126 protein-coding genes and 1 pseudogene (2 of these 127 only partly in view) are annotated in these 115,343 nt (G+C 46.3%); 95 read left to right on the top strand and 32 right to left on the bottom strand.

Going from position 1 to position 115,343, the window contains the following annotated elements:
• On the bottom strand, window positions 1–27 hold the 5' portion of the coding sequence (mgtE, locus tag PPRES148_RS04990; RefSeq protein ID WP_149453519.1) for a magnesium transporter. The gene continues 1,335 nt to the left of window position 1, outside the view; only the first 27 of its 1,362 coding nucleotides appear in the window; its start codon is at window positions 25–27; the stop codon falls past the left edge of the window.
• A gap of 247 nt (window positions 28–274) precedes the next feature.
• On the opposite strand from mgtE, the gene PPRES148_RS04985 reads away from it, so the two are divergent.
• The gene (locus tag PPRES148_RS04985; RefSeq protein ID WP_149453518.1) at window positions 275–1,870 is read left to right on the top strand and encodes a Ppx/GppA family phosphatase; all 1,596 of its coding nucleotides are present in this window, start codon (window positions 275–277) and stop codon (window positions 1,868–1,870) included.
• 677 nt (window positions 1,871–2,547) lie between these two features.
• Window positions 2,548–2,739, top strand: a complete 192-nt coding sequence (locus PPRES148_RS04980; protein ID WP_149453517.1) for a hypothetical protein — start codon at window positions 2,548–2,550, stop codon at window positions 2,737–2,739.
• Between the two features lie 23 nt (window positions 2,740–2,762).
• Here PPRES148_RS04980 and PPRES148_RS11120 read toward each other — a convergent pair whose 3' ends face one another.
• A complete protein-coding gene (locus PPRES148_RS11120) occupies window positions 2,763–2,933 on the bottom strand; it encodes a hypothetical protein (RefSeq protein ID WP_187820626.1) in 171 nt (56 codons plus the stop codon).
• Window positions 2,934–3,112: 179 nt separating this feature from the next.
• On the opposite strand from PPRES148_RS11120, the gene PPRES148_RS04975 reads away from it, so the two are divergent.
• The 10 genes from PPRES148_RS04975 (at window position 3,113) to rpoB (ending at window position 11,741) form a co-directional block, all read left to right on the top strand.
• The gene (locus PPRES148_RS04975; RefSeq protein WP_149453516.1) at window positions 3,113–3,325 is read left to right on the top strand and encodes a hypothetical protein; all 213 of its coding nucleotides are present in this window, start codon (window positions 3,113–3,115) and stop codon (window positions 3,323–3,325) included.
• 986 nt (window positions 3,326–4,311) lie between these two features.
• Complete coding sequence (gene rpmG, locus PPRES148_RS04970; RefSeq protein WP_149453515.1) at window positions 4,312–4,461, top strand: 50S ribosomal protein L33; 150 nt, start codon at window positions 4,312–4,314, stop codon at window positions 4,459–4,461.
• A gap of 30 nt (window positions 4,462–4,491) precedes the next feature.
• Window positions 4,492–4,710: a preprotein translocase subunit SecE gene (secE, locus tag PPRES148_RS04965; protein ID WP_246142903.1), complete on the top strand. Its 219-nt coding sequence runs from the start codon at window positions 4,492–4,494 to the stop codon at window positions 4,708–4,710.
• A gap of 91 nt (window positions 4,711–4,801) precedes the next feature.
• The gene (gene nusG, locus PPRES148_RS04960; RefSeq protein ID WP_149453514.1) at window positions 4,802–5,335 is read left to right on the top strand and encodes a transcription termination/antitermination protein NusG; all 534 of its coding nucleotides are present in this window, start codon (window positions 4,802–4,804) and stop codon (window positions 5,333–5,335) included.
• A gap of 39 nt (window positions 5,336–5,374) precedes the next feature.
• On the top strand, window positions 5,375–5,803 hold the full coding sequence (gene rplK, locus PPRES148_RS04955) for a 50S ribosomal protein L11 (RefSeq protein ID WP_149453513.1): 429 nt from the start codon (window positions 5,375–5,377) through the stop codon (window positions 5,801–5,803).
• Between the two features lie 27 nt (window positions 5,804–5,830).
• Complete coding sequence (gene rplA / locus PPRES148_RS04950) at window positions 5,831–6,538, top strand: 50S ribosomal protein L1 (protein WP_149453512.1); 708 nt, start codon at window positions 5,831–5,833, stop codon at window positions 6,536–6,538.
• A 36-nt stretch (window positions 6,539–6,574) separates the two neighbouring features.
• A complete protein-coding gene (gene rplJ, locus PPRES148_RS04945; protein WP_149453511.1) occupies window positions 6,575–7,072 on the top strand; it encodes a 50S ribosomal protein L10 in 498 nt (165 codons plus the stop codon).
• 48 nt (window positions 7,073–7,120) lie between these two features.
• On the top strand, window positions 7,121–7,507 hold the full coding sequence (gene rplL, locus PPRES148_RS04940; RefSeq protein WP_246142902.1) for a 50S ribosomal protein L7/L12: 387 nt from the start codon (window positions 7,121–7,123) through the stop codon (window positions 7,505–7,507).
• A 27-nt stretch (window positions 7,508–7,534) separates the two neighbouring features.
• Entirely contained in the window at window positions 7,535–8,227 is a 693-nt protein-coding gene (locus tag PPRES148_RS04935) for a class I SAM-dependent methyltransferase (protein WP_149453510.1), read from the top strand.
• Window positions 8,196–11,741, top strand: a complete 3,546-nt coding sequence (gene rpoB, locus PPRES148_RS04930; protein ID WP_149453509.1) for a DNA-directed RNA polymerase subunit beta — start codon at window positions 8,196–8,198, stop codon at window positions 11,739–11,741. Before PPRES148_RS04935 ends, rpoB begins: the two co-directional genes overlap by 32 nt.
• Window positions 11,742–12,305: 564 nt before the next feature.
• Here rpoB and PPRES148_RS04925 read toward each other — a convergent pair.
• The gene (locus tag PPRES148_RS04925; RefSeq protein ID WP_149453508.1) at window positions 12,306–12,782 is read right to left on the bottom strand and encodes a hypothetical protein; all 477 of its coding nucleotides are present in this window, start codon (window positions 12,780–12,782) and stop codon (window positions 12,306–12,308) included.
• Between PPRES148_RS04925 and PPRES148_RS04920 the strand changes: the two genes are divergently transcribed.
• On the top strand, window positions 12,768–12,953 hold the full coding sequence (locus PPRES148_RS04920) for a hypothetical protein (RefSeq protein ID WP_149453507.1): 186 nt from the start codon (window positions 12,768–12,770) through the stop codon (window positions 12,951–12,953). The genes PPRES148_RS04925 and PPRES148_RS04920 overlap by 15 nt on opposite strands.
• Before the next feature lie 988 nt (window positions 12,954–13,941).
• On the opposite strand, the gene PPRES148_RS04915 is transcribed toward PPRES148_RS04920, so the two are convergent.
• Together PPRES148_RS04915 and PPRES148_RS04910 are read right to left on the bottom strand one after the other, a co-directional pair.
• Complete coding sequence (locus tag PPRES148_RS04915; RefSeq protein ID WP_223127957.1) at window positions 13,942–14,208, bottom strand: hypothetical protein; 267 nt, start codon at window positions 14,206–14,208, stop codon at window positions 13,942–13,944.
• A gap of 398 nt (window positions 14,209–14,606) precedes the next feature.
• A complete protein-coding gene (locus PPRES148_RS04910; protein ID WP_149453505.1) occupies window positions 14,607–15,536 on the bottom strand; it encodes a hypothetical protein in 930 nt (309 codons plus the stop codon).
• A gap of 395 nt (window positions 15,537–15,931) precedes the next feature.
• On the opposite strand from PPRES148_RS04910, the gene PPRES148_RS12895 reads away from it, so the two are divergent.
• The 3 genes from PPRES148_RS12895 (at window position 15,932) to PPRES148_RS04905 (ending at window position 17,779) form a co-directional block, all read left to right on the top strand.
• Window positions 15,932–16,066, top strand: coding sequence for a hypothetical protein (locus tag PPRES148_RS12895; protein ID WP_281289925.1), 135 nt, complete (start codon window positions 15,932–15,934; stop codon window positions 16,064–16,066).
• A 411-nt stretch (window positions 16,067–16,477) separates the two neighbouring features.
• Entirely contained in the window at window positions 16,478–16,600 is a 123-nt protein-coding gene (locus tag PPRES148_RS12890; protein ID WP_281289924.1) for a hypothetical protein, read from the top strand.
• Window positions 16,601–17,065: 465 nt separating this feature from the next.
• The gene (locus PPRES148_RS04905; protein WP_149453504.1) at window positions 17,066–17,779 is read left to right on the top strand and encodes a hypothetical protein; all 714 of its coding nucleotides are present in this window, start codon (window positions 17,066–17,068) and stop codon (window positions 17,777–17,779) included.
• A gap of 1,340 nt (window positions 17,780–19,119) precedes the next feature.
• On the opposite strand, the gene PPRES148_RS04900 is transcribed toward PPRES148_RS04905, so the two are convergent.
• From PPRES148_RS04900 to PPRES148_RS04890, 3 genes are all read right to left on the bottom strand, one after another.
• Window positions 19,120–19,590: a transposase gene (locus PPRES148_RS04900; protein WP_281289973.1), complete on the bottom strand. Its 471-nt coding sequence runs from the start codon at window positions 19,588–19,590 to the stop codon at window positions 19,120–19,122.
• A 90-nt stretch (window positions 19,591–19,680) separates the two neighbouring features.
• The gene (locus PPRES148_RS04895) at window positions 19,681–20,103 is read right to left on the bottom strand and encodes a transposase (protein WP_246142900.1); all 423 of its coding nucleotides are present in this window, start codon (window positions 20,101–20,103) and stop codon (window positions 19,681–19,683) included.
• On the bottom strand, window positions 20,067–20,630 hold the full coding sequence (locus PPRES148_RS04890; protein ID WP_149453501.1) for a hypothetical protein: 564 nt from the start codon (window positions 20,628–20,630) through the stop codon (window positions 20,067–20,069). Before PPRES148_RS04890 ends, PPRES148_RS04895 begins: the two co-directional genes overlap by 37 nt.
• 448 nt (window positions 20,631–21,078) lie before the next feature.
• Here PPRES148_RS04890 and PPRES148_RS04885 point away from each other — a divergent pair, with 448 nt between their 5' ends.
• From PPRES148_RS04885 to PPRES148_RS13290, 5 genes are all read left to right on the top strand, one after another.
• Window positions 21,079–21,615 carry a hypothetical protein gene (locus PPRES148_RS04885; RefSeq protein ID WP_149453500.1) on the top strand — a complete coding sequence of 179 codons (537 nt, stop codon included), beginning with the start codon at window positions 21,079–21,081 and terminating at the stop codon, window positions 21,613–21,615.
• A 566-nt stretch (window positions 21,616–22,181) separates the two neighbouring features.
• On the top strand, window positions 22,182–23,240 hold the full coding sequence (locus tag PPRES148_RS04880; RefSeq protein WP_149453499.1) for a hypothetical protein: 1,059 nt from the start codon (window positions 22,182–22,184) through the stop codon (window positions 23,238–23,240).
• Between the two features lie 1,151 nt (window positions 23,241–24,391).
• A complete protein-coding gene (locus tag PPRES148_RS04875; protein WP_149453498.1) occupies window positions 24,392–24,700 on the top strand; it encodes a hypothetical protein in 309 nt (102 codons plus the stop codon).
• A gap of 278 nt (window positions 24,701–24,978) precedes the next feature.
• Window positions 24,979–25,659 (top strand): transposase, encoded by a 681-nt coding sequence (locus PPRES148_RS04870; RefSeq protein ID WP_149453497.1) that lies wholly within the window; start codon window positions 24,979–24,981, stop codon window positions 25,657–25,659.
• Between the two features lie 24 nt (window positions 25,660–25,683).
• Window positions 25,684–25,974, top strand: coding sequence for a transposase (locus PPRES148_RS13290; RefSeq protein WP_149453496.1), 291 nt, complete (start codon window positions 25,684–25,686; stop codon window positions 25,972–25,974).
• A gap of 274 nt (window positions 25,975–26,248) precedes the next feature.
• Here the strand turns inward: PPRES148_RS13290 and PPRES148_RS04860 are convergent, their stop codons facing one another.
• The 3 genes from PPRES148_RS04860 to PPRES148_RS04850 all read right to left on the bottom strand — a co-directional run bounded on the left by PPRES148_RS04860 (window position 26,249) and on the right by PPRES148_RS04850 (window position 28,582).
• The gene (locus PPRES148_RS04860) at window positions 26,249–27,073 is read right to left on the bottom strand and encodes a transposase (RefSeq protein ID WP_149453495.1); all 825 of its coding nucleotides are present in this window, start codon (window positions 27,071–27,073) and stop codon (window positions 26,249–26,251) included.
• Window positions 26,997–27,950, bottom strand: coding sequence for a hypothetical protein (locus PPRES148_RS04855; protein ID WP_149453494.1), 954 nt, complete (start codon window positions 27,948–27,950; stop codon window positions 26,997–26,999). Before PPRES148_RS04855 ends, PPRES148_RS04860 begins: the two co-directional genes overlap by 77 nt.
• A gap of 230 nt (window positions 27,951–28,180) precedes the next feature.
• Window positions 28,181–28,582 carry a hypothetical protein gene (locus PPRES148_RS04850; protein WP_149453493.1) on the bottom strand — a complete coding sequence of 134 codons (402 nt, stop codon included), beginning with the start codon at window positions 28,580–28,582 and terminating at the stop codon, window positions 28,181–28,183.
• Window positions 28,583–28,923: 341 nt separating this feature from the next.
• Between PPRES148_RS04850 and PPRES148_RS04845 the strand changes: the two genes are divergently transcribed.
• Window positions 28,924–29,493: a hypothetical protein gene (locus PPRES148_RS04845; protein WP_149453492.1), complete on the top strand. Its 570-nt coding sequence runs from the start codon at window positions 28,924–28,926 to the stop codon at window positions 29,491–29,493.
• A 631-nt stretch (window positions 29,494–30,124) separates the two neighbouring features.
• Here the strand turns inward: PPRES148_RS04845 and PPRES148_RS04840 are convergent.
• The gene (locus PPRES148_RS04840; RefSeq protein WP_149453491.1) at window positions 30,125–30,322 is read right to left on the bottom strand and encodes a hypothetical protein; all 198 of its coding nucleotides are present in this window, start codon (window positions 30,320–30,322) and stop codon (window positions 30,125–30,127) included.
• 509 nt (window positions 30,323–30,831) lie between these two features.
• Between PPRES148_RS04840 and PPRES148_RS11100 the strand changes: the two genes are divergently transcribed.
• The 3 genes from PPRES148_RS11100 (at window position 30,832) to PPRES148_RS04830 (ending at window position 32,504) form a co-directional block, all read left to right on the top strand.
• Window positions 30,832–30,993, top strand: coding sequence for a hypothetical protein (locus PPRES148_RS11100; protein WP_187820618.1), 162 nt, complete (start codon window positions 30,832–30,834; stop codon window positions 30,991–30,993).
• Window positions 30,994–31,098: 105 nt separating this feature from the next.
• On the top strand, window positions 31,099–31,527 hold the full coding sequence (locus tag PPRES148_RS04835) for a hypothetical protein (RefSeq protein ID WP_149453490.1): 429 nt from the start codon (window positions 31,099–31,101) through the stop codon (window positions 31,525–31,527).
• Window positions 31,443–32,504: a transposase gene (locus PPRES148_RS04830; RefSeq protein WP_149453489.1), complete on the top strand. Its 1,062-nt coding sequence runs from the start codon at window positions 31,443–31,445 to the stop codon at window positions 32,502–32,504. The genes PPRES148_RS04835 and PPRES148_RS04830 overlap by 85 nt, the downstream gene beginning before the upstream one ends.
• Before the next feature lie 752 nt (window positions 32,505–33,256).
• On the opposite strand, the gene PPRES148_RS04825 is transcribed toward PPRES148_RS04830, so the two are convergent.
• Entirely contained in the window at window positions 33,257–34,774 is a 1,518-nt protein-coding gene (locus tag PPRES148_RS04825; RefSeq protein WP_187820616.1) for a M1 family metallopeptidase, read from the bottom strand.
• Between the two features lie 391 nt (window positions 34,775–35,165).
• Between PPRES148_RS04825 and PPRES148_RS11095 the strand changes: the two genes are divergently transcribed.
• A complete protein-coding gene (locus PPRES148_RS11095) occupies window positions 35,166–35,309 on the top strand; it encodes a hypothetical protein (RefSeq protein WP_187820615.1) in 144 nt (47 codons plus the stop codon).
• A 313-nt stretch (window positions 35,310–35,622) separates the two neighbouring features.
• Here the strand turns inward: PPRES148_RS11095 and PPRES148_RS04820 are convergent, their stop codons facing one another.
• On the bottom strand, window positions 35,623–37,299 hold the full coding sequence (locus PPRES148_RS04820) for a transposase (RefSeq protein WP_149453487.1): 1,677 nt from the start codon (window positions 37,297–37,299) through the stop codon (window positions 35,623–35,625).
• Between the two features lie 561 nt (window positions 37,300–37,860).
• Between PPRES148_RS04820 and PPRES148_RS11090 the strand changes: the two genes are divergently transcribed.
• The 3 genes from PPRES148_RS11090 (at window position 37,861) to PPRES148_RS04810 (ending at window position 40,067) form a co-directional block, all read left to right on the top strand.
• Window positions 37,861–38,226, top strand: coding sequence for a hypothetical protein (locus PPRES148_RS11090; RefSeq protein ID WP_187820614.1), 366 nt, complete (start codon window positions 37,861–37,863; stop codon window positions 38,224–38,226).
• The gene (locus PPRES148_RS04815; RefSeq protein WP_223127956.1) at window positions 38,177–39,148 is read left to right on the top strand and encodes a transposase; all 972 of its coding nucleotides are present in this window, start codon (window positions 38,177–38,179) and stop codon (window positions 39,146–39,148) included. The genes PPRES148_RS11090 and PPRES148_RS04815 overlap by 50 nt, the downstream gene beginning before the upstream one ends.
• Window positions 39,149–39,911: 763 nt before the next feature.
• A complete protein-coding gene (locus tag PPRES148_RS04810) occupies window positions 39,912–40,067 on the top strand; it encodes a transposase (protein WP_187820612.1) in 156 nt (51 codons plus the stop codon).
• Window positions 40,068–40,099: 32 nt separating this feature from the next.
• Here PPRES148_RS04810 and PPRES148_RS12280 read toward each other — a convergent pair whose 3' ends face one another.
• Window positions 40,100–40,240: a hypothetical protein gene (locus PPRES148_RS12280; RefSeq protein ID WP_223127955.1), complete on the bottom strand. Its 141-nt coding sequence runs from the start codon at window positions 40,238–40,240 to the stop codon at window positions 40,100–40,102.
• 104 nt (window positions 40,241–40,344) lie between these two features.
• Between PPRES148_RS12280 and PPRES148_RS04805 the strand changes: the two genes are divergently transcribed.
• A complete protein-coding gene (locus PPRES148_RS04805) occupies window positions 40,345–40,980 on the top strand; it encodes a gluzincin family metallopeptidase (protein WP_149453484.1) in 636 nt (211 codons plus the stop codon).
• Between the two features lie 317 nt (window positions 40,981–41,297).
• On the opposite strand, the gene PPRES148_RS04800 is transcribed toward PPRES148_RS04805, so the two are convergent.
• Window positions 41,298–42,572: an IS256 family transposase gene (locus PPRES148_RS04800; RefSeq protein WP_149453483.1), complete on the bottom strand. Its 1,275-nt coding sequence runs from the start codon at window positions 42,570–42,572 to the stop codon at window positions 41,298–41,300.
• Between the two features lie 504 nt (window positions 42,573–43,076).
• On the opposite strand from PPRES148_RS04800, the gene PPRES148_RS04795 reads away from it, so the two are divergent.
• Together PPRES148_RS04795 and PPRES148_RS04790 are read left to right on the top strand one after the other, a co-directional pair.
• Window positions 43,077–43,952, top strand: coding sequence for a M1 family aminopeptidase (locus PPRES148_RS04795; protein ID WP_149453482.1), 876 nt, complete (start codon window positions 43,077–43,079; stop codon window positions 43,950–43,952).
• Between the two features lie 1,856 nt (window positions 43,953–45,808).
• Window positions 45,809–46,834 carry a hypothetical protein gene (locus tag PPRES148_RS04790; RefSeq protein WP_149453481.1) on the top strand — a complete coding sequence of 342 codons (1,026 nt, stop codon included), beginning with the start codon at window positions 45,809–45,811 and terminating at the stop codon, window positions 46,832–46,834.
• Window positions 46,835–47,278: 444 nt separating this feature from the next.
• Here the strand turns inward: PPRES148_RS04790 and PPRES148_RS04785 are convergent, their stop codons facing one another.
• Together PPRES148_RS04785 and PPRES148_RS04780 are read right to left on the bottom strand one after the other, a co-directional pair.
• Window positions 47,279–48,178 carry a hypothetical protein gene (locus tag PPRES148_RS04785; protein ID WP_149453480.1) on the bottom strand — a complete coding sequence of 300 codons (900 nt, stop codon included), beginning with the start codon at window positions 48,176–48,178 and terminating at the stop codon, window positions 47,279–47,281.
• A 419-nt stretch (window positions 48,179–48,597) separates the two neighbouring features.
• Window positions 48,598–49,023, bottom strand: a complete 426-nt coding sequence (locus PPRES148_RS04780) for a hypothetical protein (protein ID WP_149453479.1) — start codon at window positions 49,021–49,023, stop codon at window positions 48,598–48,600.
• 776 nt (window positions 49,024–49,799) lie between these two features.
• Here PPRES148_RS04780 and PPRES148_RS04775 point away from each other — a divergent pair.
• From PPRES148_RS04775 to rpoC, 3 genes are all read left to right on the top strand, one after another.
• Complete coding sequence (locus PPRES148_RS04775) at window positions 49,800–50,015, top strand: hypothetical protein (protein WP_149453478.1); 216 nt, start codon at window positions 49,800–49,802, stop codon at window positions 50,013–50,015.
• A 291-nt stretch (window positions 50,016–50,306) separates the two neighbouring features.
• A complete protein-coding gene (locus PPRES148_RS12275) occupies window positions 50,307–50,450 on the top strand; it encodes a hypothetical protein (RefSeq protein ID WP_223127954.1) in 144 nt (47 codons plus the stop codon).
• Window positions 50,451–50,882: 432 nt separating this feature from the next.
• Entirely contained in the window at window positions 50,883–54,755 is a 3,873-nt protein-coding gene (rpoC, locus tag PPRES148_RS04770) for a DNA-directed RNA polymerase subunit beta' (protein ID WP_246142953.1), read from the top strand.
• A gap of 414 nt (window positions 54,756–55,169) precedes the next feature.
• Here rpoC and PPRES148_RS04765 read toward each other — a convergent pair whose 3' ends face one another.
• On the bottom strand, window positions 55,170–56,471 hold the full coding sequence (locus PPRES148_RS04765) for a hypothetical protein (protein WP_149453477.1): 1,302 nt from the start codon (window positions 56,469–56,471) through the stop codon (window positions 55,170–55,172).
• Between the two features lie 919 nt (window positions 56,472–57,390).
• Between PPRES148_RS04765 and PPRES148_RS04760 the strand changes: the two genes are divergently transcribed.
• Together PPRES148_RS04760 and PPRES148_RS12885 are read left to right on the top strand one after the other, a co-directional pair.
• A complete protein-coding gene (locus PPRES148_RS04760) occupies window positions 57,391–57,612 on the top strand; it encodes a hypothetical protein (protein ID WP_149453476.1) in 222 nt (73 codons plus the stop codon).
• A 744-nt stretch (window positions 57,613–58,356) separates the two neighbouring features.
• Complete coding sequence (locus PPRES148_RS12885; RefSeq protein WP_281289921.1) at window positions 58,357–58,482, top strand: hypothetical protein; 126 nt, start codon at window positions 58,357–58,359, stop codon at window positions 58,480–58,482.
• Window positions 58,483–58,687: 205 nt separating this feature from the next.
• Here the strand turns inward: PPRES148_RS12885 and PPRES148_RS04755 are convergent, their stop codons facing one another.
• Window positions 58,688–60,772, bottom strand: coding sequence for an FtsX-like permease family protein (locus PPRES148_RS04755; protein ID WP_223127953.1), 2,085 nt, complete (start codon window positions 60,770–60,772; stop codon window positions 58,688–58,690).
• Between the two features lie 747 nt (window positions 60,773–61,519).
• Here PPRES148_RS04755 and rpsL point away from each other — a divergent pair.
• The 46 genes from rpsL to PPRES148_RS04525 all read left to right on the top strand — a co-directional run bounded on the left by rpsL (window position 61,520) and on the right by PPRES148_RS04525 (window position 90,379).
• Complete coding sequence (gene rpsL, locus PPRES148_RS04750; protein WP_149453474.1) at window positions 61,520–61,930, top strand: 30S ribosomal protein S12; 411 nt, start codon at window positions 61,520–61,522, stop codon at window positions 61,928–61,930.
• Between the two features lie 114 nt (window positions 61,931–62,044).
• On the top strand, window positions 62,045–62,515 hold the full coding sequence (rpsG, locus tag PPRES148_RS04745; protein ID WP_149453473.1) for a 30S ribosomal protein S7: 471 nt from the start codon (window positions 62,045–62,047) through the stop codon (window positions 62,513–62,515).
• An 85-nt stretch (window positions 62,516–62,600) separates the two neighbouring features.
• On the top strand, window positions 62,601–64,676 hold the full coding sequence (gene fusA / locus PPRES148_RS04740) for an elongation factor G (RefSeq protein WP_149453472.1): 2,076 nt from the start codon (window positions 62,601–62,603) through the stop codon (window positions 64,674–64,676).
• 32 nt (window positions 64,677–64,708) lie between these two features.
• The gene (tuf, locus tag PPRES148_RS04735) at window positions 64,709–65,896 is read left to right on the top strand and encodes an elongation factor Tu (RefSeq protein ID WP_149453471.1); all 1,188 of its coding nucleotides are present in this window, start codon (window positions 64,709–64,711) and stop codon (window positions 65,894–65,896) included.
• Window positions 65,897–66,048: 152 nt separating this feature from the next.
• On the top strand, window positions 66,049–66,369 hold the full coding sequence (rpsJ, locus tag PPRES148_RS04730) for a 30S ribosomal protein S10 (protein ID WP_149453470.1): 321 nt from the start codon (window positions 66,049–66,051) through the stop codon (window positions 66,367–66,369).
• A 9-nt stretch (window positions 66,370–66,378) separates the two neighbouring features.
• The gene (gene rplC / locus PPRES148_RS04725) at window positions 66,379–67,023 is read left to right on the top strand and encodes a 50S ribosomal protein L3 (protein WP_149453469.1); all 645 of its coding nucleotides are present in this window, start codon (window positions 66,379–66,381) and stop codon (window positions 67,021–67,023) included.
• 146 nt (window positions 67,024–67,169) lie between these two features.
• Window positions 67,170–67,394 (top strand): hypothetical protein, encoded by a 225-nt coding sequence (locus tag PPRES148_RS04720; protein WP_149453468.1) that lies wholly within the window; start codon window positions 67,170–67,172, stop codon window positions 67,392–67,394.
• A gap of 34 nt (window positions 67,395–67,428) precedes the next feature.
• Window positions 67,429–68,082: a 50S ribosomal protein L4 gene (rplD, locus tag PPRES148_RS04715; protein ID WP_149454238.1), complete on the top strand. Its 654-nt coding sequence runs from the start codon at window positions 67,429–67,431 to the stop codon at window positions 68,080–68,082.
• Window positions 68,079–68,369 (top strand): 50S ribosomal protein L23, encoded by a 291-nt coding sequence (rplW, locus tag PPRES148_RS04710; RefSeq protein WP_149453467.1) that lies wholly within the window; start codon window positions 68,079–68,081, stop codon window positions 68,367–68,369. The genes rplD and rplW overlap by 4 nt, the downstream gene beginning before the upstream one ends.
• Window positions 68,370–68,415: 46 nt before the next feature.
• On the top strand, window positions 68,416–69,246 hold the full coding sequence (rplB, locus tag PPRES148_RS04705; protein ID WP_149453466.1) for a 50S ribosomal protein L2: 831 nt from the start codon (window positions 68,416–68,418) through the stop codon (window positions 69,244–69,246).
• 26 nt (window positions 69,247–69,272) lie between these two features.
• Window positions 69,273–69,554, top strand: a complete 282-nt coding sequence (gene rpsS / locus PPRES148_RS04700; protein WP_149453465.1) for a 30S ribosomal protein S19 — start codon at window positions 69,273–69,275, stop codon at window positions 69,552–69,554.
• A 39-nt stretch (window positions 69,555–69,593) separates the two neighbouring features.
• Window positions 69,594–69,968 carry a 50S ribosomal protein L22 gene (gene rplV / locus PPRES148_RS04695; protein ID WP_149454237.1) on the top strand — a complete coding sequence of 125 codons (375 nt, stop codon included), beginning with the start codon at window positions 69,594–69,596 and terminating at the stop codon, window positions 69,966–69,968.
• Between the two features lie 46 nt (window positions 69,969–70,014).
• Window positions 70,015–70,674, top strand: a complete 660-nt coding sequence (gene rpsC / locus PPRES148_RS04690) for a 30S ribosomal protein S3 (protein WP_149453464.1) — start codon at window positions 70,015–70,017, stop codon at window positions 70,672–70,674.
• 4 nt (window positions 70,675–70,678) lie between these two features.
• Window positions 70,679–71,104, top strand: a complete 426-nt coding sequence (rplP, locus tag PPRES148_RS04685; RefSeq protein ID WP_149453463.1) for a 50S ribosomal protein L16 — start codon at window positions 70,679–70,681, stop codon at window positions 71,102–71,104.
• 26 nt (window positions 71,105–71,130) lie between these two features.
• The gene (rpmC, locus tag PPRES148_RS04680) at window positions 71,131–71,361 is read left to right on the top strand and encodes a 50S ribosomal protein L29 (RefSeq protein WP_149454236.1); all 231 of its coding nucleotides are present in this window, start codon (window positions 71,131–71,133) and stop codon (window positions 71,359–71,361) included.
• Window positions 71,336–71,629, top strand: coding sequence for a 30S ribosomal protein S17 (gene rpsQ, locus PPRES148_RS04675; protein WP_149454235.1), 294 nt, complete (start codon window positions 71,336–71,338; stop codon window positions 71,627–71,629). Before rpmC ends, rpsQ begins: the two co-directional genes overlap by 26 nt.
• Window positions 71,630–71,642: 13 nt before the next feature.
• Window positions 71,643–72,014: a 50S ribosomal protein L14 gene (gene rplN / locus PPRES148_RS04670; protein ID WP_149453462.1), complete on the top strand. Its 372-nt coding sequence runs from the start codon at window positions 71,643–71,645 to the stop codon at window positions 72,012–72,014.
• Window positions 72,015–72,054: 40 nt separating this feature from the next.
• Window positions 72,055–72,513 (top strand): 50S ribosomal protein L24, encoded by a 459-nt coding sequence (rplX, locus tag PPRES148_RS04665; protein ID WP_149453461.1) that lies wholly within the window; start codon window positions 72,055–72,057, stop codon window positions 72,511–72,513.
• A gap of 41 nt (window positions 72,514–72,554) precedes the next feature.
• Window positions 72,555–73,118 (top strand): 50S ribosomal protein L5, encoded by a 564-nt coding sequence (rplE, locus tag PPRES148_RS04660; RefSeq protein ID WP_149454234.1) that lies wholly within the window; start codon window positions 72,555–72,557, stop codon window positions 73,116–73,118.
• A 43-nt stretch (window positions 73,119–73,161) separates the two neighbouring features.
• A complete protein-coding gene (locus PPRES148_RS04655; RefSeq protein WP_149453460.1) occupies window positions 73,162–73,347 on the top strand; it encodes a type Z 30S ribosomal protein S14 in 186 nt (61 codons plus the stop codon).
• Between the two features lie 48 nt (window positions 73,348–73,395).
• The gene (rpsH, locus tag PPRES148_RS04650; protein WP_149453459.1) at window positions 73,396–73,794 is read left to right on the top strand and encodes a 30S ribosomal protein S8; all 399 of its coding nucleotides are present in this window, start codon (window positions 73,396–73,398) and stop codon (window positions 73,792–73,794) included.
• A gap of 21 nt (window positions 73,795–73,815) precedes the next feature.
• Entirely contained in the window at window positions 73,816–74,355 is a 540-nt protein-coding gene (rplF, locus tag PPRES148_RS04645) for a 50S ribosomal protein L6 (protein ID WP_149453458.1), read from the top strand.
• Between the two features lie 38 nt (window positions 74,356–74,393).
• A complete protein-coding gene (rplR, locus tag PPRES148_RS04640) occupies window positions 74,394–74,750 on the top strand; it encodes a 50S ribosomal protein L18 (RefSeq protein ID WP_149453457.1) in 357 nt (118 codons plus the stop codon).
• A 5-nt stretch (window positions 74,751–74,755) separates the two neighbouring features.
• Entirely contained in the window at window positions 74,756–75,283 is a 528-nt protein-coding gene (gene rpsE / locus PPRES148_RS04635) for a 30S ribosomal protein S5 (RefSeq protein WP_149454233.1), read from the top strand.
• 30 nt (window positions 75,284–75,313) lie between these two features.
• Window positions 75,314–75,526 (top strand): 50S ribosomal protein L30, encoded by a 213-nt coding sequence (gene rpmD / locus PPRES148_RS04630; RefSeq protein WP_425468259.1) that lies wholly within the window; start codon window positions 75,314–75,316, stop codon window positions 75,524–75,526.
• A gap of 40 nt (window positions 75,527–75,566) precedes the next feature.
• On the top strand, window positions 75,567–76,037 hold the full coding sequence (rplO, locus tag PPRES148_RS04625; protein WP_149453456.1) for a 50S ribosomal protein L15: 471 nt from the start codon (window positions 75,567–75,569) through the stop codon (window positions 76,035–76,037).
• Entirely contained in the window at window positions 76,034–77,341 is a 1,308-nt protein-coding gene (gene secY, locus PPRES148_RS04620) for a preprotein translocase subunit SecY (RefSeq protein WP_149453455.1), read from the top strand. The genes rplO and secY overlap by 4 nt, the downstream gene beginning before the upstream one ends.
• Window positions 77,342–77,476: 135 nt before the next feature.
• Window positions 77,477–78,127 carry an adenylate kinase gene (locus tag PPRES148_RS04615; protein ID WP_149453454.1) on the top strand — a complete coding sequence of 217 codons (651 nt, stop codon included), beginning with the start codon at window positions 77,477–77,479 and terminating at the stop codon, window positions 78,125–78,127.
• On the top strand, window positions 78,124–78,900 hold the full coding sequence (map, locus tag PPRES148_RS04610; protein WP_149453453.1) for a type I methionyl aminopeptidase: 777 nt from the start codon (window positions 78,124–78,126) through the stop codon (window positions 78,898–78,900). Before PPRES148_RS04615 ends, map begins: the two co-directional genes overlap by 4 nt.
• On the top strand, window positions 78,878–79,117 hold the full coding sequence (gene infA / locus PPRES148_RS04605) for a translation initiation factor IF-1 (RefSeq protein WP_149453452.1): 240 nt from the start codon (window positions 78,878–78,880) through the stop codon (window positions 79,115–79,117). Before map ends, infA (PPRES148_RS04605) begins: the two co-directional genes overlap by 23 nt.
• Window positions 79,118–79,176: 59 nt before the next feature.
• A complete protein-coding gene (gene infA / locus PPRES148_RS04600) occupies window positions 79,177–79,395 on the top strand; it encodes a translation initiation factor IF-1 (protein WP_149453451.1) in 219 nt (72 codons plus the stop codon).
• 38 nt (window positions 79,396–79,433) lie between these two features.
• Entirely contained in the window at window positions 79,434–79,547 is a 114-nt protein-coding gene (gene rpmJ / locus PPRES148_RS04595; protein WP_149453450.1) for a 50S ribosomal protein L36, read from the top strand.
• A 45-nt stretch (window positions 79,548–79,592) separates the two neighbouring features.
• Window positions 79,593–79,961, top strand: a complete 369-nt coding sequence (gene rpsM, locus PPRES148_RS04590) for a 30S ribosomal protein S13 (protein ID WP_149453449.1) — start codon at window positions 79,593–79,595, stop codon at window positions 79,959–79,961.
• A 42-nt stretch (window positions 79,962–80,003) separates the two neighbouring features.
• Entirely contained in the window at window positions 80,004–80,405 is a 402-nt protein-coding gene (gene rpsK, locus PPRES148_RS04585; RefSeq protein WP_149453448.1) for a 30S ribosomal protein S11, read from the top strand.
• A 46-nt stretch (window positions 80,406–80,451) separates the two neighbouring features.
• The gene (locus tag PPRES148_RS04580; RefSeq protein ID WP_187820603.1) at window positions 80,452–80,658 is read left to right on the top strand and encodes a hypothetical protein; all 207 of its coding nucleotides are present in this window, start codon (window positions 80,452–80,454) and stop codon (window positions 80,656–80,658) included.
• Window positions 80,655–81,596, top strand: a complete 942-nt coding sequence (locus PPRES148_RS04575; RefSeq protein ID WP_149454231.1) for a DNA-directed RNA polymerase subunit alpha — start codon at window positions 80,655–80,657, stop codon at window positions 81,594–81,596. Before PPRES148_RS04580 ends, PPRES148_RS04575 begins: the two co-directional genes overlap by 4 nt.
• Before the next feature lie 38 nt (window positions 81,597–81,634).
• On the top strand, window positions 81,635–82,045 hold the full coding sequence (gene rplQ, locus PPRES148_RS04570) for a 50S ribosomal protein L17 (RefSeq protein WP_149453446.1): 411 nt from the start codon (window positions 81,635–81,637) through the stop codon (window positions 82,043–82,045).
• A 21-nt stretch (window positions 82,046–82,066) separates the two neighbouring features.
• Window positions 82,067–82,819, top strand: a complete 753-nt coding sequence (truA, locus tag PPRES148_RS04565; protein WP_246142952.1) for a tRNA pseudouridine(38-40) synthase TruA — start codon at window positions 82,067–82,069, stop codon at window positions 82,817–82,819.
• 80 nt (window positions 82,820–82,899) lie between these two features.
• Window positions 82,900–83,358, top strand: coding sequence for a 50S ribosomal protein L13 (gene rplM / locus PPRES148_RS04560; protein ID WP_149453444.1), 459 nt, complete (start codon window positions 82,900–82,902; stop codon window positions 83,356–83,358).
• On the top strand, window positions 83,355–83,756 hold the full coding sequence (rpsI, locus tag PPRES148_RS04555) for a 30S ribosomal protein S9 (protein ID WP_149453443.1): 402 nt from the start codon (window positions 83,355–83,357) through the stop codon (window positions 83,754–83,756). Before rplM ends, rpsI begins: the two co-directional genes overlap by 4 nt.
• Window positions 83,757–84,077: 321 nt before the next feature.
• Window positions 84,078–84,878 carry a hypothetical protein gene (locus PPRES148_RS12535; RefSeq protein WP_246142899.1) on the top strand — a complete coding sequence of 267 codons (801 nt, stop codon included), beginning with the start codon at window positions 84,078–84,080 and terminating at the stop codon, window positions 84,876–84,878.
• Window positions 84,879–85,483: 605 nt separating this feature from the next.
• Window positions 85,484–85,849, top strand: a complete 366-nt coding sequence (locus PPRES148_RS04545) for a hypothetical protein (protein WP_149453442.1) — start codon at window positions 85,484–85,486, stop codon at window positions 85,847–85,849.
• A 52-nt stretch (window positions 85,850–85,901) separates the two neighbouring features.
• Window positions 85,902–86,129, top strand: coding sequence for a hypothetical protein (locus PPRES148_RS04540; RefSeq protein ID WP_149453441.1), 228 nt, complete (start codon window positions 85,902–85,904; stop codon window positions 86,127–86,129).
• Between the two features lie 209 nt (window positions 86,130–86,338).
• Window positions 86,339–87,355 (top strand): CPBP family intramembrane glutamic endopeptidase, encoded by a 1,017-nt coding sequence (locus PPRES148_RS04535; RefSeq protein WP_149453440.1) that lies wholly within the window; start codon window positions 86,339–86,341, stop codon window positions 87,353–87,355.
• Between the two features lie 920 nt (window positions 87,356–88,275).
• The gene (locus tag PPRES148_RS04530) at window positions 88,276–89,277 is read left to right on the top strand and encodes a CPBP family intramembrane glutamic endopeptidase (RefSeq protein ID WP_149453439.1); all 1,002 of its coding nucleotides are present in this window, start codon (window positions 88,276–88,278) and stop codon (window positions 89,275–89,277) included.
• A gap of 922 nt (window positions 89,278–90,199) precedes the next feature.
• Window positions 90,200–90,379: a hypothetical protein gene (locus tag PPRES148_RS04525; RefSeq protein ID WP_149453438.1), complete on the top strand. Its 180-nt coding sequence runs from the start codon at window positions 90,200–90,202 to the stop codon at window positions 90,377–90,379.
• 278 nt (window positions 90,380–90,657) lie between these two features.
• On the opposite strand, the pseudogene PPRES148_RS04515 reads toward PPRES148_RS04525, so the two are convergent.
• The 3 genes and pseudogenes from PPRES148_RS04515 to PPRES148_RS04505 form a co-directional block, all read right to left on the bottom strand.
• A pseudogene (locus tag PPRES148_RS04515) lies at window positions 90,658–91,933 on the bottom strand (IS256 family transposase).
• 861 nt (window positions 91,934–92,794) lie between these two features.
• Complete coding sequence (locus PPRES148_RS04510; protein WP_149453435.1) at window positions 92,795–93,475, bottom strand: hypothetical protein; 681 nt, start codon at window positions 93,473–93,475, stop codon at window positions 92,795–92,797.
• Between the two features lie 287 nt (window positions 93,476–93,762).
• On the bottom strand, window positions 93,763–94,707 hold the full coding sequence (locus PPRES148_RS04505) for a hypothetical protein (RefSeq protein WP_149453434.1): 945 nt from the start codon (window positions 94,705–94,707) through the stop codon (window positions 93,763–93,765).
• Window positions 94,708–95,460: 753 nt separating this feature from the next.
• On the opposite strand from PPRES148_RS04505, the gene PPRES148_RS04500 reads away from it, so the two are divergent.
• The 4 genes from PPRES148_RS04500 (at window position 95,461) to PPRES148_RS04485 (ending at window position 99,427) form a co-directional block, all read left to right on the top strand.
• A complete protein-coding gene (locus PPRES148_RS04500) occupies window positions 95,461–96,417 on the top strand; it encodes a hypothetical protein (RefSeq protein ID WP_149453433.1) in 957 nt (318 codons plus the stop codon).
• A 71-nt stretch (window positions 96,418–96,488) separates the two neighbouring features.
• Window positions 96,489–98,054, top strand: a complete 1,566-nt coding sequence (locus PPRES148_RS04495) for a transposase (protein WP_149453432.1) — start codon at window positions 96,489–96,491, stop codon at window positions 98,052–98,054.
• Between the two features lie 595 nt (window positions 98,055–98,649).
• A complete protein-coding gene (locus PPRES148_RS13140) occupies window positions 98,650–99,048 on the top strand; it encodes a CPBP family glutamic-type intramembrane protease (protein ID WP_187820599.1) in 399 nt (132 codons plus the stop codon).
• Between the two features lie 199 nt (window positions 99,049–99,247).
• Window positions 99,248–99,427 carry a hypothetical protein gene (locus PPRES148_RS04485; protein ID WP_149453430.1) on the top strand — a complete coding sequence of 60 codons (180 nt, stop codon included), beginning with the start codon at window positions 99,248–99,250 and terminating at the stop codon, window positions 99,425–99,427.
• 106 nt (window positions 99,428–99,533) lie between these two features.
• Here the strand turns inward: PPRES148_RS04485 and cwlD are convergent, their stop codons facing one another.
• A complete protein-coding gene (gene cwlD / locus PPRES148_RS04480; protein WP_246142898.1) occupies window positions 99,534–100,337 on the bottom strand; it encodes an N-acetylmuramoyl-L-alanine amidase CwlD in 804 nt (267 codons plus the stop codon).
• On the opposite strand from cwlD, the gene PPRES148_RS04475 reads away from it, so the two are divergent.
• The 4 genes from PPRES148_RS04475 (at window position 100,326) to PPRES148_RS04465 (ending at window position 103,117) form a co-directional block, all read left to right on the top strand.
• Window positions 100,326–100,622, top strand: coding sequence for a hypothetical protein (locus PPRES148_RS04475; RefSeq protein WP_149453429.1), 297 nt, complete (start codon window positions 100,326–100,328; stop codon window positions 100,620–100,622). The two genes, cwlD and PPRES148_RS04475, sit on opposite strands and share 12 nt — an antisense overlap.
• Window positions 100,623–100,794: 172 nt before the next feature.
• Window positions 100,795–100,971 (top strand): hypothetical protein, encoded by a 177-nt coding sequence (locus PPRES148_RS11040; RefSeq protein ID WP_223127952.1) that lies wholly within the window; start codon window positions 100,795–100,797, stop codon window positions 100,969–100,971.
• Between the two features lie 297 nt (window positions 100,972–101,268).
• The gene (locus tag PPRES148_RS04470; protein WP_149453428.1) at window positions 101,269–101,637 is read left to right on the top strand and encodes a hypothetical protein; all 369 of its coding nucleotides are present in this window, start codon (window positions 101,269–101,271) and stop codon (window positions 101,635–101,637) included.
• 1,222 nt (window positions 101,638–102,859) lie between these two features.
• A complete protein-coding gene (locus tag PPRES148_RS04465) occupies window positions 102,860–103,117 on the top strand; it encodes a CPBP family intramembrane glutamic endopeptidase (protein ID WP_342779832.1) in 258 nt (85 codons plus the stop codon).
• A 335-nt stretch (window positions 103,118–103,452) separates the two neighbouring features.
• On the opposite strand, the gene PPRES148_RS04460 is transcribed toward PPRES148_RS04465, so the two are convergent.
• From PPRES148_RS04460 to bioD, 5 genes are all read right to left on the bottom strand, one after another.
• The gene (locus tag PPRES148_RS04460; RefSeq protein WP_149453426.1) at window positions 103,453–104,280 is read right to left on the bottom strand and encodes a methyltransferase domain-containing protein; all 828 of its coding nucleotides are present in this window, start codon (window positions 104,278–104,280) and stop codon (window positions 103,453–103,455) included.
• Complete coding sequence (locus PPRES148_RS04455) at window positions 104,249–105,001, bottom strand: alpha/beta fold hydrolase (protein WP_149453425.1); 753 nt, start codon at window positions 104,999–105,001, stop codon at window positions 104,249–104,251. The genes PPRES148_RS04460 and PPRES148_RS04455 overlap by 32 nt, the downstream gene beginning before the upstream one ends.
• 14 nt (window positions 105,002–105,015) lie before the next feature.
• Window positions 105,016–106,188, bottom strand: a complete 1,173-nt coding sequence (locus PPRES148_RS04450) for an aminotransferase class I/II-fold pyridoxal phosphate-dependent enzyme (protein ID WP_149453424.1) — start codon at window positions 106,186–106,188, stop codon at window positions 105,016–105,018.
• Window positions 106,188–107,198, bottom strand: coding sequence for a biotin synthase BioB (gene bioB / locus PPRES148_RS04445; RefSeq protein WP_246142897.1), 1,011 nt, complete (start codon window positions 107,196–107,198; stop codon window positions 106,188–106,190). The genes PPRES148_RS04450 and bioB overlap by 1 nt, the downstream gene beginning before the upstream one ends.
• Before the next feature lie 84 nt (window positions 107,199–107,282).
• Window positions 107,283–107,996, bottom strand: a complete 714-nt coding sequence (bioD, locus tag PPRES148_RS04440; protein WP_187820595.1) for a dethiobiotin synthase — start codon at window positions 107,994–107,996, stop codon at window positions 107,283–107,285.
• Between the two features lie 2,174 nt (window positions 107,997–110,170).
• Here bioD and PPRES148_RS11020 point away from each other — a divergent pair.
• Both PPRES148_RS11020 and PPRES148_RS04435 read left to right on the top strand, forming a co-directional pair.
• Window positions 110,171–110,308 (top strand): hypothetical protein, encoded by a 138-nt coding sequence (locus PPRES148_RS11020; RefSeq protein WP_187820592.1) that lies wholly within the window; start codon window positions 110,171–110,173, stop codon window positions 110,306–110,308.
• Between the two features lie 1,201 nt (window positions 110,309–111,509).
• The gene (locus PPRES148_RS04435) at window positions 111,510–112,706 is read left to right on the top strand and encodes a hypothetical protein (protein WP_149453421.1); all 1,197 of its coding nucleotides are present in this window, start codon (window positions 111,510–111,512) and stop codon (window positions 112,704–112,706) included.
• A 581-nt stretch (window positions 112,707–113,287) separates the two neighbouring features.
• Here PPRES148_RS04435 and PPRES148_RS04430 read toward each other — a convergent pair.
• The 3 genes from PPRES148_RS04430 to PPRES148_RS04420 all read right to left on the bottom strand — a co-directional run bounded on the left by PPRES148_RS04430 (window position 113,288) and on the right by PPRES148_RS04420 (window position 114,300).
• Entirely contained in the window at window positions 113,288–113,512 is a 225-nt protein-coding gene (locus PPRES148_RS04430; protein WP_149453420.1) for a hypothetical protein, read from the bottom strand.
• A 123-nt stretch (window positions 113,513–113,635) separates the two neighbouring features.
• Window positions 113,636–113,857, bottom strand: coding sequence for a hypothetical protein (locus tag PPRES148_RS04425; RefSeq protein ID WP_149453419.1), 222 nt, complete (start codon window positions 113,855–113,857; stop codon window positions 113,636–113,638).
• Window positions 113,858–113,916: 59 nt separating this feature from the next.
• Entirely contained in the window at window positions 113,917–114,300 is a 384-nt protein-coding gene (locus PPRES148_RS04420; protein WP_149453418.1) for a hypothetical protein, read from the bottom strand.
• A gap of 68 nt (window positions 114,301–114,368) precedes the next feature.
• Between PPRES148_RS04420 and PPRES148_RS04415 the strand changes: the two genes are divergently transcribed.
• Together PPRES148_RS04415 and PPRES148_RS04410 are read left to right on the top strand one after the other, a co-directional pair.
• Window positions 114,369–114,581 carry a hypothetical protein gene (locus PPRES148_RS04415; protein WP_149453417.1) on the top strand — a complete coding sequence of 71 codons (213 nt, stop codon included), beginning with the start codon at window positions 114,369–114,371 and terminating at the stop codon, window positions 114,579–114,581.
• A gap of 640 nt (window positions 114,582–115,221) precedes the next feature.
• On the top strand, window positions 115,222–115,343 hold the 5' portion of the coding sequence (locus PPRES148_RS04410; protein ID WP_149453416.1) for a hypothetical protein. The gene runs 73 nt beyond the window's last position; only the first 122 of its 195 coding nucleotides appear in the window; its start codon is at window positions 115,222–115,224; the stop codon falls past the right edge of the window.

Below are 115,343 nucleotides of genomic sequence, written 5' to 3'. Positions count from 1 at the left end.
ATGTCTCCGTAGGTCCAGTCGACTCATAAGTGGTTTCTCCCCCTTGCGCGAGCTGCTTGAGGTTCTACATGTTAGGGCAGGGACAGGATATCAGCTCCTGGTAAGGGCCGTCAATGGAGGATGATAGGTTTTGTTGTTCCTTGGTTTTGGGGTGCATGTTGTCCTTATTTGCTGTTCCGTACTGATATGGAGGAGTGATGTGCGGAGTGATTTGGGTTATTGTAGAGTAAGTGATGATCCGTGGGTCTGTACAGGTAGGTGACGACTACACAATGTGCCGATAGGTCATTCGTTGGATTGGGACTTTCAGGTGCAGGGGTGTACAGTGGCCTCGTTTCGGAGGAGATGGGGGATTGTGGAGCAGAGTGCGCGCCCCGTCTGGGCAGTGGTTGACATAGGTTCCAATAGCTTACGCCTGGTTGTTTATCGTGTGGAAACGACGGGTTTTCTCACTTTGTTGACAAATTTAAAGCATGCGGTGCGTTTGTCAGAACACATAGATGAGCGTGGGTATCTGACGGAGAGGGCTATTACAATTTTGGTGGATACCTTGAAGGCCTTTCGGGAGGCTTTGTCCGTGTGGAATTCTGAACAGGTGGACATCGTGGCTACTGCACCCCTTCGTTATGCGCGTAATTATGCGGAAGTTGTGGCTGTTTTGCGGGGGCATGTGGGTTGGACGGTCCGTATTCTGCGTGGGGAGGAGGAGGCCCACTATGCCTTTTTGGCAGCTGCGCATACGACGTATGTGGAGGATGGTATAGCGGTGGATATGGGTGGGGGGAGTACAGAGCTAGCACTCTACCGCAAAAGGCGTTGCGTTGCTTATGCTAGTTTGCCTTTTGGTGCTCTGCTTCTCACCCAACGGTTCCCCAGCGATGAGGGATTGTCGGATGGAGGACGGGATCGCATCCAAACCTTCCTACGTCAGGCATGGAAGGATGTACCTTGGCTCGGTGATTGTGGTTTGCCCGTTGTGGGGATTGGTGGTACCGTTCGTTCCTTGGGAAAAACGTATTCACGCTCTTGTGCCTCGCCCGTGACGGATACACATCAAGGTACCATTCCCCGCCAGATTGTTGTAGACTGGGCCAATCGTATTGCCTCCCTCTCCATTCGCGGACGGCGACGCGATTTGGGGTTACCACGTGGACGTACCGTGATTGCGGCACCGGCTTCCCTAGCTTTGGGTTCACTCCTACAGCATGCCAATTCCCCCGCTCTGGTTATTTGTAGGGGTGGTCTGCGTGAGGGTATGCTGTACGAGCGATTGAGGGTGAGTCATCAGGGTACCCTGCCGGCAGAACGTAGTTTGGCTGAGGTTGTTCGTAGGCACGGGGGTTGTGGTATGGAATCACCGTTGGTGGTAACAGTGGACTTGCTTGTGAGGCGGTTGGTTCAGGTAGGTTGGCTTTCCTTGGAGGAAGGGGAACACCAGAAGGTTCTGCGTGCAGCTTCCCTGACACCTTTGTATGAACATGATCGTCGGGATACCTCTAGGTTTTCCCAGATGTTGAATTGGTCGTGGGATGGGTTTTCCCACCTGGAGCAATGTCAGTTACTCTGGATTGCCTCGCCCGGTGATCCTTCCTGGCGTGCTCACCGTTTGTGGTGGAATCAGGCAGTTACGTATGCGCAACGATGTCGTTTGCAGCAGCTGGCGGCTGTTATTTCATTAGCGAGGGCCCTAACCTGGACGCAACGCGTAATGGTGAAGGATATTCTTTGTACTACAACGGATGAAGGGGTCTCGGAATTGACGATTCATTGGCTGGGGAATGCCTTTTTGGAAAAGCAACGTTGTGATGTTGCTAAGCGACACCTGGAACGCTCGTTGCGCCGTTCGTTTGTTCTCCATTTTGTCTGTTGAGGCGGAGGATTGGGTTCATGGCACCTTTTGTGTGGGGTGTTGCTTCGTTTTGATATCGTTCTCAGTTCCTGTATGGTATCCTTGGAATGGGGGAACCTGTCCTTTTCTAGGGGCAGGGCCTTTACTTGTTTAAGAAGTGTGGATAGAAAACATAATGTACTCTATCATCCTAATTCATCGTGTTCACCCTATTGGATTGTTTCCAATCGCGTATCTGTGTTTCAAAAAATCGTACAAGAGGGGTGCGAGTGGCCCCCTCCCATCTACGTTTATGAGTAGTAGTACCCTGAACTTCGATTCTTGGTATTGATATTGCATAATAATATTTATATAAATAATATATATATATATATTATTTATTGGTATGAACACAGACATCCCCAATCAGGGTACTTCCCTGGTATCATCTTCAATACCATAGGAAATCGATGCTCGTTGATTCATCCCAGTTCGTTCCCAGTCTTTTCTTCCTCATTATGTACAATAGTACCATTACAGTGCGTATAGGGATGAAAAACTTTCATAATATTTTTTTAAAATTTTATATTGTCCGATGGATGCCCCCTTCGGGAAATTCGCTGGTAATAACGTTTACCCGGGCCCCTTCTCTTGTCCTTCTTGTTGTGAATAATCCTATCAAAGCATATAGTTGTCCTATTATGAAATAATGAGTATGAATGCCTGATCATAGGACGTTGGCCCATGTTAATCTAGACCCATTGTATGCTTTAGAATTGTGGAACAGTGCCCCCCTGATGAAGATTTTTTCATTGACTTTTTACTATCTGCTCGTTTGTAGTCGATCAAAATTTCCCTTTCGCAGTGGACTTGTGATGAAGCCGGGTGTTTTGGCTGTTCGCTGTACCTGAATTTGCGGGGCTCATCGCTGGGATCAAGCGGTATCCTTATCGTCCGTGGATGCCACCACGGTTACTTCTATTCCTTTGTGAAAGCCCTTATCATTCCGAAGAGTAGCAGCAGTGTCCTGCGTCCGTCTGCTTGTCGACATCATAACTTGATCTAAGAAAAGATATTTTTTCTTTATTTCTTGACTTTTCCCCATTCGGGAGGTCGTAGATCGTTTGTAGTAGCCAATGTCCACAGTAGGAGTGTTCGGATTTTTCCTTCTGTCCCCGTGTCCTTATGATGTTTCTGGGGTTGTTCTGAGAGATTGGGTTTCTTTTTTTCTTACCTGTTCCCCCCTTGTAAGGGATTTTTTACAAAGGAACAACCTTTCTACAGTTGCGCGATGATGATCCTTTTTTTCGTATTCCGGCCCTTTGGTTCCGTTGTTCCGCTTACTACATCATGCTATTTCTATTTGTATTGCTTATTTCTATATGCAATATGGATTGGTGCGTAAGGAATGATGTTTCTTATGGTCCCATGGCTATTCTAAGCGAGTTGTTGGGGATTTTATCAGGGAAGTATTCTGTCTGGGGTAGTGATATCTAGTGGATGTGAAGGGGGGAGGATTGTTTGTGTTCCCCATGATCCTTTGGATTCTACTGTTATTGTCCATGGGATCAGGATTCATCCGGCGAGACATCCACATGCAAACAACTTCCTATTATTTGGAACGGATATAGTTAGGACATTCATCTGCCCATGGGGCTATTGATGTGTCTTCATCGCTTTCAGACGTTCCTCCGTCCTATCCCTAGCTTTTGGATGGACGGCTGGAGTGGGGTCCAGGAATACTGAACCTATCCAGATTGTAATTGTTTGAGGCTTGTATGTAGATCGAAAAATAGAAGAATATTACATTATATTTACTTAATATTCTATTCGACTTCATCTTATACGGTAGGCTAGTTCTACCCGAATATAATGTTAGATGACATGGGGGCATCCTAATTTTTTGAGTTCATCAAGGGGATATTCGTACTGGTCCTTATTCTTAAAGTAGTGATCCGCAATAGTGATCTAAATGGTATCCATGTACTTATCCAATGGAACAAGGGGATGATGGTTTTTCATCTACCCGTCCTTCACACCAATGTAGGAACCGTGCCGGTGCAAAAACAAAATCACCCCCGATCCGTATTTGCTTATCCATTATTTTATTTTGATTTTTTTTACTATGGATAGGATTAGCAAATGGAGAAAGGACAGAATTGGGGTAGATGGCTATTGCCGTCGCTATGATTTGCACCAACACTCTTTTTCTTTTCAGGGACCTAGGGAAAAATTATGTTTTTTAAAGTAATATTTTTATTAATTTCTGAATGAATCTGAGATTGAAAGGAACGGTTCCGTTTTTGTGGGTTGGTTCCACGGAGGGGATGGAGAAAACGGGTGATCAGGATGGGAATGATTCAATCTGTGTGGTATGCTTTGACAGCAAGAGGAACGGTATGGTAACATAGGCGCGGTGTCTTTGTTTGAATCGAAGAGCTGTTCGGATTTTGGGAAGGCTCTAGGGTGCGGGGAGGTTTAGAATGCGGGTGCAGTTTACCTTGGCATGCGGGGAGTGCCGCATGCGGAATTACATCTCAACGAAAAACAAACGCCAGCATCCAGAGCGTATGGCATTTCGGAAATATTGCCCCCGTTGCAATGCTCACCAGGTACATCGGGAGACCAGATGAAGTGAGTTTACCAGGGGAGGCGTGTTTGTTTTGTCCAATGCAGTAGGTTTTTTCCGTCGCAGTTGGATGGGCGCGAGGGATTTTTTCCGCGGATGTGTCCAGGAGCTGCGTAATGTGCGGTGGCCCAATCGCAGGGAAATGGTACACTACACGATCGTTGTGCTCGTGGTTGTGGCGATTTTGACGTTGTTTATTTTTCTTGTGGATTTGGCGCTCCAGCAGTTATTTAGTCCTATTTATTCCTCCTGAATAGCGATCCCTCGTAGTGGAATTTCGGCGTATCGGCTTTGCGTGGTGCGGGGGGAGGGAGTGGGTTCTGAGCCCTGATGAAGGCGTGAATGTGAAAAAGCACTGGTACGTGGTACATACCTATTCGGGTTACGAGAACAAGGTAAAAGCTAATCTGGAGAAGCGGGTTCACTCTATGGAGATGCAAGAGAAAATTTTTCGTGTTCTTGTTCCTGTCGAAGAAGGCATAGAGCACAAGAATGGCAAGCGAAAAACAGTCATGCGGAAGGTGTTTCCGGGGTATGTGCTCGTGGAAATGATCATGACGGACGACTCTTGGTATGTGGTGCGGAATACACCGGGTGTAACGGGATTTGTTGGTTCGGCAGGGGCTGGTTCCAAACCCACTCCACTTATGGAGGGGGAAGTGGAGTCCATTTTGCGACAGGTGGGCTTGTCAGGCCCTAATGTAACCGTGAATTTCCGTGTAGGTGATCAGGTTCAGCTGCGGGATGGTCCGTTTGCCGGTTGTGTGGGTATGGTGGAAGAGATTGACCGTGAGTCGGAGAGGGTGAAGGTCCTCGTTAGTGTGTTTGGACGTGAGACCCCTATGGAGTTGGGTTTCCTACAGGTGGAGGAGATTTGATCTCTAGCCAATTTTGTTGCAGGTGGGGGGTGGTATACAATGGCTAAGAAGGTTATGCGGGTTGTGCGTATTCAGCTTCAGGCTGGGAAGGCGACGCCGGCCCCTCCCGTGGGGACTGTATTGGGGCCGACAGGGATCAATCTTGTTGGGTTTACCAAGTCTTTCAATGATCAAACAGCATCACAAATGGGTTCGGTTGTTCCTGTGGAGATTACGATTTACGAGGATCGATCGTTTACCTTTATTACGAAGGTTTCGCCGGTAGTGGAATTGATCAAGAAATCATTGGGTCTTGCGAAGGGTTCCAGTGAGCCCCATAAAAACAAGGTAGGTACGCTTACCCAAGATCAGGTTCGTGAAATCGCCCAAACCAAGCTTCCCGATTTGAATACGACCGATGTGGAGGCGGCCATGCGTGTGGTAGTCGGTACCGCAAATAGTATGGGTGTGAGGGTAGTAGGGGGTTAGGAATCTGTAGTAAGAGGGGGAGAGTACATGGCAAGACGGGGTAAAAAGTACAGAAATGCCCGGGCGGCATTGAAAGAGTATGAGGGTGCAGTGCATACGCCGATGAAGGCACTTTCGTTGGTGAAGGAGGTTGCCCATGCCCAATTCGATGAGACTGTGGAGGCCGCCTTTCGTTTGGGGGTGGATCCCAGACAGGCTGATCAGCAGGTAAGGGGGGCCGTTGTCCTCCCGCATGGGACTGGGCGCACGCAACGGGTTGTTGTGATTGCGAGTGGCGATAAGGCCAAGGAAGCCCAGTTGGCCGGGGCTGATGAGGTGGGCGATGAGGACATCATTCGCCGTATTCAGCAGGGGTGGCTGGATTTTGATGTAGTCATAGCGACGCCTGATATGATGCCTCGTGTGGGGCAGCTGGGTCGTATTTTGGGGCCTCGGGGTCTTATGCCCAATCCTAAGACGGGTACGGTTACCCCCCAGGTCGGTAGGGCGATAGAGGAAGTGAAAGCGGGTAAGATCGAGTATCGCGTGGATCGAGCGGGTAACGTGCACGCCGGTGTTGGAAAGGTATCGTTTGACGTGGATCAATTGGTGGACAATTTGCAGACCTTAGCAGGTGCGCTTGTCAAGGCGAAACCGGCCGCATGTAAAGGGATTTATATGCGTGGCGTAACCGTGGCCTCCACTATGGGTCCAGGTGTGCCGGTGGATTTGCAGGCTGTTTGTTCTGGATTCTGAGGGTAATTCCTTGGAGAGAAGGGGGGGTGATGGGTTGTGAAGGCGGCATTGCAAAAGAAGCAAGAGAAGGTAGCAGATGTAGCTAGTAGGATGTCGGCTGCCAAGTCTACTGTGTTGGCCGATTATCGTGGTTTAGCGTCCAAAGAGAATGAGGATCTGCGTAGGCAGCTGAAAGAAGCCGGGGCTGTACTGTGTGTGGCTAAGAATACGCTTGTTCGGCGTGCGGCAGAGGAAGTTGGCATTGAGGGTTTGGATGCGTACTTGCAGGGGCCTACTGCGTTGGCGTTTGCCGTTGAGGATGCTCTTGCACCGGTGCGTGTCCTTTGTGCTTTTTCCCGAAAGCACAAAGCCCTTAAGGTCAAAGGTGCCGTGCTCGAGGGTGAGGTAGTGGATAAAGGGGTATTGGATTCCCTGGCCGATGTTCCGTCCAGGGAGGCCCTACTGTCGATGCTTCTGTCTGTTTTACAGGCACCTATGCGCGGAATGGCTAGTGTTTTGCAGCAGAGGGCGGAGAAAGTGGAAGAGGCGGGGTAGAATGTTTCCCCGACTCGGTATTAGTGTGAAAAGGAAAGCGAGGAATGAATGGGTATGAGTGCTTTGACAAAGGAACAAGAGCAGTTCTTGGAAACCATTGAACAGATGAAGGTGAAAGATTTACTTATGCTCGTTAAGGGCGCAGAGGAGCGTTGGGGTGTATCCGCAGCGGCGCCGGTGGCGGTAGCAGCAAGCGGGGAGGGAGCCGCTGCAGTAGAGGAGAAAACTGAATTTGATGTAATTCTAGAGGATGCGGGTGGTTCGAAAATCAATTGTATTAAGGCCGTGCGGGATGCGACGGGTTTGGGTTTGAAGGAGGCCAAGGCTCTGGTGGACAGTTTGCCTTCTGAAATAAAGAAGGGTGTTCCCAAAGAGGAAGCCGAGAAGTTGAAAACAAAGCTCGAGGAAGCAGGCGCAAAGGCCTCTCTGAAGTAGGTTCCCCAGTGAAGGGTGGGAGCTGTTATGGAGCATTACTATACGAGGCGCCCTACTTCCACCCAGCCCCCGAGAGTCGTAACGTCTGTTGTGGATGGGGAAACGTTACGTTTTTGGGTTTCAAGCGGGGTTTTTTCGGCGCGGCGGGTGGATCCAGGAAGTCAATTGTTGCTTTCTGCTGTCACAGTTGAGGAGGGGGGCAGGATCCTCGACCTCGGCTGTGGTTATGGTTTTATAGGTATAGGTTTGGCTTTGAAAAACCCCTCCAGCAGGGTGGTTATGGTTGATATCAACGAGAGAGCTGTTGAACTTGCACAACGCAACGCGAGTATGCATAACGTCAGACAACGAATGTCGATCTATGTAGGTGATGGATTGTCAGCTGTAGCCGTTGATCCGCCTTTTTCCACGATTGTGACCAATCCACCCGTGCGGGTGGGTAAAGCGTTGATTCATCAATGGTTTGCTGCGGCGCCCACCTATCTGACTCCGGGTGGTTCGTTGTGGTTGGTTTTGCGTAAACAACAGGGGGCTGCGTCCATGCAGCGCTCCCTCTCGCGTTGGTTCGCGCAAGTTCGCCTTGTTTCAAAGCGTTCAGGCTATCGGGTTTTGCAGGCATCGCTTTCAAAACTAGGGGAAGCCTTTGCCCTGGGTGACTGTGATGGAAACGAAAAACGGGGGGGATTGCATGGATGCCAAGACGATTCCATGTGGTCGTAGGTTTCGTCGCAGCTACGCTCGTATCCATGAGGTACTTGGTCTACCCAACCTGATTGAGATTCAACAAAAATCCTATCAGTGGTTTTTAGACCAAGGACTGAGGGAGATGTTTCAGGACATATCCCCCATCGAGGACTTTGCTGGGAATCTCCTCTTGGAGTTTGTCGATTATAGCTTGGGGGACCCCAAGTATGATGCAGAGGAATCGAAGGAACGGGACGTAACGTATGCAGCTCCTTTGCGTGTTAAGGTACGCCTGATCAACAAGGATACCGGCGAGGTGAAGGAACAAGAGGTATTCATGGGTGATTTCCCATTGATGACGAAAACGGGGACCTTCATTATCAATGGTGCGGAGCGCGTTATCGTGAGTCAACTTGTTCGATCTCCTAGTGTCTATTATAGCACGAAGATGGATAAGAACGGGAACCCTACCTACACTGCTACAGTAATTCCCAATCGAGGTGCCTGGCTAGAGTTCGAGACCGATGCTAAGCAAGTTTTGTATGTGCGTATTGATCGCACACGTAAAATTCCCATTACTGTTCTCCTACGTGCGCTCGGACTGGGGAGCGATGCGGAAATTCTAAATGTATTGGGCGAGGACGACTATGTAAGGAATACATTGGATAAGGATAGTACAGGAAATACAGAGAGGGCCCTTGTCGAGATTTACGAACGTTTGCGTCCGGGGGAACCACCAACGGCAGAGAGTGCGCGTAGTCTGTTGCACGCTAGGTTTTTCGATCCCAAGCGCTATGATTTGGCTAACGTGGGTCGATACAAGATGAATCGTAAGCTCCACTTGAAGAATCGTCTATTAGACCAGAGGGTGGCGGAGGATATCGTTGACCCCACGACAGGTGGGATTCTTGTAGAAGCTGGACAAGTACTAGAGAGGCGTTTTCTAGATAAGATTTTACCCGTTCTTGAGGGTGAGAACAAATTTGGGTTGCGTACATTCAAGGTGCAGGGTGGTGTTCCTATCAGTGGGGAGATTGCCGTGCAGAGTGTGAAGGTTTATGCGCCCAATGATGATAGTAAGGTCATTCAGATCATTTCCAATGGCATCATTGATCCCTCTATCAAGTATGTTACACCCTCTGATATTGTCGCCTGCATCAACTACTTTCTCAATCTGCTGCGTGGGATCGGTTCCGTAGACGACATTGATCATCTGGGTAATCGTCGGTTGCGATCGGTAGGGGAGTTGTTACAAAATCAGTTCCGGATAGGTCTCTCCCGGATGGAAAGAGTGGTCCGGGAGCGAATGTCGATTCAGGATGCCAATGCAATTACGCCGCAAGCCCTGATCAATATACGACCTGTGATTGCAGCTGTGAAGGAGTTTTTCGGTAGTAGTCAGCTTTCGCAGTTCATGGATCAGACCAACCCTCTGGCGGAGTTGACCCATAAGCGTCGTTTGTCTGCCTTGGGACCTGGTGGATTGACCAGGGAGCGGGCGGGTTTTGAGGTTCGGGATGTTCACCACTCCCATTATGGCCGCATGTGCCCGATTGAAACGCCGGAGGGACCCAATATTGGTCTTATCAACTCCCTATCGAGCTATGCAAGAATCAATGATTATGGTTTTATTGAAACTCCTTACCGCAGGGTAGATCATGACACTTTGGAGGTGACGGAGAAAATTGACTATCTAACGGCGGATGAGGAAGATCATTACTACGTCGCTCAGGCGAATGCCCCTCTCACGGAGGATAATCAGTTTGCTACGGATGTGGTGACCGTACGGCATCAGGATGAAATTTTGCCCGTGCCAAGGGCGCGTGTGGATTATATGGATGTTTCGCCTAAGCAGGTGGTTTCAGTGGCAACGGCCTGCATCCCTTTCCTGGAAAATGATGATTCCAATCGGGCGCTCATGGGATCCAATATGCAACGGCAAGCTGTTCCTTTGTTGATTCCCGAGGCTCCCTATGTGGGTACGGGGATGGAGCATGTGGCTGCTCGTGATTCTGGCGTTATGATTCGCGCCGAGAGGCCAGGTATAGTGGAGAAAGTAGTAGCGGATGAAATTGTGGTTCGACATGTAATGGAGGTGGATGGTGAGCGGGTCGAGGGGGATGTTGATATCTATAAACTCACCAAATTCACACGATCGAATCAGGGTACCTGTGTCAATCAGCGCCCTGTAATCCAACGGGGTATAGAGGTTAAGGAAGGGGAAACATTAGCGGATGGCCCATCGACGGACATGGGCGAATTGGCACTAGGGCGTAATGTTGTAGTAGCTTTTATGACCTGGGAGGGCTACAACTACGAGGATGCGATCCTTCTGAGTGAACGCCTGGTTAAGGATGATGTGTATACATCCGTTCACATTGAGGAGTATGTTTCGGAGGCCCGCGACACCAAATTGGGTCCAGAGGAGATCACGCGCGATATCCCCAACGTGGGAGAAGAGGCCTTGAAGAATTTAGATGAGCGTGGGATCATTTGCGTGGGTGCGGAGATCAAGGCTGGCGATATTTTGGTGGGGAAGGTGACGCCCAAGGGTGTAACGGAATTGACCGCGGAGGAACGATTGTTACACGCTATTTTTGGTGAAAAGGCCCGCGAGGTTCGCGATACCTCCTTGCGTGTCCCACATGGACAGGATGGTATCATTGTTGATGTGCAGGTATTTACACGGGAACACGGGGATGAGTTGTCACCAGGTGTAAATCAGTCCGTCCGTTGTTATATTGCCCAGAAGCGAAAGATATCCGAGGGTGACAAAATGGCGGGTCGTCATGGGAATAAGGGTGTCATTGCCCGTATCTTGCCTGAGGAGGATATGCCCTTTCTCCCTGATGGTAGGCCCGTGGAGGTGGTACTCAATCCCCTGGGTGTTCCCTCACGGATGAATATTGGTCAGGTGCTGGAGGTTCACCTGGGGATGGCCGCCAAGGTGCTCGGAGTTTATATGGCAACACCTGTTTTTGATGGGGCGACGGAAAAGGATGTTTTTGCGTCTCTAAGGGAGGCCAATCTTGATGAAGATGGGAAAACCCTTCTCTATGATGGTCGTACGGGAGAGCCGATGGAAAATCGTGTCACTGTTGGTGTTATGTATATGATTAAATTAGCACACATGGTGGATGACAAGATCCACGCCCGTTCTACGGGTCCTTACTCCCTGGTTACCCAGCAGCCCTTGGGTGGGAAGGCTCAGTTTGGGGGGCAGAGGTTTGGTGAAATGGAGGTATGGGCTCTGGAGGCCTATGGGGCAGCTTATACCTTACAGGAGATCCTTACCGTTAAGTCCGATGATGTAGTAGGTAGGGTGAAAACCTATGAAGCCATCGTCAAGGGTGAAAACGTTCCTGAGCCTGGGGTTCCGGAATCTTTTAAGGTTTTGATCAAGGAGTTGCAGAGTCTGGGGATGGATGTGAAGATTCTTTCAGCGGACGAGAAGGAGATTGAAATGCGAGAGTTGGATGATGAGGAAGAGTCTGCACATGAGCGGTTTGGTTTTGACCTCGAGAAGGCGGAAACGGCCTCTGGCTCTTGAAGATGTTGGGGGTGGGTAGGCGCTTCCCCGGTGGGGTATGGGATATGGGCATGGACTGGAGGAAGGGGTGTCCAAACTCTCACCCTTTATAATCTTTTTTTATGTATGAATGTAAAAACCTGCTTCGCAAAAGCAGGTTTTTGTTTATTATTTTACGATGTGGTGGAGTCCTTTTTGGGTTGATGAACAGAAAAATCATGAGAGATGGTGGTTCTAAATTCAGTGGGGGAGGTGGTTCGGCATCAATGTGTCGAGGATAGGATCCCGGTATGGAAAAACAGTTTTCTCCGAGAATGATTCCAGGGCAAGGGTAAGGGGGATGGATATTCCCCTAGCAGGATCCATATGTGGTTTGGGACGGGTATGAGGTGCTCGGGTTTGCTGCTATGAAGAAGTGGTCATCCCCATAAATGAAGTGTGGGAACCGTTGTGGTTTGAGGTTTTCAAAGGATATGGGAACGGCGATCCTACGCCTTCATGTTTTATTTTTAAAAATGCGGGCTATCTTTTTCTGTTGTATGCTTGGGAGAATGTAGGTTTGTGGGAGTTCATACCTGGAGTGGGTCACCCTGGGGCGGGTTCGTACGTATAGGTATTTTGGTTTTGTAGCCGTTCGGTATAGGGTAGGGATTCGAAAAGGATATAGTGGGGGATTATGTTTTGATAGCTGTCGAGTAGGGCTGGCATCTCAGCCAGTCCTTTCATAGAACCGAATAGTCTTCCATGGGGTCTACATGTGTATCCTAGAGAATCAAGGGAAACAACATCATGATTCCTGCTCCGCCTACCATCCTCATAGTAGAAGATTTTAGTCTTCTCAGGATGCAGTTCCAGTCCGCACTCTGCCATTCCTTGCCGAATTTCTGAAAGAAGATAGTTAGCTTGCGTTTTGTCCCGACAGTGAACGATCCTATCATCTACATCACATATAAAAAAATATAAGGAGATGAGAGGACAGAGTACCAACCCGGGGATAGGGAGGGAGGGTAAGATCCACTTCCATGAGAGGATCTGCGAGGGGTGTAAATGGGCCGCGAGCAATGTGTTGCCACTCTTCCTGAAGAGGGGGGAAGGATCCTACGTACCACGGATTCGTCCTCCTATTCAACGGCGAAACAACGAGACAAAATGGAGCAAATAGGGTACAAAGGGGAGGGTAATCGTCGCGCGGCCGTGGGAGGGGTTTGTTCTTCTATAAAGAATCGTTTTTAGGCTGGCTCAGATGAAGGGTGCGCGGTACGATGAGGGTGGCACGGGCTTATGATGGCCAAAGGGTCGGCTTATCATTGAACCCAGGTCGTTCATTATCTTCAAAGGAAGATCAGGGAAAGGAGGATAAGACCAAACATAACTATATAAAAAATTTAATATATAATAAATTTCAATAAAAAATAAAATTCGGCTTTTGTATCGGCTTTTTTGGTGTGCGCAAAAGAGACGGGATAGGAACCAGTTCCTACGATCCCTCGGCGATTTCGGTGGTTCAACAAAAAATAACTGATCGTACTAAATTTTCAGGTGCATTCCTCCAGAGAAGGGTACCTTTCAACCCTAAAGTACTTACGCCTGAAATATTTATTATGCAGACTGTTTTTATATTAATTAATAATGTAATCATTTTCTAATAATTAAATTTAATTTACAAAAATATTATAATCAGTCTGATATTTTTTTCAGAAGGGGCACCATACATAGAAACATGGATTCCCCATGATGGAACGCGGTTGTGTGCTGATAGGGGGTACTACAGCCATGAGATCAGTGAGCTTGCCCAATCAAAGGGTATATTGTTCACCCATAGGACGGGCTAACAAAAGGGTGGGGGGCGAAGAAAGGGGCCCTTTTCAGGGGAAGAGGGGTCTGTAGAGGCTCTCTGCGCGAGGAACAGGGATCCGGAGGGAAAAATCTGCTCCCACAAGGGATTTCAACCGGGAATAATTAGAACAGGTCCAACAAAGGGGTTCTACGTGAGGGAAAAATAATGGGGGAGAATGGATCTATAGGGTAATTAGGGTCAATTTATATTTTATTATATATTATATTGAAATAATTAGTAAAAAAAATAGATTCAGAAACGGGTCATTAGACAACGCGGAGAGGACAAAAAAGGGCCCCACAGGGGCCCTGACACCAAATTTTGAGATGCAATCGATGCTCATCGGATCAACGATAATCAATTAAAAATATTTTTAATTGAAAATTATACGATTCCCTCCTTGTCACACAACTCCTTCGCAGTCATTCCTGCAGTACTCCCTGCAGTAGAACACTCCTCTATCCTCGCATATCCCCGTGCCTTCGAAGCGCGAGTACAAGCCGCCGTCACTTTCACAGTAACGGCTATCCCAACTAAACCACAGCGCACAGTTCTTTTGGAACGACAATGGGGCATCTCTTGTTCCAAAATGTTTTCTTCCGGATCATGTGTAAATTGAGACATTTGTTCTTGATCATAACGTTGATCCATCCTCTTGTTGGGCACGACTTGTGAAGATACCTCTGCCAAGCTGTTCACTGTTATGATAAAAGGGGATATTACCAACAGGGTGATAAAAAAGAACTGTACAAATATAACCTTTTTATTTATTTTATCTACCTCCGCATTCGTATACCAATACCATATATTTTTATATATTTAAATGTATTATGAAACACTCCTTCTCTATCAATCCTACCAAAGTAAACAGGAAATCCAGGATCTGTTACGTTCATCATTTTCACATATCTCTTTTGGAATCAACCCATTTCTGGTTTTAAATCGGATTTTCACCTCCCACGTACTACATTTTCTTACATTGGGTCTATGTCGTCCTGTATCACAATAATTATGCATTTATTTCATTTTAATTTTATATAATTCACTCTTCACGGAATCCAAACCCTTACCATCTTTTTTATCAAAATAAATACAACCCATACTCCCACTGCACAAAAAAACAGAAAATCAAAACGTCTAAAGGAAAAATACCCTCTCTTTTCCCTCGTGTCAACAATAGAGATCATTCCACCAAAATCATCGTAAAACATAGATGTATTGGAAAATCCCCCCTGATCCCCTTCTATGAAAGACTTTAGGATGAATGGACGTTTACCGAGAAGAAAATGCGCCCAAGTAGGGAATATCCACAACGAATACAATATCATAATAAGACCTGAAAAAGGAAATGAATGAACATCATGATCAAGGTACATATTCAAATGTATAGGGACCACATACATTAGCAAAAAAAATATACTAAATTTTGAAAAAGAAAGAAAATCTATCTTTTCTTCCACTTGCTCCTTCAACCAGTAACGTTCACGAAAAATCTGCCAATGTAGACTCCCCCACCAGCCAACCACCCCTGCGGTCAAAACAACATAGGATTTCTGTATCCAGGCAGAAAAAATCATGGACAATAAAAACCAAATAAAACCTATCCACGAGGCAGCATACCATTGCCATTTTGTGATCCCTTTTTGTTTTGCTGTATGAAAACACTTCAATCGATGCGAACGAAGGAAGGAAATCCTTTCGTATAAGTAGTAAAGGTATTTGGTAAATATACTGTGTAATTCTAATAAACGGAGTGCAATGATAGAAAAAAAACAAGACAGACTCCACTCCAGGACCCACCCATGGGGTAGGGAGGGAAATAGGAATGGTGCAAACGGTGTTCTTCCATAAAGACTAATATGTAATAAAAAGAGGATATGAAACAAAAAAGCCAAAAATCCGAAATACAACACCGTTTTTCTTACGGTTGCAACCTCACTTCCCATACTCTTGAACACTGGAAAACGACAATTTCTCATTTCACCACCCCTTATCCATTGGGGGAACTACGAGCGACGTCATATTATTTCCAAACGTACATTCTGAGACTTGAGCTATTGAAACCCCACTCTCTATTCTGTTATGCATACCCTGTTTGTCATCATACCAAGCCTGCTTAAAAACAAAGAAACACCCTACCCAAAGTGCCCACTATGCAACGCCTCATTAGGATCACTTTCAATGGATATGCAGGTACGGCGAATCCCAGTACAAAATCAAATCCAGAGGGAACAGACTAGGGTCTCCGGATTTCAATAGGGGAATATGGGATCGTGGTGGACCCGTTGAGTAGGGATGGCATCTCAGCCAACCCTCCCACAGAACTACACATACTACTTTCGCATTATGTGGCTCCTTAGGGTCCTATAGGATTTTGCCCATTCAGAACCCCCAGTCTGGTGTTGCGTTCTTTGTACCTTCCTCTACTGTGTTCTATACGGGTTTCGATTCCATGTTGCCTGGTCCAACTTGCGATCGTCTCTTTATCGCAGATTGTGTGTCCAGTTAGACCCATCGGGCCTAATTCACGATCATCTCCTTGCTTCGGATTGTACGTTGGCTGGTCCAGGTGGGGCAATATCCTGTTGGGGGTGTGAACCAAATTTTGAGAACAAGTGTCCTGAGCGGTATTTGTCGGATCGTTCCTTTTCGCGGTAGCGCCATATATGTTTAACATAATAAAGACATTATAAATGAAATTATTATTTATTTAACTCATTCTCGCCATTATTTCCCCCCTCTATTCATTATCCCCCCACATACTAACGGCTTCGGGTGGTATCAACTTGTTGATAACCACGCGAGGCAGTTGACTGCGTCTGAGAATGGATGGTAGAGATGGTGGGATGCACGGTAGAGAAGACACAGGGACGAAACAATCCCTTGAACCGTTCTCCGGTATTCCCAAATGGGTTTTCCCATGGGTATTGTTGTAGCCGCTTACACCCCGCGAGCGCGGGAGATTGTGACATCGGTTGATGAATTTGGAGGCAGTGGGAAAGGGATGATCACGAGCCTAAGGGAACGAACAAGTTATGAATGATAAATATAGGAGTTACTATATAAAAAATGGGGATTGATCCTGTTCCGCACCCCCACTGGGAAGATGTTGAACTATTGGACCGTGGTGGACCAAAAACCGGGGGTTGAACCGCTAAGAGGAATAGACTTGGACGAAGGAAGTCGTACGACATTGAGAGTGTCACGTATGTTTCTAAAGAGAGGCCCAAGCCGCGAAGGCCGGGTCTACTCGTCAGGGTGCCCAAGTGTTCGTATCTGTGAAGGACTCACCCGAAATGATGGTTCTACTCGCTGTTCGATAAATGCTTAACTCAATTTCGCAGGCATTTGATTACACTGACGGGAAGCTAGTGCCAAGATCTGTCTTGGGATTCTTATCCTCAATTTTTTGAAAACCCAGTCCCAGTTGGTTTCCACTATCGTTCCCCTACGGGGCACTAGCTACTTTTCTCCCTCTCATTTCAAGAAAGGTTGTGGTTATTTCCTTATGTTGAGCAGGATACTCCTCAGAATGACACCCCTTGCCTTCGTACTGGTCCTCATTCTCACATCTCTTGTCGACATCCAGGTTACGGCTGAACCTGAGCAGGGGGGATTGTCTGGGACGATCACATCCCTACTACCTATGGGTGGGGATGAATCAGAAACGAATTGGCTAGACCAATTTTCTATATCCAGTCGTTGCAAGAAGGCATTGTTCATAGGCATGATATTTGGCGCATCCATTGGATTTTTGGTTCGTGGTTGGTGGGGTATCCTTGTAGGGGCCGCTATCGGCGTAGTTGTGAGTGCCATAATAAGATGCTTGATTATTGATACATTGTGTCCAGATTGGTTTTTTATATCCGATAGATGCAAGGACGGATTGTTACAGGGCACTATGCTTGGTGCTCTTGTAGGGGTTGTGTCCTTTAGTCGTGATATGAGGGGTATTTTTGTTGGGACTTTCATTGGGGTAGTTGCAAGCATCATGGTGGAATGCTTTGTTTTTGATATACTGTGGCCAGATCAATTCCCTATATCTGATCATTGTAAAAACATGTTGTTGTCAGGTGTTACAATTGGCTCTATATCTGGGGCCGGTGTTGGTAAACCCGGTGGTCGTGGGGGTATTCTTATAGGCGCTCTTGCGGGGGCTGTCATGGGTATGATCGTGGGTATAGTCTTTTGCTTTGTTAGTGACATGCTTTTTGGGGCGTGATTTTTGGTCTGTTTCGATGGGGGAGTTATTGGCATATCTTCCTGGCAGTATCCCGTTGGGGGTGTGAATTTCTGAACAGGGTTTTTGGGGGGGATTTCCCCCCCCATTCTGAGTGTTTCCTCCATGGATTACTATATAAAATACATTTATTATATTAAAATAGGAAACGTATATTTTGGTTTTCTAACTTTGTCCTCTTTTTTTTATCCTTCTGTTATACTATTCCGAGGGTGGCTAACGAAAGGGGTATACATTTTTATTTAAATAAAGTTTATATAGTATTTTATTATACCATTCTATTTTTATTCATATTGATTGTTTCTTTACATATGCAATATGAATTTATATGTCAAGAATGTTGCTCTCTCCGGCCCCACAGTTGGCGTAAGCGAATTGGGGGCCTTTTTCCCATGAAACTAAATAGTACTAATTTTCAGTTATGGAAAATGCAAAAAATCCCTCTTGAGGTATCTCCCCGAGTTGATCGCTGTGTCCATTATTGTAAAATATATGTAATATAATAAATTTTTAATTATTACCCCATACATACGATTACTCCTTTGTTATAATTTGAAAAAATATATCTATGAAAATAAGGGAGTAGATATAGATGTCCTATTCCATAGATGATATAAGTAATTTTCCAGATCTTCATGGGAAATTAGAAAGAAAAAAGAGAAGAGAACAGGTAAGGAAAAAGGGATCTCCGGATTTTAATGGGTAAGGGGCGGAAAGGTCCTAATTTTTAAATATTTTTTTATGTAATTTTTGTTATTTGATACGTATATATCACATGGCCTAACGTTTGTCTTACCCATTCTGTATTTCATTTTTAAATATATTTATTCTAAATGGGATGTGATATTTCAAGCAAATCCTCTACAAAAAAACATGGTATTAATTACACTTATTTTACAAATATATTCATAAAATAATTTATGTATGATATAAACATGCGCCGATCTGAGCTATGGGAGGGCTGATCGTCTCCAGGTCGTAAAAACTAAGAGATAATGGCGATGGAGCAAAAAAGGGGGCCAGCTCATCGGATTGGTTCTAGAAAGATCAAAACTATGTGGGGTGAGGAAAGTCGTAGGACGCGAGAGGATTCAGTTCTGTAAGGGGCCCGGTTAAAATACTAGATCTACCTCGATAGGGAGTTTATGAAAAAAATTTATTTTAGTAAAAATATTTTATTGTTTTTCCACCACAGGTAATCCTATATATTTATGGATTTCAAATTGTAATAACTATGTAAAATTTACATTTATTTTATAAATAATAAAATTAGGAAAAAGAAATTAATCTAGGACTACCTGTGGTGGCATTCGTTCACTATTTTATGAAACCTTATGCTTCCTCCTACCTCGTTTACAAAGATGCCGATTGCATCGTACAAACAAGAGGTTTACGTAATTTTGATGGTTCTTGATGCCATAGCTTTGGCGCGATATGGCCTTGATTGCACAATTTTTCCCTTCTACAAAACCGTTGTCGATTCTATGAAGGTGATCGTTAGCTGTATACTCCTCACTTTCATTCCAAGACAGGCTTTTTGCTGTGTTCTGAATCTCCTTGTATTTGGATCTCAGTCCCTCCTCTATGAATTCATGGAGGGCATCACGAGATGTTTGAACATCGGGAAAGGGTTGATCGTACCATATCCCAATTTTTTCCACATACTCGTAAGCCTTCCCAAGGTGGGACCAGTGGGCTATATTCTTCAAAATTCCCTCGAGAAAAGCCCTCTTTTGTTCATCCAACCCTTCTCTGTACCGAACGGATAAGGAGGATCTCACTGATTTCTTTATTTTCGATAGATGGTGCTTATCCCGTAAAATGTTTGTGTTAATTAGGATGAGATCATTGTATAAACTCCAAAGTTTTCTTCTATGTAATTCTCAAGAATCCCCTTCTTTGTATGAGGATCGCACAACGATAATCTTACGATACTGTTCCATCAGTTCCTCTCTGTATCCCAGTATTTGTAAAAGTACTAGCTTATTCTCGTAGGTAAGACGTTTTTTATCATCGTCCTCCACCACATCTCTGAATAGCCGGTCTATAGCCGCTGTGAATTTCCTATTACCCAAGGTTTGTCGTAAGGGGGGATGGAGGGCATGATCCCTTATATTTTGAATGATATGGAAGCGATCGAAGACAGGGGTTGCCGTTTTAAATACCTTCTGCACGATATTTTTGTAGGCTGGAGCGCGATCCGTGGACACCGCCTCTATCCTTGATGTCAACGCAAGCAACCTAGGATAATGATCCTCTAGACCCTCTTCTACTTCTTTTTGACTCCTGCCCTCGATAACAGCCAATACAGCCCTTGAATCCTGATCATGGATGGTTGTGAAGTACCTCTCTGCCCCTTACGGGTTGATACATCATCCATACCAATACGTATAGGCCCATTCCGTGATTCTGCATCCTCTAGGGCTCGATTCTCCAATTCCTCTTTCCTATTAGGCAAATGTGTTTTAAAGTAATGCTTAGTCAAAGCACCGTCCCTTGGCACACAATAATGGTCTGCAGCTTGAGCTGCTGTAGAAATTTCTGCTGTATATCCAAACTCATCCTCGAATTCCTTCGTGTGTTTTTTCCTTCGTCCGATGATGGAATCAACGCGGGAGATTTTTCTCTTGCAATACTTACATTTCCACCGTTGCGGTTCCAGTTTTGACTCCTGGATCCATGGACCGCATCTTGGATGAAGAAAGGTTCGGGCGCTACCAAAACCTATTTTGACGAACTTTTGCCCTCTTTCTCGGGATTTTTTACAGGAACACTGGGTTTCGGGTGAGGTTTTTTTGACCACTGATTTGAGTACAGATCGGATGGTTCTCATACCTTCATACTCCGATTCTATTTCCTCCAGGCTTATCAGTTCCACTTCATTGGTTAGAGGGGGCGTGGTACATTAGGATCAATCCCCTTATCTTTTTTGGTTATCATGAGTGTCCCTCCTACAGAAATATCTAGCATATCCATAGTAGGGTATTCCCATACAAATTTCAACGTTGTGTCTATACACTATTCATTTTTCCCGAAAAGTACAATAAAAACTCCAGGTTCATATTTAGAATGGAACATATTCAATTTTAAATTCATTTATACTGGGCAAAACATTGCAGTATGGGTATGCTGATTCAATTCTCTCCGTTGTCTTTTTTATTATTAATTAAAGTACGGAGACCCTGAAAATTTTGGTTGGGATGTTAGATTTACTTGGCCATGTTAGTTGTTTGCTCCGATTTTGATTTTTCTTCTTATCCGGGGAGAGGGTGTTATTTATTATGACCCCAAGAAGGGCATTGTTTATAATGATGTTTGTTGTTTCTACTTTAGTAATTTCCTTCATACCTACTACAAGTATCCAGGCCACTATGATTGAATTGAATCATAACAGCGCATTGGGAATAATTACATCCATGTTTATGGATGGGGATGGATTGATTTGGTGGGGTCAATTCCCTGCACGCAAGTGTTTTATGCACGTGGTACTTACGAGTCTTGTAATTGGGATTATGAATGGGATTATATTTCCGGGTAATAATCTGCGCGCCCTCATCAAGAGAGGGTTACAGCACGACCACAATAACATTATAAAAGGTGCAGAGAGTTTACAGAGTGGGCAGCAGTCCATTGCAAATTACCATCGGGGGGACAAGGCTACCAATGCCCTTATAGAGGGAAAGAACTGTGCCACCAAGCTTGACTTTCGCCAACGTTTTGGGGTTCGGATTTGGAGGAACTATGAGAACCTTGCTATCGTATGCCGCAATAGCCACCTAGAAAACGATCAGGAGGTAAATTATCGGAATGTTTCATAATACTAATATAGTGTCTAAATAAACATAAAATAAAATAAAAATGCATTCAATAATTTTAGATACATAATAGAAAAAATCAAATACTTTTGTTTCTATTTATTTTATAAATTAATAGAGGCAGATGTTTTTCAGCATGGGCTCGTGTATAATAAACTGAATAAACAAAATAAACAAACCAATTATGGGGAAAAGTGGACCCCACCTAATTCATCCTTAAAATCCAGAGTAGAAAAAAACGCTCAAGGATATTCCGGGTTCGAAGTTTGGCCAAGAGCCCTATTTTACCCCTTTTGCATAGGCAAAATAAACCGGGATATCATCCATTTTTTCCCTGCAAATAGGAGTTGGTAGAGCGGTAAAGGTATCGTGGGTCATGAGCTTATATCTCCCCTTCTTCCATCCGAAGAAAGCGTTGTAAAATTAGGCCTGAAAACATAAAAAAAACACCCCTGGGGGAATGAATACCTCCCAAGGGAGGGCACGCAAAACGTCTTGTGGAACGTGCCCAAGGTTTCCAAAATAATTTACATGCCCGATCGGATGCAACCGGGGGTTCCTTTGCGTAGTTGACAAACCACATAATGGCAAGTTACGATTCCTCTGTAAGTAGATTTTTCCAGGAAGGGGATGAGACGAGTTTGTTCTTCAACAGGAACTTGTATCGAAAATTGTCGCCTGGGACAGGTGCTATCGCGCTGGTTGCTGCTATCCTTTTTCCTGTAGGGGGGGCGGCGTCGGCAAAAGCTATTGCATTTGGATCTTCACCATCTAGTGATCAAGAGCGTCGAGTAGGACCGAATATCCCTCAGAATATGGGCGATTACCCTACCAGGGAGGGGGTTGTTGAGCAGGCGTGTGACATGACTGCTTTTTGGGGGGCTTATTTCGAGGAAAATGAAATATCTCCCACGCAGTTACCTAGTTACGACCGGAACTTACACACAGAACGTGTGAATCGGTCCCTGGAGGCCATCCGGCAACTTGGAGCACATATATATTTGTGGAACAGGGATAGGGTCATCAGTGGGAAAGTGGAAGATGTTAAATTTTTTAGGGTTGATTTGAGGGACAGAGATCATGTCCCCGAGGGATTCAAGGAAATATTGGGTTTCCCCCTTCCTGGATTTTTTGTTTCCTACCCAATTCTCCATAAAGAAACGGGGGAGAATGTTGGGTCCATTATGAGGCTTTGGGCTGACGATGTGTCCACACCCACGATAGCTGTAACTTCGTACAATGGCAGAAAGTCCTTTTATTTCTTTGATGAAAACAATGTGGAATCTCTTCACCTTGATGAGAATAAAAATCTGTTGAATGACAAAGGCGAGATCATTCAGAGAGATTTAACTGAATATTCTGTTATAAATGGAATGGATGGGCGTAACAGAAACAAGCGTTTTGAGTTTGGGAGCTTGTGTCATAATTGCACTGCAATACTGGATATGGTTTCTGCACTTGGTAGTGGCGGCTGCGGCTGGGCGTGCTCTAGGGTAGGTATAGTGTGGGGACGTGTGCCTGTGGGTATGGCTCTTCTAGGTTTAGGCTGTTATGGAGCTTGTGAATATGTCAAGACTTATGGGTACGGTCATGCACACAGGCGTTTTTGTGGGGGGCTTTGCGATTAGCTTGGTTGAGTTTTTGTTGGAATTTGGTACTGAGTGAGGATGTCCTGTTCTTTAGGGAAGGTATCCTGTTGATAGAGGCCCCTGCAGTGATAAATTTAGCATTACAATAATGGATGGAGGGTCCTCTCTTTAAGGGAAGTAACCTCGAAGAACTCACACTCTATAAACAGTATGCTGCTGAGAAGGACCCTATCGTGTGTACTGTTTTATTTCTACAAGGTGAGATTGTATATTTGGTATAGAGTAAATCTATAGATCTGTGTCCTCCCCTCTTCTAGATTTCAGAAAATTATGGGGGAGTAGTTTTTATATCTTGGGTACTTGTTCTCTCAAATATGTTATTCCAATTTTACTATTTATGACGCATTTAGATAATTTTTATGTTAAAAATTTTCGGGTTTTTATTTTCCTCTTCTTACCAACGGATAGGATCATGAAGTACGGTTTTTTCTTAAAAATCACATTGTAATGGGAATCAGATAAGGTTTGGGGGAAATTCTCTCCCCTCGACTCCAGAGGAGATTGCTATGAAAAGAACATTTCTTTTTACCTTGTATTTTTTTCTGCCACATTTTTTATTATTTTTGCCTGTCATCATATGGATAGAGTCAGGTTTCTCCAATACAGGATATGCTTTATCTGGTTTTGCTCCGGTTCCGGGTTTCCTTTCTTTCTATATTGTCCTATTCATTCTTTCCGTTTTTTATCCTATCAGTACAGTAAGAATACCCAATAATAATGTTTTGTCAAAAAAAAGGAGAACTACAACCATAGTGATGGGGATTGTTATAGGCATGTGTCTTGGAGTGTTAAGGAGGATTATATATGAATACAACACGGGTTTTGCCTATTCCTTGGTCTTTTGGTCCCTTTTGTTTATTTTTTCCTTGTTAGTCATGATTGCAGTAGTAATGTGGAGAAAATGTTCACAGCCCTTAGGGGAGAATGGCCGGATTTTAGATCATTATTTGCTATCGTGGCATAAAGAATGGAGGAATAGTTCATCTTTTAATAATAATTGTAATTATCATAAAAAATATTTTCGCATTCCGTGGTTGGTATTGTACATCGCATCCACTTCTCTCATCTGTATGTACATGGGTGAGACATGGCCAGTAGTCCTGGGTTTTTTAGTAAGTTATGGGAGTCTGATGGCTTTAATCTGGCAATTGGGTTTTGGTTTGGGACCCTTTCATCCTTGGTATCCCTCCCGTTGGTGTAATTCTGCAATGATGAGTGTAGTTGTTTTGATTGTGTTTGGATATTGGCTTACTCACCAAACTCATTTGCTGTTTCTTCGGGAGTATCTCTGGAATCATTTTCCCTATCTTTTTCTAAGTCATCCACCAATTTTGAGTCAAGTGGCTGCATTTAGCCTCTTTTTTTACCTCTCATATTGCCAGCCCAATTTTACTTATACATGGACACAAGGTCATGGTAAGGGGAGGAATGTCGAGTAGGGTTGGCATTTCAGAGCCAACCCTACGGATCTTGGCCGTATATCGGACCTGGGGGTTTAGTCTCAGGAGTGAGGGTTGAACCATGGTTCGATAAACCGAATGTATCGTGGTAGGTTTCTGTATTTATATCTGCCTAGATTCGAATTCCCTCCCACCGTATTCCAATGTATTCTTGCGGGAACACAGTAAGACATACGCGTTATTTTTATAAAATTTAAGTTCTATATGTTATAATAGTTGGCAACTCACCCTCTACCAGGGAATAAGGGGTTGTCGAGATGAAAACAGAACTAGATTTCCCAAGGCCCCCCTTTTCGGATGAGGTGAACATCGTGGAAATAGAGAAATTAGAACCCGTAAAATCAGACAAAATGAGGATTCGTTATATCCTAAAGTCCATTGCCAACCGTCCATCCCCGGGAATCAGGTGTTCCTGTGAGGATTTGGGAAACCTGGGACAAGAATTTGTAAAGGCAGGATTAGACAAGGAACGAAAAATAAAACACGGCATTCTTGGCTTATGGGAAATTGAATCCGTTATGAACCCCCAACGATGGAAATGTACCTACTGCGAGAAAAAATTCAACCATGTGTATGTATTTGTAGGAAAGGGAAATAAATATGCAGATTTTTGTAGGAAAATGTTCTCGTCAACAGCAATTATATCTTCAGCGGCGAAAGCAGCAAGGTTATATGGAATACCGGTGAGAACAGGTTCCACCCTATTTTTTGATGAATTTCTTCCTAAAAAGAGAAAAGAGCTCGAGGAAAAGGCCATCAGGCAGGCCAGAGAACAGGGGCGTTGTTTGACTATCGGTATAGATGATACATCGACGAGGAGGGGTAAGAACTACGCAAGTTATATCTATGATATAAAACTTGGGTCCGTATTGGCTGTGGTAAAGGGGCGAAAATATGAGGAACTCATGGGCGATCAGAGGCAAAATCACCACCTATAGGAACTTGATCCGGCGGTTATTGCCATGGACCGAGCCCCGACCTATACCAAGTTTGCTCTATCGGAATTTCCCAATGCACTTATTGTGTTGGATCGCTTTCACATCATCAAGAATATAAGGGATCTTACCTTACACCCTCCTCTGAAAGTCACCCTTAGGGATAAGCGATTCGCCCCCACCATAAAGGAATTGTTCCTTGACCTACTATGGAACAATGATTGGGAGGAACTTTCCGATCAAGAGAGGAATATTCTTAATGAATTACTGGTGCCCCTGCCGAAAAAGAATATCAGACTTATTAGAATATTTTTATAAATTAAATTATATATTTAGAAAATGTTTATATTCTTAATCAATATAAAACAGTCTGTTTGGGTATTTCAGGCGTACATGCTTTGAGGTTGAAAGATATCCTTTTCTGGAGGAGCACTCCTGAAAATTTGGTATGATCAATTATTTTTTATTGAACCCCCAAGATCATCGAGGGATCATAGGAGCTGGTTTCTATCTCGCCTCTTTTGCGCACACCAAAGAAGCCGACATAAAGACGAATTTTATTTTTTATTTAAATTGTATTATATATTTAATTCTATTTAGTTATTGGTGATCTTATCCTCCTTTCCCTGATCTTCTTTTGAAGATAACGAACGACCTGGATCAAATTATAAGCCGAACCCTTTGCCATCATGGCCCGTGCCACCCTCATCTTACCGCGCACCTTCATTCTGGCAGCCTGAAAACGATTCTTTATAGAAGAACAAACCCCCTCCACGGCTGCACGACGATTACCCTCCTCTTTGTACCCCGGTTGCTCCATTTTGTCTCGTTGTTCTGCCGTTGAATAGGACTGATCCGTGGTGCGCAGGACCCTTCCTCCCCTCTTTAGGGTTTTGGCAGCGCATTGTTTGGCAAATTTACATCCCTCGCAGGTCCCCTCGTAGAAGTGGGCCACCATCTTACCCTTGCCCTTCTCCCCGGGTTGGTATGTGGAGGAATCGGGAGTTTTGCCACCAGGACATCGATCGATCCTTCCATTCTTCCCTCTCTTGAACCCGCTTACCCTTTTTTTACTGGGATTCTCCTTTCTTCCCATCGTATCGGTTGGGTGTATATCGATCGTACGTTCCTTAGCCGCTTCCCTTACTTCATGACAGTTGTATCCTCCGTCAAAATACAAGGTCTTATCGTCCCCTGGTGCATGGTTGGATATATAATCGATCCCAAAATCCTTATCGGAATGAAGTGCTCCTTGGGTATTGACATGGGTGATCATACTCAATTCTTTCCCCTCATCACGGGCCTCGACAAGGTTACAAACATACCCTCTACATAATTGCTTACCCTTGACACGACCTTGGGCATCTGGATCGAAGGGACTTTGCAGACTGCCTGATGGCAAAGTAGAGCGTACCATGAGTTTCTTTTGCCCTTCCTGTCCAACCTCCTCGGTTTGCTCCCCTATTACCCTTTGCAACAGTATATGGAGCTGGGGTGGATTGGAACTTCTTGTACGGGTTCCCAAAGTCTTTGAGGGCCAGACAAATTTCTAGTAGCGTTGCCCTCTGTTTCATCTTGTCCGTTGGGTGATCCGCTGGGGAGAGGAGGAAGGATCTATAAGAACGGGCCTGAGCTCCGTTCACATCGGCCACCCTACAATCGGGTTGCAAGAAGATTTCCCATTCGGAAGGAAGGGGGAAGGCAAGTCGGGCCATCGTATGGACTACAATCCTAATCACCGAGAAAATCAACATGTTGCGGCTCAGTTTCCTAATACAGCTGTTGATAAGGGTTGAATCCATCCGATAAAGACTAGGGTCCATACCCGCGATCTCCATCATAAATTGGGTGAAGTCGGAGTAGACTTGTTCCTTCACCTTATAGCCTGTAGTTTCCTCATAGATATTGAGGCGATTTCGACTCTCATATAGTGTTCTTTCGCCCATGAGTGGTTTACCTTTTGTACCACCCAATGCCTCAAAGAGAGGGCCTTCGCGTGGGATTTGATCGAACAGCATACGGTCGCTGCATCGTAAAACCTCCTTAATTATGTCTAAAATCAATGGTATGAGTATATGTGTGCATGGTCTGCCTTTGGTATTGTGGTAACCACTGTATCTTTCCCTGTATAAGGATGCATATTCGGTGAAAAACAGGCCGAGGAGGATATGAATGAACTCCACATCGGTAGGTTGATGGTGACCCACTATGGATAATATACGACTCTGCAAGGAAGTTTCCGTTTCCTCTGTTTCATAGTTATTGGGTATTGTGTTACAATGTTGGGAAGCCATCGATTCTCTCATCTCCTTATATTTTTTTCTGGGATAAGGAAGATTATACAACAAGGATCGATGGCTTTTCTATTGTATCTTGCCATGTTTTAACCAACAAGATTTAATTATCATGGGTTAATACATAATAATCTAAATAAACTGTCTATTATGAAATATCGTACTGTGCTTTTTCCTGAAAAGGTATTGAGTGAAAGGGTAGGTACAATCAAATAACACTACTATATTTATTAAATTTTATTATAGGTCGGGGAGGGAACCAAATTTTGGAAACCAACGTCCCGGGTGATACTTGTCGGATCGTTCCTTTTCGCGGTAGCGCCGTACTTACATTTCCACCGTTGCGGTTCTAGTTTTGACTCCTGAATCCATGGACCGCATCTTGGATGAAGAAAGGTTCGGGCGCTACCAAAACCTATTTTGACGAACTTTTGCCCTCTTTCTCGGGATTTTTTACAGGAACACTGGGTTTCGGGTGAGGGTTTTTCGATCACTGATTTGAGTACAGATCGGATGGTTCTCATACCTTCATACTCCGATTCTATTTCCTCCAGGCTTATCAGTTCCACTTCATTGGTTAGTGGGGGGCGTGGTACATTAGGATCAATCCCCTTATCTTTTTTGGTTATCATGAGTGTCCCTCCTACAGAAATATCTAGCATATCCATAGTAGGGTATCCCCATACAAATTTCAACGTTGTGTCTATACACTATTCATTTTTCCCGAAAAGTACAATAAAAACTCCAGGTTCATATTTAGAATGGAACATATTCAATTTTAAATTCATTTATACTGGGCAAAACATTGCAGTATGGGTATGCTGATTCAATTCTCTCCGTTGTCTTTTTTATTATTAATTAAAGTACGGAGACCCTGAAAATTTTGGCTGGGATGTCAGATTTACTTGGCCATGTTAGTTGTTTGCTCCGATTTTGATTTTTCTTCTTATCCGGGGAGAGGGTGTTATTTATTATGACCCCAAGAAGGGCATTGTTTATAATGATGTTTGTTGTTTCTACTTTAGTAATTTCCTTCATATCTACTACAAGTATCCAGGCCACTATGATTGAATTGAATCATAACAGCGCATTGGGAATAATTACATCCATGTTTATGGATGGGGATGGATTGATTTGGTGGGGTCAATTCCCTGCACGCAAGTGTTTTATGCACGTGGTACTTACGAGTCTTGTAATTGGGATTATGAATGGGATTATATTTCCGGGTTACTTGGGGAGAAAAAAAGCAATCCTTGTAGGATCGTTTATTTTTGTAATTTTAGGAATGATAATAAGATATTTTATGCTTGAGATATTATGGACAAATTGGTTTCCATTATCGGATCATCATAAAAACTGGTTGTTTTTAATTTCTATATTCGTGGCTTCAATAGGATTTTATTGCGCTTTTCATATTGGCGGTAAGGATATTGGTTATAAGTTTATCTTTAAGTATATTCTTGGTTTGGTTCTTGTGCTTCTCATATCCCTGGCGGTAGATATAGTAATGAGATTCCTGATTTACGACCTGTTGCTGTCGTAGCTCGGGTAGAGGTCGACTAAGGGGACCGTCCCATATTTTCTGTACGGCACGGCACCTCCACGTGCCAAAAAACCTGCTCTTTTCTTGGGCAGGTTTTTATTCGTTTAAAAATGTTCTGCGAAGCCATAACTGGAATCTTGTACCTATCTTTATCTATCTATTCTATGCCTCATTACATATAATTTAACAAAATATATTTTTTATTTTTATAATTATGAATATAATGGGCGTATAAAATGAATCCATATGTGCAATCGTAGACCGATCCAGCAAACCCTGTAGAATAAAACTGGAATTTGCACATAGTATCATCGGTCACATCGCACTTTTTGGTTGTATCCCAAATTTGGTGTTATTCCCCCAAAACCCTGTCCAGAAATTCATACCCCCAACGGGATGCTTCCAATTTTTGGGTAGTAATACTTATAGACGTAAATAGGAGGGGGCTGTTCGCACCCCTCAACAGCGAAAGCCTAGTTCGTTCTCATCATTCCCAAAGTTTTTCCCTATCGCATGCTGGTTTTTCTGCCGTACCAGCCTCGACATCATACGGGCGAGGGGTAGGGCTATTTTTCTATGGTGGGATTAAAATAGGGGGGTTGCCCCACTACCTTGTTCCACGTTCCAACCATCACTCCGATGCCTGTTCTGTATCTTTAGATTGTGGGATACAGGGGGCATTCTCTGCTGTCTCCCTCTTCAGATTTCTGGGAGCAGCCTTCATGATGTTACGGATAGCATAGACATAACACCGTTGGTGGACTGTATCGCGGGGGAAATGCCCGCGTACAACGACGGGAAAGGCCGGGATACCCATTTGTCGTGACAAATACGCACTTTGTTAGTTTTCAGACTCTGTTCTCTCAACTTCCCTACGTGCTGATTATAGGATCCAATATTCCCGGTATGGGTGAGGGTGAAACCTAAGATATCCCGTTCTCCCTCTGCCGTGATACCCGTGCTGACTGTATTCTAAGTAAGAATCAATGAACAAGATTTTATGTATGGTGCTGGCGCGGTTAACAAGGTTCACAATTGTTTCTTGAGGTTCCAATAAAAATGGGGAATGATCCTTTGCGGATTCATAAAAATAATTATATATACTTTTAAGAAATCATATTATCCATAGCAGTTCGGTTTCCAAATTACGGCCGGGCCATCAATATTTATAATAATATTCTGAAATATATACACAAAACAAGATGTGACCCCTTTCTCCCATGTACATTCGAAACAACTTTTATGTTTCACCTGAAAATTACTGCCAAAGAAACTTGAGAACCATCTGTTATTTCTATACAATCCTCTTTATACTATAAAAAAGGAGGTTGATAACAGATGATCCCAGGGCGTTGTACCATGGAACAGTCGAATTTGAAAAAGGTAGAGGAATGGATGGAATGCTTTGCGAATCAGTGGCACTGGTGTTCCACCAAAGAAGAAATTAAACTTGCAATCCTTTGCGAGTATTACAGGCAACATGCTTCATGGTACAGGTAAACATATGCCGATTATCATAATACGATTGGTCAACTGTGTAAGGATATCCTTTTTACCCTAACCATGGAGTTCGTTAAAGAGACCTTCGGGTGGACCGACAGGGAATTGATCGAACGTCTCCCACGGGAGGGACTATTTTTTGAAGCTCTGGGGGGGAAGAAAGGAAAGCCCCTTATAGGTAGAAGGACATTATATGACGGCAGGAAACGGTTGTTGGCATACGAGGAGAAAGCAAGATGCAATGGTACACAGGGTTCCTTTCAGCACTTCACCACCTTCCAAAAGTCAATAGTAGGTATGATATCCACCTGCCGTAGAATGGATAGCACACTAATCAACAGTAACATAAGGAAATTAACCCGTAATGAAGTGATCGATCTGGTGGCAAAAAATGTGGTTTGTATCTCGGCTGAACTTCAAATTCCCCTCCCCGCGGAGTGGGGGTCTTTTTGGAAAAGGGATGCAAACAAACAGACATCGATTGTCAGCAATCATTGGGCCATCAGCCTCCTCTCCTCCCCCAAAGAGGAGTAACAGCAAGGGATCATAGGACTGCGGAGCTAGTTGGAGTTTGCTTGGCTATAAGGAACTACACCTCCGAATATGACGAAATCAGATCAATCAAGGAGTATGCATTGCTGGAAAGGGTGATCTGGGAACAGACGGAGGAGGATGAACAAGGAAATCTCAGGATGCTCCCCAAGGTGCGTTCTGGTAGTCTACAAAGCCCTTATGATCCTGATGCTCAGTACAGGAAGAAGAACAAACAGGAATGTTGGGGATATTCCGGCCAGATCGTAGAGGATCGTGATGGAGAGAAGGGAATAAGCCTGATTTCCTTCTTTGATCTGAGAGGTTCCCTGCATCCAGATACGACCTTTGCGAAGGAGTACATAGAAACATGGGTTCCCCATGATGGAACGCAGTTGTGTGCCGATGGAGGGTACTACAGCCATGAGGTCAGCGAGCTGGCCCAATCAAAGGGTATTTCCCTATGTTTCACCAATATGACGGGCCAAAGGGAGAACCCCAATCAATTGAGGGCAAGCACGTTTGTGCGAGACAAAAGAACAAAGGAAATTACACGATGCGCGGCAAACAAGGAACCCGAGAACAGCCGGTACAAACCAGGGGGAAAACCAGGGAGCGGGACCAGTGTGGCTTATTTCAACAGGGAGGATTGCAAGAAGTGCCCCTTTGCGGATCAGTGCATTGGCAAACCCAACAAAACGGGGGGAAGAACCGTAAGATTGACCGACCGAACGTACTCAGCGGCAAAGCAAAGGGATCAATTGGAGCAACCCAAATACAGAGAAGCAGGGAATCGTCGTGCGGCCATTGAGGGCGTTTGCTCCGCACTCAAAAATGCCTATGGCGCCCGCCGACTTAAGGTGCGTGGTAAACGGAGAGCTAGGTTGACAATGTTCGCAAAGTGTGTAGCGTATAACACATCCCAAGTCTCCGAATATATAGTAAAATTTATAAGAATAAGAAGGAGGGATGCAATATAGTGATTAATATACCTCATAATTAAAAATATTCATAAAATAACCGGCACTATAGGCTGGTCTATTTGTCATGCTAAGATGTACGGAATAGGGCATTCCTTTCCACAAATATGGATTCAAAAACCAAGTTCCCATGGTTATAGTAGAAATCTAACCATAAGCGTTACGTTTCATTGTATCCGGCCCAAATCATTCATACTATTCAATTTATTATTTACATTAAAAATCGTCTATACATATTATACAGAATCAATTAATTTACTATTAGCAATCAATACATACTATTTTAAATACAATTAATATCAGAAAAAACCAAATCAACTGATTTTTAATTCGCGCACCAGCACCAGGCATGGGGTGCCTAAATGGCCAATCAGTGCCATCTATACTTTTGACCCGACACCCTATGATCCCCCAGCGATTTCGGGGGTTCAACAAAAAACAACCGATCGTACGAAATTTTCATATGCATCCTTCCATAAAGGGGTACCTTTCAACTCCAAAGTACTTACGCAGGAGATACTTAAAAATACTGTTTTTATAATCATAAATAATATAAAAATTTACCAGACATATCATTTAATTTTATAAAAATATTCCAATAAGTATGATATTTTTTATGCAGGGGCACCTGAAATGTATTGGAAAAAAATAGGCCCTATCCCATCCTTGAAATTCAGAATTGGGCGAAAGATCCCCAACCATGATATTCCAAGTCCGGGGTTGGGGCAAAGTCCAGTAATACAAGGATTCAACTATCCTCCCGATGACCTCTTTCCCTCGCTATCGGACGTACATCCTTTGGGTAAACGAAACAACCATTTTTTAAAAAACCCTTGTAAATCCTTATTGGACTGGTTTTCTACCAATCGAATGAAGTCACACCCTGTAGCAATTTTATAGCGATATTGACGATGATACTCTTTCATAATAGAAAATAACTTTTCCATACCCCCTATCTCCTTAGATAACATGAATAGCATTACGGCAGGGCGTGCATAAACCATAGGATTGAAGGTAGCAACGGGATAGCGATAGATATCATCGACAGAGGTCAACATGGTGGAAGCATTTACTTTATCTGTAATATTTACCATTTCTCTTATCCTATCCGGAGTGAAAAAGTCATCCTTTCCCACCACATCTCGTCCATACATAGCACCAGAAAAGGTTGCTAAACCTTCATCCAACCAGGGTTCACGGACTTGATCATTGCCCACAAACCCGTACCACCACTGATGGGCAATTTCATGAGCCCCCACAGTCACTCCTGTTTTTGCCTCCTTCTCCGATGGGGCAACCGCTGTCACAAAACCTGGATATTCCGCACCACTGACCGCAAAGTTATCCTTGCTAGTCACCACAACATCCAATTCATCCGTAACTTCATCACGGTAAGAACCGAATTTTTCACTAAAGTAGCGCAAACTAGAAACGGCTTCACCTTGCATTGCATTGGCTACTGACTTCGTCACCCCTGGGGGAAACCAGAGATTGACACGCACACCATCCATCGTACCGGTAACACCCTGATACTCCGAGGAAATCAGGGCTGCAAAATCACGTCCCCTTGCCCTTGATACCTTTTGTGTCCCATGCTCCGCGGATACGGGATTCCTACCCGTAGACACAACACGATAACCCTGAGGTACACAAAAGGAAACATAGAAATCAGCCACTCGCGTGTAAAAAGGAAACCCGGTAGATATATAGGGATAGGGATCCACATGCCAACCTTCTTGGTCGCGTACAGCTAACATGGGATACCATTGAGCTAACAGAGCCGTATTCCCATTCTGCTTCAACTGCTGCAATCCACCCTGCGGAATACGAAGATGGTAATCCATGTCCAAAATTAGCGCTGTACCCACGGTACGCCGTGGTAAATCCACCTTCCTCACGGTTTCATCTCGCCACAATTTTGCTGAGACCTCTTGACCATTTACTTTTACGTTTTGGACGTTCAAAAAACCCGGTTTTTCAGGATGTGATTCCTTATCGACCGCCCAATTGTGATGGAAAGCATTAGGATAAAGTCGAAAAAAAACTTCCTCACCCTTAGCCTCGGGAAGATCCGACGGGATTTCAACCCGCATATGTCCGGTTACATCACGTTGCTGTGGAGAATAAGTGGCCGAAATTTGATACACCGGACGAGAAGAATGATCCCCCCTATTTTCAAAAACCCTACTTGTGTAGGCATGGGAATCAAAATAACATTCGGGATCTAACAGAATACCTATCATACCCGCCCACCAAAACCATTTCTTCATGAAAATACTCCTCGCCAAATTTTTATTACTATAGTTTACCGATCTTACCTCCTTTCTATCCTGATCAAAGGAGGCCCAAAAAAGTGATTGCATCCCAAATTCAGGGTCTCCGTACTTTAATGGTTACGGAATCAGGAGAACCTAGAATGGTCCTATTTTTTATGGTTCATAGTAAAGAAGACAACGGAAAGAATTGAATCAGCATACCCATATTGCAATGTTTTTCTCAGTATAAATAAATTTAAAATTGAATATGTCCCATTCTGAATATGGGCCTGGGGTTTTTATTGTACTCTTCGGGAAAAATGAATAGTGTATAGACACAACGCTGAAATTTGTATGGGAATACCCTACTATGGATATGCTAGATATTTCTGTAGGAGGGACACTCATGATGATAACCAAAAAAGATAAGGAGATTGATCCTAATGTACCAAGCCCCCCTCTAACCAATGAAGTGGAACTGATAAGCCTGGAGGAAATAGAATCGGAGTATGAAGGTATGGTGCTGGTGCTGGAATTAAAAGTCAGTTGATTTGGTTTTTTCCGATATTAATTATATTTCAAAATAATATATATTGATTGCTATTAGTTAATGAATTACTTCTGTATAATATGTATGGATAATTTGTAATGTAAATAAAAAATTGAATAGTATGAATGTTTTGGACCGGATATGTGTGAAACGTAACGATTATGGTTGGATTTCTACTATAACCATGGAAACTCGGTTTTTGAACCCATGAGCGCGGAAATGAATGCCCTATTCCGCACACCTTGGCACGCCAAATAGACCGGCCTATAGTTCCGATTATTTTATGAATTTTTTAAATTATTAGATATGCTCATCACGATATGACTTCTCTCCTTCTTATTCTTATAAATTTTACTATATATTCGGAGACTTGAGATGTGTTATACGCTACACACTTTGCGAACATTGTCAACCTAGCTCTTCGTTCACCACGCACCTTAAGTCGGCGAGCTCCGTAAGCATTTTTTAGTGCGGAGCAAACGCCCTCAATGGCCGCACGACTGTTCCCTGCTTCCCTATATTTTGTCTCCTCCAATTGATCTCTTTGCTCCGCCGCCGAGTACGTTCGGTCGGTTAATCTTATGGTTCTTCCCCCTGTTTTGTTGAGTTTGCCAATGCACTGATCCGCAAAGGGGCACTTCTTGCAATCCTCCCCGTTGAAATAAGCCACACTGGTCCCGCTCCCTGGTTTTCTCCCTGGTTTGTACTGGCTGTTCTCGGGTTCCTTGTTTGCCACGCACCGTGTAATTTCCTTTGTTCTTTTGTCTCGCACAAACGTGCTTGCCCTCAATTTATCGGGGTTCTCCCTTCGGCCCGTCATATTGGTGAAGCATAGCGAAATACCCTTTGATTGGGCAAGTTCGCTTATCTCATGGCTGTAGTACCCCCCATCGGCACACAACCGCATTCCATCATGGGGAACCCATGTTTCTATGTACTCCTTCGCAAAGGCCGTATCTGGATGAAGGGAACCTTTCATATCAAAGAAGGAAATTAGGCTTACTCCCTTCTCTCCATCACGATCCTCTACGATTTGTCCGGAATATCCCCAACATTCCTGTTTGTTCTTCTTCCTGTACTGAGCATCAGGATCATAAGGGCTTTGTAGACTACCAGAACGCACCTTGGAGAGCATCCTGAGATTTCCTTGTTCATCCTCCTCAGTTTGTTCCCAGATCACCCTTTCCAGCAATGCATACTCCTTGGTTGATCTGATGTTGTCATAGTGGGAGACCTGTTCCCTTACAGCCAAGCAAACCCCAATTAGCTCTGCAGTCCTATGATCCCTTGCTGTTGCTCCTTTTTTTGGGGGAAGGGGAGGCTGATAGCCCAATGATTGCCGACTATCGATGTCTGTTAGTTTGCACCCCTTCTCCAGAAAAACCCCCCACTCCGCGGGGAGGGGAATCAGGAGTTCAGCCGAGATACAAACCACATTTTTTGCCACCAGATAGATCACGTCATTACGGGTCAATTTCCTTATGTTGCTGTTGATTAGCGTGCTATCCATTCTACGGCAGGTGGATGTCATACCTACTATTGACTTTTGGAAGGTGGTGAAGTGCTGAAAGGAGTCCCGTGTAACATTGCATTTTGTTTTCTCCTCGTATGCCAACAACCGTTTTCTGCCTTCGTATAATGTTCTCCTACCTATAAGGGGCTTTCCTTTTTTGCCCCCCAGAGCTTCAAAAAACCTTCCTTCCCGTGGAATACGTTCGATCAATTCCCTGTCTGTCCACCCAAAGGTTTCTTTAATGGACTCCAGGATTATGGTAAAAAGGATATCCTTGCAGGGTTGACCGATAGTATTATGATAATCGGCATATGTTTCCTTGTACCATGAAGCATGTTTCGCGTAATACTCGCAAAGGGTTGCAAGTTTAATTTCTTCCTTGGTGGAACACCAGCGCCACTTATCCGCGAAGCATTCAATCCATTCCTCTATCCCTTCCAAGTTCGACTGTTCTATGGTACAATACCCTGAGACCATCTGTTATCAACCTCCCTTTATAGTGGGTATAAAGAGGATTGTATAGGAATAACAGATGGTCTTCAAGTTTCTTTGAGGGTATTTTTCAGGTAATACATATAAAGTTGTTTCGAATGTACGTAAGGAAGGTAGGGTCATATCCTATTTTGACTATATGTTCGGAATATTATTATAATATCGGTAACCTAACCATAATTAGGGAACCGAGCTTCTATAGATAGTATGATTTCATAAAAGTTTATGTAGTTATTTTTATGAATCCGCAAAAGCCCACTTTCCATTTTTATTCGAACCTCAGGAAACAATTGTGAACCTTTTTAACGGCACCAGCACCAGGTATGAGAACCATCCGATCTGTACTCAAATCAGTGGTCGAAAAACCCTCACCCGAAACCCAGTGTTCCTATAAAAAATCCCGAGAAAGAGGGCAAAAGTTCGTCAAAATAGGTTTTGGTAGCGCCCGAACCTTTCTTCATCCAAGATGCGGTCCATGGATTCAGGAGTCAAAACTAGAACCGCAACGGTGGAAATGTAAGTACTGTAAGAGAAAAATCTCCCACGTTGATTCCATCATCGGACGAAGGAAAAAACACACGAAGGAATTCGAAGATGAGTTTGGATATACAGCAGAAATTTCTACAGCAGCTCAAGCTGCAGACCATTACTGTGTGCCAAGGGGGTGCTTTGACCAAGCATTACTTTAAAATACATTTTCCTAATAGGAAAAAGGAATTGGAGAATCGATCCCTAGAGGATGCAGAATCACGGAATGGGCCTATGCGTATTGGTATGGATGATGTATCAACCCATAAGGGGCAGAGGTATTTCACAACCATCCATGATCAGGATTCAAGGGCTGTATTGGTTGTTATCGAGGGTGGGGAGTCAAAAAGAAGTAGAAGGGGGTCTAGAGGATCATTATCCTAGGTTGCTTGCGTTGACATCAAGGATAATAGGGGCGGTGTCCACAGATCACGCTCCGGCCTACAAAAATATCGTGCAGAAGGTATTTAGAATGGCAACCCCTGTCTTCGATCGCTTCCATATCATTCAAAATATAAGGGATCACGCCCTCCATCCCCCTTTACGACAAGCCTTCGGTGATAGGAAATTCACAGCGGCTATAGACCGGCTATTCAGAGATGTGGTAGAGGACGATGATAAAGAACGTCTTACCTACGAGAATAAGCTAGTACTTTTACAAATACTGGGATACAGCGCGGAACCGATGGAACAGTATCGTAAGATTATCGTTGTGCGATCCTCGTACAAAGAAGGGGATTCTTGGGAATTACATAGAAGAAAACTTTGGAGTTTATACAATGATCTCATCCTAATTAACACAAAACTTTTACGGTATAAGCATCATCTATCGAAAATAAAGAAATCAGTGAGATCCTCCTTATCCGTTCGGTACAGAGAAGGGTTGGATGAACAAAAGAGGGCTTTTCTCGAGGGAATTTTGAAGAACATAGCCCACTGGTCCCACCTTGGGAAGGCTTACGAGTATGTGGAAAAAATTGGGAGATGGTACGATCAACCCTTTCCCGATGTTCAAACGTCTCGTGATGCTCTCCATGAATTCATAGAGGAGGGACTGAGATCCAAATACAAGGAGATTCAGAACGCAGCAAAAAGCCTGTCTTGGAATGAAAGTGGGGAGTATATAGCTAACGATCACCTTCATAGAATCGATAACGGTTTTGTAGAAGGGAAAAATTGTGCAATCAAGGCCATATCGCGCCAAAGCTATGGCATCAAGAACCATCAAAATTACGTAAATCTCTTGTTTGTACGATGCAATCGGCATCTTTGTAAACGAGGTAGGAGGAAGCATAAGGTTTCATAAAATAATGAATGAATGCCACCACAGGTAGTCCTAGATTAATTTCTTTTTCCTAATTTTATTATTTATAAAATAAATGTAAACTTTACATAGTTATTACAATCTGAAATCCATAAACATATAGGATTACCTGTGGCGTAAGAACAATAAAATATTTTTACTAAATAAATTTTCTTTATAGACTTCTCATCGAGGTAGATCTAGTATTTTAACCGGGCCCCTTACAGAACCGAATCCCCTCGCGTCTTACGACTCTTCCCGCCCCACACAGTTTTGATCTTTCTAGAACCAATCCGATGAGCTGGCCCCCTCCGCTTCATCGCCCTCCATTATCTTTTAGTTTTTACGATCTGGAGACGATCAGCTTAAATAAAAAATAAAATTCGACTTTATGTCGGTTTCTTTGGTGTACGCAAAAAGGGCGAGATAGGAACCGGTTACTATGATCCCGCGGTGATTTCGGTGGTTCAACAAAAAATAACCGATTGTACGAAATTTTCAGGTGCAATCCCCCAGAAAGGGGTACCTTTTCACCCCCAAGCACTTACGCTGGAAATACTCGAACAGACTTTTCATACTCATTAACAATATAAACATTTCCCAAACATATCATTTAATATACAAAAATATTCTAATAAGTTTGGTATCTTTTTTCGCGGTAGCACCACAATTGTAAACCTTGTTATATCGCAACAACACTATTGACTTTTTATGTATGTACCCTGTTATAATGGGAGCTGATTCCCCGTAAGGGATGAACACGGAAATGGTACGGAGAAAATTTTCGTTGGAATTCAAACAGAGAGCAATTGAACAGGTCAGGGGTGGGCAACATGTTGTCCAGGTATCTAGACAGCACGATCTTGCTGTTAGCACGATTAACCGTTGGATAAAGGAGGACAGGGAGGGCGTATTAGCCTAGCCGCACTAGCCCCATAGATGGGGGGTCATTTCTCACAAGAAATTGCACGGTCCCGTGTAACGTTGCTGTCCGTATACAATCAACAGATGGATAGAGGGGGACGGAGGGGGCGTGTTGGCTGTTTCATTTTTCCCATCCAATGGGTCTGTGTATCCGATGGGTTTGGGGTGCAATCACTTTTTTGGGCCTCCTTTGATTCAGGATAGAAAGGAGGTGAGATCGGTAAATTTGAGATCGGTAAACTATGAATAATAAAAATTTGGCGAGGAGTATTTTTATGAAGAAATGGTTTTGGTGGGCGGGTATGATAGGTATTCTGTTAGATCCCGGATGTTATTTTGATTCCCATGCCTACACAAGTAGGGTTTTTGAAAATAGGGGGGATCATTCTTCTCGTCCGGTGTATCAAATTTCGGCCACTTATTCTCCACAGCAACGTGATGTAACCGGACATATGCGGGTTGAAATCCCGTCGGATCTTCCCGAGGCTAAGGGTGAGGAAGTTTTTTTTCGACTTTATCCTAATGCTTTCCATCACAATTGGGCGGTCGATAAGGAATCACATCCTGAAAAACCGGGTTTTTTGAGCGTCCAAAACGTAAAAGTAAATGGTCAAGAGGTCTCAGCAAAATTGTGGCGAGATGAAACCGTGATGAAGGTGGATTTACCACGGCGTGCCGTGGGTACAGCGCTGACTTTGGACATGGATTACCATCTTCGTATTCCGCAGGGTGGATTGCAGCAGTTGAAGCAGAATGGGAATACAGCTCTGTTAGCTCAATGGTATCCTATGTTGGCTGTACGTGACCAAGAAGGTTGGCATGTGGATCCCTATCCCTATATATCTACCGGGTTCCCTTTTTACACGCGAGTGGCTGATTTCTATGTTTCCTTTTATGTACCTCAGGGTTAGGTTGCATCCCAAATCTGGTGTCACCCCCCAAAAAGGTGATTTTAGGTTCCTCATCCTTGCTCGCGAATCGCTCCCCCGGAGGGATTTTCTAATCAATAATAATTTTTATTAATAATATAAAAGTTAAAATGCACGGAGGCTACGTTCTGTATAATTGAGTAAATTATGTAAATATTTTGAAAAATATATAGGAAGACCGCCCTGGCATCCATTTCCGGCATCATCTAAAAAGCCCCGGTTTATATATTCATTAATAAAATATTATTATATAAAACGGAAAATATAAACTATATATATAACATTTTAGAATAGTATAATCAACCCGTCCTTCGCATGGCTTTTTCCCGTTGTTTTCTGCTGTGTTTTAGGACGCAAAGACCCACCGTTTGATGAAGGGCACCCAAGGTCGGATGGCAGCGAACCTTTTTTGTGAAACGTTTGATTTCCCCATTCCATCGTTCCGTGATATTGGTGGTACGACAGGCCACGCGATCATTTCCATCGTGGCGAAGATGAATCGTAATCTGGGGCAACCCCCTTCGAAAAATCCTCATGGTACGAGGCGCAAGAGAGCGGTATTCATGATAGATCTCCATGGACGCCTTATGGGCCACTTCCCGGTTGGGGGCTTCCCAAACCTCCTCACGAATTCTTTCTGAGAGAGATCCCCACTCCGCGATAGGGAGATGATCCCTCTTTAGGGCTGCCTTTCGCAGATTTCGGGTCCAATGAGCTATACAACGTTGCCAATCAGACAGGGGGTACTCCTCTTGTATGGCCTGTATGAGGCCGTCATGGGCATCTGTAGTGATCAGGGGTATTGTATGTAAACCGCGTGAACGGAGGTTTTGAAAGACCTTGCGCCAGGTCTGAACACATTCTGGCTGATCGATCCCATAGTACAAAATGTCTTGAATGCGAACACCATTTCGGTTGCTGAATCCCATGACGATATATACGGCTACGGATCCCCTACCACGAACATAAGTGTAGGTAGCATCTGCTTGAACGAAGCTATAGCTGTTACCTTGTAGGGAACGTTGATTCCATACACTTAGATAGGAATCATAATAGCGTCTAAACCGACGAGAAAGAGTGGAGCGTGGGATATCACTATGGCATAACAACGGGGATCGTCTCGACAAATCCTGCAGGGATACACAATCAGCACGGAGGGGGTACAATTTCTCCAACCAACAGTGGGTATATCTCTGATAACGCTCCACAAGAACGGATTCGAATCCTCCCTCCCGTAATTTAGGAAAGAAAATCGTGATAGAACCGCAACCTGTCTGTATGATTCTTTTCCTGTAACCGTTTCTGCGAATCATCGTACCGGAACCGTCAGGACTCCTCTCTTGCAGCTCCTGTCGTCGGTAATGATCACACTCATGATCAACCAACCACTCGAAAGCCTTGGAAAAAGCATGCAAACCAATATTGGAATCTTTGGAAAGCTCTCGCTCCAAATGCAAAATAGCCTCCTTGAACGAACTCCCCCTTTTTTGCAGATATTTCAATCGGTATTGTAAGAAAGAGCGCATATCTTCTTCACATGTCCAGTGAATGGGGCCAGAATTTTGATCACTCATGGTGTTGTGTCACCCTATCTATTATAAATTTAGAAATTTATAATAGATATTATAATATTTGCAAGTAATTTTGTCTATGATATTTTTGGTATCGCACAATAAAAAAACAGGATAGGTAGGGAACCTTGGGATCATCACTAATTTGGGGAAACACAAGTAATGGTTAGGGGGCGAAGGGCCCTTTTCAGGGGAAGAGGAGTCCGTTGGGGCTCCCTGCGCGGGGAACAAGGATCCGTAGGAAAAAATCTGCCCCCGCAAGGGATTTCAGCCGGGAGTAACTAAGACAGGTCCAAACAAAGGGGTTCTACGTGGAGGAAAAGTAATGGGGGAAAATGGATATATATGGTAATTAGGGTCAATTTAGATTTTATTATATATTAGATTGAAATAATTAATAAAAAAATAGATTCAGAGACGGGTCATTAGACGACGCGGGAAGGACAAAAAAGGGCCCCTGTGGGGCCCTGACACCAAATTTGGGATGCAACCCAGGGTTATCGTGTTGTGTCTACGGGTAGGAATCCCGTATCCGCGGAGCATGGGGCACAAAAGGTATCAAGGGCAAGAGGACGTGATTTTGCGGCCCTGATTTCCTCGGAGTATCAGGGTGTTACCGGTACGATGGATGGTGTGCGTGTCAATCTCTGGTTTCCCCCAGGAGTGACGAAGTCAGTAGCCAATGCAATGCAAGGTGAAGCCGTTTCTAGTTTGCGCTACTTTAGTGAAAAATTCGGTTCTTACCGTGATGAAGTTACGGATGAATTGGATGTTGTGTTGACTATCAAGGATAACTCTGGGTTCAGTGGTGCGGAATATCCAGGTTTTGTGACAGCGGTTGCCCCATCGGAGAAGAAGGCAAAAACAGGAGCGACTGTAGGGTCTCATGAAATTGCCCATCAGTGGTGGTACGGGTTTGTGGGCAATGATCAAGTCCGTGAACCCTGGTTGGATGAAGGTTTAACGACCTTTTCTGCTGTTATGTATGAACGAGATGTGGTGGGAAAGGATGACTTTTTCATTCCGAATGTGATAAGAGAAGTAGTAAATCAGACAGATAAAGCAAATGAGTTTACCGCGGTGACCCCTGTCGATGATGTTTATCATCATTCCCCTGCTACCTTCCATCCTATGGTTTATACACGCTCTTCCATGATGCTATTCATGTTATCTAAGGAGATAGGGGGTATGGAAAAGTTATTTTCTATTATGAAAGAGTATCATCGCCAATATCGCTATAAAAATGCTACAGGGTGTGACTTCATTCGATTGGTAGAAAACCAGTCCAATAAGGATTTACGAGGGTTTTTTAAAAAATGGTTGTTTCGTTTACCCAAAGGATGTGCGTCCGATAGCGAGGGAAAGAGGTCATCGGGAGGATAGTTGAATCCTTGTATTACTGGACTTTGCCCCACCCCCGGGCTTGGAATATCATGGTTGGGGATTTTCCCCCCAATTCTGATTTCAAGGATGGGATGGGGCCTATTTTTTTCCAATACGTTTTAGGTGCCCCTGCAGAAAAAACATCATATTTATTGGAATATTTTTATAAAATTAAATTATATTTATGGTAAATTTTTATATTATTTATGATTATAAAAACAGTATTTTTAAGTATCTTCTGCGTAAGTACTTTGGAAGGTACCCCTTTATGGAAGGGTGCATATGAAAATTTCGTACGATCGGTTGTTTTTTGTTGAACCTCCGAAATCGCTGGGGGATCATAGGAGATGGTTCCTATTTTATCCCTTTTGCGCACACCAAATTTGGGATGCAACCAAAATATCCCATTTTCTCTCTTTGTAAAAGGTTTTTCGCACACTCTTATAAAATTTTATAAAAATAAATTCAAAGATGTTGTTGACAAACTCTTGGAAATTATGACAGAATCGACTGCGTTGCGGTAGAGTTGTCGTATTGTTACCACATAGGGGGGGAGATTTCGAATCTAGGCGAATGTAAACACAGGACCCTACACTGGGGTATCCGGTCTATCGAACAATGATTCATCCCCCATTCCCGGGACTGAATTTCCGGGTCCTGGGGGGCCAGAATTTGTTTTTTTCGTCTGGTATGTATTTAAGGAGGGGGGATAGGGGGGTGCTGGGGAGTTACTCGGTTTTGATTCCCAAGAAAATCAACCGGGGGTAGATTACAACCAAAGGGGCAATATCACCGGCGTATTCTGTCCTCCATTCCGCAAGTTAGGGGTTCGTGCGGCGATAGCTTATGGTATGGGTAGTGCCTATGTCTGTGATCGATTTTGTTCGTGAATAGTATTCATAAATAACGGTTGTTGGGAACGATTGTCGGGCGAAGTTGGCACTTCAGCCAACCCACCCTTCTTACAGAACTACACGTAAATACACTGTTCGGGTGCCAGTCTGATGTCGCGTTCCTGCAGTGCAGTACCCTTTTTTTGCTGTATCTGTTCGAGTTTTGACCCAATGTCGTTTGGTTCATTTTACGGTGATCCCCCTAATTTTGGATTGTGCGTTGGCTGGATCAAGCCGGGTAATTCAAAGCCCTCGCTACATTCGCTACATCCTCATTGCGATGGTTTTATTACTATCATTGAATAAAGTTAGGGCGAAGAAACTCTTGTGATGAGGGTGGAGTGGAGGGGTTAAATGGTTTGCCTGGACCAGCCGATGTACAATCCGAAGCAAAGAGATGATCGCAAGTTGGACCAGGCAACATTGGATTGGAACCCGGATAGGACACAGCAGAGGAAGGCACGGAGAACGTAACACCAGACTGGGGTTCTGAATGGGCAAAATCCCATGGGACCATAAGAGCCACATAATGCGAGAGTAGTACGTGTGGTTCTGTGAGAGGGTTGGCTCTGAGATGCCATCCCTACTCGGCGTGAGAGGGTTGGCTGAGATGCCAGTCTTACTCGGGGCGCGGTATTCTCCAAATGGATTTGCTCCACTAGTGGTTGTGATTTACCCGCGCACTTGCCAGGGTCCTATAGCCCCGTTTGGAGAATCGGTGTGGAGAAGGAAAACTAGGGGGTTGTTGTCATAAGGTCGGAGGGACGAGTTATGGATTACGAATGTGGGAATTATGATACAGAAAATGGAGATTGATCCTACTCTGTGTCACCATAGGGCAAATGTCGAAATAGTTGACCGTGGGGGACCGAAAACTGGGAGTTGAATGGGAATGGAACCGGTTGTGGTTTAAGGTAAGGGATTGAGAAGGTAGGTATTTCCATAGTTTCGGGGGGAAAGGGAATGGGGAGACGACTATATACTTCAATGATTGGGTCGCCCGGGGATAAAGATCCTTGTTACCCTATACGATTCGTTGTGGCGCGTTGGGGTTGGATTAGCTTTTTCTTTCATTTTTTACTTTTTCTTCATATGTCACTTTACATGGTAGAAAAGGGACGGATCGTGTCAAAGTATGGAACACCATTGATAGTGAGTTCCTTTTGTTATATATATTTTTCTATTATGGTGGTTCTTTGGTTGAAAAAGGAAAGAAAAAAGAATGGTGGATTCCTCCTCCAGGTAGCTGCTAGACAGATGATTCAGTGGTCCACAGACCGGGAACATTGTCGGCGTGCTATAGTACAACATAGTTTATGGAGAAGGGGGGGGTGGTACTTGGTTTCATGGGGAGGGGCGTTATGTTTTTTGGTTATGACATGTGTATTCTTATGGATCTTTCCTTCCGTATGGTTGTTGACACTAGGCACAATAGGATGGATGGCTGCCTTACGCGGGAGAATTTGGCAAGAGGAACACTGGTTGGGGGTGCAGGGCATCGATGTGAATTTTGTCAATAGACAAATCATTATGTGCCTATCAGGGTATTTGTCACCCCTGCATTTGTTTCATTTCGTTCCCCATTTTGTTTCTGGTATCAATCCTCTTCACTTAGATATGATACTTCAATGTATTTTGGTGTATACCTGGGCTCGATTTTCCCGCGTCCTACCTTCCTGGGCCCATCTTCTTTTAGGTCAGCGCCGTGTTTTCTTGAGATCCTTCCCCAGAGTTCATTCTATTTCCGATTTTTTAAAAAATTTATTTTGTGCATCTCCTTGCAATTATCTAGAGATATTCAATTATGATTGTGATACGCAGGGGAGGGGTGTGTTACGGTCCCATGGCGATGTCAAAGATGGCCTACTTTGGGCTATCCTTGGTGCTTTAACGCTATTGTCGCTTTGTTGTCTTGCCTATGATTTGTCCATATCAAACTTTGGATTCTTCGGCACCCCCAATGGTTGGGTTGGAGGAAGGGGGTACTGATGATTTGTACAAATACTCTAGTAAGAGGGGTGCGAACAGCCCTCATGAACCATAAAAAAATAGGGACCATCCTAGGTCCTCCTGGTTCCGTAACCATTAAAGTACGGAAACCCCTTTACCAAAAGGTGAGGCTAGATTTATAGATAGGACATTCCCACCAAAAATTGTACGGTCCCTTGTGTTCCTTCCACGTAGAATTCCTTGGTTGGACCTGTCTTAGTTACCCCGGTTGAAATCCCTTGCAGGGGAAGGTCCTGGATCCTCGTTTTCCCCATTTAGGGCAAGGCGGGGCTGTGTGCTCCTTCCTGGATCTTCCCAAGCCCCTTGTCTTCCCAACGGACCCGCGCTATGGGGAGGAAGAAGTTAGCCAATTACATAAAAATATATAAAATTTTTGTATATAAACTCTATGCAGACTCGCAAGTAACCACGGCGTACAGCCTTCTAGGCAACTTTCTTAACACACCGGACCCCAGGTCCAAGAAAAACAAATCTTGCTATTAAAATTACTGCAATTGAAAAAATTATGAAATCATGAATACGAAAAAGTCCTCCTTCTGTCCAAAGAGGTATACTTTTTTGTAACCAAGGCTGTACCATCGGTAGATAAATCAAATTCATGAACCCGTGAAACGGCACCATCACCGCCATAATAACCAACAGTGATCGGTACCAATGAACGAAACTCAAGGGGTGGGAACTAGGAAGACCTCTACCCATCATAAGAACCAACCCAATAAGAACTCCATAACTAATCAAAAATCCCAACCCCGCCCACCATTCTACAGCATAGCGATCAACCATAAAAATGGACAACCCATAAAGCAGTCCCCCAAAAAGCCAGGTGCCAACCAAAACCGGCCACCGTCGGTGCAAGAAAGGCTCTGCCTTACATTCTCTGTGCCAACGATGCAAATGCTGAGTCCACTTTTTACGGTCCTCCCTCTCCAATAGCGGGCCCATAACAACGCAAACCATAGCGCAGAGGACACCAACCACCTTTTCTTGATATAAATCTTGGGCTGGCCTATCTTCCCAAATCGCAACCGCAGCAATTATTATACTCGTAATTAATACAACAATATTAAAAATATATAAATATTTTTTTCTTTCTTGTTTCGTCTCGATTTGGCCCCTACCCTCGGTCCCGCGAAACACATGGGAAGACGCAGTCCTTGAACTCAAAGTAGGAGAGGTGAGACAACCAGACCAAACACAAAAGTACCAAAAAAGGAGCGATCCATAACGGAAAGAACTAAGTGCTTCGACCCACATAGCAATGGGCATAAAGGTCAATAAGCGAGGCAAACCAACATACAGTAAAAAATACATATTTTTCATCATGATTCCAACGCTCCTATCTCCATTTTTGACACCCCCCTAATACTCAGTGGAAGCAGGACAGAATCCTGCATCAAGAACATGGTACCCAGCATCGTACCTAATACCCAATAGATAATCAAGATTCTGGGTCTATGCACCTCGTTGGCCCATCATTTTGAACTCTCCTCTATCTCAACCACCCTAGGAAAGTTTTTTAGGGAATATTCCAACATTTGCATAAGGGACTTTTTCTAACATAAAGAAGAAATGACAGACCATCGGCTTCTTTGTGCACTATTCCCTATAACCAAAAATTTCAACATAAGAAAATGTATTATGATCGATGGACTGTCTTATCTCTCTCTATTAAATCCCCCTTTGTATGGTAAAATGATACGGACTAATCTATTGATATGGCCATCCTCGTCGAGATCATATTTTTACCTCCTACTACAAAGATCTTCACAAGGATTCCATACGTTCCTCTTAAATGTCCCAACGATCACGCTACCTGCAATGCCACACTGAGTAGCAACCCAACCATTTTTAGTAATGATCCCACAAACAACAGCCGGCACTGCAGCTGAACCCACATCACTCAATATTTCGCAGCTCTCACACACCGACCACGGCCACCGTTTAGAACGTCTTCCTAAGGATTCCTCCCCTATTCTATTTCCCCCCTGTAATGCAGCACATTCCCTTCTCTCACTATAGCCATCCTTCTCACTTTCATATTCCACAGCGGCTACTTCTTTTGACTCATCTGTTGCACGGGAAGGGTGGAGTGTGATCCCTTGTTTTACCACAGCTTCATCCTTCTTTTCGGCCTTTCCCTCCCCCTTATCCAATTTCACTGAATCCACAGTATCGCCCTCTTGGATCCCTTTATCGCCAAATTCTACTGCATCTGTAGCTGCAGAGTAGAACTAAGCCCCTCCTCCTAACAAGTGAGGGGAGAAGGCGACGAAAAGGGCGTATAGTATGAAAATCTTGTTCAGGAATTCACACCCACAACAGGATTCTTGCCTAGTACATAGCCCAACATTGCCTCCACCTATTGTGCATTCCGCACCCCATGGCCCATTGTACTTCGGTTGCATCCCAAATTCTGTGTCGGGGCCCTGAGGGGACCTTTTTTGTTCCCCCGACATATCTGATATCCTGTCTCTGGGTCTATCTAGATCTATTTTTTATTAATTATTTAAATAAAATATGTAGTAAAATCTAAATTGATCCTAATTACCCTATAGATCCATTCTATTCCATTGTGTTCCTTCCACGTAGAACTCCTTGGTTGGACCTTAGTTACCCCGGTTGAAATCCCTTGCAGGGGAAGATCCTGGATCCTCGTTCCCCATTTAGGGCAAGGCGGGGTTGTGTGCTCCTTCCTGGATCTTTCCAAGCCCCCTTGTCTTCCCAACGGACCCGCGCTATGGGGAGGAAGAAGCAGCCAATTACATAAAAATATATAAAATTTTTGTATATAAACCCTATGCAGACTCGCACGTAACCACGGCGTATAGCCCTCTAGGCGACTTTCTTGATACACCGTCGAGTAGGGCTGGCATCTCAGCCAACCCTCTCACAGAACCACACGTAATACTCCCGCGTTATGTGGCTCTTATGGTCCCATAGGATTTTGCCCATTCAGAACACCGGTCTGGTGTCACGTTCTTCGTACCTTCTCCTCTGCTGTGTTCTATACGGGTTTCGATCCCATGTTGCCTGGTCCAACTTGCAATCATCTCCTTACCGCGGATTGTGCGTCCAGTTAGACCCGTTGGGTCTAACTCACGATCATCTCTTTACTTCGGATGGTACATTGGCTTGGTCCATGCAACCGAAGGGAAGATAAGTTTAATTTAATAAACATTTATATAATAATCTCATTTTCTTTACTATTACATCATCAATTATTATTGTTATGTTTTTAATGATCATACTAATAAAGAAATGCTGAGTGCGCTAAATCTTCGTTGTTTGTACTAGGCGGGTGAAGGTTGGAGATCCAATCTCGTTTTCCTAGCCCGGGGGGAAAGGTAGTGTCGATCTTTGATTCCGATTTCCCATGCCAGAATGATTGCCGAGGGGCGGTTGGATACCGCCGCGTGGTTTGTTTTGACAGTGGGGAGAACAATGTGGTAGCATGGGCGCAGTGTATTTCTTCATAAGTGACTTCGATCTTGTGGACGGTTTTCGAATACGCATATGGGGGAAAATGGGGGTGCGTCTGCAGTCCTTTGCCTTTGGCGTTGTGGTAGGAGACCACCGTATACGGCATACTTTATAGATCATGTTTCCAACTGAAAGCGAAGGCCGTTGAGATTTGGGAACTATTTTGGGATGATGATGATGTAGCTAGAAAAATATGGGGCCCACAGTTTTGTGTCGGGTATCGAGAACGAGTAAGGAAACCCCGGTGGACGGGGATTGTTTGCATTGGTAAAAAAGGTTAGCGAAGGAATCGTTGTCACGTGGTTTTCATGATGTACGGGGGTGTTTTGTGCAGGTCTGATTTAAGGATTATGAATGTGTGGTTTTTCTCCGTACGGGGCAGGATGGGTGGTTTTTCTCCGTACGGGGCAGGAGGGAAAGATATTTTTTGTGTGGTTGACTCAGGTTGTTGATTCCGGGGGTACGGGCTTATGGTTTCTGAGTGACGCTTGTTTGCCCTTGTAATGGGGCAGAGAAGGTGGGCGTTGATCGGGGGGGTGTAGGGCTATTGCTCGATGTAAATCATTTTGAGTATATGAAAATTGCGCTTGCTTCGCCTAAAAAGGTGCGTTCATGGTCTCGGGGCGAGGTGAAAAAGCCCGAAACGATCAATTATCGAACGTTGCGCCCTGAGAAGGAAGGGCTCTTTTGCGAGAAGATTTTTGGTCCTACGAAGGATTGGGAATGTCATTGTGGAAAATACAAACGTGTTCGTTACAAGGGAATCGTTTGTGACCGGTGTGGGGTTGAGGTTACACGTGCTAAGGTACGGCGCGAGAGAATGGGGCACATCGAGTTGGCAGCTCCGGTGTCGCACATTTGGTACTTTAAGGGTATCCCCAGTCGCATGGGGCTCGTGCTGGATGTGACACCCCGTTCCTTGGAGGAAGTGATTTATTTTGCTTCCTACATCGTGATCGACCCAGGGGATTCGCCTCTGGAGAGGAAGCAGCTTTTATCAGAGAAGGAATTCCGGGGTTATCGGGAGAAGTATGGTCAGACTTTCAAAGCCATGATGGGCGCGGAAGCTATCAAGCAGTTGTTGTTGGGGATTGATTTAGATAGTGAGGTCAAACAATTACGGGAAGAACTGCAAACCGCACAGGGGCAGCGGCGCAATCGGGCTGTGAAGCGGTTGGAGGTCATTGAGGCTTTTCGTGCCTCCGGAAACTGTCCCGAGTGGATGATATTGGATGTTTTGCCGGTCATCCCCCCTGAATTACGCCCTATGGTGCAGTTGGATGGGGGACGTTTTGCTACCTCCGATCTCAATGACCTCTATCGCCGTGTGATCAACCGTAACAATCGCCTTAAGCGGTTGCTCGATTTGGGAGCACCAGATATCATTGTGCAAAATGAGAAACGTATGTTGCAGGAAGCGGTAGATGCTTTGATTGACAACGGTCGAAGGGGTCGTCCGGTGACGGGAGCAGCGAACCGCTCCTTGAAATCCCTTTCCCATATGCTGAAGGGTAAGCAGGGTAGATTCAGGCAGAATCTATTGGGAAAAAGGGTCGATTATTCAGGGCGTTCGGTTATTGTAGTTGGCCCTAATTTGAAGATGTTTCAATGTGGTTTGCCGAAGGAAATGGCTTTGGAGTTGTTCAAGCCCTTTGTGATGAAGGAATTGGTGAGTAAAAATTTAGCCCATAATATCAAGAGTGCCAAACGAAAAGTGGAACGCATACACCCTGAGGTGTGGGATGTTTTGGAGGAAGTCATTCGTGAGCACCCCGTCCTCCTCAATCGGGCCCCCACGCTACACCGATTGGGTATACAGGCTTTTGAACCCGTTCTGGTAGAGGGTCGTGCCATTCGTCTCCATCCCTTGGTCTGTACAGCGTATAATGCCGATTTTGATGGGGACCAGATGGCGGTGCATGTTCCTTTGTCTGCGGAGGCACAGGCAGAGGCTCGTCTGTTGATGTTGGCATCCCAGAATATCTTGAACCCCAAGGATGGTAAGCCGGTAGTAACCCCTTCACAAGATATGGTGTTAGGGAGTTATTATTTGACAATTCAAAAGGGTGGTGCGGCTGGCGAGGGAAGGTTTTTCTCCTCCGTGGGTGAGGCTATCAATGCTTATGATCATGGTTATGTAACCCTGCATTCACGTATTGTGGTTAAGGCTTCTAATGTTGAAAATAAACAGTTTTTGGGGAAACAGCGGGATGCTTTGTTGGTTACAACGGTTGGAAAGCTGGTTTTCAACGAAATTTTCCCCAGGGATTTTCCTTATATCAATGAGCCAGGGCGGAATAATTTTAATTCTACACCAGATAAGTATTTTATATTTGATAAGGGGGTTGATGTTGCCAAATTTATAGAAAAGTTGCCTAATCCGAGTCCCCTCCGAAAGAAGGATCTGGGGGGTATTATCGCCGAGTGTTTTCGTCGTTTTGGGACTACCGCTACCTCGGAAATCCTTGATAAGGTGAAGGCTTTGGGGTACGAGTATTCCACACGGGCTGGGGTGACCATGTCTGTTTCGGACGTGGAGGTTCCCACGGAGAAGCCTGCCATTCTTGTTGAGGCTAAGGAACAGGTGGATAGGGTTGCGGGGCAGTTCCGGCGTGGTCTGCTGACGGACGGCGAGCGTTATCAACGGATCATCAAGATTTGGAGCCAGGCAAAGGAAAAGATTACGGGGATCTTGATGAGCCGTATGGATAACTACAACCCTATTCACATGATGGCTGATTCGGGAGCTCGGGGGAATGTGTCACAGATTACGCAGTTAGCGGGGATGCGTGGTCTGATGTCGAATCCGGCAGGGAAGATTATCGAGCAGCCTATTCAGACGAATTTCCGGGAAGGGCTTACTGTTCTGGAATATTTTATCTCCACGCACGGTGCAAGAAAGGGTTTGGCCGATACAGCTTTGCGTACGGCCGATTCCGGTTATCTGACGCGCCGTTTGGTGGATGTGGCTCAGGATGTGATTGTGCGGGAGGAGGATTGTGGAACGGATAAAGGTCTTTGGGTGGAACGTATTCAGGATGGAAATGAGGTCATAGAAGAGCTGGGGGACCGGATCCTGGGTCGGTTGTCTTTTCAAACGGTAGTGCATCCCCAAACGGGTGAGGTTTTGGTTGGACCCAATCAGTTGGTGGATGAGGAAGTGGCGGCTCAGATCCTGGAGGCGGGGATTGAGCGTATGGTAATTCGTTCGGTGTTGGCCTGTCGAACAAGGCACGGGGTTTGCAAACGTTGCTATGGTCGTAATCTGGCTTCCGGTACGGCAGTGGAGATTGGTGAGGCTGTGGGTATTATTGCTGCCCAATCCATTGGGGAACCTGGTACGCAGTTGACCATGCGTACCTTCCACACAGGTGGGGTAGCGGGTGATGATATCACACAGGGTTTGCCGCGTATTCAGGAGCTCTTTGAGGCAAGAAATCCCAAGGGTCAGGCTGTGGTTAGTGAAATTGATGGTAAGGTCATTGATATTCGTGAGGTACGTGATCGACGTGAGGTTGAGGTGGAGGGTAAGGTAGAGAATAAGGTGCATACCGTTCCCTATGGTTCCAGGATGAAGGTTAGACAAGGGGATCATATGAAGGCAGGGGATGTAATTACGGAGGGATCCATTGATCCCAAAGAGTTGCTGCGCGTGAAAGGCGTGCACGGTGTGCAGCAGTATATTTTGCAGGAAGTACAGAAGGTTTATCGCATGCAGGGTGTGGAAATCAACGATAAGCATGTGGAGGTTGTCATTCGTCAGATGATGCGCAAGGTTCGGCTTACGGATGCCGGTGCTACGGGTTTGTTGCCCGGTTCTGTAGTGGATATTCATGAATTCGAGGTAGCGAATCGTGAGGCTTTTGCTAAGGAGTTGGATCCCGCGGTGGCGCGTCCCGTGTTGCTTGGGATTACCAAGGCCTCATTGGAAACAGAGTCCTTTCTTTCCGCGGCCTCTTTTCAGGAGACAACGCGTGTGTTGACGGATGCAGCTATTAAGGGTAAAGTGGATCGTTTGCTTGGTCTCAAGGAAAATGTAATCATCGGTAAATTGGTACCCGCGGGTACTGGTATGGTTCGTTATCGGTCTTTGCGGCTTTGTGTGGATGGGGAAACAGAGGAATCGGAAATTATGGAAGTTGTGGAAGAGGAGAATGTTGGCGCTGTGGGGGCTACTAGGGCGGTCAAAACAGCAGCGACGGCTGGTAGAACGGGGATTGCTGCCAAAGGGACCGGAACGGCAGGGGAGGAATCGACCGGGACGTCGACCAAAACTGGGGTATCCAGGGCGACTGAGGTAGGCGAGGTGACTGATATGATCAAAAGGACCGGAACGGATGGGGAGACCAACGCAACTGGGGTAGCTGAAATGGATGGGACGGATGAGAGGACCGAGGCAGACGGGACCCAGGGAAATTGATACGGATACAAGGGTGATGGGGGCCACCTGGTACGGACGGAGTGACCCGTTGTGATGCTGGGAAGAAATACGGGATACAATCGAAATAGACATTGATGGTGGGAACGGAGGGTATCTACCAGTCGGTGTGGTTGGCATTCTCAAGAGGTGTTTTCCGATGGTTTCAACATAGCAGCATAGCGATGGTGCAAAATAGAATGATCCCCTCCTTATATTGATCTATGAATGAATATTAGAAAATAAGAAATGACGTGGTTGGGATGGTGACGGTTCCCATCACGGTTATGTACACCAGCACCTTTCTCCCTATTGATCCTGGGGACGAATGCAAAAGTTCCCCCAATGAACGCAACAACCCCATGGCATTTCGCCGTGGGGTTGTTGTTCCTGAATCAATCGGATTGATTACCGTATTTATACAGAATCTTTTCCTTTGCGACGACGTAGACGGAGGAAAGTGAGGACCCCCAAACCTACTGCTGCCGCTGCACCAGAAGTGTAGATTGTGTAGAAGGTCTCTGTATTGGCTGTGTCAGCCAAGTTATGGGAAGGGTTCGCCCCACCCCTCTTTATTGGACCATTTGTAGGATTCCCGCTGGGTGAACTACCCTCAGGATTCCCACTGGGTTTGCTGGAGGGTACACCCTCAGTGGGTTTACCGCCCGATGGCTTGTCATTGCCAGGGGACTTGTTGTCAGCGTTGGGGGTTGTTGTAGATGATCTGGGGTTACCCGAGGAAACTGGGTTGGCTTGATTAGCTGCGGAGGTACCCGCAACAGTGGAGGGTACTACTGCTGCTCCCGTGGTATTGGCAACGAGTCCTACTTGTTGAACCGGTACGCCGTTCAAAACGAAACTCGGGTGCTGCTGTAGATAAGATGGGAACACCATGGCCCAACTCATCTGTTTCAACTCATGGAGTGTGGTAGTAGAGCTGATATCTATAGTAATTCCGTTGATTGTAAGGGTCCTCGTTGTACCATTCAGTTTCACTTCATTCAGCACATCTATAAGTTTTTGATTAGTGCTGCTTATTTTTATTTTTAAATCATTATATTCTCTGGACGAAATCTCTATATCATAGGCACCAATTTTCACGTGGGCACGATCCCCGTTTTCGATAACCGTTGGGGTTATCTTTCCCCCTTTTATCTTTTCTTCAATTGCCTTTATCTTTTCCTCGTGCTGACCCAGTTGAAGTCCGTGTTGGTCGAGGGATGTTTGATGGTCATTTAGACCCTTTGCTAGTATTTCCTTACCCCTTGCATTCTCACTTATTCCTTTTGCATTCTTACTTATTCCTTCAGCGTTCGTTGCAATACCATTCTTATTTGTTTCAATATCCTTTTTATTTTTATCTACGATGGGTGCAATGTTACCATCAATTGCCTCTCTGGTAGCACGTAAGGAATCATCATGGTCTGTCAAACGATTTTTTATACGGATATCTTGCTCTGTAAAATTATTATAGTTATCATTTATTTGTTTTCTATTTTCTAACAATTTTTTCTTAGTTTTTTCATGTTCATTATCCTTCCAATTATCTGTTTCATCAAGTATCGTAGGCCTCTTGGGAGTAAGATTATCATCGGGTTCTATAGTGGGGATGTTACTTGCAATGGCATTGGCATGGGAGGGGTATGAAATAAAGGGCATTGCCAAGAGACTTGTTGATAAAATTAAAGCTTGTATACGGTTTGCTCTATTTCCTGTCATAGTGACCCAATCTCTCCTTGATTCAAATTATATAATAAAACTAAAATAAATCCCGAATGAATATTGCATAATGGGAATCCCACTCTATCAATTCATACGAGAGGAAAAACGAGTGTATGATCCTAAGATTAGGTATATCAATACCTGAACCCAGAGGCGCCGTAAGGAAAACCACATAAAATACCCTTATACCCCTATGAAACTATGGAACACACATGGACAAAATTATAGAAAATATAGATATTCCTCTATTTCCCATAGATACCACCACAACGACCCGCCATGATTTTCGTCTATACCTACACCCATCAACAACGCACCTCTAACCACATGGAATGATTTGATTGTGTATAACTCCTCTCCCCTTCAAACCCTACATCCTATACAGGGATGAGGAAGGGGGAATACCGGTCCTTGGGGGGAACGTACCGGCGAGTCTACAATTCTCTTGAAATCAATGGTATATTAGGTACATTGATAATATATCATGTAAACAGTTCCAACACAATACTTTACATGTCTTTTGCAAATAGACTGTAAAGTATAATCGTACCTGTTTTCCGTTCCCCCTCGCCCACGGGAAAACCCACCGTAACAAGGAATAAATCCATCTAGATAACCGGCCCCTATGACCTTGTACAGAACGACGAGATTCCAATCCGTTTCCAGTGGCCCCCCATTTTTTGTTTGCTCTCTTAGGATGGCTACTTTGGATAGGGGGAATCTTTTCCTCTATAAAGTTAGTATTCTACTACTCAGGCGTGTGTCAAGTAGGTTATATAAGTGATGGAGATTGTACATGGTCCCTCTTCGAGGCCAGTTGGTGGGCAGCGGGCCTCAAACCATCTAACAATGATGGTGTGGAAAGATTTCTGGTGGGGATCGGTCTCGGAAGAGGCGGGGCTAGAACCCCTGTCCGGTGGGGGTTAGGGAGCTCAACACGGGTGAACCGTTCGATCACGCATCGAAAGGAACCATTCATGCCAAAACCGAGGCGTGGCTTGACACATCGGGGAAAGTCACGGGGGACGACCAACTTACGATCTGGGTGGGCATGCGGTGCACACGGATGGGTGGAATCCAGTCCAGGCGCTTATTATGGGTGTGCACCCAAGCTAGGGTGCAGAAAAGATGGAGGTAGGCCCTTGGTTGGGAACCGATCGATAGGTGGTAGGTTCCCAACCGCCCTAGCGCGGTCCATGGTAAGAGCATGGGGTCTTGGGTAGCTAGGGGGGAAAAGGCGGGGCCCGACCCCGTTCGGTGGGTGTTTGAGGAGATTGGCGCAATCGAACCGGCTGGGCGACGGCATCGAAACGAGCCATTCATGTCGAAACTAGAGGGTAAGGATCCTTCTGGGACCAAGCTAGGGAAGAAGACCTTATGTCCTAGTGGCCTGTGGTGTATGGGCGGAATGAACCCAACCCAGTCCTTCCTGTGTGCAACCTGGAAACCTGTCGTACAGACGTCTAACGGCTTGATCGTCGCCAGGCTGTAAAGGGCCAAGAGATATCATCACGGGTTCCGGAACGATCAAGTGGAAAACGAGAAATCATATCGGTCTTGCCGCCATCCACACAACCATCATAGTGGACACACCACGTTGTGCACCGTTGATTTATGCGGGATGATAAGGGCCGGATCACGTGAGAGTGTTCAGTTCTGTGAGGGTATCGGTTGAAATACTGGGTCCACTCGACGTCGCACGGAACAACGCCGTCTGGTCACACACAGCAAGGCGTAATAAAAACCCAGGACAACCAGGGCTCCCTGTGCACAATAGTCGGATCGTTAGCCTATGGTAGCGATAAAACCCTTGTAAAGGGAGGGTAAAGGGTTTAGCTGAATCGGCTCACACACAATCGCGAAATAAGGGGACGATCACAAGTTGGACCAGGCAACATTGGATCGAAACCCGGATAGAACACAGCAGGGAGGGGGTACGGAGGAAGAACGTAACATCAGACGGGTACTGAATGGGCAAAACCCCATGGAACTCGTAAGAGTCACATAATGTGGGAGGAGTACGTGTAGGGTAATGTGTGTCGTGTCCTACGGAGGACGGGGGAGAGGGCTTTCCGGGATCAGCAGGTGATGAGCATTTTGGGAAAAGGCAGGACGGAAGATTCCCGTCCGATGTGGGTTCGGGAGATGAGTAAGGCGAAGAACCATGGGAGGAAAGCGTCAAAAGGCGCAGGTAGTGTTGCAACACAGGGGACCTAGGGAACACCACCCCTTGTGGAATTCCATTGTCCTTGTATGTTACGCCATACCCACGCACGAGTTAGGAAAAACATGGCAAAATGTACACCCAGGGCTACAGCGATCACCCCTACCAAACTGGACCAGTCAGGAAATTCGATTTCCTCCCCAAGAATAGGATATTTCAACAGGTAACGGCATCCATAACGAAGTGCGGAGGCGGTAAAAATGGTGGATAGCAACAGGGGCGAGAAGAAAATGAAGGCCATCTGGTTTGTGATTGATCTTCGTACATCACGGACGGAAAAACCCACCCGCAACAGGTTGAGAAACTGCTGCCTTTGACCCTCTATATCCGTGTAGATGCGGGACAAAAGAAAGCCATCTGCTGCGATCATAAAAACAAAAAACACGATTACATAGGAAATAGCAGTGGACTGGGCCAATACCTTCCACAAATAGGGTTCATAATTCTTTGCATATACGACTCCCCCCGACATACCGTTGGAAAGGTGGGTAGAATAGGTAGGAGGGGAAGCTCCCCGGAAATACTTATTTAATCTAATCATAGTGTTTATAATATAAATATTTGTACCATTATATGGCAAAAAATAATTCACATGTTGTACTTTTTTTATTTTGTAGTGTTTTGAAACCTTTGCATACGCATAATCCCCCAATATCCACTGTGGTACATCCATACGAGGAAAAACGGTATTCCCTTTGGTTCCGGAATGCTGCACCTCCTGGATCCCCAAATCTTTGAGCAGTGGATAGGGAAACTCCGAGCCTGTATCGTTTGCATACGCATAATCCATACCCATGGCATCATTAGTACCCAGGGTGAGAAAGGGTTTTCCGCTTCTCCGGGCCATTTCATTGTAATCCCTCGCCCGAATAAAATAGCCTTCCGTATATTCCAGTTGCGTGTTCCTTCTGTGCACAAGCACCAGTGGTTGGGAAACGAAGCGTACCAGACCACCGGCAGTAAGAATGGAATCTAATGATCTCCACTGCTTTTCTAGGGGGGAAGACCTTCCCTTCTCCCCTAGGGAATAAATGATTGATGGCATTACGTTTTTCTCTTTTGAATAATTATAATAGTATGTATTTAGGTGTGAATCATATTGCGAAGAAAAGAACACGGAAAAAAGAGGAGGGAACAAACTAATAGAAATAAATGAGATTGTGAGCAATAGGGAAAAAAGGGATAGGAAATGGGCGTTTTCACGCAACCGGTAGGTTATACTGCTCATCCATAACAGTCGAGATTTTCTCCAGGAAAACTGGTGTTTCTGGAGAAGAAATTTCGCTATCATTACCATACCCTGACGATAAAAAAAGTAAATGCCCAATGTCGTAAGAACCAAACAGACTAACAACGTGGGGATAAAGGGGGTGTACCTATGAAACGTAAGTTCGACGGGGATAGGCCAAAACCAACAGAGGACGATTACCAATCCCAGAAAGAAAAAGGACAGAATGGAACGAAGAATCCCTATGGAAAGATCCGATTTACCCTCTCTTCTCTCCCCCCCATCACGGAAAAATCGGAGGATGTGTTGTTCCCGAACCAAAAGGGGCATGATCAAGGCTGCTAAGAGGAACAACAATAGGCACGAGGCCGTAGAAATGTAGAGGGATTTCTCGGAAAAATGAAACGCCAGCTGAAAGTACTCCACGTTCAGTTTGAGGAGATGCAGTAAACTCATATTCAATAGGACGCCCAGGAAAATCCCTGCGATAGTAGAGCAACTACCGATGGATAGGATTTCCCATATCAGCATAAGTTGTAGTTGGGAAATTTTCATACCCAATAGGATGAATATACCAAATTGTTTCCTTCTTTCCCTACAGAGGACCGAGAGAAAATAGAGCAGGGAGAGGAGGGAACAGAGCATAAGTACACCAAACATGATTCGAAGTAGCTGTTCCGTGATGGTTTGCTTTTCCCCATGCCAAAGCATATCGAGTTGGGGGTGAAACACAAACGTGGCATAAGCAAAAACCACAGCCGCAACGACAGCTGTATTCAACGCCAAGCCTATATAGACCTGTGGTTTCCGGATCATCATGCGGATTACACATTGGAAGAGTGTCATAAACCCCATCCTCCAAAAAATATACCTGCTGAATTTGTATGGAAATACGACCCATAATGGGATCTACCCTAAATGTATTGTTTTGAATCGCAAGGGCAGTGTACATAATTATGGCGGTAATAGCCGATGTCCCCAACACGTCATTTGAAAAAATTTTATACAAGGATAAAAAAATACAAAAATAGATTATGGATCGGGTGGGGGTTCTGTTTTTGCGGCGGCCCTTTTGTGTATACCGTTCGATTATACACAAGTTTACGCCACAGGGACGTTCCCATATTGGCGGATGGGAACACGAAACCCCTACCCTGTAACCTTCAACCTATAAAACAACAGTTCTATCCTCACTTTCTGGACGAAATCTCCAGGCCCGATATTCAGCCGGGATCCAGGGGGATTTTTCCTGAAAACCCTGTCTAGAAATGTACGTCCGCAGCGGGATGTTGCCAATGGGGTGAATGGGATGGGATGGTCTCCTTGGTTCGTCCTTTTCGGTGGGGTGGTATGCATGGTGGAAAGCGGCAACGGGGAAAAAATGCGGAACCCTATTCCCTTCGTTGACTTAGGGGGAAGTCGGTGGTAGAATTACCACGTGTGTTTGCGGGTCCGCACAGTAGATATTGGCCTCCCTGATGTGGGTCTTAGGGGGTACGGAGGGATCGGCCTCCGTACCCGTTTCGTTTTTTCTGGGGTAGTTCCCTCAGAGGAAAGGGGGGGATTCTAAAGGGGAGGAGGAAGTGAAGAAATATGCCAACCATCAATCAGTTGATTCGCAAGGGACGGAAGCGGCGCCGTAGGAAAGCAAAGGCACCAGCTCTGCAGTTTGCTTACAATAGTTTCCACAAGTCTAATGTGTTGCAAAGTTCTCCACAAAAGCGTGGCGTCTGTATCCGTGTTGCTACTCTTTCGCCCAGGAAGCCGAATTCGGCTGTACGGAAGTATGCCCGGGTGCGTCTGAGTAATAACATGGAGGTCAATGCTTATATCCCGGGGATTGGCCATAATCTACAAGAACACTCCGTTGTTCTTGTACGGGGCGGAAAGACTAAGGACCTTGCGGGTGTCCGTTACCAAGTGGTGCGTGGAGCTTTGGACGCTGCCGGTGTAGTTGATCGCCGTCGGGGTCGTTCCCGGTATGGTACCAAGCGGCCCAAGTAGGGGGTTGATACGGGTGTTTTACCCTTTCCTCCCTGTTTTTTGTTCCTGTTCGTGCGGATTTGTTTTGTTTGTGGCGTTGTGAATCAAGCAGCAGGAAGAAAGGGGGATGGATGGGTGCCAAGAAAGGGGCCGGTACCACGACGCGAGGTCATCGCTGATCCTGTGTATGGAAGTAAACTGGTGACTCGCTTGATGAATCGTTTGATGTATGACGGGCAGAAGGGGAAGGCGCAGCGTATCCTATACGGGAGCATGGAGAAGATTCGCGAGGAGTCGGAAAAGGATCCGCTGACCGTGCTGGAACAGGCGTTAGAGAATGTGATGCCCGTGCTGGAGGTAAAAGCTCGCCGCGTGGGAGGAGCCAATTACCAGGTACCTGTGGAGGTAAAGCCAGAGCGGAGGACCAGCCTGGCGATTCGGTGGATCGTAGATTTTGCCCGTAAACACGGCGAAAAGACGATGCAGGATCGTCTCACACGTGAAATTTTGGATGCGGCTAATGGTACGGGTGCCGCTGTGAAAAAGAAGGAAGATACCCATCGTATGGCTGAAGCTAACCGTGCCTTTGCCCATTATCGCTGGTAAGATGGATGTTGAATCTAGATTGCTGCGGCAAGGGGAGCGGAGGTGACGCCGGTAGCTTTGTAATAGTAGAAGGGAGAAGTTTCCGGTGACACGTGAGTTCACGTTGCGGGCAACAAGAAACATAGGGATTATGGCACATATTGATGCAGGTAAAACAACCACCACAGAACGTATTCTGTTTTACACAGGTCGGGTGCATAAGATTGGTGAGGTGCATGAAGGTGCCGCCACCATGGATTGGATGGAGCAGGAACAGGAGCGTGGAATTACGATCACCTCGGCTGCTACCACGGCACGGTGGAGGGACCATCGTATCAACATCATCGATACACCCGGGCACGTGGATTTCACGGTTGAAGTGGAGCGTTCCTTGCGCGTTCTGGACGGTTCTATCGGTGTTTTCTGTGCTAAGGGTGGTGTGGAACCGCAGTCGGAGACCGTTTGGCGTCAGGCGGAGCGATACAGGGTACCACGGATTGCCTATGTCAATAAAATGGATATCATGGGTGCAGATTTTTTAGGTACCGTGCAGCAAATGCGTGAGAGGCTCGGGTCCAACGCGGTGCCCATTCAATTACCCATTGGCGCTGAGGACGGCTTCAAGGGCGTGATTGATCTCGTCACGCAAAAGGCAATCGTTTACGTCGATGATCTCGGGACCACTTCGGAGGCCCTCGAAATCCCTGAGGAGTATCAGGGGAAGGTTGAAGAGGCCCGTAGTGTGATGATGGAGGCTATCGCCGATTCGGATGATGAACTGATGGAGCGATATCTGGAGAACGGTACCTTGACAGAGGAAGAAATTGCCAGTGGCCTGCGGTCCGCCACCTGTTCCGTTCAAATGACGCCTGTGTTGTGTGGTTCCTCTTATCGCAACAAGGGTGTCCAACCCCTACTTGATGCTGTAGTGGCTTATTTGCCTTCCCCCCTCGATGTGCCCCCTGTGGAGGGTGTCAATGACAAGGGGGAGGAGATAGAGCGGCTTGTGAGTGATGAGGAGCCCTTTTCCGCACTAGCTTTTAAAATTATGACCGATCCCTATGTGGGCAAGTTGACGTTCTTTCGTGTTTATTCCGGGACCTTGTCTTCGGGCTCCTATGTATACAACGCGAGCAAGGAGAAACGTGAGCGGATCGGACGAATTCTGCAGATGCATGCGAATCATCGTCAAGAGGTTGGTCGTGTGTATACGGGGGATATTGCCGCGGCCGTTGGGTTGAAGAACACCTTCACTGGGGATACGCTTTGCGACGAGAAGCAATCTGTGATACTGGAATCCATGGATTTTCCTGAGCCTGTCATCTCGGTAGCGATTGAGCCGAAAACAAAGGCAGATCAGGATCGGATGGCGGTTGCCTTATCTCGACTCGATGAAGAGGATCCTACTTTCAAAACGCATACGGATGAGGAGACGGGCCAGACGATCATCTCTGGAATGGGTGAGCTCCACCTTGATATTCTTGTCGATCGGTTGCGTCGTGAATTCAAGGTAGAGGCCAATGTAGGGGCACCCCAGGTGGCCTACAAGGAGACCATCCGTCGTGCTGCTGAAATCGAGGGGAAATTTGTTCGCCAAACTGGGGGTCGGGGTCAGTACGGCCATGTTTGGGTTCGTTTCGAGCCTCTCGAACCAGGTTCCGGCTTTGAGTTCGTCAATAAGATTGTAGGTGGTGTGATTCCACGTGAATACATTTCTGCGGTCCAGGCCGGGATCGAAGAATCTATGCAGAATGGTGTGTTGGCAGGATATCCTCTTGTAGACGTTCGCGCTATTCTTTTTGATGGATCCTATCATGACGTTGATTCCTCGGAAATGGCCTTTAAGATTGCGGGTTCGCTTGCTTTACGGGGTACTAAGAGTCAGTGTGCGCCCGTTTTACTAGAACCCCTCATGCGGGTTGAGGCAGTGGTTCCTGAGGAGTACATGGGCGATGTCATTGGCGACATCAATTCGCGACGGGGTCGCGTAGAGGGAATGGATGCGCGAGCGGGTGCACAGGTCATCCGCGGTGTGGTGCCTCTGATGGAGATGTTTGGTTATGTGAATAACCTACGGTCGAGTACGCAGGGTCGGGGAACTTTCTCTATGGAGTTCGAGTGCTACGGTGAAGTGCCGAAGGGTATCTCGGACGAGATTGTTTCTAAGATGGCAGGTACGTAGGGGTATCTGTTCGAGAGGGGTATTGAAGAGATATGGCAAGAGAAAAATTTGAGCGGACGAAGCGGCATGTCAATATTGGTACCATTGGTCACGTGGACCATGGTAAGACAACGTTAACAGCTGCCATTACCACCGTATTGTCGCTCAGGGGTGGGGCGCAAGCAACTGCCTATGATCAAATTGATAAGGCGCCGGAGGAACGTGCTCGTGGGATTACGATTGCAACGGCGCACGTGGAGTATGAAACGGAAAACCGTCATTATGCACACGTGGATTGTCCTGGTCATGCCGATTACGTGAAGAATATGATCACCGGGGCAGCACAGATGGACGGTGCCATTCTGGTTATTTCGGCTGCGGATGGTCCTATGCCGCAGACGCGTGAGCATATTCTATTGGCTCGGCAGGTAGGGGTGCCTCACATCGTTGTCTTTCTCAACAAGGTAGATATGGTAGATGACGAAGAGCTGGTTGAACTTGTGGAAATGGAAGCACGTGAACTGCTGTCCGAGTACGGTTTCCCCGGGGACGATATTCCTGTAGTTCGCGGATCAGCCCTAAAGGCGTTAGAGGATCCTAAGGGTAAATATGCGGAGTCCATCGTGGAACTGATGGATGCGGTCGATTCCTACATTCCAGATCCTGAGCGGGATACTGACAAGCCCTTCCTGATGCCTGTAGAGGATGTGTTCACGATTACCGGCCGTGGTACGGTGGCGACGGGTCGTGTGGAACGTGGACGTGTTGAGGTGGGAGATAAGGTCATGATTGTGGGTCTGGGTGAAACCCGTGAAACCACAGTGACGGGTTTGGAGATGTTCCGCAAGCAGCTCGATTTTTCAGAAGCGGGTGACAACGTAGGGGCTCTTCTGCGTGGGATCAGCCGCGAAGAAATCCGTCGTGGTCAGGTGCTAGCTAAGCCAGGTACGGTAAAACCGCATACCGCATTCACCGCGCAAATTTACGTACTGTCAAAAGAGGAGGGTGGTCGGCATACACCTTTCTTTTCTAAATATCGCCCTCAGTTTTATTTCCGGACTACAGACGTAACGGGCGTTGTGACTCTACCTGAGGGTACGGAAATGTGTATGCCGGGTGATAATGTGCAGATCTCGGTGGAATTGATTGACCCCATTGCTATTGAGGATGGAACCCGCTTTGCGATTCGTGAAGGTGGTCGTACGGTAGGCGCCGGTACGGTTTCCAAAGTAGAAGAGTGAATTTTTCTTGGATGCGTGAGAAGTAGAGATTGTGATATTCCGTTCTCAGAAGGGAGCGGAAGGTTTTATGTTGGACCTATCCGGCCCCCCCGTTGCTGTGGGGGAGAATCGGGGAGGGTTGGGTATGGGAAGCGGCTGGGGGAGGTGAAAGCGTGGGTACGAGTGAAAGGAAGAGAATTCGCATTCACTTGAAGGCGTATGACCATCGGATATTGGATCAGTCAGCGGGTAAGATTGTGGATACGGCGCGGCGAACATCAGCCGTTGTGAAGGGCCCCATTCCCATGCCGACCAAGCGTTCTGTGTATACCGTATTGAGGGCGGTCCATAAGTACAAGGATTCCCGTGAGCAGTTCGAAATGCGTGTTCATAAACGTTTGATTGATATTGATAATCCATCGAATCAAACCGTGGAGGCCCTGATGCGTTTGGATCTTCCATCAGGTGTCGATATTCGAATCAATCTGGGATAGGAGGGGAGGATTTTGAAGGGAATTTTGGGTCGGAAATTGGGTATGACGCAGATATTTACAGAGGGCGATGTGGTACGCCCCGTGTCTGTTATACAGGCGGGTCCCTGCGTGGTATTGCAACGCAAGGAGGAAGCTACAGATGGATATCAATCGGTGCAGTTGGGTTTTGATCCCAAGCGTTTGAAGAGGGCTACCCGACCGGAGAAGGGACACGCCAAGAAGGCGGAGGCTGCACCGCAGAAACTCATTCGTGAGATCCGCGCTATGGATACGGCCCCTTACCAATTGGGGGATGAGGTCACTGTTTCCATGTTCTCTGTTGGTGAGTTTGTAGATGTTACGGGTACCTCCAAAGGTAAGGGGTTTTCTGGTACCATCAAGCGTTATGGCCACTCGCGGGGACCGATGAGTCACGGTTCTAACTATCATCGTCGTCCGGGTTCGTTGGGGTCTATCGACCCGCAGCGCGTTTTCAAAGGGCAAACCCTACCGGGGAGGATGGGGGGACGTCGTGTGACCGTCCTCAATTTGGAGATCGTGGCCGTTGATGAGGACAGGAATCTGTTGGTGGTTCACGGAACGGTTCCTGGACCCAAGCGTGGTTATGTCATCGTCCGTTCCGCCATTTTGCATTCTGAAGCTTATTCCTCTTGAAAATTTTCGGCCCTGTATAGGGTTTGCGGATGAAGTTTCCCTGCATACGAGGGATCAACCGATGGATGATGGTAGAGCGATATCGTTTTCACATGAGCAAACCACGAGCAAACCAGGAGCAAATCATGTGTGGGGGTTAATCACGGATGTTTTGTAGGGTGAAGCGCTGGTTTGACGCCTTACGGCGGCCCAAAGGACCAGACCAGGGGTCCTCGTCGTCCGACCATCGTCGCGTTTTCCCTATCTTCGGGGGTATGCACAGTCACAATGGTGGTACGGGTGATTGTGGCGGTGATGGTGGTACTGGCGATTGTGGCGGTGATGGTGGTACCGGCGATTGTGGCGGTACGGGCGATTGTGGTGGTGGATGACAGGATTATGGGAAAGGGAGAGGGGGTCGAGATTTTGCTTGAGGTGCCCGTGTGTGATATGGAAGGGAAAGAGGTAGGCGTTGTTTCCCTGCCTGAGCGTGTCTTTGCTATTTCACCCCATCGATCCGTTCTACACGATGTGGTTGTACAACAGTTGGCAGCCCTACGGCGTGGAACGCATGCTGTGAAGAATCGTGCTGCGGTTCGTGGTGGTGGTAGGAAGCCCTGGCGTCAGAAGAAGACGGGACGTGCTCGTCACAGTAGCATCCGTTCCCCGTTATGGGTAGGGGGTGGCGTGACGTTCGGTCCACAACCCCGGTGTTATAACTATCGGATCAATCGTAAGGTACGTCGTTTGGCCATTCGTTCTGCCCTTTCGGCACGCGCCAAAGAGGGGAATTTGTCGGTTGTGCAGGGTTTATCCCTGGCGGAGCCCAAAACCCGGGCTATGGTGCATGTGTTAAAAAACTTGCAGATGATGGACAAAAGAAATCAATTGACCAAAGCGCGTCTGCTCGTGGTGACGGAACAGAAGCCAGGGGAGAACGAGTTACGCGCAGCCCGCAACATTCCGGGCGTTCGTGTGGTGTCTGCTGCTAATTTGAATGCACTAGATATTGTTCGTCACGAACAGATGATTTTGACAAGAGACGCGGTAAAAGTGGTGGATGAGGTGTTTGGTACATGAAATCCCCCCATGATATTTTGGTTGGTCCTGTGGTTACGGAAAAGGCAACGCTCGTTCGCGCGTTGGATAAGTACGTATTTGAGGTGGACCCGAAAGCTAACAAGGTCGAGGTTCGTAAGGCGGTAGAAGCCGTTTTTCCAGGCGTACAGGTGGCGAGTGTCAACACGCTCCGTGTTCGTGGTAAGGTGAAACGACAGGGACGCACGAGTGGACGGCGGCCCATGCGCAAAAAGGCTATTGTGACGTTGCGTGAGGGGAGTGCACCAATCACTGCTTTTGATGTATAGGAGACAATAAGCCCGAAAAGGGGCGAAGGAGAGGGGGATGTACCTCATGGGTGTTCGTTCCTATCGGCCGATGACACCGACTCGCCGCCATATGACCGTATCCACGTTTGAGGAAATCACAACATCTAAGCCGTCCAAATCATTGACGAAGCGATTGAAAAATTGCGCAGGTCGCAACAATCAGGGGCGTATTACGACACGTCATCAGGGTGGGGGACACAAACGGCGGTATCGCGTGATTGATTTCAAGCGGAATAAGGATGGGGTTCCAGGTAAGGTGGCTACCATTGAGTATGACCCCAATCGATCGGCTAGAATTGCGTTGATTCACTATGCTGATGGAGACAAACGGTATATATTGGCCCCCGTAGGTTTGGGTGTTGGTATGGGGATTGTGTCCGGCGTGGATGCGGATATTCGGGTGGGCAATGCTCTGCCCCTGTCGGCGATCCCAGCGGGGACCTTGCTTCATAACATTGAACTCAAACCTGGCAAGGGTGGACAGATAGCACGGTCAGCTGGGTCCTCGGTGCAGCTGTTGGGGAAGGAGGGTAAGTATGCAATTCTCCGTCTTACCTCAGGCGAGACGCGGTTGGTGCTAGCTACCTGTAGAGCCACAATAGGCGAGGTGGGGAATGCGGACCACGAGTTGGTCAGCATAGGTAAGGCGGGTCGTTCCCGTTGGAAGGGACGTCGACCTACTGTGCGAGGTTCGGCGATGAATCCGGTGGATCACCCACATGGTGGGGGTAACGGCAAGGCCCCGATTGGTCTCCCCTCCCCGGTAACGCCGTGGGGGAAACCGACGTTGGGCTATCGGACGCGGAAACGCGGGATTTCGGACGCCTACATCATTCGCCGACGTAAGAAACGCTAGGGTAGATAGATTGGGGGGGTGAATTGATGGGACGTAGTTTGAAGAAGGGTCCCTTTGCCGATGAGCACCTGCTCAAGAAGGTGGAGGCGATGGGCAAGAAGAAGGAGAAAAGGGTGATCAAGACGTGGTCACGCCGTTCGACGATTTTTCCGCAGTTTGTGAGTCATACCTTCGCTGTGCATGATGGACGCAAGCATGTCCCTGTGTATGTGACGGAGGATATGGTGGGTCATAAGTTGGGTGAATTTGTTCCCACGCGTTCCTTTAGGAGCCATGCGGGCGATGATCGGCGTACACGGAAACGTTAGATAGGGGGAATCGTGTTGGGCAAGCGGGGTTTGTCGCCGTTGTTACGCCGACAGTTTGAGGAAAGGCATCCCCAGGCATGGGGCGTCGCAATTTTGCGGGGCATTAGGGTACCACCACGTAAAGCGCGTTTGGTAGTTGATTTGGTGCGTGGTAAGTGGGTGGCAGAGGCAGAGGCTATCCTACGCCATACACAGCGCGGTGTTGCACCGAGGGTGTTGCATGCTTTGCGTTCGGCTGCTGCCAATGCGGAACAGTTGCACGGTTTGGGGAGGGAAGAGCTGTATGTACACAGTGTCTTCGTGGACGAGGGACCGACCATGAAGCGATTCTCACCGCGTGCGATGGGAAAGGCGGGCCGGATTCGAAAGCGTAGTAGCAATGTGACGTTGTTTGTTGTGGCTAATGAGAGGTGAGAGCGTTATATTGTGCAAATCGAGCGAATAGAGGGTGGGGGAGCGTTTGGGACAAAAGGTCCATCCAATAGGTTTCCGAATTGGTGTCAACAAGGATTGGCGGTCGCGTTGGTACGCGGGGAAGGATTATGCTAAGGTTTTACATGAGGATTTGCGGATTCGTCGTATTTTGAAGAGACGTTTGCAGGATGCAGCGGTTTCCATGATCGAGATCGAGCGTGCGGGTAACCGTGTGAATGTTATGCTGCATACGGCCAAGCCAGGCATGGTGATCGGAAAAGGTGGGGCTGAGGTCGAGTACCTGCGTAAGGGTTTGACCCGGATGACGGGCAAGCAGGTGAGGATCAATATCAATGAGATCAAGAAACCGGAATTGGATGCCTACCTAGTGGCTGCCAACGTCGCTCAGCAATTGTCGCATCGGGTAGCCTTTCGCCGTGCCATGAAGCAGTCCCTACAGCGTACCATGCGGGCGGGGGCCAAAGGTGTACGAATGCAGGTGAGCGGTCGTTTGAGTGGGGCTGATATAGCACGTACGGAAGGGTATAGTGAGGGAACGGTTCCCCTACATACGTTACGGGCCGATATCGATTATGGTTTTGCCGAGGCCCATACGACGTATGGCCGGACGGGTGTGAAGGTTTGGATCTATCGTGGCGAGATTTTGCCGTCCAAACAGAGGTCACAACGGCGAAAGGGGTCATAATGTCATGTTGATGCCTAAGCGTATCAAGCATCGTCGTCAACATCGTGGACGTATGAAGGGTTGTGCCAAGGGGGGCTCCTATGTCGCTTTTGGTGACTATGGTCTGAAGGCTATGGAGCCAAGCTGGATTACCAATCGGCAGATCGAAGCCGCGCGGATTGCAATGACCCGCCGTATCAAGCGGGAGGGGAAGGTATGGATTCGTATTTTCCCAGACAAACCCGTGACCCAAAAGCCGCTCGAAGTACGAATGGGAAGCGGAAAGGGAGCTCCTGAGAAGTGGGTGGCCGTTGTCAAGCCCGGGCGCATTTTGTTTGAACTTTCGGGTGTGGACGCTGCTATGGCAAAGGAGGCAATGCGGCTGGCCGAGATGAAGCTGCCAATCAAGGCGAAATTTGTGCAGCGGGAAGAGAGTCGTGGTGGAGGATGAAAAAGGGTGCAAAGAGGCTGGAGGAGATGGAGGAATTGGGTGGGTTGCCTACTCCGGATCTCGAACAGTGCGTACGGGATTGTAAGGAGGAGTTGTTCAATTTACGCTTCCAAAAGAAGCTGAATAAACTCGAGGACACTTCGAGGATTCGCAGGGTAAGAATAAGGATGGCACGTTGCAAGACATTGTTGCGGGCCCGTGAGCTTACCATGGAAGGGGGCGGGGGCTTTGATCAAGGAAAGAGCAGTTCGTCGTAAGGTTCGGACGGGTCGTGTCGTGAGTGATAAAATGATGAAAACGGTCGTTGTGGCGATCGAGTCCTACAAAGCTCACCCGGTTTACAAAAAGCGTATCCGCCGTACGGAAAAGTATCATGTTCATGATGAAAAGAATGAGGCAAAAATGGGTGATACAGTTTTCATCATGGAAACAAGGCCTTTGTCCAAAAAGAAGCGCTGGCGTTTGGTACAGATTATCGGAAGAGGATCCCTCAGTGAGGGGGCCATGGGTAAACCTCTCAGATGAGGAGGATGGGGGTATGATTCAGGTTCAGACGCGGTTGCGTGTGGCAGACAATTCTGGTGCTAAGGAGGTTATGTGTATACGGATTCTTGGCAATGCACCCTCCAGTGCGGCCGGTGTGGGTGACCTCATTGTGGCTGCTGTCAAACAGGCCATTCCTGGCGCGGCCGTGAGGAAGGGCGACGTGGTCCGTTGCGTGATTGTGCGCACGGTACGACCCACGCAACGTCCCGATGGTTCGTATATTCGTTTCGATGAGAATGCAGCAGTTGTCATTAAGGACGACGATCAGAGTCCGCGTGGAACCAGGATCTTTGGCCCTGTGGCTAGGGAGTTGCGTGATCGTGATTTCATGAAGATTCTCTCGTTGGCCCCGGAGGTCCTTTAGGCACGTTGTCAGTGAGACATTCGAGAAGGGAGTGCTGTGGATGCTGCAGAAGCGCGGGCGAAAGGTAGAGCGGCCCGTTCCCAACCAATTCCCTATTCGGGCGGGGGATAAGGTGCTTGTGGTCCGTGGGGGGCGAACGAGTAGAGATGGTAGTAAGACGGATAAGGACCGCCCAGAGGTTGCCCATGGTAAGAAGGTATACAAGGGCGGTATAGTGAAAGAGGTACTGCGCAGGCAGAATCGTGTCATTGTTACGGGTCGGAATATCATAAAAAAGCATGTAGGTGCGAATCGTGACCCCCAGAATCGGAGGGGTGGAATTTTGGAAATGGAGGGTTCGATTCATATATCGAATGTTATGCTGGAGGATCCGAAGACAGGGGAGCCGACGCGTGTGGGTTACCGGTTTGTGGAGGATCGAGATGGCAAGCGTCGTAAGGAGCGCTATGCGAAACGCTCGGGTGAGTTGATACCCGATCGCAAGCCTCATAAGAAGTGAGAGTAGGTAGCAAGAGTGTAGGGGGGGGTTTTATGGCTGATGTGTCCCGGTTGCAAGAACGCTTTGAGGCCAAGGTGAAGGACGCATTGATGCGTCGTTTTCAGTACACCTCGCCTATGCAGGTGCCTCGTTTGCAAAAGATTGTCGTCAATGTCGGTGTGGGTGAGGCCACTCAGAATCCTAAGGCTATTGAGAACGCTGTACAGGACGTTACTACGATCACGGGACAAAAGCCTGTGATCACGCGTGCGAGGCGTTCTGTGGCTGGTTTCAAGCTTCGTGAGGGGATGCCCATTGGTGTAAAGGTAACGTTGCGTGGGCAGTATAGAGACCATTTTTTTGATCGTTTGGTTCATATTGCCCTGCCCCGTGTGCGTGATTTTCGCGGTTTGCCTGTGCGTTCATTTGATGGACACGGGAATTATTCCTTGGGGCTGAAGGAGCAATTGATTTTTCCCGAGGTTGATTATGATTCTATTGATAAGATTCGTGGTATGGATGTAATCATTGTAACAACTGCCACAAACGACGAAGAGGCACATGCTCTATTGTCGTTGTTGGGTATGCCATTCCGAAACGATAAAAGGGTTTCTGCAGCTTCCTAGGGATGCGGTAGTTGGGAGCGAGGAGGAGGAAGGGGGAAAGGTATTGGCAAAGAAGTCCTTGATTGTTAAGTCTCGGCGAAAGCCAAAATTCGCGGTGCAGGGGTATACACGGTGCAGCTTTTGTGGTCGGCCGCGCTCCGTTTCCCGCAAATTTGGCCTTTGTCGTGTACATTTGCGAGAGTTCGCACATCTGGGGCAAATTCCTGGTTTGCGTAAATCAAGTTGGTAAAGCTTTTTGGGGTTGGTTGTAATCAAGTAAGGAAGGGGGGCATGGACTTTGGGGATGACGGATCCTATTGCTGATATGTTGACGCGTATACGTAATGCCAATATGGTACGGCGTGAAAGTGTGGAATTACCTTCGTCGCGTCTGAAGCGATCAATCGCAAGTGTATTGAAACAGGAGGGTTTCATTCGCGATATTGAGTATATTGAGGATGGAAAGCAGGGGGTCTTGCGAATTTTCCTCAAGTATGGTCAGAGGAATGAGAGGGTGATTTCGGGTCTGAAGCGTATCAGTATGCCTGGTTCACGTGTTTACGCGAAGGCATTCGAGATTCCGCGTGTTTTACGTGGTTTGGGGATCGCGATTCTCTCCACCAATCAGGGGGTTATGACGGATCGAGATGCCCGGAAACGTAATGTAGGTGGCGAGGTGTTGGCTTGTATATGGTAACAGGGGAGGGATGGTGGTACGATGTCTCGCGTTGGTCGCAAACCCATACCCGTTCCTAGTGGTGTTGCGGTGACTATTGAGGGTCATTCCATTAGGGTGCAGGGCGGAAAGGGTAAGCTTGTCTTTGCATACCATCCTGAGATTGGGATCCGTCAAGAGGATGGTATGCTTTGGGTAGAGTGTACGGGTGAACGACGGCAGTTGCGTGCTATGCATGGCACAACGCGTAGTTTGGTAGCCAATATGGTGCAGGGCGTGTCTGTTGGTTTTACACGTACGCTCGATTTAGTAGGGGTTGGTTATCGTGCATCCAAAAAGGGCACAAAGTTGCAACTGAATGTTGGGTACTCCCATCCTGTGGATATCGAACCGGAACCGGGGATTGAGTTTGAGGTTCCGTCGAACACGCAGGTGGTGGTCAAGGGAATTGATAAGAATCGTGTGGGTGAGATGGCTGCGCTGATTCGTTCGGTTCGTAGGCCGGAGCCTTATAAGGGTAAGGGAATTCGCTACGTGGACGAATATGTGCGTCGCAAAGAGGGTAAGACAGGTAAGAAATAGCAACGGGATCGAAGATCCATCTTTGGGGGTGATTCTTTTTGCAGGAAGGGAGCCGTAATGTACGGCGCAAGCGGCGCCATTTGCGTGTGCGTAAGAAGGTAGTTGGCACAGCAGCGAGACCACGGCTTTGTGTTTTTCGTTCTTCTAAGAATATGTATGCACAGCTGATCAATGATGAGGCGGGTCATACCCTGGCAGCGGCTTCTACCCTGGAGGCGGCGGGTGGAGGCTCGTCTGCTACGGTGGAGGCGGCGCGTGAGGTAGGTAAGAGGTTGGCAGAACGTGCAACTGCTAGGGGGCTCACAGCTGCTGTTTTTGATCGCGGTGGGTATCAGTACCATGGACGGGTAAGAGCTATTGCTGAGGGAGCCCGGGAGGGGGGACTTGATTTTTGAGTGCTATGGAAAAGCCGCGCCGTCGTAGAGAGTCTGTATCGTCTGAGTTTGAGGAGAAAGTAGTGGACATTCGTCGTGTGGCTAAGGTTGTGAAGGGTGGACGTCGTTTCGGGTTCAGTGCCACTGTGGTGATTGGTGATCGTAAGGGTCGTGTGGGCTACGGGATCGGGAAGGCATTAGAGGTGCCGGAGGCGATTCGTAAGGCCATTGAGGCGGCCAAGAAGAATCTGATCACGATTCCCCTACGGAAGGGAACGGTTCCCCATGAGGTGGATGGTTGCTTTTGCGCCGCACGGGTGATGATCAAGCCGGCTTCGCCGGGTACGGGGCTTAAGGCGGGCGGTGCGGTTCGGCACATTATGGCGGTGGCCGGGGTGACGGATGTGATTACGAAATCCTATCGTTCAACGAATCCTATCAACACGGTGCGGGCGACTATGGAGGGTTTGAGGTCCATGAAGCGTCCACAGGATGTGGCACGCTTACGTGGTAAGAGTCTTTCCGATCTGATAGGTCCGGGAGCGAGTGAATAATAGGTATCAAGGGTGGAAGTCAGGGGGTTGGTGAAGTTGGCTGATGAGAACAGGGGAAAATTGCGCATTACGCTGCGTCGTAGCATGATTGGGCGGCCAGAGCGTCAGCGCCGTGTGCTGGCAGCCCTTGGGCTCCGGAAAATGGGTAGTACTGTGGTGCGTCCCGACGATGCTTCTGTACGTGGTATGGTGGCTAAGGTAGGGCATCTGGTTCATGTAGATCCCTTGTCCGATGGAGGATGAGGGTTGGTTTGTAGGTTCAGAGGGGGAGGTGTAGTCAATCATGGTAAGGCTGCATGAGCTTCAACCGGCGCCCGGCGCCCGTCGAAAGCCCAAGAGGGTGGGACGCGGTAAGGCAGCGGGGCAAGGAAAATTTGCTGGACGCGGGATGAAGGGGCAGAATTCTCGTTCCGGGGGTGGGGTACGGCCCGGTTTTGAGGGTGGACAAAACCCCTTGTATCGGCGGTTGCCCAAGCGTGGGTTTACCAATCCTTTTCGAACAGAGTATGCTATAGTCAATGTGAGTAGTTTGCAGTCCCTGGCGGAGGAAGGTGTTCAGGAAATTACGCCGCAGCTGTTGCACGAGCGTAGGATTGTGCGCAAGTTGCATAGAGCGGGGTTGCGGGTCCTGGGGGATGGTGAATTGACCAAGATGGTGAAGGTTCAGGCTCATTACTTTTCCGGGGCTGCTAGAAGGAAAATTGAGGCTGCAGGTGGAGTTGCGGTGGATTTGACCGCTGATAAGGGCGAATGATTGATAGTTTACGCAATATTTATAGGATCCGCGACCTACGGGATCGCATTTTGTTTACACTGCTCATGATTGTCGTTTTTCGGATTGGGGCCCATATTCCGGTGCCCTATCTAGATCTCGCCACGGTGGCTAAACAGGTGAATAGCGGGGGGATTTTTGATTTCCTCAATGCCTTTTCCGGTGGGGCGCTGGGGAGGAGTTCTGTCTTTACATTGACGGTTGCGCCTTACATAACGGCGTCGATCGTGGTACAGATGTTATCTATGGATGTTGTCCCTGCGTTCACACGCTGGATGAAGGAGGGGGAGTCAGGGCGTCGTAAGATGAATAAGGTAACCCGCTACCTTACCGCAGGTTTTGCCGTGATTCAAGGTTACACGGCCCTGAGTGCGCTGAGGATGTCTGCGGGGGGGGCCAGCCTCCTTAAGGAGACAGGGTTCTGGCCCTATTTGTTGGTCATGGTTACCCTAGTGGTAGGAACAATCTTTCTGATGTGGATAGGGGAACAAATTTCAGAACACGGGATCAGCAATGGAATTTCCATCCTTATTTTTGCGGGAATCGTTGCTAGTTTGCCCGGGCTTGTGAGTCAAATGAAGGATGCCTTCTTCAGCGAAGAACAGAGGGAAGCGGTGTTGGTTGGGGGTCTCAAGGCTGGTCTGATCGCACTCATTCTGCTGTTGGTCGTAGTTTCGGTCATCTATATCCAGGAAGGGGTACGCCGTATTCCCGTGCAGTATACCAAGCGGGTGGTAGGGCGTAGGATGTATGGTGGTCGTTCCACTCATATTCCATTGAAGGTCAATACAGCAGGTGTTGTTCCTGTTATCTTGGCGGTGGCGCTATTTTTTATCCCCCAGACGATTGTCAAGGTGCTGGGTGGTGAGCGGAGTCCCTTCTGGAGTTCCGTTCTTCGTATGACCAACCCGCATGATCTAGGTTTTGGTATGCTGATCAGCGTTCTATTGATTACCTTGTTTACCTTTTTCTATGCCTATATGACGTTGAATCCACCTCAACTGGCTGAGCAGATGAAGAAAAATGGTGGTTTCATCCCGGGTGTGAGGCCTGGGAAGGCAACGGAGCAATACGTTTCGAGGATTTTGACTCGTTTGACGATGTCAGGGGCGCTCTTCCTGTCTGCGATTTTCATTTTGCCATCTATCTCTGCGTTTGCGTTGGGTTTGCCTCCCGGAGTGGGATTGAGCGGTACGTCGCTGTTGATTGTTGTAGGGGTGGCGTTAGAGGTAATGAAGACCGTACAGAATCAGTTGGTTCGCCGTAATTACAGGGGTTTTTTATGATCAAAGTGCGTCTACCGGTAATAGGGTAGGCGTGTGTGCACCTCCCGCCGTGCATATGCATAGTACCGAGACTATGCGATATTTGTGGGTACGTATTGGTTGCGAAGGGGGGATGGTTACAGGAGGGGTGACGGTTTGGATATTGTTTTGTTGGGTTTACCGGGTGCGGGAAAGGGTACGCAGGCTTCCCGCATGGCAGCTGTTTTGCATACAACGCATGTTGCGACAGGCGATCTCTTCCGGCAGGCATCGCGGGCGGAGACGCCGTTAGGAAATGAGGCAAGGGCCTACATGGAACGAGGCTGGTTGGTTCCCGATCGGGTTACGGTGGCTTTGGTGGAGGAACGTTTGGATGATCATGATTGTGCACAGGGTTGTGTGTTAGACGGTTTTCCTCGTACGGTGGCGCAGGCTCACGAGTTGGATCGGGTTTTGCGTGAGCGAGGGCGTCATGTGGAAGCGGTTGTTTTCCTGAAAGTGTCACGTGATGTTTTGTTGGGCCGACTAGCGGGGCGCTTTCTCTGTCGTCGTTGTGGTGCTTCGTATCATTCAGAACTGGCTCCTCCTCCCCATCCGGACGCATGTAGTTGTGGGGGACCCCTTTATCAGAGACAGGACGATCGAGAAGAGACGGTTTTGGAGCGTTTGCGTATCAATAAGGCTGAAATGGATTTGTTGCTTGCTTACTATGATGAGCGGGGGCTGTTGTGTGAGGTAGATGGGCATCGTCCCATTGAGGCTGTGACAGCAGCCGTTTTGAGTGCCGTGCGGTCGAGAGCCTCATGATCATTCTCAAATCGGCCGAAGATCTGGATCTGATGCGTCAGGCTGGGGCTATCGTTGCGGCCACACATGCCCATGTGGTGTCCCACATCCGACCTGGTAGTACCACCGGCCAATTGGATTCCATAGCGGAGGAATATATACGATCCGTGGGTGCGGTACCTTCCTTCAAGGGTTATAATGGTTTCCCAGCTAGCACGTGCATTTGTGTCAACGATGAGTTGGTACATGGTATACCCGGTAGGCGTGTTCTCCAGGAAGGTGATCTACTGACGATAGACATAGGTGCCTGTTATCGAGGTTTCCATGGTGATTCCGCCTGGACCTATCCGGTAGGCAAGATCGATCCCGTAGCGCAACGTTTGCTCGACGTTACGGAACAATCGTTGATGGCAGGACTTGCGGTGGCAGTTCCGGGTAATCACGTGGGGGATATTGGTGTGGCGGTCCAGGGTGTGGTAGAAGATGCGAACATGGCGGTGGTTTTGGAGTATGCCGGCCATGGTATTGGTAGATCGTTACACGAGAGTCCGAACGTTCCGAACGTGGGTTCGCCTGGTGAGGGTCCATTGTTGCGGCCAGGTATGGTGATTGCGATTGAGCCTATGGTCAACCTAGGTAGTCGATATGTTTATACCCATGCGGATGGTTGGACTGTGTCGACGGTGGATGGTGAGTGGTGTGCCCATTTTGAGCACACGGTAGCTATTACAACCGAGGGAAGCGAGATTTTGACACAGAGGGGGCCTGGGTGTGTCCAAGAAGGACGTGGTTGAAGTGGAGGGGGTTGTGAAGACATTCCCCCGCGATGCCAAATGTGAAGTGGAATTGCGCAATGGGCACATCATTACGGTGGCTATATCAGACAAGATTCGCATGAATTGCATTCGGGTTTTGCCGGGCGATCATGTTACCGTGCAGCTCTCCCCATACGATCTTAAACGATGGTTGGACTGTGGCGACGGTGGACGGCGAATGGCGTGCCCATTTTGAGCACACGGTAGCTATTACAACCGAGGGAAGCGAGATTTTGACACAGAGGGGGCCTGAGTGTGTCCAAAAAGGACGTGATTGAAGTGGAGGGGGTTGTGAAGACATCCCTCCGCGATGCCAAATTTGAGGTGGAGTTGCGCAATGGGCACCTCATTACGGCGGATATATCAGGCAAGATTCGCATGAATTACATTCGGATTTTGCCGGGCGATCGTGTTACCGTGCAGCTCTCCCCATACGATCTTGAACGGGGGCGGATTACGTATCGCTATAAATAGGCGTACGAAGGGTACGCTGGGGGGGTTAGGGAGCAACTATGAAGGTTCGTCCTTCTGTCAAGAAAATTTGCGAGAAGTGTAAAACCATTCGCCGCAAAAATGTGACACGTGTAATTTGCGTGGATCCTAAACACAAACAGAGGCAGGGTTAGGGTGTACTGATTTCATGTAGGCTTCTATGGAGAGGGGGGAAATGGATGGCAAGGATCGAGGGTATCGACCTACCTCGTGATAAACGGGTGGGGATCGCCCTGACCTATATTTTTGGTATAGGTCGGTCCGTAGCTCAGCGTGTCATTAGTGTTACAGGTGTAGATCCGAATACCCGTGTTCGTGATCTCTCTGAGGATGACATTGCCAAGTTACGTGCCTACATCACGAAGAATTGTATCGTAGAGGGGGATCTGCGCCGCGATACAGCCCTGCAGATCAAGCGTCTAGTGGAGATTGGCTGTTATCGCGGGGTACGTCATCGCCGTGGTTTACCCGTGCGGGGACAGAGTACTAAGACGAATGCACGAACGAGGAAAGGGCCGCGGCGTACCGTGGCTAACAAGAAAAAGTAGTGATAGGTATTGGGGAGAAACAGCGTGAGGGGGTGAGGGAATATGGTAGTAAAACGTCGCGTTGGCGGACGTGGGGGACGGCGTGTCATCAAGAAACATATTGAATCGGGGGTTGTGCACATCCACTCCACATTCAACAATACCATCATCACCGTAACAGACCCACAGGGGAATTCTATTGCTTGGGCTAGTGCAGGGGTGATGGGTTTCAAGGGATCTCGCAAGAGTACGCCCTTTGCTGCTCAGATGGCAGCCGACCGTGCGGCCAAAACGGCTATGGAGCACGGGATGCGTTCGGTAGAGGTCATGGTGAAGGGTCCGGGTGCAGGTCGCGAGGCGGCCATTCGTTCTTTACAGGCAGCTGGTTTAGAGGTTGTGCTGATCAAGGACATGACACCGATTCCACACAATGGTTGTCGTCCACCCAAGCGTCGCCGTGTCTAAAGGGGGATGTGTGTGGGGTTTTGGATGAGAGGGTCCCACGTTCCAAGTGTGGGGCGGGTTGATCGGAGACCTTCGCGTGGGTTCACAACTGGGGGCGTGCTGTGTAGGTAGCTTGATGGGTGCGTCCACGGGTTGGGGGTCTAACCTTAGGATTGTCATTCCTTCAAGATCCCTGCCCGATCGCTCGTTTCATGGGCATCGGGATGTAGTTGGAGGCGGGGAGGTTACGTGGGGCGTATGGCAAGTCGGATGATTGAGATTGAGAAACCTAAGATTGAGGCTGTCGATCTGAGTGAGGATCACCGGTACGGTAAGTTCGTGATTGAGCCCCTGGAGAGGGGTTATGGAACCACCTTGGGGAACTCATTACGCCGGATCCTTATGTCCTCTCTTCCCGGTGCGGCTGTCCATTCTGTGCAAATCGATGGTGTGTTGCACGAGTTTTCCACCATACCCGGTGTGGTAGAGGATACGGCGCAAATTATCCTGCAAATCAAGCGTTTAGTGCTTAAGATCCATAGCGAAAATGAAGTCACCCTGGTTATCGATAAATCGGGTCCTGGCATGGTGACAGCGGATGATATCTCGTCCGATGATGATGTGGAAGTTCTCAACCCCTCTCTTGTTCTGGCAACGTTGTCGGAGGATGCTGAGTTGAATATCCGTATGACGGCCAATCGGGGTCGTGGATATATGGCAGCGGACCGTAACAAGCGGGAAGGGAAGCCCATTGGGGTCATTCCTATCGATGCCATTTATACACCGGTGGAACGTGTCAATTATCATGTCGAGAATACGCGTGTGGGCCAGGTGACGAACTATGACAAACTGACCCTGGAGGTGTGGTCGGACGGTAGTTTATCCCCAGATGAGGCGGTGAGTCTCGGGGCTAAGATACTCAATGAGCACCTTATGTTATTTGTGGGTCTGACGGAGAACGCGCAGCGTACGGAAATCATGGTAGAGAAGGAAGAAGATGAGGCTGGCAAGGTTCTAGAGATGACGATTGAAGAGTTAGACTTATCGGTTCGTTCGTATAATTGTTTGAAACGGGCAGGGATCAATACGGTGTTGGAGTTGACACAAAAGACTCGGGCCGATATGATGCGTGTTCGTAATATGGGTAGCAAGTCCCTGGGTGAGATTGAGGAACGATTGATTGAGTTAGGGCATGGTTTGCGGCCGGATTGAGGGGGATTTTCTAGGAAAGGGAGAGAGGGGGTAGGTATATGGGTCACTCCCGTTTTAAACGTTCCACCGGTCCCCGTAAGGCAATGTTGCGTGATCTCGTGACGGATGTGATTTTGCATCGTAGGATCAAAACGACAGAGGCAAAGGCGCGGGCGGTTCAACCGATTGTCGAGAAAATGATTTCCCTTGCCAAACGTGGTGATTTGCATGCTAGGCGCCGGGCAGCTGCTTTTGTTTATAAGAGGCGTTCGATTACGGAATTTAAGGAAGGTAGCAGGGTACCCAAGCAACAATGGCAGACCCATGAGCGCCACGTGGATGCTGTGAGGATCTTGTTCGATGAGGTGGGGCCACAATATGAGGATCGCAAGGGTGGTTATTCCCGTGTGACCCGGATTAGGCCGCGCCGTGGTGATGGTGCCATGTTGGCCTATCTCGAGCTGGTATAGGGTATCCCCTTGGTAGTGGGGATGCGTTGTATCCGTTTGTGGACTGCCTATGATGGAACAGATTTTGCCGGTTTTCAGGTACAGCCTGCGCAACGGACCGTTCAGGGGGTTCTACAGGGGACTTTAGAAGGGCTAGTACAGCACACGGTTTCATTGCAATCCTCGGGGCGAACGGATGCGGGGGTTCATGCGCGGGGCCAGATCTGTCATTTTATGACGGGTTCCCCCATTCCGCCTTCCCACTATGCAATGATCCTGCGGAGGTCGTTGCCCCCCGATGTGGTGGTGCGTGGTAGTTGTCAAGTTCCGAACCATTTTCATTCCCGTTTTGATGCGCGGTGGAAGTGGTATCGCTATCTTGTGACGATGCAAACCTATCCTCTGCCACAAGTGTATCGTTTTGCTGCCTGTCTACCCCTTTCGGTTGATGAGATGGCTATGCGGGTGGCAGCTCTCCATATGAAGGGTGAGCACGATTTTACTGCCTTTTGCGCATCCTCTTCATCCGGTTCTAGTCGGATACGGGTAATTTATGCATGTCGTGTGCGTTATCAGCCCCCCATTTGGCAGGTAGATGTTGTAGGGAATGGATTTTTGCATCGAATGGTTCGCATCCTCGTTGGTACGCTTTACTATGTGGGGCTTGGTCGAATAGCTCCGGAGGACATAACATCCATCCTACGACAGAGGGAACGTTGTGGGGCGGGTCCCACGCTACCGGCGCGGGGTCTCTGTCTGATGAAGGTGGGTTACCGACCCTGGTTTTCCTTGTAATGGTGCTTGCTGCAAGGGCAAGTTTGCCCGGGGGTGTTGACCTGTTCTGTGGGTATTTGCTTGGAAGGGAGGTTTCATTTATGCAGACTCAGAAAACGTATGTAGACCAGTGGGGAAAGACGGAACGTAGCTGGTATGTTATGGATCTGGCGGGAAGGCGTTTAGGACGAGCCGCTTCTGAGATTGCTGCCGTTTTGCGGGGGAAGCACAAGCCCACATTTACACCCCACGTGGACGGTGGTGATTTTGTCATTGTTGTCAATGCCGATAAGGTACAGTTGACGGGTGACAAATGGGTGAAGAAGATATACCATCGACATTCTGGTTATCCTGGGGGCCTGAAGTCGATAGCGGCTGGGAAATTACGGATGAGTCGTCCCGAGCGTATGGTTGAGATCGCCGTCCGAGGGATGTTGCCCAAAACAACATTGGGTCGGAATCAATTCAAAAAAATGAAGGTATATGCGGGTTCTCGACATCCTCATGAGGCTCAGCAGCCAAAGGATTGGTCAGTACACGGAGGTGAGGTAACTGGATGATAGGGTCATCATCACGACAATTGTATGGAACAGGACGTCGTAAGGAGTCTGTAGCACGGGTTCATCTCCGTCCTGGAAGTGGAAAGATGATTGTCAATGGTCGTCCTATGGAGGAATATTTTGGTTTGCCCATTTTGCGTGCGATTGTGAGACAGCCGCTCGTTTTGGCAAACCGGGAAGGAGTATTTGATATCCTTGTCAATGTGAAGGGCGGTGGATTCACGGGGCAGGCTGGTGCCATTCGCCATGGTGTGTCGCGGGCACTTCTGCAGGCAGAGGGTGATCTTCGTCCAGTTTTAAAGAAGTCAGGCTACCTGACAAGAGACCCAAGGATGAAGGAACGGAAAAAGTATGGATTGAAGGCAGCACGGCGTGCACCTCAGTTTTCCAAGCGGTAACGATGCATCTTTTTATATAATTTTTACCATGGGTGGTTTCCACCCATGTTTTTTTTTGTTCTTTGGATGGGCACAAGTAATAAACCGGTCTCCTGATGGAACATCCCTGCATAGGGTACAGTTGAGAACACAGTTTCGTGATGGTATGGGTAGCGGGATATGGATACGATGGGTTAGATGGTTTAATTTTTATCCTAGTATATTTCATTTATTGATTCGGGTTTCCTGTTTTTGAGGCCTGGATATGCCCCCTCCTGTGTATAGTACCCCTACTATCATACTATGCAAATAAAAAAATAATTAATAAGGGGAAACAATAGTATGGAAAATAAGGAAAATAAATTAGATGAAATTATATATAAATTATTACAATTTATTCCCCCGGGTTCTGCGGGACCCTCCGGTATTGTCTTCGGGCAAACGGGAACAACGGGGGTAACAGGTTCGACAGGTTCAACAGGGGCAACGGGGGTAACAGGTTCGACAGGGTTGACGGGAACAACGGGGATCACAGGTTCGACAGGTTCGACAGGGTTGACGGGAACAACGGGGATCACAGGTTCGACAGGTTCGACAGGGTTGACGGGAACAACGGGGATCACAGGTTCAACAGGTTCGACAGGGTTGACGGGAACAACGGGGATCACAGGTTCGACAGGTTCGACGGGTTCGACAGGGTTGACGGGAACAACGGGGGTCACAGGTTCAACAGGAGCGACAGGGGTAACGGGAGCAACGGCCCTCGCATCACCAGTGGCTGCTGCGCAATTTGATTTTTCTAGTTCAACAGTCCTTGCCGGAGGTTCTCTTTCCATTACCAGCGTGGTACAGCAACAGGGCTCAGCAATTAGTGTTGGTAATACCCCTACAACTGTCATTTCCTTAGCCCCGAGTACGCTCTATGAATTGCATATTGCTTTTGCCGTATCCCTACTGGGTGGTTCCGTTTCATGCAATCTCAATGGTTCTAGTGTGGTTGTATGGGGATCGGGGCAGCTACAACAAATGTTAGGATTTACTCTGATACAGACACCCTCGGGGGGGAATAGTACCCTGACCTTCCCGGTTACAGTATCTAGCGTGTCTGGGGAAAGGGTTATGATCACAGTGGTTCCTTCATAGGGATCTCTCTTTTGGGGTTGTGATTAGGGAATGGGAAAATCAATGATCTTAATGTATAATAATTTTATTTTAAATTATGTTTTTATCAATAATATTTTATTATAATTATTCAATAATTACTATGGTAGAGAAAATTTGTAGAACTACAATAGTAGGGTTTCTCTTCCCCCCCATCCTACATAGTAGTGTGTGGGCACCGAGCGGGAACGAGGAGGTGTGTTCATACCAAAGGGAATAGTGATATGAATAATGTAAATAAAATAAAAAACCTGTCCTTGGTGGACAGGTTTTAACGTTCTGTGGATTCTGTGTAGAAGAATTGGGATGCAAATCCATGGGAACTTCCGTATTCATATGCGTAAAGGTCTGGAGATCCATCGAAGGAAGCCAAAAGTCCGTGTGGGTCAACCAGCTACTTGTTTTGCGATTTGCGAGGGGGATTGACTTTAATTTGTCTAATAAGTTAAAATTTTATGTATGGTTTATTCTTTCCTCGGGGCAAGGTGAGATTTGATCTTGACTGATACCGACTAGATTTTTGACTCGAGTCCCCTGTCCCTTGGTAGGATGTCCAGATCCTAGTGTGTAAAGGGTGGTTGAGTTTAATGTTTAGCAAAGGTACCCGTATTAGAAAGACTATCATCACTTTTGCATGTTTTTCTGTTATGATGGGTTCGTTTACAGCAAATGTTGGGCAGGTGTCTGCCGCGGGAGAAACTATGGATATAGGATCTATGACAAGGGAAAATCATCTGGAAGACGTCTTGTCAGGTTCTGAACGGCCCTTTACCGGTATGTCTGAAGAGAATCCGGGAGAAAAAACACATAAGCGTTCCAAGCGATTGGTTCCCTTACTTCTTGTAGGAGCAGCAGTTACTCTCTGGGTCGCCGGTTGTGAGGGTGAGGTAGAGAAGAAAAATCCAGATGGTTCGTCCGTAAAGTACCATGGCCGTGGTGAGATCCAAACCTAGAGACCTCCGAAGAGGGTAGTTCCCAAGCAAAGAAGGGAGGCTGCCAACGTAGTTGTATGGAATTTTTAGGAATGGAGCTGCTATCGTTACTTCGATAGTGGCTCCATGGTTTTTTATTGCTTTCCGGGTCCGTGGCATGGATGGTTTCCGCATCATTTTTCGGAGTTATGCATTTCAAGGGAAAAGATCACTTTGTCCTAGGTCCTCTGCGAATGAACGTCCTTGTTGTGCTGCTGAAAACGCTGCGTTTTGTATGATCACCATGGTTTCTCTGGGTTGATTCATTTCTATGCAGTTTATATATCGTTGTTCAGGGCTGATATGTTTCTTTGTAGTGTAAATGATCCATGTGAACACTATTTTTTATGATTCAGAGGACTGCTAGGATTAGGGACCATTGCATTTTTATCATTTCTCTGGGGTCTAGAGACCCGAGATTGAAAAGAGGCTAATTTCAGGAAAACCATACAGGAATAAGGAGGTTTGATCATGTCTTTGATCATGTCTAAGTATATTACAATAAATCTTTTAGTAAGAATGTTGCTTGAGACGTTACTTGTTCTATTTGTTGTAAGATTCGATCGTGTTTACTATCAGCATACGGTAGTGTTGAAAAATAGTTCTCGTCGGGAATTACTCCAGAGATGGGGTAGGATGGCGGACGTTTTCTTAGTGGTATTGTATGGTGTTTGGACAGTATACTATGCATTCAAATTTATGCCCGTTATCAAGAAATGGTTATCACTTGAACATTTTTTCTATTTACCCGTACCGGAGCAGTTTTCTCTCTGTGGCCTCCTTATTTTGTACTCTTTGTTGGGTGTATTTTTTGTGTGGCCCGCGTTTCGATCGTACATACTGTCCCAATTACAACTTGATCCCCAGCGATACCTTCATCGCATCCTGGTATGGTGGATGTTTTCCTGTTTCATTGATCTTATATTCGTAAAGTTTTCCCGTCCCAATATCGCGTATGAATACTTGGATTGGATTGAGGATGGTCAGGGTGTATGGCTTATACATTGTCAAGAAATATTGCTTGTTGTATTGGCTATAGGTGGTGGTGTTACTCGTAACTGGAAGGAAATGCTAGTTCGACTAGGACTGAACAGGAAACCCACAGTCATAGATTTGGGGTGGGCTTGGGTTTCCAAGACGGGATGTGATTTTTTACAATCAACTATACATAAATTTTTATTTTTATATTCATTTTTACCTGAATCTAGCGATCCCCCGCTTCCATCGTTGGATTGGCCGGCTCTTATGGCAGTAACCCTTGCACCGGCGATTGGGGAAGAGTTGTTCTTTCGGGGCGCCCTTCAGCCACGTGTGGGTATTTGGATTACCAGTATTCTGTTTACCCTAGTACATGCGCAGTATGATTGGTACGGTCTTCTTATTATTTTTTTGGGATCACTATTACTTGGATGGATTGCACATCGTTATTCTATATGGTTGTCTATAGGATTTCATATGTACAATAATTTCATGGTTTCTTTTTCATAATGATCATGGTATTGAACTGAGAGTGTGTCCAGTAAGCTGTATAAGCGATGAAGGTTGTAAGTGGCCCTTCGGGGCCGGTTGATAGGCAGCAGGCTTCCAACCACCTAACAATGCTGGTGTGGAAACACCCCGGTGGTGAGCGGTTCAGGAAAAGGCAGGGCTAGAATCCCCGTCAGGTAGGGATTAGGGAGCTCAACGAGAGTGAACCGTTCAAGGACGCATCGAAAGGAACAGTCCATGTCAAAACCGAGGTGTGTCTTGGCACATTGGGAGAAGTCACGAAAGATAACCCACTCCAGTAGGGGGAAGGAAATAGGAAAATACGTGGGGCCAGGTATGGAACTGCATGAGGTAGCGGGGGGGTCCAATCCCATATTGAGGGACTCTGGGTGAACTACTATGGTGTCTTTGACCCCTCATATCTCAGGAAAGATCTACGGTACTTCGGAACAATTTCATGTAATCTCAATGGTTTTAGTGTGGTTGTATGGGGATCGGGGCAGCTACAACAAATGTTAGGATTCACTCTGATACAGACACCTTCGGGGGGAATAGTACTCTGACTTTTCCGATTACAGTATCTAGCGTGTCCGGCTGGGAAAAGGGTTCCTTTGTCCCTAGGTTCCCCGTGAATGAACGGCTTTGTTGTGCTGCTGAAAATGTTGCGTTTTGTATGATCACTACGGGTCATCTGAGTTGATTCATTTCTATGTAGTTTTATATATAGTTGTTTGGGGCTGGGTGCGTTTCTTTGTAGCGTAAGGGATCTATGTGAACACCCTTCTTTTATGATTCAGGGGACCGCGAGGGCTAAGGACCATTGCATTTTTTACCGTTTTTTATTCTTTGGGGGTCTAGAGACCCGAGATTGAAAAGAGGCTAATTTTAGGAAAACCATACAGGAATAGGGAGGTTTGATCATGTCTAAGTATATTACAATAGATCTTTTAGTAAGAATGTTGCTTGAGACGTTACTTGTTCTATTTGTTGTAAGATTCGATCGTGTTTACTATCAGCATATGATAGTGTTGAAAAATAGTTCTCGTCGGGAATTACTCCAGAAATGGGGTGGGATGGCGGACGTTTTCTTAGTGGTACTGTATGGTGTTTGGATGGTATACCATTCTTTAAAATTTATACCTGTTATTGAAAAATGGTCATCACCTGCACATTTTTTCTATTTATCAGCACCAGAGCAGTTTGCTCTCTATGGTCTCATGATTCTGTACTTATCGTTGGGTATATTTTTTGTGTGGCCCGCGTTTCGATCGTATATACTATCCCAATTACGACTTGATCCCCGGCGATACCTTTATCGCATCTTGGTATGGTGGGTGTTTTCCCGTTTTATTAATTTTATATTCGCGAAGTTCTTTCATCCTAATACCTCGTATGAATATTTGGATTGGATTGAGGATATTCAGTCTATATGGCTTATAAATTGTCAAGAGATATTGCTTGTTGTGTTGGCCATAGGTGGTGGTGTTACTCGTAACTGGAAGGAAATGCTAGTTCGACTAGGACTGAACAGGAAACCCACAGTCATAGATTTTGGATGGGCTTGGGTTTCTAAGACGGGATGTGATTTTTTACAATCAACTATACATAAATTTTTATTTTTATATTTATTTTTACCTGAATCTAGCGATCCCCTGCCTTCGCCGTTGGATTGGTCGGCTCTTATGGCAGTAACCATTGCACCGGCGATTGGGGAAGAGTTGTTCTTTCGGGGTGCTCTTCAGCCACGTGTGGGTATTTGGGTTACCAGTATTCTGTTCACCCTGGTACATACGCAGTATGATTGGTACGGTCTTCTTATTATTTTTTTGAATTCACTATTATTTGGATGGATTGCACACCGTTATTCCATATGGTTGTCTATAGGATTTCACATGTACAATAATTTCATAGTTTTTTCGTAATGATCATGGTATTGAACTGAGAGTGTGTCCAGTAAGCTGTACAAGCGATGAAGGTTGTAAGTGGCCCTTCGGGGCCGGTTGATAGGCAGCAGGCTTCCAACCACCTAACAATGCTGGTGTGGAAACACCCCGGTGGTGAGCGGTTCAGGAAAAGGCAGGGCTAGAATCCCCGTCAGGTAGGGATTAGGGAGCTCAACGAGAGTGAACCGTTCAAGGACGCATCGAAAGGAACAGTCCATGTCAAAACCGAGGTGTGTCTTGGCACATTGGGAGAAGTCACGAAAGATAACCCACTCCAGTAGGGGGAAGGAAATAGGAAAATACGTGGGGCCAGGTATGGAACTGCATGAGGTAGCGGGGGGGTCCAATCCCATATTGAGGGACTCTTCTGGATGAACTACTATGGTGTCTTTGACCCCTCATATCTCAGGAAAGCTCTACGGTACTTTGGGACAATTTTATATAATATCAATGGTTTTAGTGTGGTTGTATGGGGATCGGGGCAGCTACAACAAATGTTAGGATTCACTCTGATACAGACACCTTCGGGGGGAATAGTACTCTGACTTTTCCGATTACAGTATCTAGCGTGTCCGGCTGGGAAAAGGGTTCCTTTGTCCCTAGGTTCCCCGTGAATGAACGGCTTTGTTGTGCTGCTGAAAATGTTGCGTTTTGCATGATCGCCATGGGTCCTCTGGGTTGGTTCATTTCTGTGTATTTTTATATATCGTTGTTCGGGGTTAGTACGTTTCTTTGTAGCGTAAGGGATCTATGTGAATACCCTTCTTTTATGATTCAGGGGACCGCTAGGGCTAAGGACCATTGCATTTTTTACCGTTTTTTATTCTTTGGGGGTCTAGAGACCCGAGATTGAAAAGATGCTAATTTTAGGAAAACCATACAGGAATAGGGAGGTTTGATCATGTCTAAGTATATTACAATAGATCTTTTAGTAAGAATGTTGCTTGAGACGTTACTTGTTCTATTTGTTGTAAGATTCGATCGTGTTTACTATCAGCATACAGTAGTGTTGAAAAATAGTTCTCGTCGGGAATTACTCCAGGTTGCATCCCAAATCTGGTGTCACCCCCCAAAAAGGTGATTTTAGGTTCCTCATCCTTGCTCGCGAATCGCTCCCCCGGAGGGATTTTCTAATCAATAATAATTTTTATTAATAATATAAAAGTTAAAATGCACGGAGGCTACGTTCTGTATAATTGAGTAAATTATGTAAATATTTTGAAAAATATATAGGAAGACCGCCCTGGCATCCATTTCCGGCATCATCTAAAAAGCCCCGGTTTATATATTCATTAATAAAATATTATTATATAAAACGGAAAATATAAACTATATATATAACATTTTAGAATAGTATAATCAACCCGTCCTTCGCATGGCTTTTTCCCGTTGTTTTCTGCTGTGTTTTAGGACGCAAAGACCCACCGTTTGATGAAGGGCACCCAAGGTCGGATGGCAGCGAACCTTTTTTGTGAAACGTTTGATTTCCCCATTCCATCGTTCCGTGATATTGGTGGTACGACAGGCCACGCGATCATTTCCATCGTGGCGAAGATGAATCGTAATCTGGGGCAACCCCCTTCGAAAAATCCTCATGGTACGAGGCGCAAGAGAGCGGTATTCATGATAGATCTCCATGGACGCCTTATGGGCCACTTCCCGGTTGGGGGCTTCCCAAACCTCCTCACGAATTCTTTCTGAGAGAGATCCCCACTCCGCGATAGGGAGATGATCCCTCTTTAGGGCTGCCTTTCGCAGATTTCGGGTCCAATGAGCTATACAACCGTTGCCAATCAGACAGGGGGTACTCCTCTTGTATGGCCTGTATGAGGCCGTCATGGGCATCTGTAGTGATCAGGGGTATTGTATGTAAACCGCGTGAACGGAGGTTTTGAAAGACCTTGCGCCAGGTCTGAACACATTCTGGCTGATCGATCCCATAGTACAAAATGTCTTGAATGCGAACACCATTTCGGTTGCTGAATCCCATGACGATATATACGGCTACGGATCCCCTACCACGAACATAAGTGTAGGTAGCATCTGCTTGAACGAAGCTATAGCTGTTACCTTGTAGGGAACGTTGATTCCATACACTTAGATAGGAATCATAATAGCGTCTAAACCGACGAGAAAGAGTGGAGCGTGGGATATCACTATGGCATAACAACGGGGATCGTCTCGACAAATCCTGCAGGGATACACAATCAGCACGGAGGGGGTACAATTTCTCCAACCAACAGTGGGTATATCTCTGATAACGCTCCACAAGAACGGATTCGAATCCTCCCTCCCGTAATTTAGGAAAGAAAATCGTGATAGAACCGCAACCTGTCTGTATGATTCTTTTCCTGTAACCGTTTCTGCGAATCATCGTACCGGAACCGTCAGGACTCCTCTCTTGCAGCTCCTGTCGTCGGTAATGATCACACTCATGATCAACCAACCACTCGAAAGCCTTGGAAAAAGCATGCAAACCAATATTGGAATCTTTGGAAAGATCTCGCTCCAAATGCAAAATAGCCTCCTTGAACGAACTCCCCCTTTTTTGCAGATATTTCAATCGGTATTGTAAGAAAGAGCGCATATCTTCTTCACATGTCCAGTGAATGGGGCCAGAATTTTGATCACTCATGGTGTTGTGTCACCCTATCTATTATAAATTTAGAAATTTATAATAGATATTATAATATTTGCAAGTAATTTTGTCTATGATATTTTTGGTATCGCACAATAAAAAAACAGGATAGGTAGGGAACCTTGGGATCATCACTAATTTGGGGAAACACAAGTAATGGTTAGGGGGCGAAGGGCCCTTTTCAGGGGAAGAGGAGTCCGTTGGGGCTCCCTGCGCGGGGAACAAGGATCCGTAGGAAAAAATCTGCCCCCGCAAGGGATTTCAGCCGGGAGTAACTAAGACAGGTCCAAACAAAGGGGTTCTACGTGGAGGAAAAGTAATGGGGGAAAATGGATATATATGGTAATTAGGGTCAATTTAGATTTTATTATATATTAGATTGAAATAATTAATAAAAAAATAGATTCAGAGACGGGTCATTAGACGACGCGGGAAGGACAAAAAAGGGCCCCTGTGGGGCCCTGACACCAAATTTGGGATGCAACCCGAATTTTCTATCTATACAAATTAATAAAACAATTATGCTTTAAAAAATACAGGAAAAGGTCACCCGAAGGGATCAAGGAGGTAGGACCAAAAATACCCCCGGAAAATGCACACACCCGTTCGGATGCTGCCATCCTATGTGTATTAGACACTACATGGCGATGGTGCCAATAGGGTACTTTTAACGATGTTGGTGCTAATGGATAGGCATGCAAAAATCCTCTTTCCATGGGGAAGAGGATTGTGGGGAAATGCGGAAAATGGTTTACCCTATGCAATGTTCATTGAATCCTTGGGAGGTTTTTTTATGATCCAGTCCCCTTTGATCGTAGGGAGCTCCTTGTGCGAAAGTAGTATTGGGTGGGTTTTGCGTTAGCCGGTACCGGTTGTAGTTGCAGGAGGGTTGGTAACATCAGTCATCTTACGATTGGCATAGAGAAAAGGTAAAACACTATACATGGGGATCATATTGTAAAAGGAGGGCATGTTTTTCCATAAGGAATGGGGGATACCCTCCCGCAGCCAGGGTTGGATGAGGGGGAAATATACGTACGTCATAAGACAATAGCTTAGGGGGATTGTTACCATAACCCAAAACAATAATCTACGCCAGTAGTGGGGGTTCCAAGGATGGGAGGGGGATAGATTTTTTCCCCACCAGAAAATCAATGCTATCAGGCCGCCACAAATGATCTCGAATCCCATGAAAACAATCCACAAATTGATGACATAATTGTACATGAACATTGCAATGGATCCAGATAGTATCGATCCCACTAAAATGAATATTTTTCGTTTATAAGATATATTTTTTACCTCCTCATGCCAATTGCGTAAATGACCGCTCAGCCCCTGACGTGATTTCCACATCCACAGTAGCTCAGGGTAAAGGGCCATCAGCATGCCCGCTAGTGGGATGGGAGCAAGTAATCCAATGAGTAAGGGGGTAGGTACAATTTTCATTGCAGTCCCTTGCTCTAGGATCAACAGGATTGAACCCAATCCTAGAGAAATGAAGAAAACAGACAAACCAATTTTGGTATTTTTTTCCATTTTTATAGGATTTTTCTCTCTATTCCTCAACCCGTGCCTTGTCTTCGTTGTTTGCACTACGGAGAGGAGTAATAGGGAAATGAAGATAAAGGTAAGGGGCAAGTGGCGAGTTTCTATGGCATCTTTATGGATAGGAACACATGATTCCAACCACATTGCGATCAGAATACTGAGTAAAAATCTTGGTAAAAAAATATATCTTAGAAATAGGATCATACAATACATGGGCAATCCTCCTTTAGCAATATAAATATAGGGAAGCAAATTACCTTCCCTGTTCAGTAAAATCAACAAAAACCGCTACAAACTTTTTCTGTTGTCCATCTACTACAACCCCAGGTACCTAAATACCAACAAAGACCGGAACAAGCACTTCCAAAGGCGACTTCTACAGCAGGCCACAAACCAAAGAATATGTCAGCTGCTAACCAACATGCCCACGAACATCCTCCAATGAGGGCGGAGCAAACGTAATTCATAGCTGTATGACAGGTATTGCACCAGTTCCAGAAACGAGTGTATCGTTTATTTATTTTGTGGAGGAGCACATTATTACCCTCTAATGATGTGGAGAAGGGATTCTCCATGAGAATTTTTCCCTCTTCATCCAATACGTTCTTATTTTCATCAATGGTAAATACGTCCCTTTTGCCCTTATGGAAAATATAGAAAGATTTTTTCCCATTCAACATAACCCTTGCTATAACTGGTGCGACAGCGTCGTCTGTCCATTTTTGCATAACTTGGCCTACCTGTGTTTCCGTTTCTTTATGGTAGATTGCATGTGAGATCATAAAAACGGGAAAGGATGAATTTAGATGATTTTTTTGTTCTAGGGGGATATCCTTGATTTTCCCCTTATCTATACTAATATTATAAATTTTATAGTCATTCGTTTTTGTATCAATTTGTAATTGTTTATTTTCTAAGTAGGTTTTTGCCCCGAATTCATCAATTTTCTGAATTATATTATTGAACTTTTCTTCATCGAATCCCGGGAGTTGGGGGGGTAGTATTTCCTGTTGTTTAAAGAGGTCCTTTGGGTTTATGCTATTACATTCCTTAACTCCTCCTTGCATATGACTACCGTCGATAGGTATATTTTCTGTAGGGGCTATACTCTGCGCCCCTACTTGAAGAGAAGCGTTGCTGTTGAGAGAGAGGGTCATTGCTGCTACTATGGGGAGAGCAACCCACCGGTTAAATTTGTGATGCCCAGAATGTGTAGACAAACTTGATCACTCCCTGTGAATGGGGCAGCCTCCGGTTGATTATGTAAATTTTTTCAGGGGATTTTTCCCTGGGCAGGATACTCTTTTACTTGGTTAGTGATATAATCCCTGCAATTGCATGCTGGATTACCTATGCGATCAATGTTTCAGTAGAATGTAATAGGTGTAGGGACAGCATATACGCCAACAAAAAACACATTGGTCTTCCTTCAAGAGCACCCCTTGAAAAATTTACAAATGATTTCGGATGGTGCCGTGGATGGTTTGATAAATCATCTTGCAGGAATCGATCTAAAGCAAGGGATACGTCGGGTGACAGAAAGGGTGATGAAATCCTTATTTAGGAAGGGGAAGATGTCTCCCCAGGCTTATTTTACCTGTGTTTCTGGGGTCCGTAAATAAAAAATTGAGTATTTTCTGGTGCTGGTGCCGTTAAAAAGGTTCACAATTGTTTCCTGAGGTTCGAATAAAAATGGAAAGTGGGCTTTTGCGGATTCATAAAAATAACTACATAAACTTTTATGAAATCATACTATCTATAGAAGCTCGGTTCCATAATTATGATTAGGTTACCGATATTATAATAATATTCCGAATATATAGTCAAAATAGGATATGACCCTACCTTCCTTACGTACATTCGAAACAACTTTATATGTATTACCTGAAAAATACCCTCAAAGAAACTTGAAGACCATCTGTTATTCCTATACAATCCTCTTTATACCCACTATAAAGGGAGGTTGATAACAGATGGTCTCAGGGTATTGTACCATAGAACAGTCGAACTTGAAAGGGATAGAGGAATGGATTGAATGCTTCGCGGATAAGTGGCGCTGGTGTTCCACCAAGGAAGAAATTAAACTTGCAACCCTTTGCGAGTATTATGAGAAACATGCTTCATGGTACAAGGAAACATATGCCGATTATCATAATACTATCGGTCAACCCTGCAAGGATATCCTTTTTACCATAATCCTGGAGTCCATTAAAGAAACCTTTGGGTGGACAGACAGGGAATTGATCGAACGTATTCCACGGGAAGGAGTGTTCTTTGAAGCTCTGGGGGGCAAAAAAGGAAAGCCCCTTATAGGTAGGAGAACATTATACGAAGGCAGAAAACGGTTGTTGGCATACGAGGAGAAAACAAAATGCAATGTTACACGGGACTCCTTTCAGCACTTTACCACCTTCCAAAAGTCAATAGTAGGTATGACATCCACCTGCCGTAGAATGGATAGCACGCTAATCAACAGCAACATAAGGAAATTGACCCGTAATGACGTGATCTATCTGGTGGCGAAAAATGTGGTTTGTATCTCGGCTGAACTCCTGATTCCCCTCCCCGCGGAGTGGGGGGTTTTTCTGGAGAAGGGGTGTAAACTAACAGACATCGATAGTCGGCAATCATTGGGCTATCAGCCTCCCCTTCCCCCCAAAAAAGGGGCAACAGCAAGGGATCATAGGACTGCAGAGCTAATTGGGGTTTGCTTGGCTGTAAGGGAACAGGTCTCCCACTATGACAACATCAGATCAACCAAGGAGTATGCATTGCTGGAAAGGGTGATCTGGGAACAAACTGAGGAGGATGAACAAGGAAATCTCAGGATGCTCTCCAAGGTGCGTTCTGGTAGTCTACAAAGCCCTTATGATCCTGATGCTCAGTACAGGAAGAAGAACAAACAGGGGGATATTCCGGCCAAATCGTAGAGGATCGTGATGGAGAGAAGGGAGTAAGCCTAATTTCCTTCTTTGGTCTGAAAGGTTCCCTGCATCCAGATATGGCCTTTGCGAAGGAGTACATGGAAACGAAATTAGGACCCACAGGATCAGATAAAATGAAAATTCGTTATATCCTAAAGTCCATTGTCAACCGTCCATCTCCGGGAATCAGGTGTTCCTGTGAGGATTCGGGAAATTTGGGACAAAAATTTGTGAGAGCGGGATTCGATAAGAAACGGAAAATAAAACACGGCATCCTTGGTTTATGGGAAATTGAATCCGTTATGAAACCCCAACGATGGAGATGTACCTACTGCGAGGACAAATTCAACCACGTGTATGCATTTGTTGGGAAAGGGAAAAAATATGCAGATTTTTGTAGGGAAATGTTCTCGTCAACAGCAGTTATATCTTCAGCAGCGAAGGCAGCAAGGTTACATGGAATACCGGTGAGAACAGGTTATACCCTATTTTTTGACGAATTTCTTCCTAGAAAGAGAAAAGAACTCGAGGAAAAGGCCATCAGGCAGGCCAGGGAACAGGGACGTTGTTTGACCATCGGTATAGATGATACATCGACAAGGAAAGGTAAGAACTACGCAAGCTATATCTATGATACAAAACTTGGGTCTGTATTGGCTGTGATAAAAGGCCGAAAATATGAGGAACTTATGGACTACCAGAGGCAAAATCACCACCTATATGAACTTGATCCAGCGGTTATTGCCATGGACCGAGCCCCTACCTATACTAAGTTTGCTCTATCGGAATTCCCCAACGCGCTTATTGTGTTTGATCGCTTTCACATCATCAAGAATATAAGGGATCTTACCTTACACCCCCCTCTGAAAGTCACTCTTAGGGATAAGCGATTTGCCCCCACCATAAAGGAATTGTTACTTGACCTACTATGGAAAAATTATCGGGAGGAACTTTCCGATCAAGAGAGGAATATTCTTAATGAATTACTTAGTTGTTCGGAAAAATTAAAGAATAAGTATGAATATATTACAAATTTGTTATCATTTTACAAGAAAAAAGAGAAATTCTTCCCCCGTGATTTCTTTGTTTTCCGCTGGCATTTGTCTTGTCATCTGCACTGGGAATGGGTGGACTGTATGTATAAGGAACTCGAAAATGGGAAATATCTGTCCAGGATCAAAGGGTTCGTAAAGGACGCCCTGAAGAAAAAACACAGAGGATTACTTCCCGAATCCAAGAGGCTACTCCTGGAAAAAATATTTCATCTTGCAGATTGGCATAAACTCGGGGAAGCCTACGAATTTATAGAGGATGTTGGAAAATGGTATGACACCGATTATCCCACTTTTACCGAGGCTTACAATAATCTGCACGCTCTCATCGGGAAAGGATTACAGCACGACCACAAGAACATTAGAAAAGGTGCAGAGAGCCTACAGAGGGGGCAACAGTCCATTGCAAATTACCATCGAGGAGACAAGGCTACCAATGCCCTTATAGAGGGAAAAAACTGTGCCACCAAGCTTGACTTTCGCCAACGTTTTGGGGTTCGGATTTGGAGGAACTATGAGAACCTTGCTATCGTATGTCGCAATAGCCACCTGGAAAACGATCAGGGGGTAAATTGCCGTAATGTTTCATAATATTAATATAGTTTTTAATAAACATAAAATAAAATAAAAATTCATTCAATAATTTTGGATACATAATAGAAAAAAAGCACATACTTTTGTTTCTATTTATTTTATAAATTAATAGAGACAGATGCTCTTCGGCATGGGCTCGTGTACAATAAACTGAATAAACAAACTAATTATGGGGAAAAGTGGGCCCCACCTAATTCATCCTTAAAATTCAGAGTAAAAAAAACCGCCCAAGGATATTCCGGGTCCGAAGTTTGGCCAAGAGCCCTAATTTCTCTATTTTCATGATTTTCACTTCGTCCGAAAAGGGGGGCCTTGGGAAATCTAGTTCTGTTTTCATCTCGACAACCCCTTATTCCCTGATAGAGGGTGAGTTGCCAATTATTATAACATATAAAACTTAAATTTTATAAAAACAACGTATATGTCCTACTGTGTTCCCACAAGAATACTTTGGAATACAGGGGGAGGGAATCCGAATCTAGGCAGATATAAACACAGAAACCTACCACGATGCATTTGATCTATCGAACCATGGTTCAGCCCTCACTCCTGAGACTGAACCCCCAGGTCCGAAGTTTGGCCAAGAGCCGGATTGAGCAGGAAACCCACAGTCATAGATTTGGGGTGGGCTTGGGTTTCCAAGAAGGGATGTGATTTTTTACAATCAACTATACATAAATTTTTATTTTTATATTTATTTTTATCTGAATCTAGCGATCCCCTGCCCCCATCGTTGGGTTGGCCGGCCCTTATGGCAGTAACCATTGCACCTGCGATTGGGGAAGAGTTGTTCTTTCGGGGTGCTCTTCAGTCACGTGTGGGTATTTGGGTTACCAGTATTCTGTTTACCCTGGTACATACGCAGTATGATTGGTACGGTCTTCTTATTATTTTTTTGGATTCACTATTACTTGGATGGATTGCACACCGTTATTCCATATGGTTGTCTATAGGATTTCACATGTACAATAATTTCATAGTATTTTCATAATGATCATGGTATTGGGAGTGTGTCCAGTAAGCTGTATAAGCGATGAAGGTTGTAAGTGGCCCTTCGGAGCCGGTTGGTAGATAGCAGGCTTCCACAGGCTTCCAACCACCTAACACTGCTGGTGTGGAAACACCCCGGTGGTGAACGGTTCAGGAAAAGGCAGGGCTAGAATCCTTGTACGGCGTCTGGCTGTCGCCAGATGAAAGGACCGAGGACAAACCGAGGTTCCGTGCACGAAGTCGGATCAGCTCATAGTAGTGAGGAAGCTCCTGTAATGGAAGTGGAGCGAAGGGGCTGTGTGTCAAGAAGTCGTTCAAGAGATGAAGGTTGCTCGGCCTTTCGTAACCGGCTGATAGGTAGCAGGTTACGAACTGCCTAGTGCTGCTGGGGCATCGGCTTGCTTTGTGTCGCACAAGACGGATGGTAGGGCTATTTTGCCATGGTGGGTTGAAAATAGGGGGTTGACCCGGTAGCCCCTTTATTTTTTATACCCTATTGGAAGTATAATTCTTCAAAAGACCATAATAAATGGAAGCAGCAACCTTTTTCTGGTAGGCTGTGGTAGATAGGAGTACACTCTCCTCTGGGTTGGACAAAAAGCCCACCTCTACAAGAACAGCAGGAATGGGTGAATGCTTCAGAATGTATACGTTATCTCTCTTGACAGGAACCCGGCTCGTGTTTTCCAGATTCCGTATCAGCTCATCTTGTATGGAGGCCGCCAGTTCGGCGTTAGCAACTCGTGTGGGAGGATAAAAGGTTTGGGCTCCCTTCCATCGCTGGTCCGGAATCGCATTGAGATGAATACTGATCAGTGCATCGGCTGGTTGGTTATCCTTGATGAATTGCACCCGCGCTAACAAATCTTCCGATTTACGGGATCGTAACGGTTGGGTGTCTTCGTGGGACAAATCGATATCCCTTTCCCGCGTTAGGAGAACCCCTGCACCTGATTCCTGCAAATAATCTCGCAGATAGAGGGAAATTTTTAGGGTAATATCTTTTTCTATAATGCCGTTGATTCCTGTTGCACCCCCGTCGAATCCCCCGTGTCCTGGATCAAGAACAAACTTCCTCCCCACCATAGGGAAATCAAGTTTGCTAACTTCGCGATGCTCATTCCACCATATACCGACACATGCTAACAATACCAATATCCACAAAAAACCTATCCATTGTGTTTTTGGGGGCTGGCGTTTAAGGGGGAACTTCCAATCTCTCCCTTTTTTTGTCGACCCAATCTTTTGTCGGGACAGTATCTGCCTCCAGCGGGGGGTTTGTTCCATCATGGCTTATCCCTATGCTTGCGGTGGCCCAACCTTGCCATTCTCTTCCCCCATGGCGGAAGGGGGTATCGTCGTTACCCCAATGCTTCCTTGTTTCTACTGCTGCAGATCGAATTCCTAGGTCCGATATTCAGCCAGGATCTCATTTTGTACTATGAAATCGATCGGCCAGAATGCGTTCAGACCCGGCGCAAGAGGTCCTTCCTATTGATGGTGTTTTACCATAAAATATCCCTGATTTCTATGAGTGACCAGTTGCATACATACAGAAACAAGCAACATGCATAGGAATAGAATGAGTACATTATATAAAATTTATTCAAACAAAAGTGTATGATCCTGTCGTTAGCCACCTTACCAAGGGTACTTGGATCCCATCTCGTATGACATGATCATGCAAGCTTTCCTCTTCTTTATAGAGGACAGAGCGATATTATTCTACCGCGAAAGATGGCTAAAGATGTCTGTTCCTATACCCGATGGAACGAGCCAACGAGGGATGGAGGGTACACCACAAGGTGGGGGTCTGGGTCTCTTGGAAAGAATCCAAGCCCAAGCCGGGGGCATCTTTTGGGAGGATTGCAGCGCGGAGAATGGCTCCGTGTGGTTTTGTAAGAGGGGTCGGCTGGGATTCTAGCCCTACTCGACACCCCAGAGGAATTACGCATGCGGATCGTATGTGCCGCTTGGGGTGGGATATCCAGATACTCAATGTAATTCGATTCATTGGAATTTTTTCGGGGTGGAGCAGAAGGGTTCGTCAGAACACCCCCCCATTCCAAAGAAGGAAGCCAGGAGTCGGATGGGTTACTACTAGCTACTTGCTTGCTTTGCGAAGGTGGGGTTGACTTGAATTTGTCCAATAAGTTAAAATTTTTAGGATGGTTCATTCCCTCTTTATGTAAGGGGTGATTGAGTTTAATGTGGTACCTGCATGAGAAGGGCAGTGACCACTGTTGCATGCTTTTTTATTATGCTGGGTCCGTTTACAACAAACATTGAGCAAGTGTTTGCCACGAAAGAAACTATGAGTACAGGATATACAGAAAGGGAGAGTCATCAGGAAAATGTTTTGTCAGGTTCTGAACGGACCTTTATGGGTATGACTGTAGGGAATCCAGAGGAAAAAACACACAAGCGTTCTAAGCGATTGGTACCAGTAGTTGCTGTTTTAGGGATAGCAATCCTTTTCCTGGTTCACGGTTGTGAGGGCGAGATAGAGCATAAAAGTTCGGACGGTTCGTCCACAAGGGACCAGAATCAAAGTTTGGTGGTTAGTAGTGGGCAGAAGCGAAATCAGTGACTGATTTCCACTCCTTAGAGGCTTTTGAAGAGGAGGTAGTCCCCAAACAAAGCAGGGGGTCTGCCAACGTAGCTGTATGGGATTTTTAGGAATGGGGCCGCTATCTTGATCTCGATAGCGGCCCCATGATTTTTTGTTGATCTTCGGGTTCGTGGTATTGTTTCCGCGGCATTTTTCGGAGCTATTCAACCCCAGGGGGAAGGGGTCCTTTGTCCTAGATTTTTTGTAAATGAACGATTTTGTCGTGCTGCTGAGAACGCTGCGTTTGGGGTGATCATCACCCTGGATGAGCCCTCTGGGTTGATTCATGGTTGATGTGTCCTTTGGTAGCGTGGGGGATCTATAGGAACACTCTTTTGCATTTTGAACCATTTTCTATTTTTGGGGGTTCAGGGACCTGATCTGGGGCTGAAAAGAGGCCAACCCCGGGAAAACTGTGCAGAAACACGGGGGTTTGATCATGTCTCAGCATATTACAATATATTTTTTAGGAAAAAGAGTTGCTTGAGATTGTACTTGTTTTATTTGTTGTAAGGTTCGATCGTGTTTACTATCAACATACAGTAGTGCTGAAAGATAGTTCCCGCCGAGAATTACCCCGGGGCTGAGATGGGATCGTGGATGTTTTCTTAGCAGTACTGTATAGTGTTTGGGTGGTATACGATGTACTCAAGTTTATATCCGTTATCAAGAAATGGTCATCACCCGTACATTTTTTATTCATTCGTACCAGAGTGGTTTTCTCTCTGTGGTCTCGTGATTCCGTACTCATCATTGGGTATATTTTTTGTGTGGTCCGCGTTTCGATCGTACATATTATCCCAATTACGACCCGATCCCCGGCGATATCTTCATCGCATCTTGGTATGGTGGATGTTCCCCTGTTTCATTGATTTTATATTCACGAAGTCCTTTCGTACCAATATCGTGTATGAATATCTGGATCGTGTATGAATATCTGGATTTGGTTGTGGATGATCAGGCTGTATGGCTTAGGTGTTGCTCAGATGCATTGCTTGTTGTATTGGCTGTAGGTGGGGATGTTACCCGTAATTGGAGGGAAATGCTAGTTCGACTAGGATTGAACAGAAAACCCACAAGCGCGGATTTTGTGTAGGTCTATCTTTCAAATCTCTTGTAGGGTTTTTAAAAATAAACTATACATAAATTTTTATTTTTATATTTATTTTTATACAAATCTAGTGCTCTTCCGCTCCCCTCGTTGGATTGGCCTGGCCTTATGGCAGTAACCATTGCACCGGCGGTCGGGGAAGAATTGTTCTTTCGGGGTACTCTCCAGTCGCGTGTGGGTATTTGGATTACTAGTGTTCTGTTTACCCTGGTACCTATGCAGTATGATTGGTACGGTCTTCTTATTATTTTTCTGGACTCACTATTCCTTGGATGGATTGCACGTCATTATTCCATATGGTTGTCTATAGGACTTCATATACACGATAATTTCATGGTGTTGGTGTAGTCAACAGAGTTCACAATGGTTTTTTGAGGTTCAAAATAGAAATGGAAAGAGGGCTTTTGTGGATTCATAAAAATAACTACATATACTTTCGCGAAATCATACGATCCATAGCATCTCGATTTCCCCATTATGGTTAGGCTACCCCTATTTATAATAACATTCTGAACATATAAATTGAATAGGATATGACCCTCTCTTCTTATGTACATTCGAAACAATTTTTATGTATTACCTGAAAAATACTCTCAAAGAAACTTGAAGACCATCTGTTATACATACATATATAAAAAAAGAGGTTGATAACAGATGGTCTTAAGGCATTGTACCGTAGGAATTCAAAATGGAGATGACAATCCGGATAAGGGACGATGTCCACACAGAACCAGAATGTGATAGGTGGAATATGTGTTTTCTCCATTGATAGTAGTAAAATCCTGATCGTATTGTTGTAAAACCCTTTGGAAGCTGCGGTGTCGAATTCCTTTCCCAATGGGTCGACGGGTTCCCCCCATCCCCTGAATCGTGTGAAGGAGATCGATGGCGTTTTGATAGGTGTGACGCAACAAGATTTCACTACCAAAGATATCCCCATAACCCGCTTTCCCCCATAGATCCCGCCATTGATTCAGGGAGTGGAGGGGAAATTGATACCACCCCTCTATGCCGGCCCTATGGGCCGCCTTTTTTAGTTCACAGAAGGTTTGGGGTCCAAAGGTGGTAGCCAACGCGGTCCCACCGGGCCGGAGGGAATCATACCAGGATGTTATCGTTTTCTTTGGCTGAAAGAACCATTGAAGCACAGCATTGCTTACCACAAGGTCCCAGGTATTGGGGGGGAATGTTATGGCTTCTGCATCTGCATGTAAAAACTCTACATGGGCTAGTGTGGGGCAAGCCCGAGCCGACAGGAGCATAGTTTGGGAGAAGTCGATGGCAACAATATGGGCTTTGGGAAAAACCCGCACGAGATGACGTGTGAGAATACCGGTCCCACAACCAACCTCTAAAATCGACCTAATATGATGAGAAGATGGGCTGGGACCCTTTAGATGGGTCAATAATTGGGTGATCAAAAAGGTAGCCATTGTAGTCTGAACCGTGGCGTTCTGTTCATAGTGAGTGCTGACACGATCAAATTGGCGAATGACTTGTTCCTTCTCCACTCCCCACCTCCTCCCCTAATTGGTGTAGGCAGACGGCCATTTCCTTAGGTTGGGACCAGCAGGCTAGATGTCCTGCTGCGTCCCAGACTTTGTATTTTGCTCGGGGTAGCCACAGGGTCAACTTTTGTGTGGAACGAGGCGGTACAATAGTATCTTCCTGGCCTGTGTGGAGATGAATGGGAATCGACCTGATGGCTGCTAGCTGTTCCCTGGAAAAGGAAATTTGTTGTAAATATCGCAAACCCCATACCAACGATTGTTGGGTTGGTTGTGCATTCGATGTGCGAAGTTCCCTTTGGAAATGCTCCCTCGCCCCCCACTTTTGTTCCTCTAAACTAAAGAGTTGGTGGTCGAATTTTTGTAGCAATCGGCCTGGATTCCTCTCTGCTTGTCTTAGAAGGGAGGTCCATCCATTCCGTGGCTGCAGAGGGAAGTACGGACCCACAGCACCCAGGACAAGACCGGCGACCCGTGAAGGGTAACGACAAGCCCACTCCAATGCAACGAAACCGCCCATGGACCAACCCACAAGAACCACAGGTGCAGTCTCGTGTATCTGATGGTTTACTTGCTCCCAAAGAGGGTATCCTTCAGAGAAATTTATAAAATATTGTTTTGACGCAGCAATCCTATCGGATAGGGAGTATAATATTCGATTTGTTGGGTTCCAAAGATGTGTTGAAAGGGACCAACCAGGGAGCCAAACCCAGGAAACGGACATATTTTTCTATCCCCCTATGGGCCTATAACCTCTGCTATTGTAGTCGCTGCCCCCTGCAGGGATTTCATGGTGTGGGTGGCCATTACTGTGCAGCGGATACATACCCTGTGGGCGGGTACCGTAGGTGGACGAATGGCCATGGCCAAAATACCACGTTCAACCAGTTTTTTTTCCACCCCTAGGGCACACTGGGAATCCCGTAAGGGGATAGGCACAATAGGGGTAGGGATCGCAGTGGGGGGTAGGGTTATACCGTGCTGACCGAGCGTGGAGCGAAAATAGATGGATCGTTGATGGAGTTTCCCCATCCGACGTGTGGGCCGGGCCACAATGGACAAGGCGGCCTGATTGGCGGCAATGAGTGCGGGGGGTAGGGATACGGTATAGACAAGACTACGACAGGTTTGTTGGAGATGTTTTAGCCATGAACTTGGTCCTGCCACATAGGCCCCGTAACTACCAAGGGCCTTGCTAAACGTACCCATTGCTAAGTCTACTCCCCCCTCTATCCCTAATTCCCAGGCCCATCCCTGGCCCCTTGGGCCATACACGCCCACAGCGTGGGCTTCATCGACCAAAAGCGCAGCTTTCCATTTTTCGGCGATTTTCATCAACTCGGGCAGGGGTGCCATATCCCCCTCCATGCTGAACAAACTCTCTGTAACTATCATTTTCCGTCCTGCTGTCCCCGCCCGTTGCAGTAGGAATATGAGGTGCTCCCAGTCCCCATGGCGATAGCGATAGAGATGTGCCCCACTCAATCGGGCTCCATCTAATAAACTAGCATGACTTGCTTTGTCCATGAAAACCGCATCTCGGCGCGTTAAGAGGGAGGAAAGTATACCCAAATTGGCCATGTATCCATTGGCAAAGAGGAGTGCTGCTTCTTTTCCTAACCAGTGTGCCAACTGTTCCTCTAGGTGGGTAGTCGGTGGGTTGTGTCCTAGTAATAATCGTGAGGAGGTTGTGCCTACACAATTCTGGGGTTGTTGGAACCTATGCCGTATCTTGGGATGATGAGCAAGACCGAGATAGTTGGTAGAGGAGAGATTGAGTAGGGTACGACCATCACGACGACAGAAAGGTGCTGTGGCCTGTTCTGTTGGCACAAGAAAACGTGTTTGCTGTTTGATTTCCCAATTTTCCCGTTGTTTTTCTATCCAATGTTCCCATTCGGGTCCTGCCATTAGATGGTTGTGCTTTCGTCGATTTCAAAGCCCAGGGAGGCTATGATTTGGTGGTCTTTTGTAACGGATTGTCCCGGGGTTGTCAAGTAATCCCCTACAAACCAAGAATTGGCGGGATACAGGGAGAGTGCCTGCAAGGGTCCCAAGGTAATCTCCCGCCCTCCGGCTACACGAATTTCCTTGTCCGGTAGTAGGAAACGCAATAAACATAAGACCTGTAGGGCGAAGCGTGCTTCCACCAAGGGTCGATTTCCCATGGGTGTGCCGGGAATGGGGACAAGGAAATTGACGGGGATGGATTCAATGTTCAGATCGCGCAATGCGTAGGCAACCTCCACGAGTTGCTCCATGGTTTCACCCATGCCCACAATGAGACCCGCACAGGGTGACATACCTGCTTCCCGGACGTTGCGCAATGTTGCGATCCGGTCCGCGAATTCGTGGCTGCTGACAATTTCATCATGATGGGAGGCTGCTGTATTGAGGTTATGGTTGTATCGATCGACACCAGATTGCCGCAAACGATAGGCTTGTTCAGGGGATAAAATTCCTAGACAGGCGCAGATGATGATGGAATGGCGTGCCTTGATTTCCCTGACTGCGGCGATTACATGATCAAGTTCCCGGGGTGTGGGACCGCGTCCGCTTGCTACGATACAGTAGGTACGTGCCCCTCGTGTCAGGGCTTCCTCTGCCCCTGCTACGATTGTATTCTGATCTAGCATAGAGTAGGGTTGAATTTCCGCTTCTGAGACACTGGATTGGGAACAATATCCGCAATTTTCTGGACAATACCCGCACTTGACATTGGCTATGCAATTCAGTTTTACCCGTTGCGAAAAATGATGCCGACGAATTTCATAGGCAGCCTGCAGGATCGCTAGCAATTGTTGGGGGGGGGCCTGCAGGATGGACAATGCTTCCGATAGGGACAGACGATGGCCGGTTAAGGATTGATGTGCCAGTGTTTGCCAAGTAATGGAATATTTTTCCCCCTTGTTTCTTGCCAAGGTGGGCATAACTTCACCCCTTTTTTTACCTTTTGATCGTACTTCATCTTACGTGATTTCCCCCTCCGGGACGACCTATAATCCCTACGGAAACATAGGTACCTTTTTCGCCTTTTGTTCGGCACCCGGCATCGACAACCACGCGTTGAGCAAGGTTTGGGGTTGCTCATCCTTTTGATGAGGGAAAGGTCCGAATACGGGCAGGGAGGTTTGCGTTTCTATCCAATCGATCATATGTGTTGTCTCGTACTCATCGTACGAACCGTGGCTGACATTGAATACTATGGCGGCTATGGGTACATCACGTTTCCGAATAGCCTCTACGGTTAGCAGGGTTGCATTGACTGCCCCAGTGGAGGAATGGGAAACAATGAGAACAGGAAGGGCAAGTTTCTGTGCTAGGTCGGCTACGGTTCCGTCCTCGGTCAGGGGGGATAGAAAGCCACCCACGCCTTCTATGAACCAGAAGGCATCGGGCGCACTCGCAAATTGGTTTTGGATGCTACGGAATACCATTTCCATGGTGATCTTTTGTCCCAGTAGAGCGGCGGCCCATGGGGGGGCAAAGGGAGGCGAGAAGGCATAGGGACATATATGGGATAGGGTTTCTGAACCATCCGTACTTTTTTGTAAGCGGTAGGCATCCCCGTCCGGGTGTTCCCGTGCAGCACCGCTCTGAACGGGTTTACTTACACGGACCGATCTACCCCGATATTTCCAGACATTGGCTAGGGTGGCTGTGATGAGGGTCTTGCCTATTCCCGTGTCTGTGCCTGTGATCAACATTCCTGTTTTCATGATGGGGTTACTCCCGGGATAAGGGTTACTTGAATCCCTGTCATAACAGTCCATCCCTCCATAATGAGGATCTATCCATTGCTCCATGAGAATCGAGGTAGGGCGAGCTACTATAATTTTCTATTTCAGAATAAATATTTGCATATTTTTAATAAAAATATCCGTTATCGAACGGGATAATGCTTTTATGATAACAAAAACTATACATTTTGAATTTTCAACAGGATTTTTGGGTATGCGGATAGGGGCGGGGTAGGTGGGGAAAAGCCGAGAGAAGGGTGTTACGTAAAAAACGGGTATTTACCATGCGGGTGGGGATCATGACCCCCGATCCCCAAATGTGGGGGAATTCTTTCCTAGTATCCATCCACAACTCAGGGATCGATAGGGTAGGAATATGAACTACAAGGTTTGTGGATATCGTCCACGTCCCTATATTTCCCAGTATGTAGGGATCTTTTTCCTTGAGGAAAAGGGCAGTGTTCTACGAGAGGTTACCACTGTGTCTCTCTTCATCATACCTTAGGCGAGGTACTCAATCTAGGGGCTATGTTTTGTGGACTCTTCGGGTGGAAGGGAAGTGGTGAATGACCCTAGTAGGGAGTAAAATCAAAAAATAATCCCAGAAACGATACCTGGAATTCAATGATTTCTTCAAGGTACGTCCTAATTTTTTAGTAAAAAATCACCCTGGAAGGGTAAAACTTATTCCCTTACTAGGCGAACGATCTCTTACTCTGTTTATGATTCATCCATGGTTCACCGAAGGGTCATGAAAATAGAGGATGGGTAAGGGCCATAAAGTACCTCCTTTTCTCCTAAGCGTAGAGTGGGATGATGAAATGGCATTTCAATAAAAAACAAAAAACTTTTGTAATTTTTTCACATTATTGACAAAGGTTTCGACATGAGCTCATCAGAAATTATCAGGAGTGTATTGACATGTTTTATCTATTCCGATACAATTTTTTCACTGTGGAGGATCCTTCCACAGATGGGATAGCCTGGATGAATCGAAGGGATACTATCAGAAGGCAGGAAAATCTTTTCTTCATTATGCTGCGAGGGCATTAACCTATGGGAGGGGTATGGTTAGGAGCATTTCTAAAACGCTCGTGCATGTTGTGATTTGTAAGTACGGTGCTATCCGTGTTCCCCCTTAGCTGAAATCCAGAGTGGACAATCTTCCATTCAGAAATACATGGGGGGTTCACTAGCATAGAAAATATTCCCTGGGTAGGTTGGGAGACAAAGGGTAATCTCCCCTTCTTATTTCCCCCGTATCCCGTACGGGGGCGGCAGAGCCGGGTGCTTTCTAGAGCAAGGTGACGCAATTTGTTATCATTAACGTTGTTCCCGAGGTTCTCATGTCTCCGACGCCATGCAGAAAGAGTGATGGGAGTCTTTGTTGGCGAGTAGGCCCGGTATTTTCAGATAGGTCTTCCGTATCTTGTGGTCCCCTCATCCTAGTACCTATCTAGAAGATGCTGATGTGTGGGATATTGTTTTGTACCTTCCTCGTACATGCTGGATCCACCTGTGGACCGCCACCCCTATACGAGCCTGTACCTTTTTCTGTCCCATCCGGCCAGAGCAGGACATGGGTCCCTGTTGTTTTTCATTGGGATTGTGATGTTGATGCCCGTGCGATGTTTGGTTTTGCATCAACACCATGGGTTTGTTTGTCGTGTAACTTTCTGCTTGCTGATGAGGAATTCTAAGAAAACCCCTATGGGATAGGGGTGCCTTCCTGAAAACCCTAATGATTTTCCGTGAATGGGGGTTTCATTGTGTACAATCTCCCTACTCGGTTGGGGAGATCCTGTATTGTGCGGACCCCCTTTACAAAACTGTGTGGGATGCCCTTATAGTATACGCTCCCCCCATAGGTTCCACAGGGGATTTAGCTTCCGCAGGGCAATGGGTTTTATGTTGGTTTGTGATGAATCCTTGTGATTCTCCTCTCCCTTTGCTATCTTCCACGCAGGAGTTACAGTTTGTAGTTGCGTTCTTCCCTGTTTTTCGCACAGATTGTGTGTAGATGCATTTCTTGGTTTGTATGGGTTGTCCTCTTCGTTTGCCCCTGTTCTGAACTTGGTTGTTGAACCCCTCAGTGTCTATGATGCCTGGGTTGGGGTGTAGATTTCTAGAAAGAGTAAGACATCGTTGGGTGAGTGATTTTTTACACCGATGAGTGGTTGCGGAGGATCGTCGGTCCCCTTCCCTTGATTCATGCTTTCGATTCATGGAATTATGGTGGGGTCTTAGGGAATCATTGCAGTTGTTTTTTGGATCTTAGGAGAATACGTTGAGGTGTGGAGTGGATGAAGGGTACTGTGGGTTACGGGTTCGTCGTAGGATGATGCATGGACATGGGGGGCATTGAATTTTGTTATCGATTCTGGATATCATTCCAGGGGTTGTTTTTTTGATTTCTCTATTGATTGTTGTCGTTCTTTTTTCTATTCCATTTGGTTGGTATAATTCTTTTATAATGGATAGGGGATTCGGGACTTTTGGACGTGTAATAGCATTTTCTCTTGGTTTATTTTTTTTCTATGCAATTTTCCGTATGGTTTTGGGATTACTTTCTAATATCTTTTCCCTGTTCCTATAAGGAACATGCCTTATGAGGTATTTTGCGTGCGACTATTAGGGGGCATCCAGCCCCCAGATGGTTATGTCTTGGTTGTTGTATAGTTCATAATGTGTACATTATATGTATTTGGAAATGGTTTTGTTATGTTAAAAAATAAATTATTATTATCATTTCTGATCTGTTACAACACTGGTTGTTTTTGAGCCTACTACGGAGGCAATGATTGCGTCCAATGTTGCAAAATCAACGGGGGTTGCGGTAACTTTGCACCCGGATATGCACCTAAATGAAACTGAGGTGTGGACCCATTGTTAGAGGAGGAGTGCGTGATGTCATTATTCCTATCGGGTGTTTTGGCTCCAATCGTGGGCTCAATTACAGGTTTGTATGAATGTGTGAACAAAAACTCGTGATAGACCCAAGAAGGGATTGGGATGAGGGTCGGGCCCATTAGGGTGTTGGGTCAAAAGTATGAGAGATCGTACCAGTCGATCGTTTGGACACGCCCACTCATAGTTTTCTGCGCTTGCTATAATACAATCATGACCATTTGCTAACAAATACATGTGATGGATACTTCCATTAATAAATAAATATATTATATTTAAAAAATAGTAAGATAGTTCCCGAAGACTTAGGAGCCCTGCGGGGGACTTTTGACCCTATGCCCTTAGTTGTAAGGCTAACGAAAGGGCCAAAACGGCCCTTTCCCTGTCCTTGCTCTCTGTTGTGTGCTTATTGTGTAAAGTTCATTGTAGTATTTCACGGTGCTCTAGCGTTTAGAAATTGGGGCCGGGTTGCCCAAATTTATATCATGATAGAGGCTAGGAGAATGGACGGCTAGCTTCCTCTTTGGGGAACGCATTCCCATGTGTGTAGTTTTTCCCTAGATTAGGTATTCCTGGGGGTTTTCCATGTCGAAAGGAATTAGAGTATCACGGTTCGTTTTTTTCCATGCTTCCTGGTTCTTTGTATTCCATGTTCTGATATTTTCCCACACTCTATGGTATTTTGAAGGGTATATTAAGGGTTTACTTCATAGTTATGATGGAAAAGATCCTTTTTTTGTCTTTACTCTCGCTTCTATTCTCATCCCCTGCTTAGCATTTCCCATGGTTTCCCTCTATATTGCCCCCCTTAAGGGGGGGCACAGTAGGGAAGAGTTATTGAAGTGGAGTGTTTACAAGAGAAAGTGTTTCCAGGAGGCAAGGGGGAGGGGTATTTCTGCATGGCGTTGGTATGGTGTACCTGGATTGGGTTTCTTTGTCTTTCTGTTTTCTATATTGCTCTTTCGTTGGGGTGGATGGCATTCCATTTGGGTTTTGACGATAGGAATTGTGGTATGGATGTTGAGTTTCCTATGGCAGGTTTGGCGTGAGCGTCGGTGGTGCGAACAGGCGACGAAGAGAGTGGATATTGCTTTCATCCGGAGACGGGTTTTGCAGTTTCTCTTCCTATATCTGGTGCCATTACATGTTTTTCATTATGTTTCCATTTTTATCGATGAAAGCCCTCTCCTGGTGGTTCATGTTTACGGTGGAATTATGTTGTTGGTGTTTGTGGTGTTCTTTAGTATTTGGATACTTCCTGTGTGGTTTTTTCTCCTGTTCGGGCAGCGTTTTTCAAAGGAAAAATTCAAATTTTGGACGACACCGATTCCGTTGTCATTTTGTACCCAACGGTCTACCTTGGGAAGAGCATCTGAGTCCATGTTTAGTTTTGTTTTTCATAGTATTCTTTTTACCTTCATTTTTATAAACATTGTAAAATTAAATATTAGTAATTTACCTAGTGTTCTTGTTATTTCTTTCCAAAGTCCCCTATCCCATCTTCTGCAAGTTCTCCTGAATGTGATCATCCTTCCTATCCCCATTATGTTGGCTGGTTATTCACGCTTTTCGAAAGAGGGGGACCAATTTCCCAATGAATCTGCAAGCCTGTGTTCAGGAAAGGAAACAAGGATGGTGGAGAATGATAAGGGGTTTTTTTCCTGTGGAGGGAGGGGATGGAAAACCAAAGAATGGTGTTTTCTCCTTTTTTATGTTTGGTTTATTTGTTTCCTCCTGTTTACTTCTATAGCGTTGATTAAATTTATTGTTTTTAAAATATAATTTTGTGTGGATTGGTATTTTCTGAACGGTTTGAGTTTGACATCCGTCCTCATAACTTCAAAAAATGTGGGGATGGAGAGTAGCATTCCGAATGGGTGTGTACATTCTTTCGGGGTATTTCTAGTCTTGCCTCTGAGAATCCCTTGGGGGTTGCGTTCGATCGCGTGTGTATATTCCCTGGGAAGCCCCCACCCGGAGAAATGTATGCAACGGGATTGTGTATCCAAAAAGGGTCCCCTCTGGGGGACCCGACACCAAATTTGGGATGTAATCAACTGCACAGTCCCATGAAAGGGGACAGGTTTTAGTGTTCAGGGGGTGCTCAGAAAAACCGAGACGACCCCCCCTTTCCTAGGTCTTATCCACCTACTACTATCGGGGTTCCCCATCCCGGCAGAGTTGGACGGGTTCAAAAACCTCTTCTACCAACCGCTCTGGAAGGGTCAACGAACCCTCCGCGTCGCGGGGGGGTATCTGGATTTTTCTTTTTCCCCATCCATTATCGTTTGGAGTCCGTTACCGACCTTCCCAATGGGTGATCCCCTGATGGGAATGAACTTTGGCCAGGATATTTTTTCAAATCATCCTGAGCTCTGGCTGCCTCGGTGTTTCCTCCTGTTGGCTCTTTCCCAGAACGCATTGTCCGCGGCCTGCGACTTATCCCGGGCTGTATCGAGTTTCTGTTGCTTGGCTTGGGCTTCGATCAAAGCGACACGGAGCTTGCTGTTCTCCTTTTTGAGTTCCTCCTGGAGTTGGATCGGGGTTTCCAGGATTTTGTCCCGTTCCTCCTTGGTCTTATTTATCAAGTTCGGCCCCGTCCATAGATTCTTCCAATCGGAGGGGACGGGGGGATAGACCCCGGCCAGGACCTCTTTTGCGGCTTCTCGGACTTTTTCCCAGGCCTCCTAGGCCTCACTTGTTTTGTCTGATCAATCCTTCTTACTATCGTTCCTTAGGTCCCACCATGGATTAGTAGTCCAATCGGTGCCCTCCTGATCGGGATAGACCTTGGCCAGGATATTTTTCAGGTCTTTCCGGGCTTTTAGGTTCTTAGCAAAGGCTTTCAAGCGTTTGTCCTGGACCCCTTGTTTTTTGTCCGGGTCCTCCTGCCGTTCTTTTTCTCCGTGCTTACGGATCTCTTCCCTGGCCAAGGCCCTCTGCCGGTTGTTTTCCTCATTTTCATTGAGCGGGCTCCAGACGGTCCCACTGATCAGTTTCCAGAGATCTGCCCTCTTTTTCCAGAAATCCTCCCTCTTTTTCCAGAGATCCGTCTTCTCTCCCCCCCCCTCGGGGTGGAGTACCAGAATGCTGCTTTGTCCCGGGCCTTTTCCCAGGCCTCTGAGGCCTCCCGTTCCCTTATTGCGAACTCGATCCAATAGGCATTGAAATTTCTGTCCCCATTTTTTTCTAACTCCTGGGCTTTTTTCCAGGCCTCCCGGCTCCTATCGTCCTTGGCCCAGAGATCCTCAGCCATTTCGAATATGTAGGAAGAGGGATCCCCTGCCTCGTGATTGATCCAGGAAAGTTCCCCTTCGGCATATTCAATGGCCGCTTGCTTCTCATCGATCCAGGACCTTGCATTCCGGCATTCCACCCCTTTTCCCCTACCGGTATTTTCACATAATATTTTATGGTCATTAGGGTGCATGTTTGTTTTAGATTTTGGTTCCTGATCAGGTTCTATTGTGTGTGCAGGTGCAGATGGAACTGCAGTTGGCTCTTTCTCCGGAGTACTCGCGACGGCAGCAGGTGCAGATGGAACTGCAGTTGGCTCTTTCTCCTGAGTACTCGCGATGGCAGCAGGTGCAGATGGAACTGCAGTTGGCTCTTTCTCCGAAGTACTCGCGACGGCAGCAGGTGCAGATGAAACTGTAGTTGGCTCTTCCCCCGGAGTACTCGCGATGGCAACAGGGGATAATCCGATGATTCCGAAGAATAATCCGATAACCATTAAGGGGGGTATGGGGAAGAATTTCGATGGGCAGTTCATGTATCTTCTATAAGAATGTATGTCCATAATAATACTATCATTCTCCTTCAATGAATGTTTTCTATCATAACCAACTACAGGAATGATGCGTGAGTCTTCTTTGGTAAGGATCACGAGATTATCCCTAAAAAATGAACGGAGGGGGGGTATGCAAAGAGGATCTCTGCCCCTGTCGTTGTGGGTATTGGGACACAGGGTAGAACGAAGAGGCCATTCCGAGTACGACCCTCATCAGTGAAGCATTCCCTATGAAGGATGTGTGCACCGTGTCATTATAAATGTGAACTCTGTATTTTTGCAACCCGGTTACATGCTATAAGTGGAATTAATTAGGTATGAGGAGAATATAATTAGAGTATGAGATCATGGACGTATGCTGATAAGGATTGGTATTTCAGCAAATTTTCTCATGGGTGTGTTGAGTACGCTGTATAAGTGATGAAGATTGCAATGGGTCCTTTGGAGTCGTGTGGTAGGTAGAAGGCTTCCAACCATCCAATGCTGCTAGTGTGGAAATGACCCCCGGTGGGTGATCAGTTTAGGGAAAGGCGGGGCCAGAATCATCGTCTGGTGGGGATTAGGGAGCTCAACGGGAGTGAACCACTGTTTGAAGACGTATCGAAAGGAACAGTCCATGTCCAAATCGA

The sequence above is a fragment of the Pasteuria penetrans genome (assembly GCF_900538055.1).
Taxonomy (GTDB): Bacteria; Bacillota; Bacilli; order Thermoactinomycetales; family Thermoactinomycetaceae; genus Pasteuria; species Pasteuria penetrans.
Note: the sequence above shows the minus strand (reverse complement) of the source record. Positions and strands in the feature narration are given on the sequence as shown.

Bases quoted from the DNA above. Each gene is read 5' to 3' on its own strand.
- PPRES148_RS04575 (WP_149454231.1), top strand. From the start codon at position 80,655: ATGATTGAGATTGAGAAACCTAAGATTGAGGCTGTCGATCTGAGTGAG.
- PPRES148_RS04850 (WP_149453493.1), bottom strand. From the start codon at position 28,582: ATGATAACCAAAAAAGATAAGGGGATTGATCCTAATGTACCACGCCCC.
- PPRES148_RS04905 (WP_149453504.1), top strand. From the start codon at position 17,066: ATGTTGAGCAGGATACTCCTCAGAATGACACCCCTTGCCTTCGTACTG.
- PPRES148_RS12535 (WP_246142899.1), top strand. From the start codon at position 84,078: ATGGAAAATAAGGAAAATAAATTAGATGAAATTATATATAAATTATTA.
- PPRES148_RS04450 (WP_149453424.1), bottom strand. From the start codon at position 106,188: ATGGCAGGACCCGAATGGGAACATTGGATAGAAAAACAACGGGAAAAT.
- rplQ (WP_149453446.1), top strand. From the start codon at position 81,635: ATGGGTCACTCCCGTTTTAAACGTTCCACCGGTCCCCGTAAGGCAATG.
- PPRES148_RS04885 (WP_149453500.1), top strand. From the start codon at position 21,079: ATGACCCCAAGAAGGGCATTGTTTATAATGATGTTTGTTGTTTCTACT.
- PPRES148_RS04800 (WP_149453483.1), bottom strand. From the start codon at position 42,572: ATGAGTGATCAAAATTCTGGCCCCATTCACTGGACATGTGAAGAAGAT.
- PPRES148_RS04870 (WP_149453497.1), top strand. From the start codon at position 24,979: ATGAAAACAGAACTAGATTTCCCAAGGCCCCCCTTTTCGGATGAGGTG.
- rplA (WP_149453512.1), top strand. From the start codon at position 5,831: ATGGCAAGACGGGGTAAAAAGTACAGAAATGCCCGGGCGGCATTGAAA.
- PPRES148_RS04805 (WP_149453484.1), top strand. From the start codon at position 40,345: ATGAAGAAATGGTTTTGGTGGGCGGGTATGATAGGTATTCTGTTAGAT.
- rpsL (WP_149453474.1), top strand. From the start codon at position 61,520: ATGCCAACCATCAATCAGTTGATTCGCAAGGGACGGAAGCGGCGCCGT.
- PPRES148_RS04545 (WP_149453442.1), top strand. From the start codon at position 85,484: ATGTTTAGCAAAGGTACCCGTATTAGAAAGACTATCATCACTTTTGCA.
- rplX (WP_149453461.1), top strand. From the start codon at position 72,055: ATGCTGCAGAAGCGCGGGCGAAAGGTAGAGCGGCCCGTTCCCAACCAA.
- rpsM (WP_149453449.1), top strand. From the start codon at position 79,593: ATGGCAAGGATCGAGGGTATCGACCTACCTCGTGATAAACGGGTGGGG.
- PPRES148_RS04530 (WP_149453439.1), top strand. From the start codon at position 88,276: ATGTCTAAGTATATTACAATAGATCTTTTAGTAAGAATGTTGCTTGAG.
- rplW (WP_149453467.1), top strand. From the start codon at position 68,079: ATGAAATCCCCCCATGATATTTTGGTTGGTCCTGTGGTTACGGAAAAG.
- PPRES148_RS04535 (WP_149453440.1), top strand. From the start codon at position 86,339: ATGTCTTTGATCATGTCTAAGTATATTACAATAAATCTTTTAGTAAGA.
- rplB (WP_149453466.1), top strand. From the start codon at position 68,416: ATGGGTGTTCGTTCCTATCGGCCGATGACACCGACTCGCCGCCATATG.
- rpmJ (WP_149453450.1), top strand. From the start codon at position 79,434: ATGAAGGTTCGTCCTTCTGTCAAGAAAATTTGCGAGAAGTGTAAAACC.
- PPRES148_RS11095 (WP_187820615.1), top strand. From the start codon at position 35,166: ATGATGATAACCAAAAAAGATAAGGAGATTGATCCTAATGTACCAAGC.
- rpoB (WP_149453509.1), top strand. From the start codon at position 8,196: ATGGATGCCAAGACGATTCCATGTGGTCGTAGGTTTCGTCGCAGCTAC.
- rpsK (WP_149453448.1), top strand. From the start codon at position 80,004: ATGGTAGTAAAACGTCGCGTTGGCGGACGTGGGGGACGGCGTGTCATC.
- PPRES148_RS12275 (WP_223127954.1), top strand. From the start codon at position 50,307: ATGGGCGCAGTGTATTTCTTCATAAGTGACTTCGATCTTGTGGACGGT.
- PPRES148_RS04455 (WP_149453425.1), bottom strand. From the start codon at position 105,001: ATGTCCGTTTCCTGGGTTTGGCTCCCTGGTTGGTCCCTTTCAACACAT.
- bioD (WP_187820595.1), bottom strand. From the start codon at position 107,996: ATGAAAACAGGAATGTTGATCACAGGCACAGACACGGGAATAGGCAAG.
- PPRES148_RS04910 (WP_149453505.1), bottom strand. From the start codon at position 15,536: ATGAGAAATTGTCGTTTTCCAGTGTTCAAGAGTATGGGAAGTGAGGTT.
- rpsE (WP_149454233.1), top strand. From the start codon at position 74,756: ATGGAAAAGCCGCGCCGTCGTAGAGAGTCTGTATCGTCTGAGTTTGAG.
- PPRES148_RS04720 (WP_149453468.1), top strand. From the start codon at position 67,170: ATGTTTTGTAGGGTGAAGCGCTGGTTTGACGCCTTACGGCGGCCCAAA.
- PPRES148_RS04860 (WP_149453495.1), bottom strand. From the start codon at position 27,073: ATGGTACGCTCTACTTTGCCATCAGGCAGTCTGCAAAGTCCCTTCGAT.
- PPRES148_RS11100 (WP_187820618.1), top strand. From the start codon at position 30,832: ATGATCCCAGGGCGTTGTACCATGGAACAGTCGAATTTGAAAAAGGTA.
- PPRES148_RS04875 (WP_149453498.1), top strand. From the start codon at position 24,392: ATGGCTTTAATCTGGCAATTGGGTTTTGGTTTGGGACCCTTTCATCCT.
- PPRES148_RS04495 (WP_149453432.1), top strand. From the start codon at position 96,489: ATGGCCTTTGCGAAGGAGTACATGGAAACGAAATTAGGACCCACAGGA.
- PPRES148_RS04890 (WP_149453501.1), bottom strand. From the start codon at position 20,630: ATGAGAACCATCCGATCTGTACTCAAATCAGTGGTCAAAAAAACCTCA.
- PPRES148_RS04500 (WP_149453433.1), top strand. From the start codon at position 95,461: ATGGTCTCAGGGTATTGTACCATAGAACAGTCGAACTTGAAAGGGATA.
- rplM (WP_149453444.1), top strand. From the start codon at position 82,900: ATGCAGACTCAGAAAACGTATGTAGACCAGTGGGGAAAGACGGAACGT.
- PPRES148_RS11040 (WP_223127952.1), top strand. From the start codon at position 100,795: ATGTCTGTTCCTATACCCGATGGAACGAGCCAACGAGGGATGGAGGGT.
- PPRES148_RS04510 (WP_149453435.1), bottom strand. From the start codon at position 93,475: ATGGAAAAAAATACCAAAATTGGTTTGTCTGTTTTCTTCATTTCTCTA.
- rplL (WP_246142902.1), top strand. From the start codon at position 7,121: ATGGGTATGAGTGCTTTGACAAAGGAACAAGAGCAGTTCTTGGAAACC.
- rplK (WP_149453513.1), top strand. From the start codon at position 5,375: ATGGCTAAGAAGGTTATGCGGGTTGTGCGTATTCAGCTTCAGGCTGGG.
- PPRES148_RS13290 (WP_149453496.1), top strand. From the start codon at position 25,684: ATGGACCGAGCCCCGACCTATACCAAGTTTGCTCTATCGGAATTTCCC.
- rplP (WP_149453463.1), top strand. From the start codon at position 70,679: ATGTTGATGCCTAAGCGTATCAAGCATCGTCGTCAACATCGTGGACGT.
- PPRES148_RS04485 (WP_149453430.1), top strand. From the start codon at position 99,248: ATGAAAGGACCGAGGACAAACCGAGGTTCCGTGCACGAAGTCGGATCA.
- map (WP_149453453.1), top strand. From the start codon at position 78,124: ATGATCATTCTCAAATCGGCCGAAGATCTGGATCTGATGCGTCAGGCT.
- PPRES148_RS04765 (WP_149453477.1), bottom strand. From the start codon at position 56,471: ATGACAGGAAATAGAGCAAACCGTATACAAGCTTTAATTTTATCAACA.
- PPRES148_RS11120 (WP_187820626.1), bottom strand. From the start codon at position 2,933: ATGGGGAAAAGTCAAGAAATAAAGAAAAAATATCTTTTCTTAGATCAA.
- truA (WP_246142952.1), top strand. From the start codon at position 82,067: ATGCGTTGTATCCGTTTGTGGACTGCCTATGATGGAACAGATTTTGCC.
- PPRES148_RS04845 (WP_149453492.1), top strand. From the start codon at position 28,924: ATGACCCCAAGAAGGGCATTGTTTATAATGATGTTTGTTGTTTCTACT.
- PPRES148_RS04755 (WP_223127953.1), bottom strand. From the start codon at position 60,772: ATGACACTCTTCCAATGTGTAATCCGCATGATGATCCGGAAACCACAG.
- rplN (WP_149453462.1), top strand. From the start codon at position 71,643: ATGATTCAGGTTCAGACGCGGTTGCGTGTGGCAGACAATTCTGGTGCT.
- cwlD (WP_246142898.1), bottom strand. From the start codon at position 100,337: ATGATGGAACAAACCCCCCGCTGGAGGCAGATACTGTCCCGACAAAAG.
- rpsS (WP_149453465.1), top strand. From the start codon at position 69,273: ATGGGACGTAGTTTGAAGAAGGGTCCCTTTGCCGATGAGCACCTGCTC.
- rpsI (WP_149453443.1), top strand. From the start codon at position 83,355: ATGATAGGGTCATCATCACGACAATTGTATGGAACAGGACGTCGTAAG.
- PPRES148_RS04855 (WP_149453494.1), bottom strand. From the start codon at position 27,950: ATGGCTTCCCAACATTGTAACACAATACCCAATAACTATGAAACAGAG.
- PPRES148_RS04825 (WP_187820616.1), bottom strand. From the start codon at position 34,774: ATGAAGAAATGGTTTTGGTGGGCGGGTATGATAGGTATTCTGTTAGAT.
- PPRES148_RS04810 (WP_187820612.1), top strand. From the start codon at position 39,912: ATGGTACGGAGAAAATTTTCGTTGGAATTCAAACAGAGAGCAATTGAA.
- PPRES148_RS04525 (WP_149453438.1), top strand. From the start codon at position 90,200: ATGTCTAAGTATATTACAATAGATCTTTTAGTAAGAATGTTGCTTGAG.
- rpmG (WP_149453515.1), top strand. From the start codon at position 4,312: ATGCGGGTGCAGTTTACCTTGGCATGCGGGGAGTGCCGCATGCGGAAT.
- PPRES148_RS04435 (WP_149453421.1), top strand. From the start codon at position 111,510: ATGTCGAAAGGAATTAGAGTATCACGGTTCGTTTTTTTCCATGCTTCC.
- PPRES148_RS04935 (WP_149453510.1), top strand. From the start codon at position 7,535: ATGGAGCATTACTATACGAGGCGCCCTACTTCCACCCAGCCCCCGAGA.
- rplF (WP_149453458.1), top strand. From the start codon at position 73,816: ATGTCTCGCGTTGGTCGCAAACCCATACCCGTTCCTAGTGGTGTTGCG.
- tuf (WP_149453471.1), top strand. From the start codon at position 64,709: ATGGCAAGAGAAAAATTTGAGCGGACGAAGCGGCATGTCAATATTGGT.
- PPRES148_RS04920 (WP_149453507.1), top strand. From the start codon at position 12,768: ATGGGCCGCGAGCAATGTGTTGCCACTCTTCCTGAAGAGGGGGGAAGG.
- PPRES148_RS04820 (WP_149453487.1), bottom strand. From the start codon at position 37,299: ATGGTCTCAGGGTATTGTACCATAGAACAGTCGAACTTGGAAGGGATA.
- PPRES148_RS04785 (WP_149453480.1), bottom strand. From the start codon at position 48,178: ATGATGAAAAATATGTATTTTTTACTGTATGTTGGTTTGCCTCGCTTA.
- PPRES148_RS04915 (WP_223127957.1), bottom strand. From the start codon at position 14,208: ATGGATCAACGTTATGATCAAGAACAAATGTCTCAATTTACACATGAT.
- rplO (WP_149453456.1), top strand. From the start codon at position 75,567: ATGGTAAGGCTGCATGAGCTTCAACCGGCGCCCGGCGCCCGTCGAAAG.
- PPRES148_RS12890 (WP_281289924.1), top strand. From the start codon at position 16,478: ATGGGTATTGTTGTAGCCGCTTACACCCCGCGAGCGCGGGAGATTGTG.
- rpmC (WP_149454236.1), top strand. From the start codon at position 71,131: ATGGAGGAATTGGGTGGGTTGCCTACTCCGGATCTCGAACAGTGCGTA.
- PPRES148_RS04470 (WP_149453428.1), top strand. From the start codon at position 101,269: ATGAGAAGGGCAGTGACCACTGTTGCATGCTTTTTTATTATGCTGGGT.
- PPRES148_RS04980 (WP_149453517.1), top strand. From the start codon at position 2,548: ATGCCTGATCATAGGACGTTGGCCCATGTTAATCTAGACCCATTGTAT.
- PPRES148_RS04790 (WP_149453481.1), top strand. From the start codon at position 45,809: ATGGGGAGACGACTATATACTTCAATGATTGGGTCGCCCGGGGATAAA.
- secY (WP_149453455.1), top strand. From the start codon at position 76,034: ATGATTGATAGTTTACGCAATATTTATAGGATCCGCGACCTACGGGAT.